Origin of the sequence: Halalkalicoccus sp. NIPERK01 (assembly GCF_030287405.1) — an archaeon.
Lineage (GTDB): Archaea > Halobacteriota > Halobacteria > Halobacteriales > Halalkalicoccaceae > Halalkalicoccus.
This window is the reverse complement of record NZ_JASVVV010000001.1, coordinates 383,909-496,523: the sequence shown is the minus strand read 5'-3', so window position 1 is coordinate 496,523 and position 112,615 is coordinate 383,909. Positions and strand designations below refer to the sequence as shown.

The following is a 112,615-nucleotide window of genomic DNA, read 5'->3' as shown; positions in this document are numbered from 1 at the left end:
TACACGGCCAGTCCGATCCACGGTGGGAGGAGGTCGCGCGGGCGGCCCACGAACTCAAGTTGCGCGCGATGGTCGAGGACCCCCCCGAGTCCGCCGTCGATCGACTGGGGAGGCGGTTCGTCGATGGGGTGCGACTCCACGACGGGTGGACCCACCGCGACGAGACGGCGGACCTCGACGACGCGGTCGATCTGGTCGCCGCGTACTACGACGAGGTCTTCTCGTTGCGCCCCGAGGGCGGTGGACCGTGACCGACGTCGACCCCGGGATGTACGCGGAGGCGTTTCGGAGCATCGACGCCCCGGCGCTGATCACCGGCGCCGATCTCGTCATCCGGGACGTCAACGAGGCCGGCCTCTCGTTTACGGGCTACGAGTACGAGGAGTTCGTCGGCCGGTCGGCGACGATCGTCTCGGGCGACGAGGGGACCTACGCCGACATCGTCGAGACGGTCCTCGACGGGGCGGCCTGGAGCGGGGATTTCGAACTCCGGACGAAAGAGGGCGAGGGAGTGTTCGGCCGCGGGTCGGTCGCGCCGATCGTCCTCGACGGCGAGACGCGCGGCTACGTGGCGGTCTTCATCGACACGACCAAGCAACGCCGCTACGAGAACACCGCCGAGGTGCTCAACCGCCTCCTGCGACACGACCTGCGAAACGAACTGAACGTCGCCTACGGCAACCTCCAGAACGCCCAGTCGCGGATCGACGACGACGAGGTCAGCGCCTATCTCGACCGGGTCAACGAGGCGCTGACCCGCCTCATCGGCAAGAGCGAGCGTGCCCACAGCCTCGGGGAACTCCTCGAGAACAGCTACGAGGCCGAGAACCACCTCGTCCGACTCGATTACGTGCTCCACGAGGCGATGGTCGAGACGATCGAGGCGTTCGACGACGCGCAGTTCCGATTCGAGGAGTTCCCCCCCGTTCGGGTCGTCGCGGACGACCTGCTCACGACCGTCTTCACGGTCGTTCTCGAGAACGCCGTTGTCCACAACGACGCGCCGACCCCGATCGTCGAGGTCGAGGTCGAAGAACGCGACGGGGACGTGACCGTCCGCGTCGTCGACAACGGCCCGGGGATCCGGGAGGGCGAGGAGGACCTGATCTTCGGACGGGAAGAGCGGGACCAACTCCACCACGGGAGCGGGATCAGCCTCTTTTTCGCCGACAACGTGATCAAAAGCTACGACGGCGACATCCGGGTCGACACCGACCGGGAGGAGGGTGCGGCGTTCGAGATCGGACTGAACAAGGCGCCGTCCGACTGAGCGTCCCGGCCGACGGCGGACGGCCGCGTCACCGATCGTCCCCACACCCGTCGTCGGGAGCCGACTCGGTCGTCGCGTCGGCGTCCGAACTGAGGGGATCCCCCTGGCTGCTCGTGATCCGCAGCCGATAGGCCTCCTTCGCGAGGAAATCCGCGGCGGTCGTCTCGTCGTCGGGGCCGACGTGCAGGTGGTACGTGCCGGTCACCGCCGCCGTCACCCCCTCCCCGTCCGCGGAGCGATCGAGGGGGACGGTCTCGTCGTCGGGCGTATGTAGGACGAGCGCCGGATCGAACAGGTCCGTCTCCCGAACGATCTCGTAGACGACCGTGATCTCGTCGCCCTCGGTCGCCTCGATGGCGTACCAGTCGTGGTCGTAGCCGGCGACGACGGCCTCGACCGTCTCGTCGAACCCGAGTCGGGTCGCCGATTCGCGCTGCTCGTTGGGATCGAACCGATCGAGACGGACCGTCTCGATCGAGAGCGTGTACTCGGTCGGTCCGTCGACGGGGCCGTCGGCCCCGCTCACACGGACACAGTACGTTCCCGTCCGCTCGGCGACGTCGCCGCCGACGACCGAAGCGATCCCCAACTCCGCGCTCGTCACGTACGCGCCCCGGTTCGGGTTGTCCGTCGGGAGTTCGCCGATCTCCCGGCCGTCGAGATCGAGAAGCGTCATCCGGAGGTCCCGGCCCGATTCGAGGTCCTCGGCGGTCAACCGGAGTTCGATCCCGTCCCCGGCACTCGCTTCGAACTGGTACGAGTCCCGTTCGTTCCCCCCGTCGATCGTTCCCTCGAACGCATCCGTTCCGTCGCCCCCGTGTTCCGCACCCCCGGCGGTGCCGGCCACGACGCTCCCGGCGATCAGTCCGCCCAGTCCTCCGAGTACGTGCCGTCTCTTGAACGTGTTATCCGTCATTGTGAGTCCCCTCGCTACGCTACGGCACACCACGGTCTGAGGGGGGCTTAACAGTTGCTATCGTAGTCTGCCCTCGTCGTTTCACGGCGCTAGAGTCGTCTCACGTTCGAAGCCACGGCGACGTCGATCCCGAGGATCACGGGACCTCGTGCGGGGTCGGGAACCCTTTTTCGGAATAATACCTACCGTTGAAACTCTGATCGATACTCGAAAAACTATTTATCATTATCCATCGTTACATATCTGATGTTCTACATAGAAACACCGGACGGTGTACCGATCCATTACAACGAACGCGGCGAGGGGGAGACGATCGTGCTCGTTCACGGCTGGACGTGTGACTCGGGGTTCTGGTGGCGGAAGAACGTCGACGCGCTCGCGGCGGACCACCACGTCGTCACCTACGACCTCCGTGGTCACGGCCTCTCCGGAAAGACCGACGACGGGCACAGCCTCGCGGGGTACGCGGAGGACCTGGAGTTCCTCATGGGGGCGCTCGGCATCCGTGACGCGACGCTCGTCGGCTGGTCGATGGGCGCCGCGATCGTACTGACCTACCTGGAGGAGTTCGGTACCGGGCGAGTGCGGGCGATCGGCCTCGTCGACCAGACGCCGAAGTTCTACTCCGAGGACGGCTGGGAGTTCGCCCTCATGGGCGAGTTCTCCGGAGAGGGGCTGGCCGGGCTGGTCGACGGACTCGAAGTCGATCGCGCCGAGGCGGCCAAGCCGATCATCCAGGCGTTCTTCGCCGAGCCCCGTCCGGAGGAGGAACTCGCCGAGATCTACGCCCGGACGACGCTGACGCCGACGGCGGTCGCGACCGCGATGTTGAACGACATGGTCCCGAGGGACTTCCGGGACCGGCTACCGGAGCTCGCGGTCCCGACGCTGCTCTGCTACGGGGAGCACAGCGTGGTCTTCCCGGGGCCGCTGGGCGAGTGGATGCACGAACGGATCCCCGACTCCGAACTCGTGACGTTCGCCGAGAGCGGCCACAGCCCCCACTGGGAGGAACCGGAGAGGTTCAACGCGGCGCTGGCGGAGTTCGTCGCGCGGGTCTCCGACGCGGAACTCACGGCGGCGGACTGAGGCCCGCGTCCGTCGCGTCGAGCGGTCGTTCGCGTCATAGGGTCGTTCGTCACTGTTTTCAGCCAGCCGCAGCGGAGACGGGTTTCGCGGGGGCGAAACGGATGACGGGTATCTCTGCCGGGGGAGGAGTACGAACGACCCTATCAGTCGTCGTGTGTGCGATGGGACATCCGGTTCGAGCGGGTCTCCCGATCGACGTCGAGTTTGCCCAGTTCGTACCCCAGCGCGAGCGATCCGACGACGGCGATGCTGATCGCGCCCAGTTCGAGGAGCGTCTCGAACTCGGTGAGCGCGACCCCCCTGACGACCTCGCTCGACGCCGCGACCGCCGGTTCGAGCAGTTCGTACGAGGGCGTCACGGCCGTGGTGAGCGCGACCGACAGCCCCATCGCCCCCAGTAGTATCGCCAGTTCGAGCCGAACGGATCGGGCCACCGCAGAGACGGCGTCGCCCGCCGCGATTCGTGGGCCGAACCCCGTCAACATCCCCGGGAGCGCCGCCGTGTCGTTCGACTCGCCGACCGAGTAGGCGATCCCCTCGTGGAGGACGACCCGGTTGAACCCGCCGATCCCGGCCGCGATCACGACCAGCCCCACCTTCGCCGAGAGGAGGATCCCGTACGGGGTCGTGACCAGCGCGGTCAGCGTCGGGACGTGCCACGCCGCGATGACGGCGCCGGTCGCGAACGCGAGAGTCACACCTGAAACGGCGATCAGCGAGAACCGGCGGACGGTCGAGAGGACGAGTTCGGCCCTCTCGACCTCGATAGCGGCGTCGGCATCCGCATTGGCGTCACGCGGTACCAACGCGGGGAGCACGGCGAGCACCATGAGACCACCGACCCACAGGGCGCCGCCCGTCATGTGACCGACCTTCACGAGGATCGCGACCGCGGGGCTCTCGATGGCCACCGAGTAGCGCGTCCAGCAGAACGCGACGAGCATCGCGAACGCCCCGACGAACACCGTCGCGAGCCAGAGGCGTCGCGAGACGCGACCGGGACGCGTGTGCCGTCCCACCGTTAGCGCACCCGCGACGAGCGCGGCGACGACGAGCGTTCCCCACGCCCACCCCGCCACCGTCGAGCTCGCCCACGCCAGGAACTCCATTTCCGACGCCCCCGCGTTCCCGACCGCCAGCGCACTCGCAGCGAGGCCTGCTCCGATGAGTGTCACGGTAATGACGGAGAGAGCCACGCGGTGTGCTCGCGCCGTGTCGAGACCACGACGCTCCAGTTCGGGAAAGACGACGAACGAGAGGGTCGGCGGAACGCCGACGAGCAGGACCAGCGCCGTCACCAGGACGCCGCGGAACACCGGATTCCAGGGCTCCATCGTCAATCCCACCTCGGACCGACCCGTCCATACCGGTTCGAATCCGCCCCCCGAGGCTCTCGGTCGAGCCCGCGTGCCCGCCTCGCCTCGATAGTCATCCTAACTGCTATGTTCGGGGAACGAACGTCACGTCTCGCTCCGAATGGGGGTATCGAACGTAACATATCGGTACTGTAACCCGATCGCTGTGGTCGGTCGAAGAACCGCGGCAGCACTGCGCTCATGGTCAGGTCAACACCACTCAGTGGTCGTATTAACGGTTGTGATGGCTTTTTTCGGGCAATAACCGGATCCAACTCCGACCAATCGGATGCCTCTCCGAAATATATGTGATAACTATCACTGAGGGATTAATGACATGAATATAAAACAACTAGTATTCCTGATTTCATATTATCTATGACTGGATAGATAACTTACCATTCACGACCCGAACGACACGCCGCGGTGGTAGGCGCTCGATTGCGTCTCGGGTGTCGGTCTGGGCAGTGAGTGTAACCGAGGACGCCGCTTGTCGCGACCGATAGTGTACTCTCGATGTGATATTCGTCGGAGGGTTTTTCGTTTAGACGCCTCGTCATACGTCGGGTACTCGATATGATCGATCAAAAGTAACGATTCGGAGAGATGTCTACGATGGGCTGGGAAATCAGCCGTCCCATAGGTGTTCCTAGGAGGTCATACGGGGTAGCTTCGGGCGGGAATCGGACGGGGCTTGGCAACCGATCCGCCCCCTGTTCCGTCCGATCACCGCCCGTGGTGTCATGAGAAGGGCGATACGGAGTCGGACCATTTCGGCTGGATCAGCCGTTCTACACCGACATATCGTCGGAGACCGGGAAAGGCGGACCATCGCTGATCCGGTGGGCCGACTCACGGATAACCGCACGCACCGTTTCGACGAGGCGGTGTGTCGATCGTCGTGGATGTGGGGTATCGGTTAAGGGGAACGAGCATCTACCACGATGTGTACTAGCATGGCAAGGGACGATCGCATGAGTAACCGTCCGACTGACAGAGAACGACGCCAATTCAGACTCGTTCGCCGAAAAGGGACCGTGAACATGCTCAATCGGACACGGGTGGCGCGAATCGCACGGAACGCTGGGTTACTGGCCCTTGCCGACGCCGCGGACCAGAGGGTTCGGTACTACGCGCTGCTCGACCAGTACATCGCAGCGAGTCGTTCCTGAACCACTCTCCCGTTTGCCTCGCTCCTATGGTCCCTTCCGGTGAGTGGCGTTCCGGTCGGACGCGAGGTGCGCTCGAGAAGTGACCGGGTATCGCTATACATCGCCCACGTAGCTGACCCAGCAGTCCCTTAGAACTGTCGCACGGTCAATCACCGACATCCCACCTCGGGACTCGAATGACAGTTGGACGACACGACCCCATCGGGTGGGCTCGGCTCACGGGAGAGAGAACGGTTATTACAAAACCGTGTGTACACTAGTACCATGGGACCGAATACGGGATCGCCGATCGGCGACATCGCGTATCTCGCGCGGTCCGAACACCGGGTTTCGACGCTCGTCGCTCTGGCCGACCGACCCCGTAGCAGATCCGAACTCCGTGAGCTGGTCGGAGTCTCGTCGTCGACGATCCGGCGGACGCTGAGCGAGTTCGAGGACCGCAACTGGATCCGTAAGAGTGGTCGTCAGTTCGAGGCGACGCCCGTGGGCGCGTACATCGCCTCCGGAATGGCAGGGCTGATCGAACGGGTCGAAAACGAACGGAGACTCCGGGACGTCTGGCACTGGCTTCCGGTCGAGACGGGCGACCTGCGGATAGACCTGTTCGCCGACGCGGTCGTGACGGTTGCCGAGGCGACCGACCCGTATCGCCCGGTGAATCGGTTCGTCTCGCTGCTCGAAGCGACCGATCGGTTCAGGCTACTCGGGTCCGACCTGGCCCTGTTCGAACCGTGTCGGGAGCTGTTCTGTCGAAGAGTCGTCGACGGCATGGAGGCGGAGATCATCGACCCGCCGTACGTCTCGAAGCACGTCCTCTCGACGTATCCGGACCACTTCTCGAAGACCATGGGAAGCGGGAATCTCACGGTGTGGGTACACGATGAAGTCCCGGGATACGGGCTCACGCTGTTCGACGACCGAGTCAGCATCACGGGGTATACCCCCGATAGCGGGGCCATCCGCGTACTGGTCGACACCGATGCCCCGGAAGTACGCGAATGGGCGGAGACGACCTACGCGGCCTACCGGCGCTCGGCTCGGTCGCTCGACGCCCTGAACGTGGACATCGATGCAGACGCGTGCTGCGAGGTGCGCCTCGAACACGAGTAGGCGTTCACACCCGGCCGTGATGTCGATACGGTCGAACTAGCCGCGAGAGACGTGTAAGCGGTCCGCAGGCAGCATACACGGGCACGAACTCCGTCCTCTAGCGAAGTCGATCGAGCCACCGCCGGCCGGTCCGGAGTTCGCTGGGGACCCCTTCACCGAACACACATCGGGTGCGCTCCGTTCCGCACGGATTACCCATCCAGATTTCGATCGCTGGCGAGCCACCTTCGAAGATCGTCGTACTCGCGGTCGTCAGCTGTCCGAACGCGTGTGGTTCGTCCGTCTCGGGTTCCGGATGGCGACAGATGGACGCGTCGCTCGGACCGTTCGCGTGATCCCGGGCCACCGCTCGCAGGTCCTCGCGGCCGACTCGATCCGTTTCCTCGAGCAACTCGCGTGCGCGCTTGCGCCGCTTCGTCGAACTGTCGGTCCGAGTCGACGTCGAGTGTACGAAGTGGTTCGTTCTGATCGCGAGGGGACCGTCGTCGACGGCGATTCGCTCGGCCACGGGGTCGATCTCGAGCAAGGCCGTGTCGGTCGCGTCGGCCAGGAACAGCGTCTGGCCACACAACCGACGCGTCGGATGGGATTCGAGCAGGTCCCGGGCCTCGTCGACGGTGGCACACTCCTCTAGGAGTCGCCGGATGACGGTCCCGTTTCGGAGTTGGTCTTCGGGGTCGATGTCGTCTCGCGTACTGTCGATGTAGGTGTTGGCCGTGACCAATCCCCGCTCGTTGACGCCCTTGAACGTCGAAACCGTCCCACACGTATCGATCGTCAGGAAGCCGTAGTAGTCGCCGATCGGTGGCTGCTCGATGACCGATTTCGGTCGCGCCCCTCGGCCCGCGATGTCCCGGTTTTTGAGCACGAGTGGCCCGGGAGTGCCGGTTCGGGCGTCGAAGCCAGCATTCGGCTCGACCTTCGACGGGGCAACGAGCGCGTTCGTACATCCCTTCGGGTTCTTCTCGGATCGGCCGTCACCATCGGCGAGCTCCTCACAGAGTTCCGCGTAAGCGAACACGTAGACGTCGTAGACCTCCGAATCGACGTCGAACACGTCGGCCATCGCCTCGTAGGCCCGTCGATGGCGGTCGGGCAGGCTCTTTCGACTCCGCCGGGCGTACTCGAGCGGCAGTTCGAGATCGGCGTCCCGTTCGTCGATCACTCGTTCGAGTTCGTCGACGGCCCACTCGACGGCCCGCCGTTCGGTTTCGGCCCGGCGCCGTGCCTGTTCGGCGAAACTCTCCGCTTGGACTACGTCGTCGGTACCGACGGTGGCGTCGTCCATGACGGCACGTCGGGTTCGAGAGAGTTGTTTCTTGGCCCGGATTCGGAGGCGTGACGCCCGATCCCGGACGGACGTGGTCCTACGTTCCGGCCGAGTGTGTCCGTTTCCCGCTTCCGTGATCGGGTAGCCGACCGTCGGATCAGTACTCGATCGAGAGGAACACGACGAGGACGACCACGCCGGCGAGCACGGCGATACCGAGGAACGCCTCGTCGAAGTACCCCCGGTCGGCGACCGCCCCGAAGAGGACCGGGCTCAACGCACCGAGGGCGATGTAGACCGTCCGGAGCGCGCCCAGATTCGTCCCCCGTGTCCCGTCCGGAAGCCGCCGGGTGAGATCGGAGATCACGATCGTTTCGAATCCCAGGAGGCTGCTCGCGAGGACGGTCAGGAGGGCGAACAGCCATACCTCGCCGGCGAACGGGAGCGCGCCGAGAGCCAGGCCGGCCGTACTCATGATCGCCAACAGCGGGACCCGAACGCCGATACGGTCGTAGGCCCGGCCTGCAACCGGCTTTATCAGGACGCCGAGCGCGAAAAAGAGGCCGAACAGCACGGTCGCGACCTGCACCGAGAGCCCCTTCGTGTCGATCAGATAGGTCGGGTAGAACCCGATGAACGCCTGCATGATCACGCCCCACACCACGAGCAACGCGGTTCCACGCAGCACGATCGGCTGGAACACCGTCGGGACGACGTCGTCGAGTGCGAGGGTCTCGCGCAGCGACGTCGCCGTCCGCTCGCGTCGCGGAAGCGTCGCCCGGAGACCGACCGCCGCGAGCACGAAGAGCGGAACGGCGAACCCGAAGCCGTACTGCCAGGCCACCGCGACCGCGATGAATCCGGCGGCGGGCGGCATCACCGCGTTCCCGAGGTCGCCGGCGGCCATCGTCACGCCCGTCGCCGTGCCGAGCTGCTCGGGATAGATCTCGTCGAGGATCGTGAACCGCGAGACGCCGTACAGCGCCGTCCCCATGCCGAACAGCGCCGTCGCCGAGAACAGGACGATCGTCGAGTCCGCGACGACGACGAGGCCGAGCATCGTGGCCGCGAGAAGGGAACTGGCGATCAACAGCAGGCGCTCCCCGACCCAGTCGGCGAGGATTCCGCCGGGGAGTTGCCCGCACGCGTACGCGATCCAGAGGACGGTCAACAGGAGGCCGGCGGTCGTGAGCGTGAGGCCGTACGCACCGCGGAGATGGGACAACAGCGCGGGATAGATCATCCTGACGCTGATCGACAGAAACCAGCCGAAGGCGATCGCGAGGAGCATCTTTCCGCGTCCGCCGCTCCGGAGGCCCGCGATCACCCGCTTCGGGGTCGAGAGATACTGCACGAACGGTGAGCCTCACCCACCTGTTCGTTCGTGGTCGTGCTGTTCAGTCTTGTCATCCGATGGACCGCGAGAGAACGTGTGTCATCCTCCGTGATCCGACTGATCGCTGTGTCCTCGAGAACTGGTGATTCGACGGCCCTTCCCCAAAACGTGGTCCTCCGTAGTCCGTTCCGAGACGATCGTTCCCCCGTTTGCGGGTATCCCCATCCTTATCGCGATGAGAGTTCACACGACACACGGATGACCCGATACGGCTTCGAGCGACGCTCGTTCATGCGGATGATGGGTGGCACGGGCGGCGGGCGGCGAGCGAGCAGTACCGCTGGGGGCACCGACGGATCCGAGACCGACGCCGACGGTGACGATCGGACGGGGGACGATGAAACCGTCGTGCAGGTGTTGAGTATGGGCGGGACGATCGCGAGCACCCCGGGGGAGGGCGGTGCTTCGCCGTCGCAGAGCGGGGACGCGCTCGTCGACTCGGTACCCGACCTGAACGAGTACGCCGACGAAATCCTCGTCGAACAGGTCACCCAGCTCGGCAGTTTCAACCTCGATCAGGACGACGTCGCCGATCTTGGCGAGGCCGCTCGTGCAGCCGAGGATATCGCCGATGGGATCGTCGTCACCCACGGGACCGACACGATGGAGGAGTCGGCGTATCACCTCGATCTGGCGCTGGATCTCGACGTACCGATCGTCTTCACCGGCGCTCAGCGTCGTCCGGACGAGGTGAGTGCGGACGGACCGGCGAACCTCGTGACCGCGTTTCGGGCCGCGACACACGAGGAGATCCGTAGCGGGGTCTACATCGCGTTCAACGAGGAGCTACACGCGGCCCGCGACGTGACGAAGGGTCACACGAGCAAGCTGGAGACGTTCGAATCGCCGGACAACGGTCCCGTGGCGACGTTCACGCGGGACGACGTCCGGCTGCACCGTGAGCCGGGCAGTTACTCGGTCGATCTCCCGGCGCTGCGTACCGACAGGACCGTCTCGATCGTCTCGTCAGGACAGGGGATGGACGATCACCAGATCCGGTCCGCGATCGAGCGGGGCGACGACGGGATCGTCCTCGACGGGTTCGGGCTCGGGAACACGAGCGAGACGCTGAGCGATGCCGTCGCGGCGGCGATCGATGGGGGGATTCCGGTCGTCGTAACGTCGCGAACGCACGCCGGGACGCTCAGTGCAGTCTATGGAAACGGCGGCGGCCAAACGCTGGAGAACCACGGCGCGATCAGCGGGGACGACTTGCCGGCCCACAAGGCGCGAATCAAGCTGTTGCTAGCGCTCGAAGCAACGGGTAGTATGACCGAACACCGCGAGCGTTTCGGGTCCTGGTGACCGCAATACCGCCACCGACGGAGACGAAGCCCCATACGCGAACCGTGGCCCGCGGTTCCCGACTGGACGCAAGCGGGTGGGACGGCACGAGCGGCCGATGATCCCGATCCCGTATCGTGAGGGAGTATGGCAAGGTTTTTGGCCGCCGCTCCTCGTAGTCCGTAACCATATTCCATGACAGTCACTACCGAAGCATACCATACCGAACCACGACGGGCAGGAGTCTGCCGAACGGCCCTTCACTGGGGTTTGAATCGATAACATGCAAGTGGAACCCCAGGAGGTCTCCCTCGGGTGGGACATAGCGATCCTGACGATCGTCGGCCTCGCAGTGATGATCTACATCGGCTGGTATTCATACAACAAACGGGTCGGCGTCGATGCGGACGATTTCTTCTCGGCGAGCAAGTCGCTGGGGTTCGTGATCATCGCACTCACGATCTTCGCCGATTCCTACAGCGGAAACTCGTTCCTGGGCTATGCCGCGGAAACGTATCGATCGGGGGCGTGGTTTCTGGTGTATCCGCAATTCATGGTCGCTGCAGTCATCGGTTCTCTCATCGTCGCACCGCCGCTCATCAACCTCGGCATCAAATGGGAGTACACGTCGCCGATCGATTACCTCGAGCATCGCTTCAACTCGAAGGTCGCCTTCATCGCCGTCTTTTTCCTCCTCTGGGGGACCTTCGTCCAGTTCACCGAGCAGTTCTTCGCGATGGGGTATCTCGGCAACGTCGCGTCCGGGGGCGTACTACCCTACCAAGCGGTCATCGTCCTGTTCGCCATCGTCATCCTCCTCTACGTCGGCCTCGGCGGGTTCCGGGGGACCGCACTGACCGCGGCAGTACAGGGGGCGTTGATGCTGTTCTCGCTATCGCTGATGCTGCTCCTGATCGGGACGTTGGGCGGCTTCACCGCACAGATGGACACCGTCTGGCAGGAGGCCCCGAGCAAACTGACGATTCCGGAGATGGCAACGATGCAGGGTTGGTACAGCACGATCGTTCTGATCCTCCTCGGCCTCCCGACGTACATCCACATTCAGCAGTTCTACCTCGGCGTTCGGGACGCGGAGAACCTCAGGCGGACGTTCAGACTACAGGCGCCCGTTTTCTTCTTTGCTGCGTTCACGCTTTGGATCATCGGGATGTTCGCCAGCGGCGTCTTCCCGGCGCTGTCCGAGTCCCAATCCGAGCAGGTCGTGCCGTACTTGCTCGGTGCCTTCGTCCAGTTAGAGGGGAGTACGCTGCTGCCATCGCTGATCGCCCTCGGGGTGATCATGGCGACACTCTCTACGGCTGGGGCGGCGGTGATGGTCGTCTCGATGGTGTTGGCGAAGGACCTCTACGGGCGATTCATCGAACCGGAGGCGACGGATAGCAGGGTCATCAACGTGAGTCGAGTCTTCCTGGCGTTGTCGTTACTGGTAGCGCTCGGCATCTCGTTCAGACCGTCGCTCACCATCTGGACGTGGACCGAGTTGAAGTTCGAGTTCTTGCTCCAGGCGACGCCGCTGTTCCTCTTCGGCCTCTACACCCATCGAGTGAAAAACACGCCTGCTATTGCAGGGATGCTCGTCGGGTGTGCGGTCGCGATCGCGCTCTATGCGAGCGGAAACCCCGAAGTATACAGCTTTCACGCGGGTATCATCGGCCTCATCGCGAACTCCGCGGTTCTAGTGGGCGGGAGCTATCTCTCGGGGCAGGACGAAGAAACGGAGCGGGCAAAACGAATTCTTCGGTACAACTCGATCGCCGTTACGGAGGACGGCGAACCGGATACCCGATACATCCTTCCGGCACAGACCACGGTTTTCTGGATCGGTCTCGGCGGTATTCTCGCTATTATGGTCCCCTGGTACGCTCCACCGGCATGGAACGCCGAGTTGGCGTTTGGACTTCCGATCTGGACGTGGGGCATCATCGGGGCACTCGTACTCGAAACGCTGTTCGTCGTGTTCTCGACCTATATCTGGCGTGAAAAGCCGCCGGAAGACAGCAGTCGAGACGCTTCGGTAGAGGCCACGGCGGCCTCGAAGGCCCCCTCATCGAGGAACTGATGCACGACGGGACGGTAGTGATCGGAACCCTCCACGGTTTTGCTGGTATCCAACGAGCGACCACGTATCGATCACCCGCCCCGAATCACGCTGGAAAGACGTGCGACTCCGCTATCGAGCGGCCCATTGTTCACCCGCGCGCGTTCGTGGGATACGAGGACGAACGAGGACGAGCGGACCGGCGGGATACGCGGCGTGACCCGTATCAGAACTCGTTCGGTGGATTCGAGCGGGCCACGTCGACCCCGTGGTCGTAGGGTACGTTCTACCCGTCACAGTACGACCCGGCCTATTTCGAAGTCGGGTCGTTCCCCAACCAAAAGAGGAGGGCGCCTAGACCGGCTATGATCCCGATAGGGAGGCTCGTCGTCGGTGGTAGGCCGTTTCCCTCGGTAATCACATCGGCGTAATACAGCCCGACCATGCTAACGAATCCCAGTAACGAAAACCAGCCAAGGATTCCTAGACGGTTATCGGGCCGGTTGGGCTGCCTTTTCGTTCCCATGAAGCGCTGAACGATCCGAAGCTATAAACTTCTGTATCTCTCCGGGTCCCGGAATAAAAATTCCACAATCAGAACGTATTTTGTCCGAATAACAACCGAACGCGTCTACACGTCGTTTAATACGTGATTGTAGTATGGATTGGTGAGAAATTGTGTATGTATCTCGATTTCGTACTACGATACTGACATTCAGGGACGGAGGAGAAAGGAAACTCCACGCCGTCGACGGGATCGAAACCCCATCGTGCGGTCGGTGTTGAATCGTACACCAGGGAGTTGTTCGTGCCGGTCTGAGGCCGGACGAGGACGGTGAAACGACGGACAGGGTCTGAGACGACCCGCGGACGGGCTAATCGAGAGGTTTCGATGGACGGGGAGGGGGAAGCGACTCGGGCGGGAGTGAACCGTGCCGTGGACGAACCGGCGGGCAGGAGCCACGGGCGAGCGGGTTTCATCCGAGAGCGTCCGTCGTTCGGTGCAGAATCACTGCCCTCAGGGGGGAGGAAAGCGAACTCGTCTACGGCCGACCGCGTCGTGAGAGCGGGCTATGTGCCGTCTGAAACTCGGATGGGGCGTGGGCCGGGAGGGAAAACCATCACGGGAGTTATTGCATGGATCAAAAGTACTATCTCAATGGTGTTCGAGAGTTGTGGTAACTGATCACAATGGGAATGGCCGGGAACGTGCTACCGTTGGGGACGGTGATGGCCAACGCATCGTTGTCGTTGGGGAGTGTGGTATCGATCGGGCTGACAGTGGGGCTGGGAATCGCGTGTCTCTACGTCTGGGCACTCGGAGAGGAGAGGGCCGAGGCCGGATCGGAGTCGACAAGCGAAGCCGAGAGCGAGTTCGAGGAGGGCGAGGGGGCGGGCGGGTGAGTTAAGGGGCGAGAAGGGGCCATATAGGGATTATCGTAGAGGTCCATGGGACTCTCCTGCCCAGGATCGAAACACGGCGTCAGCTCCTGTGAGTCGCACTAGACGGTTGGCTACGAGAATCCCCAATAGATCCGGACTGGCCGCGGGTGAGCGGGGTGTTCGTTATCCCCGACGATGGCGAGCCCCTATAGCCTGGCTCAGAGGGAGTCTCGGAGACGTGCGGCGAGTTCCTCTCTCCGAATCGACCACCGGACCCGGTCGAGACGCGCCCCGTCTCCGGCTGGCCACGATTCCCTATCAGTCCGCCGTCACGGAGGCGGAGTACGGATCGCTATCGGGAGGGCCAGTTGCGCCGATCCGGTTGTCCAGCGCGTACGGACCGGCACCGGTGATCAGGAGCGTGGAGGCGAGACTGAAGAGCCCGATATGCGCGAGCACGGGGTCGTTCGGAAGGGCGAACAGCGTCAGCGTGAAGACGAACAGCGCGGTCAGTGCCGACGCACGGGTGAAAAACCCGACGAGCAGTGCGACTCCGAGCGCACATTCCGTGAGTCCTGCACCCAGCACCCACAGTTCGGGCGGGATCGGCGTAACGTCGGCGAGCCCGTACTGCTGGACCACGCCCAACGCAAGCGTCGGTGCGAGCAGTTTTTCAGCTAGTCCGAGGAACGCGAACGCGACCCCCATTCCGATTCGAACGATCGTCGGGAGATACCGACGATACGGTTCCAGCCGGTCGGCCAGCCAGTGAGCCGCGCGATGGACGGGGTCTATCTCGCCGTAGAACGTGCCGTCCGCTGCGGCGACCCGCTGGAGGGTGTGATCGGCACTCGGACGCCCGCTGCCGACGAGCGCGATCGCAACGAACCCGGGGATCCACTCGAGCGAGAACAGCAAATCCGGCCGTGCGAGCAGTGCGAATACGTACACCACCAGTCCCGTCAGTGCGGCGGCTCGGGTCGCCAGTCCGAACAGGAGGAGGAATCCCAGCGCGATCTGGAACAGCCGCGATGGCACGCTACCGACGAGTGTCGGCGAGACGGCCGGAGCGAAGAAGTAGCCCGCGAAGCCGGCCCCGATGAGCGGGAGCCCGAATCCGAGTCGGAGCAGCCACGGCACGAGGTCGCTATAGTCCACCATCACCCGCCGGAAGACGGCGATATCACGGGAAAAGGGACGAACACGCAAGTACAAGACGATCACGGCGACAACCCCGATACCGCCGGCCGCGAGCGCGCCGATCACGACCGGATCCGACAGCGCTTCCGCGAGGAACGCGACCGGATCACCCCGTTCCCCCTCTCCGACGTACTCTACGTGTCCGGATGCGACGCCGGATACGAACAACACGCCGCAGAGCATCGCACCGACCCGGACGATCGACCGTGCGCGAACAGTCTCCATGATGCATATCGATTCGTCCTGTCCTTCTTTACTGTCGGGGATATCGCGATCGCGACCGGATTCGCCACGCGGGGCGTGGTTCCGGATGTCGTAGTCGGACACCGGAATCGAGGGCGGGAAAGCGCCCGAAACGCCGTTTCCTACTCGTGAGGCGGGAGGATCTGGCCACGAATCTCGCCGTCCGGATACTGCTCCGTATGGACGTTGACGTAGGCTCCCTCCTCCTCGAAGGTCGCAACGGCGTCCTCGAAGTCGGCGCCTTCCCAGTCCCCAACGAGATCGTCCGCCGTGATCGACCCCTCTGCAAGGGTGCCGGAGAACCGCCCGTCGACGAGTTTCGGTTCCGTTCCGTCCTCGGGGTAGAGCCAGACGACGACGGGACCGTCCTCGCCTTCGCCACCGAGATGGACGTGTGCCTGTGTGATGTTACAGAGGTTCTCTATCGTCACCTCGTAGGTGGCTTCCATCCCGTCCTCGTTCACTTCGAACCTCGCCTCTCCTGAGGCATCCGTCTCTACTTCTTCCGTTTCTGCGTCCCCTTCCAAATGCGCATGATACTCCCGCGGGAGCTCGATAGTGGGCCCTTCGCTGTCCATCTCGTCCGACGACGACCCCTCGTCTTCGCCCCCTGTATGCTCGTCTGCGAGGACGCTACTGCCCGTACTGATCCCCACCACAGTTGCTCCGATTCCGATGAGGAGCTTGCGCCTCTGTGCTTGCATGGCTTGTGTGTGGTAGGCTCACACGGTGATATAGGTTCGTTATATCTAGTTGAAGCGACCACGTACACTGAGGATCCCGACATCCCGATGAAAACCGAGCGTCAGCGCGGACTATTGTACCATACCCGGACACGTTTCAACGAGATGGCCGGACGGGTATGCGATCCGTCCGGGTACGGTTCCCAGCAGGTCGACGGACGACCTCCTGCGGTCTCGGATACATCAGGGAAGCTCAATGACCGTGTTTCCTGGGCGCTCCGGCGCGTACGGAGCGCCGTCTCCTCGGCAGTCTTCGTCGCGCGGACCCGCAGGCTCCCATCCTGGTCGACCGTGCCGGCGACGGGCGCCGATCCGGGCGTCTTGTCGAACGGCGTCTCCAGGAGAGCGAGGGAGTAGCGAGCCAGCCGGTGATCGCGGACGAGGTCCGTGTTTTTGTCCCCACGGGACGACTCGACCACCGATGACGCTCCGGATCGGACTGACCGGCGACGTGATGCTCGGCCGTCTCGTCGACGAGCGCCAGCGGCGTCGACCCGTCGAGGCGGTGTGGGGGGACCTGCTGGACCGCCTTCGCTCCTCTGACGCGCTGTTCGTCAACCTCGAGTGCTGCCTGTCGACGCGAGGGGAGCCGTGGCGACGGACGCATCGACCGTTCCACTTCCGGGCGGATCCGGGCTGGGCGATCCCCGCGCTCGAACGCGCCGGGGTCGACGCCTGTGCGCTCGCGAACAACCACGTACTCGACTTCGAGACGGTGGGGCTGTGCGACACTCTCGACGAACTCGACGACGCGGGCATCGCTCACGCCGGCGCCGGGCGGACGCTCGACGAGGCGCTGGAACCCGCGTTCGTCACGGTCGGGGACCGTACGATCGCGTTCGTCTCGTTCACCGACAACACCCCCGAGTACGCCGCCGCCGAAACCTCGCCCGGGACGGCGTTCATCGAGATCGACGTCAACGACGCCGAGACGCGTTCGAGCGTCTCCGAGGCGCTCTGTCGCGCCCGGAGGGGGGATCCCGACCTGGTGGTCGCCTCGCTTCACTGGGGGCCGAACATGGTCGAGCGACCGCCCGACTCGTTCAGGCGGTTCGCCCGGTGGCTCCTCGACGAGGGCGTCGACGTCGTTCACGGTCACAGCGCACACGTCTTCCACGGGATCGAGATACACGACGGGAAGCCCTGTCTGTACGACACGGGCGACTTCGTCGACGATTACGCGGTCGACGCCCGCCTCCGCAACGACCGGAGCTTCCTGTTCGAACTGACCGTGACCGTCGACGGGCGAGTGAGCGAACTCCGCCTGCTCCCGACCGAGATCGACGACTACGCGGTTCACGAGGCGACCCTCGAGGCGGCCGAGTGGAGCCGAGCACGGATGCGCGAGCTCTCGTCGGAGTTCGCAACGGCGTTCGAGCGGGACGGTGAGGAACTCGTCCTGACGCTCGACGGCTGACGGTGGACGGGTGTACCGCGCCACCGAGCCGCCCGAACGAAGCGTCCGCTCGATTCGGTGGCTCGCCGATCGCTGGCTCTCCCGTCCCGTCACGACGACGCCCGACTCCGGGTTCGGGATCACACCGACCGCTACCGGTTCTCTCGCAGTTCCTTCAACCGGGCGAGGAGTTCCGCGACCGACTCGTCGCCGACGTACTCGATGTGGCCCTCGAACCCCGTCCGTCGGTAGTTCTCGGCCGCATCGACGGCGTGTATCATCTTTTCGCGACGCTCGTACTCCTCGTGATCGAACGTTCCCATCGACATCAAATCTTCCTCCGTGGTAGTTATTGGCGCCCACGGGAGATAGCGGTATCGGCGAAATCGCCCGCCGCCCACCCCGTATCGAGCGGGCGCTCGTCGAACTCCTCGCCGCCGTTCGGGCGGCAGTCTCGAAGCCGCTCGGGTGCTGGCTTTTAGTGATCGGGGGTAGTACAGAAGACGATCGTCCATGACGACCCGACTCGACATCGAAGAGGGGACGAGACAGGTGCGCACGCCCCCGGCAGTGAGACGGTCTCACGACCGGCCGAACCGGAACGCTTCGACCGGGGCGCACGATCGGGGTGGCGCCGATGTTCGCTGACCGAACCGACGCCGGAGAACGCCTCGCGGCCGCAGTGACGGGACGAAACGTCGGCGCGGACGTCGTCCTCGCCATCCCTCGTGGCGGACTCCCGCTCGGCCGAATCGTCGCCGACGACCTCGGCGTCCCCCTCGACGTCGTCGTCGCGAAGAAGATCGGTGCGCCCGGGAACCCCGAACTGGCGATCGGCGCCGTCGCGAGCGACGGGTCCGTCTGGCTCAACGACGAGATCATCGCCCGACTCTCGGTCGACGAGGGATACGTCGACCGGCAGCGAGAAGCGGTGGCGACGGCGGCGAGGGAGAAAGCGGATCGGTACCGGGAGGGGCGCGAACCGATCGCCCTCGAGGGAAAACGGGTGCTCGTCGTCGACGACGGCGTCGCGACCGGTGCGACGACCCGCGCGTGTCTTCGACGCGTCCGCAACGCCGGCGCCGCGCACGTGACGCTCGCGGTACCCGTCGGATCGCCGGAGGCGATCGAGCACCTCCGCGACGAGGCCGACACCGTCGTCTGCGTCGAGACGCCGGCGTGGTTCGGCGCAGTCGGCCAGTTCTACCGGTCGTTCGAACAGGTCCCGGACACGGAGGCGATGGGATACCTCGACCCCGACGGATCGGGGGCTGAATGACTCCCCGACACGAAACCGCGAAGCCGTCACACGCGACCGATCCTCGTCATCGAGGAGGTTCGACGATCCCCCCGTTCCGATCGGTCCGTTGACGCCGGAAACGAGCGAAGGCGAGACGAACTGTTCGGATCACCGTTCAACCGGTCATATATAATGATCAAACGCGCGTACGCGTGTAATCGACTAGCCCGTTCGAGCGGATCATAACTTAGCAGGCGTTTCCAACAAGTCAGCGTTGGAAGAGGGGCGTAGCGGCCGTTCGACGGGGGCTCGCCGAGAGACGGGAGACGAGCGGGGGAAGGGCTCACGGCGATCGGATACGGATCGACCTTCGGTGACCGTCGTGTCCGCTGACGGGGTTTATCAAGTAGACTCCGAGGGGAGCGATCAGTACCCGAGGTCGAACGCCCGATTGCCCACCAGACCGACGATAACCACCCCGAGCACTGCGGCCAGGAATCCGAAGGCCGGAACCCACCCGAACAGGTCAGCCACCCCGCCGGTCACCACCGATCCGAGAGACGCGAGTATCATGTAGACCGATCGGACGAGGCCGAAGCTCGCGTTCCGCTCCGCCTCGCTAAATTCGTCGAGAAACCGGGGGAAGACGGCCGGGCTGAACCCCATCCCGATCCCGAGGAGGACGGCCCCGACGGCCACGGCAGTGAGTCCAGGTCCGACGATCAGGCTCGTGATTCCGGCCACGGCGACCAGCATGCTGGCTCCGATGGTGCGATCGTTGCCGACTCGGTCGGCAGCCGCCCCGACACCGATCGACCCGATACTGAGCGCGACGAAGTACACGGAGAACACGGCGGCGGCCAGTGACTCGGAAAGCCCCCGGTGGATGATCAGAAATGTGGGGAGGAACGAGGAGACGGCTTGCCAGACGAACTCCGTCAGAACGGCGATGAGTACCGTGAACGCGATGGTCGGCCGGGAGAGCAACGATACGAAGTACGACACCTGGACCTGTTCTCGGATCGATCCGTCCGGTCGTTGTGGGGGCGTCGGCCTGACGTGCCAGGCGAAGAGGAGCGCGACCGGGATCCCCACGGCGGCCACGATCGCGATTCCACCCCGCCAGCCGAGAGAGACGGCGGCCCACACGACGACGACGGGGGTGAGGAGCCCAGCGAGGGTGCCACCCGTGTTATGAATTCCGATCGGCATCCCGACATCGCTGAAAATCCGGGCGAACAGCGTCGTCGCCACGCTATAATGCAACCCCGCCACGGACCCCATGAGGATGGTGCCAACGACGAAGAGGCCGAAGGTCGGAGCACCGGCCACCAGCAACACCATAGCCGAGGTACCGGCAATCGACACGAGAATGACGCGACGCTCGCCGTATCGGTCCGCGAGGACGCCGCTCGGAAACTGCGTCAACCCGTACGCGAGCCACATGCCGGTGAGGGCGAGACCGATCACCCCGTAGGAGACGCCGAACTCGGTGGCGATGTCCGGAATGAGGGGACTGACCGCCAGCCGAGCGGCCATCGTTACCAGAAAGGCCGCAGTACAGAGGCCGAGGACAGTGTAGTTGTATTGCCAACGCATTACGTGTTCCTATCGGTCGGCGACTCGGTATTCACACACGTTCACCGAATCGTTTTCGTTTCCGGTAATCGGTCTCCCGAGTTCGGATCGGGTGCGGTGTCGAGAGCGATCGGTCCGACATCCGACGGGAACGGTATCGCTGCGGTGCTTCTCGAACACCTCGTGAAGCACGTCACGATCGGCCGCCTCCTCGAATGCGCGAAGGGTTCCCCGGACGCTCTCGTGAACGCCGGTCTTATCGTCGGACGTGCGGTCGCAATCGGTACATACGCTGCTACTCTCGGTAGCTGCCGTGGCTGACCACTGATACGAACCGGCGGCACGGGTACTGGAGACCCTCGCGCCAGCGAACCCGCTCCGGCATATTCGCGGCGCTCGTCTCCGAATCCAGCAGTTCAAACAGGAACAGGGTGACGCGAACGCGTCACCTGTGCCCGCTACGCGTTGCCAGCGACGGCTCTACCCGACACCCACGATCCGCTTTTGAAGAGCGTCGTCGCGAGAGCTCTCGACGGGGAATCGAGGCGTACAGGAGTTTCGGCCGGTAACGGGCGTCAGTGGCGTCGACAGAGCGGGCTGTCATCGCCGAGAGGACACCGGACTCAGTCGTCCATATCGATGTCGGAATCGGCATCCGAACCGCGCGGTTCGCGGCGTGAGCCGGGGCCCATCCCGGCACCGGCTTGCCCGGCCCACTCGTCAATGTTGTCGGCGACGTAGCCGCGCGCGCCGAATCCGAACGCGATCCCGAGACCGATCGCGAGCGCGAGGCCGAGTCCGCCGGCGAGAGCGGCAGCGAAGATGTAGAGGATCCCGACGTCAACCTGCATCGTATCGAGCGCGACGACGATGACGATGAAATACAGGAACATCTGCACTGCCGTCGCGAGCAGCGACGTGTACCTGTCGTCAGTCGTTGCGCTCGATCGCTCGATCACGTCCCCGACGAAGTCGACGACGATGAAGCCGATCACGATGATCACCAGCCCGCCGATAAAGGCCGGCAGGTACGACGCGGCGTCGGCGATCCAGGCGGAGAGCAGCGGGATGTCGAGGACGTTCGCCGCGGCGAGGACCGCGATGAAGTAGATGTAGTAGGCGGCGAGCGTGCCGAACGTATTCGAGACGGCCCTCTCGGTCCCCCCGAGTACATCCCCGAGGGGCGTTCGAAGCGTCAAGCGGTCGAGTTCGACCCTGTCGACGATCGTACTGACGATCCGGGCGACGATCCGTCCGAAGAACCAACCGATGAGGAGGATGACGAGCGCGCCGATGAGTCGCGGAATCAGGAGCGCGAGGTCGGTGATCAGTTGTGAGAACGGTTCGAGCATCTGGTCTAGCTGTACCGGTAGCGGGACGGACGAACTTCGTTGCATGGCGAGAGGGACGTATGCCTGCCGGGAGGATTGTTATGTGCATCGAACTCTGTCGTCCGACCGTACACGTCTCGGGTGCGATCGGCGACTCACGCGTCGTAGTCGCGCCGATCCGCTAGTGAACGCCTTACCAGTCGACGCCATCGAGCGATTATCCCGGTCCAAAAAGGAACGATCGTTCGAACGGATATCGAGGAGTCGCCCAGCGACGGTCCCGTTATCTAATGTTTAGAAACGGAAACGAAGACGCGCTAGGTCGGTTTCGCGACGTCACTGCGATCGGCGGTGTCCGGCCCGTCCCAGAGCTTGTCGGGATCGATGTCGAACTCGAAGACCTCGTTCGGGATCGAGACCGTGACGCACGTGTTCGGGAGGTCGACGATGCCGGCGATGCGGCTCTCGACGGGCACCGTACTCAGGATCACGTACGCCTGCTCGCGGGTGTAGCCGAAGTTGGTCAGGTAGTCGATCGCGTCCAGACACGCACGGCGCATGCCGACGTTCGCGTTCTTGTAGTGCTGGGTGCCGTCCTCGTCGACCGAGTAGCCCTCGAACACCACGTAACTCGAGAAGTCGGGGTCCTGATAGCCCGGCTTGAAGATCGCGTGATCCGTCTTGAGCTTCTCCATTCCGTCCTCGATGACGTCGACCTTCAGGTCGAGCCAGCCCGCCATCTCGATGGCCCCACAGAACGTGATCTCGCCATCGCCCTGCGAGAAGTGCAGGTCGCCGACGATGAGTTTCGCCCCCTCGACGAACACTGGGAGGTACACCCGCGAGCCCCGGCCGAGGTTCTTGATGTCGCAGTTGCCCGCGTTCTCCCGGGGTGGAATCGTCCGGGCGGCTTCCTTCGCGGCCTCCTCCACTCGGTCGTCGTCCATCGCACCCAGCATGACCTCGTTTGGCTCCGGCGGGAGTGCGAGCGGTGGCTGGTCGTCGCCCGTCTCGTGGTTGACTCCCTCCGGGGACTCGGGCCCCTTCTCGATCAGCTCCCGCTCGCGCTCGTTCCACTCGGCGAGCAGTTCGTGTGAGGGGCACGTGCCGATGATGCCGGGGTGGACACAGCCCGGGAAGTGGACGCCCTCGATGTGACGCGAGTGGGTGTGGACGCCGTCGAACTCCCAGATCGCCTTCGCGGCGTCCGGGAAGTGGTCGGTGAGAAAGCCTCCGCCGTTGTCCAGCTCGAAGATACCCGTAAAGCCCCACTCGTTGTCCGGGAAGGGGCCGAGATCGAGGACGTCGACGACGAGGACGTCGCCCGGTTGCGCCCCCGCGATCTCGATCGGGCCGGTGAGGTGGTGGTTGGGATCGAGTCGCATGTCGCGGATGTCGTTGGCGTTATCGCTGTTCTCCACCTGATTGCCGGTCCAGTCGAGACACTCGACGCGGAACTTCTCGCCGGGCTCGACGGTCGCCGCCGCCGGGATGTCCGGATGCCACCGGTTGACGATCGGGTCCGGTTGCTCGTCGGGTGGTGCGTCCACGTCGACCTCGAAGACGGTCTCTGGCATGGTACAACACACCACTCGACGCTGACCGTCATATAAATTGTTGAATATACTGATCATGTTACTGATGAATATAGTACGTATGGGGCCGCTGGTATCGCTTCGGCGGTCTCGTGGCCCCTCCGTTCGACGGGTCGACGCTCCGCGAGCGAGGGAAGGCAGGTCAGTTCCCGAGCGGATCGTCGGTTATCGCGACCTGACCGCGGTCCGCCGACTCGCCCAGCCCCGTGGGACTGATGTCGAACTCGAAGACGTCCTTCGGAATCGCGAGCGTCGAACAGGCGTTGGGGATGTCGACCATCCCGCTCTGGCGTCCCTCGACCGGCACGGTCGAAAGCAGCATGTAGGCCTGCTCGCCGGTGTAGCCGAACTTCTTCAGGTACTCGATGGCTTCGAGGGCGGCACGTCGATAGGCCACGTGCGGGTCGATGTAGTGTTGCTCGCCGTCCTCGGTTACGGAGTAGCCCTCGAAGACGACGTAGTCCTCGAAGGTGGGGCCACGGTGACCGGGTTCGAAGATCGGGTGGTCGATGCCGTACGTGTTCATCCCGTCCTTGATCAGGTCGAGTTCGACGTCGAGATAGCCCGCCATCTCGATCGCCCCGCAGAACGTGATCTCGCCGTCGCCCTGCGAGAAGTGGATGTCGCCCATCGAGAGCTTCCCGCCCTCGACGAACACCGGGAAGTACACGCGGGTGCCCAGCGAGAGGTCCTTGATGTCGCAGTTGCCGCCGTTCTCGCGCGGTGGAACCGTCCGGGCGGCCTCTTGGGCGGCCGCCTCGGCCTCGTCGTCGTCCATCTCGCCCATGAGCGCCGCGTCCGTCTCCGGCGGGTTCGCGACGGGCGGGTTCTCCTCGCCCGTCGGGTGGTTCGGGATCGATTCGGGGTCCTCGGCGTGGCGATCCATGAGCGCCTGCTCGCGGTCGTTCCACGCCTCGAGCAGTTCCTGTGAGGGCGCGGTTCCGACCAGCCCCGGGTGGATCTTCCCCTCGAAGCGCACGCCGGGGATGTGTCTGGAACTCGTTTTCGTCCCGTAGAGGTCCCAGATCGCCTTCGCGGCGTCCGGGAAGTGGTCGGTGAGGAAGCCACCGCCGTTCTGTTGGGAGAAGATACCCGTAAAGCCGTACTCCCAGCGCTCGTTGAGCGCGCCGATGTCGAGGATGTCCATCACCAAGAGGTCCCCGGGCTCCGCGCCCGCGACCTCGATCGGCCCACTCAGGTAGTGGACCTCCTCGAGGTTCACGTCCCGCACCTCGTTCGCGTTGTCGTCGTCGGTGATCTGGCCGCCCGTCCAGTCGAGACACTCGACACGGACCCGATCCCCCGGGTCGACCGTTACGACCGATGGGATGTCCGGGTGCCACCGGTTGTGGACCGCGGTCGGCTGTTCGTCCACCGGGGCCTCGACGTCGACGTCTATCACGGTCTCTGGCATGAGATAGTGTGTCCCACGATACCGCATACCTTATAGATATCCAACTATTTTGTTTCGGTCATGAGCGAGACGGGGAGTTGACGGGTCTCTCGAGGGCGTGGCGACCGTCCCGTTCGATTCGGGGCTCAGTGGCCGATCGCCCACGGGTATCCGCCGGCGTCCCCGCTCGTGCCGTGGCCGTGGTCGTGGCCGTGCTGGCCCAGCTGGTCGGGGCCGTCGTCCGACCGCTTGGCCGCGACCACGTCATCCACCCGCAAGAGGAGCGTCGCCGCTTCGGTGGCGCTCTCGAACGCCCGCTGCCGGACGCGGAGCGGGTCGAAGACCCCCCGTTCGGCCAGGTCCTCGATTCGACGCGACGTCACGTCGATTCCGGCATGGCGGTTGCCCCGGTCGTGTTCGGTTCGTAGTTCGAGCACCGTATCGATGGGATCCATCCCCGCGGTGCTGGCGAGCGTCCCCGGAACGCGTTCGAGCGCATCCGCGAAGGCGAGGACCGCAAACTGCTCGCGGCCGTCTATCCCCTCGGCGTGCGATCGCAGGCGGGACGCCAGTTCGACCTCGGGCGCGCCGCCGCCCGGAACGACCCGCGGATCGTCCAGCAGAGCCGCGAGGTTCCGGAGACACGTCTCGAAGACCCGTTTCGTCTCGTCGGCGACGTGCTCGGTGCCGCCACGCAGGAGCAGCGAGTGCTGCTCCGTTTCGGCGGTCCGGACGACGACGACCTCCGTCGCGTTGAGTCGTCGCCGCTCGACGGTCGTTGCCCGTCCGACCGTCCGCGAATCGAGTTCGGCCGTGGATCGAACCGGTTTCGCCCCGGTCGTCCGGGCGAGTTTGTGCAGTTCGTCCTGACGCGTGCGCTCGACCGGAACGACGCCCGCTTTCGCCAGCATCGAGCGGACCCGGTCGTCGATCGATTTCTGACAGAAGACGATGTCGACCCCGGCGTCGATCAGGTCGGTCACGTACCCCGTATAGACGTCGTCCTCGTACCGGGTGAACGCCGCCCGTTGGTCCGGGCCGTCGAAGCGAACCCGTGAGACGGCCGATGCCGTCTCGATGGTCAGTTGGTCGTCGATCAGGGCGATCCCCGCGTCCTCGAAGACGGTCGGGAGTTGGGCGTCGGGCGAGACGAGCGTCGTAGAGGAACTCACCAGATCGATCGCCAGGCCCGAGACGAGCCGTGAATCCGCGAGCGAACCGCCGGGGTAGGATTTCAGCGTCAACCGATCGGGATCGATGCGGCCGTCGACCTCCACGGCGGTACCCGCTCGCACGGCCAACGCCGCGAACCGCCTCGCCGCACGCACGTCCCATTTCCCGGTGACTGCCGCCCGTACGGTTCGTTCCAGCGTGTGTGTATCGTCTCGATCCACCCCGATCGCGGTCGCCGCTAGCATCTCCGTCACGTGGTTCAGGGCCAGTTGGTAGCCGTTGGTTATCGCGGTCGGGTGGATCCCGCGATCGAGCAACCCGGTCGCGTTCCGGAGGAGTTCGGCGGCGACGATCACCGCGGTCGTTGCCCCGTCGCCGACGTGCGCGTTCTGGTTCGCCGCCGTCGCCACGAACACCTTCGCGGTCGGGTGATCGATCGCGATCCGGTCGAGGATACTGGCCCCGTCGTTCGTGACGACGATCCGCCCGGCGTCGACGAGCATCTTGTCGAGCCCCTTCGGGCCCAGCGTCGTCCGAACCAGATCCGCGATAGCGACGCCCGCGTCGATGTTGAACTGCTGGGCGTCACGGTCCTGGAGCCGATCGAGTTCCTCGTCGAGCCGCGTCGTCCCCATTCGTCCCCGAGTCATGATCCCATCAGATCCCTTGTGGGATACCCATATAAAGATGACATTCGATTCACACCTGTTCGGTGATTGATTGTGCGCCAGCGTAGTATGGGGAGATCGTGAATAAGTATAAATGTGTATACGACAACAGTTCACCGACGACTACGGTAGACAGTAACACGCGAAACGACGCGCTGGACACCGATACAATGCCATACGGAATACTGGGGATGGGGCTGCTCTTCGTCGGAGCCGTACTGATCGTCAACGGGATCTGGTTGCTGGGTCGGGCGACGGGCGACGACGTCGCGATCCTGAACTTCTTCGTCGGCGCGCTCACCTTCCTGATCGCGATGTGGTGGGCGTTCGGGGAGCTATGGGCGTTCGGCGAGTACCGGACCGCCGACGCGTTCAACGCCGCCGGGACGCTGTTGTTCTCGTTCACGTACCTCTGGGTCGGCGCGAACGCGATCCGAGGGATCGAGGATCAACGCTCCTTCGGCTGGTACTGTGCGTTCGTGGCCGCCATCGCGGCACCGACCGGCTACATCGTCTTCACGGCGGGCGACGTCGGGCTCGCGGGTCTGTGGTGGATCTGGGCGATCCTCTGGACGGCCTTTTTCGTCCTCCTGGGCCTCGAACTCGACGAGTACACGACGCCGATCGCCTGGTACACCGTCGTCGTCGGCATCCTGACGGCGGTCGCCGGGTTCGCGATGGCGGGTGGCTGGTGGCCGTGGGCGTGACGGCGAACGGTTTCGAACTCCCCGTCGCCCGTCCGGCATCCGACGCCGAGCGAACCCGCCGGTCACGGATTGGGTTCGCCCACCCGCCATCACCCCCCGACCCCCGAAGGGCGCGTATCGCCCTTATTCCGAGTACCCCTCTTGGAGGAACGCACCCTCCGTCTCGTACATATTGAGGAGTTCGGCGATGAACTCCTCGATCGTCTCCTCCTCTTCGAGGTATCCCTCCAACCGTTCCCGGAGTTCGTCGTCGATCTCGATCGTCGAAGTCATAGTCCGGCTATCCGTTGGGCGGCTAAGAGTATAGGAATTATCGTAGCAGTCCAGAGAGTTTCCGTCCGGGGATCGAACCACGGCGTCGGCTCTCGGGAGGCGACGTATCCGGGTGGCTCCGATAATCCTATAAGTAGCTACGGGCACTGACGGCGCCAGCGGTGCCGAGAACGGCGACCGGTCGTGCGGGCGACCCAGACGGGTCGATCCGTGGCCGGTGTGCGTCGATCCGGGTCCGTCGGGTGCCGGAAAACGGCCCGAGAGGAGCGATTCGAACACCTTCGGCGGGACGTTTATCGTCCGTGCGTGTGTCAGTCTATCAGGACATGACACGGGACGGTAAGCCATGAGACTCACGAGATACCTTCCGAACACAGGCCCCTTCGGGGGCGACGATCCCGCTTCCGCGGGGGACCCGTTGACGACCTTCGTACGCGACCGGCTCGGTGTCGACACGGCCGACCGACTTCCGACGCGGGCCCGTCTGCTCGCGCGCGAACGGGCGCTCGATGCCGTCGATCGGGGCCTCGAACGCTACGGCGACGAACTCGGCGCGGACCCCCGGGATCGGGCCGTCGAGGCGTTCCTGTATCGGTACGACTTGGACGAGAGACGCCTCGACGATCGGACCGTCGAGGCGATCCGGGACCGCCAGACCACCGCGATCGCCGAGGAACTGTTCGAGGGGATCGCGGAACTCTCGGAGCGATCCGGTTCCGAAGTCGAAAAGGAGGGGGACCGTTCGCTGATGGGACTTCTCTCCGGGCTGGACGTCGCCGACCTGAGCGGGGAACGGTCCGCCGACGCCTTCGGGGGGGTTCTCGACCGCGATGCCGTCGAGACCGGCCACCGACTCGAACGGGCGCTCGAGGAACTCACCCGGTCGTTCGATGGGGCGAGCGGGGAAGATGGAACGAGGGCCGACGCCAGATCGGCCGTGACGGCGACGGTCGCGGCGCTCGCGGCCACGAACGGGGGGACGGCCCTCCCGCTCGATCGGGGAGTGGCCGGGGCGGTAGCGACCCTGCTGGGAGCGGGCGGCGAAGAGGGGGCGGTCCCGCCGATCGAACGGCTGATCGTCGAGTTGCTGCCACGCCTATCGAGCGCGCTTCGAGACGACGAGGGCGGGTTCGACCCTCGCTCGGGGATGACGGGGTCGAAGACGCTCGTGGCGCTGTTCGTCGCCAACCTCGTGGCGATGGGGCTCGGGGCGTGGCTCTCGTATCGAAACGCGCCGCCGATCCCCGAGGAGTTCCGTGGTCCCGACGGCGACGTCGTCGTCACCGCCGAACAGGTGCGCGCCGGCAAGCGGGCGTTCCAGGCGAACGGCCTCATGAACCACGGGTCGATCCTCGGCAACGGCTCCTATTTCGGGGTCGATCTCACCGCCGACGCGCTGGACCTGAAGGCCGAGTACATGCGCGAGTACTACGCCCGCGAACGCGGGGCCGATTCTATCGAGGGCCTCGCGGACGACGAGCGGGCCGCCGTCGAGCGCCGGGTCGAGCGGGAACTCGACGCCGAGGCGCCCGAGGGGGCGGTCGCCCGGTATTCGGCGGCCGAAGCCTACGCCCACCGCCGGATCCGCGAGGAGTACGTCGAGCGGTACTACGAAGGGGAACCCGAGCGGGGGGTCCCGGCGGAGTTCGTCGCCAGCCGGGAGCAGGCCGCCCGGATCGGCGACTTCGCGTGCTGGACCGCCTGGATGGCCCACACCGACAGGCCGAACGCGGCCCATTCGTATACGAACGACTGGCCCTACGTGCCCGGGACCGGCAACCGCCCGACGGGACAGGTGCTCGTCTGGAGCACGATCAGCGTCGTGCTGCTCGTCGCCGGCGGCGGCCTCGGGGTGTGGGCCTATCACGCCATCGACTTCGCCGAGCCGACGACCGAGGCGATCGAGATCCCCTCGCCCGATTCGGTGTCGATCACCCCGGCGCAGTACGCCGCCGCGTGGTACGTCCCCGTCGCCGGCGCGCTGTTCGTCGTTCAGGCGCTCGCCGGGGCGCTTCTGGCCCACTACTACGTCGAGCGCACCGGTTTCTTCGGCCTCGGCGATGCGCTCGGGATCGAACTCGTCTCGCTGCTGCCGTTCGCGACGGTCCGGACCTGGCACATCAACCTCGCGGTGCTCTGGATCACGACGCTGTGGCTCGCGGGCGGCCTGTTCCTCCCGGGGCTGTTCAGTGACCGCGACCCGCCGTGGCAGGCCGCGGGAACGACCGCACTGTTGGGTCTGCTCGTCGCCGCGACCGTCGGTGCGTTCGTGGGCGTCTGGCTCGGCACCCACGGGAAGTTCGGTTCGCCCGAGGAGAGCGACCTCTGGTGGTGGCTCGGTTCGGAGGGCCTCGAATACCTCGAGGTCGGCCGGCTCTGGAAACTCCTCCTACTGGTCGGCTTCGTCGGCTGGACCGGGCTTGTGATCCGGGGCGTGCGCCGGGTCGAGGACTCCCCGACCGGCCTCGGGCACTTCATGGCGTACGCGGGCGGTTCGATCGCGCTGCTGTTCGCCGCGAGCATGCTCTACACCCCCGACACCAACATCGCGGTCACGGAGTTCTGGCGCTGGTGGGTCGTCCACATGTGGGTCGAGGGCGTCTTCGAGTTCTTCGTGACCGCCGTTGTCGCGGTCGCGCTGGTCTCGATGGAACTCGTCGAACGGGGCGACGCCGAGAAGGCGATCCTCTTCGAGGTGTTCGCGATCATGGGCGCGGGCATCGTCGGCGTCTCGCACCACTACTGGTGGGTCGGCCTGCCCGACTTCTGGGTGCCCCTCGGAACGACGTTCTCGACCTTAGAGTTCGTCCCGCTGGTGTTCGTCCTCTACCGGAGCCTCGGCGAGTACCGCTCGCTGCGCGCACAGGGCGAGGCGTTCCCGTATACGATCCCGTTCCTGTTCATCATCGCCAGCAGCGTCTGGAACTTCGTCGGCGGCGGCGTGCTCGGGTTCTTCATCAACCTGCCGGTGATCAACTACTACGAACACGGCACCTACCTGACCGTGGCCCACGCCCACGCGGCGACGTTCGGCGCGTTCGGCCTGCTCGCGCTCGGGCTTGGAACCTATATCCTGCGGGTGGTCACGCCCGAGGAGGCGTGGGACCCGACGTGGTTCCGGGGGGCGTTCTGGCTGACGAACGTCGGACTCGCGATCATGACCGTCGCGTCGTTGCTCCCGGTCGGGTTCGTCCAGTTGCAAGCGGCCTACACCGAGGGGTACGCCGCCGCACGGAGCCTCGAGTTCTACGAGCGGCCACGGGTGAGGGCGCTGTTGTGGGCGCGGACGCTCGGGGACACGCCGACGATCCTCGGGGCGCTCGCGTTCACCGTTGGGGCCGTCAAACACCTCGCGGCGGCTCGGACGAACCGAAGCAAGGGGACGAAGCCGGCCGTCGCGTAGGGGAAGCGCCCTCCCCGTCCGACCGGATAATTAGAACCCGTATATCTAATCAGAATACTATTTACGTGGATATATGGTGCTTGACCCGCTCGGATACGGAGGGCGGTATTCACCCACATAACGCTGCCGAACGCCGATATCAAACGACACACCATGCGTCTCTCAGACACGGAATACGAAACCCTCGTGGAAAAGCCGTTCAACAGCCAGGTGTTCCGGGTCCTCTCCTCGCGCTACTGCCGATACGTCCTCTATCTGTTCGCGTGCTCGACGGATCGGGCGATGACGTTCGACGAACTGAGCGACGGCGTACGCCGGATCGCGGCACAGACCGACCACTCCGGACCGGACGACCGATACGAGGCGATCCTCATCGACGAAGCGCTCCCGGAGTTGGCCACCGTCGGCGCGATCGACTACGATCCGCGCACGCGGACGGTTCGCTATCACCCTCAGCCCACGCTCGACGAATACGCCCATCACTCCGCGTATCAGGAGTTGCCGGCCGAAACGGTCGACGCCGGTCTGGACTGACCGTTACGCCAGTTTCCGTACCCGGCGACGGCCGTTCGCCGACCCCCGAACCACGCGGGAGGAGGGTGTCTTGGACGATCCGTCGAACGTATTATTCACCGTCAAATTCCAATGTATTTCTACGCGTTACTCTCTAACGAATCATAGAATGGCTTATGCTCCCCATTCGCGAACACTCGCTGGGCCGTCGTAACGAGCGGTCCCGCACGAGGAGGCACGACATCGTGCCTCCTCTGTGGCGAGTGGGGCTGTCAGAGGCACCCTCAACCCCCTTCTCTACCGGTTCCGGTGACCATGACCGGAGTCGAAGAGCTCATCCACCGCTTCGCTCGAACGGCTCATAGCCACGACCGAGACTACGAGCGCGACCGGTGATAGTGATTGGCCCTCTATTATGCAAACCGCGGGAAGGTCCGACCTCAATATTGAGATCGTGGCCTCGCTACGGGGCCGTGTTCCGAGTCACTCGGCGTGTGCAGCGAAAAGGAGGTCACAGACCCCCCGTTGTGCCGCCCGGAGATGCGTCGTAAACGTCGGCTGGGAGACGCCCAACGACTCGGCGACCTCCTGGCCCGTCCGCAATCGCGGCGATTCGAAAAATCCACTGAAGTACGCCGTCTCGAGCGCGGTCAGTTGTTTGGTGGTCAAGCACCCTTCACAGATCGCTCGGAACGTGTTTCGTGTCTTGAGCGGGCGGTCCCGCGTCCGACGGGCCAGTAGTTCCAGACCGGGGGCGTCGCGCTGGAGCCGTTCGATGAACTCTCGGACGGTTGCTACGTGGGGAACGTCGACGACGGCCGTCGCAGCCCCGTTCTCGATCGTGAGCGTGCGCACCACCGCGTCCTGCTCGACGATCCGGGCCGCGAGCGCCGGTTCGGCCACCCGCGCCCTGAACAGCGCCGTATCGGCCTGGTCGGTGAGGCGAAGGAGGTCCGTGATCGCTCGCACCTGCTCGCTCGCCGTGGCGAGCTCCTCCGCCGGGACGCCGCTGGCGGTGAAGAAGACGTCCAGTTCATCGTCCGATTGACGAACGAATCCCTCGAACTCGATCTCACACTCTGCCTGCCGGGCGAGGCGACACAGCGGCGTGTTCGCCTCACGACACTGGAGTGTGAGTTCGACGACCCGATCGGTGCGGAGCGTCTCCCGGGTTTCGACGGCGGCGATCGCGTGGGCGATCGTCCGACCGAGTTCCGCCAACACGGCGTGATCGCGCTCGTCGGGCTGGGAGTGGTCGGCGTACACCGTCAAGACGCCGTACAGCGATTCCTCGTAGACCAGCGGAACGGCGAGACACGAGCGCGCACCCTGCTCGAGCGTGGCCTCGCGTAACGGGGTGAATCGCGTCTCGGTAGCGATGTCGGCCACGACCTGCGTGTCTCGCGTGCGTGCCGCGGCGGCGACGGGATTCCGCTCGCTCGACGTCCCGTCGGTCGGGATCGAGAGGTCGTCGACGTAGCCGGTGTCGACCCCCGCCCACTCGCGTGGTGTGATCGTTTCCGTGGCCGGATCTCGGTCGCCGATCCAGACGAATGCGTACTGATCGGAGGCCGCCAGCCGGTCGCAGACGGCCCGCTCGATGGCGGCGCGACTGTCGGCCTGGACCAGCGCGGTGTCGATCTCCCGGATGAGGCCGTTGAGTCGATCGAGACGCGCCAGCTCCTCGTTTTGTCGGGCCAATCGCCGTTCGTCCGCGGCTCGGTTCCACGCCGTCTCGAGGGTCGCACCGAGTGTATTCGCGAGGTCGATCGTTTGCTCGTCGAACGTCCCCGCGCGGGTGGAGCCCGCACAGACGACGCCGTGGCCGGGGAGCGGGACCAGTGTGTAGCTCCGGAGTGTCGCGCGAGTCCCCTCGCCGTCGTCGGGGGCCGGGAGGTCGTTTTCGACGGCGGTCTCGTCGTGGATGAAGCTCCGCCAGACCCGCTCGGAGAACCCATCAGGGTACCGGATCGCGTCGACATCTAGCTCCGGGGCGGTACGGTGAGCGTGCCGGGAGAACTCGCCGGTGGCCTCGTCGTAGCGCCAGAGGGCGGTGTGTTCGACGTCGAGGACGCTCCGTGTGAGTTCGGCGGCTCGGTCCGTGATGTCCTGTGTGCTCGCGTCCATCAGCTCGCGGCTGACCGCCGTGAGCCGTTCGAGACCGTCGTTGGCCCGCTTCAGTGCCCCCTCCGCCTCCTTGCGCTCGGTGATGTCGGAGATCGCACCGTACATCCGAATCGCTTCCCCGTTTTCGTCGCATTCGACCTCCCCCCGAAGCACTAACCACATGACCTCGCCCTCGGCGTCCCGGACGCGGTACTCGGTGTCGAGAACGCCCGTGTCCTCGATCGCTCGCTCGACCCGCGTTCGCACCCGCTCGCGGTCGTCCTCGTGGACCCGTTCGAAGAACCGCTCGATCGATGCCCCCGCTGCGGTGGTTTCCGGATCGAGGCCGTACGACTCCGCGACGAACTCGTCCGCGGTCAACGTGTCTTCCCGGACCTCCCACGTCCAGAGACCGACCGAGCCCGCGCTCGTGGCGGTCCGTAGCTGGGTGTGCGCCTCCCTGAGCCCGTCGATTCGCCGCTTCCTGTCGGTGACGTCCCGGAAGGTCACGCCGACTCGCCCCGTCGATCCGTCGCCGACCGGAAACGCGTACAGTTCCAGCGTCCGTCCCTCCGAGACGAGTTCGCGCTCGAATCGCTCCGCTTCGCCGGTCTGTACGACGGCGTTGTAGATCTCGACCCAGTCGACTGCTTCGTCGGGGATGACGTCCCGCAGGGTCCTGCCGACGACGTCGTCGATGCCGGAGTGATCCGCGAAGGCCGGGTTCGCCTCGACGTATCGGAAGTCGACCGGCTCCCCCGGGGCGGCGTCGACCCGCTCGATGACGCAGAAACCCTCGGACATCGACTCGAACAGTTCGCGGTAGCGCTCCTCGCTCTCGTGCAGGGCTTTCTTCGCCTGCTGCTGTCCGATCAGGTCGGTTGCCTGGCGTGCGATGACGTCGATCGAGCGCAGATCACGCTCGGACGGCTCGTGTGGGGTCTCCCAGTGTGTCGAGAGCATGCCGACGACGTCCCCGCTGCGCGAGACGAGCGGCGTGCTCTGGACCGCCCGAATGCCGGCTTCGAGGAGTGTTTCACGGTCCTCCGTGCCGGCCATGAACTCACACGTCTCGACGTCCGGCACGACGACCCGCTGGCCCGTCTCCAGCGCCACGCTACACGGGCCGTTCGATTCGGGGGTCACCCGGTCCCACAGCGCCGTGGTCTCGTCGAATCCCGAGTGAGCCAGGAGGTGGAGGTCGCCCCGATCGGGGTCACGAAGCTGGAGCCGAGCGAAGTCGGCGTCCATGACGGTGACGACGGCGTCGAGGATCTCGTCGTAGAGAGTGTCGATGTCGTCCTTCTGGATCAACCTGGTGCTGATCTCCTGTAACTGCTTCGTCGCATCGAGTTCGGCCGCGAGTCGCTCCTCGCGATCCCGTAACCGGTCCCTCACCCGATCGCAGTCGTCGCCCTCGGCGGTGGCCTCCGGCTCGGATCCCCCGTGTTCTCGAAGCGGCCGCCACCAGACCCGACCGCGCGCGCCGACCTTCTTCGTCTCGAGGACCCCGTCCTCCACGAGCGCGTCGAGTCTGTTGTAAACGGTGCGATCCGTGCAGTCGAACTCGGCGGCGACCTCCGGGGTCGTCAGCGGCGTTCCGGGCGGGGCGAGCTGGTCGACCCCTTCGAGGACGGTCGAGGGGGACGGGACGGACGAACTCATGGTCCTAGCTACCGATGAACGAGCAAAAAACGTTCGGTCAACGGAACACTTGCAACCGGATTGACGAGCGTGTACCACCCGGTAGCACGCCTCTACGCCGACGACCGGCCGGTATCCCCTTCGCAAGCGGAGGGACACTGGACCTGTTACCGAGGCCGGGATCGATCCCGTCGACGCTGGCGAGAGCCCCCGATCGGGAGGTGGTGTTTTAGTGCGGACCACGAGACGTACCCGCATGGCTACGACGAACCGCGACCTGGTACTGCCGCTGAACGGGTACGACGACCTCGACGAGGCCGTCGCGCTCGCGCAGTTCGCGGAACGCCTCGGGTACGGGCACGTGTCGATGGGCGAGACGACCGGCCGGAGCGTCCCGCTCGTGTTGGGCCTCATCGCCGAACGCACCGACGACGTCGGTATCGCGGACGACGTCCTCTCGCCGTTCTCGCGAACGCCGACGGCGCTCGGCCAGATCGCGGTGACGCTCCAGGAGATCAGCGACGGCCGATTCCGCCTCCGGATCGGCGCCTCGTCGCCCGCGCTCGCCGAGAAGTGGCACGGCGTCGGGTTCGATCGGCCGCTCCGGCGCGTCCGAGAGACGATCGAGATCGTCCGACAGGTGCAGTCGGGCGAGCGCCTCGACTACGACGGCGAGTGCTTCTCGCCGGACACGCTCAAACTCACCTGTCCTCCGCCGGAGACGCCGGCACCGATCGACGTCGCGGCGTTGGGCCCGAAGGCCACCGAACTCGCCGGGCGCTTCGCCGACGGCTGGGTCCCGCAACTGCTCCCGATCGACGGCCTCCGGGACCGAATGGACGACCTGCGGCGCGGTGCCGACCTCGGCGGCCGGTCGATCGACGACGTTCGCGTCGCGCTCCTCCTTCGATGCTGTGCGATCGAGGACGGCGAGCGCGCCCGCGAGTACGCCCGCCGACACGTCGCGTTCATGATCGCTCGCTACGGCCCCTACTACCGGAAAGCGATCGCCGACGCCGGGTGGCAGAGCCTCGTCGACGACGTCGGTTCCCGCTGGCGGGAGGGTGATCGAGACGGGGCGTCCGCCGCCGTCTCCGACGACCTGCTACACGACCTCGTCGTCGCTGGTACGCCCACGATGGCGCGAGAACGGCTCGAAGGGTTCGAAGCCGTCAAGGGCGTCGACGCCGTCCAGATCGGGTTCTTCGGCGGGATGAGCGAGAACGAGCGACGAACGACGGTGACCGAACTGGCCCCCGGGCGCGACTGACCGACCGTGTCGTCGTGCGGAGTGCCGTGGCCACCGGATCCGAAGCCCTGCTCCGCTTCGTGATCCCGGCAGCGGCAGCGGCGACCCCCCTTTTCGAGCGTGGCCGCTTCACACGGCATCGTGATCGCGCGGGTCACATACGACGACCTCTCGAACCGCCCCCCGTGTTCGCCGCTTCCGCCTATGGATCGCTCTGATGGTCGCACGGAGATATTTATACTATATATTAATATTATAAATTTATTTATTTGTATTCTGAATATTATGCCGTGATGTTCGCCAACCACGGTAGCGAGGACGGCACCGGGAAGGAAACGGACGGGACGACCGATCGGCGGACGTTCATGGGGGCCGTCGGGGCGCTCACGGGCGCGTCGATCGGTACCCTCGCGGTGAGCGAGACGGCTACGGCACGGAGCGCTCGCCCTGGAAAATCGAATCACGCACCACGCATCACGGCCCACCGCGGCTACGCGGACGTCTTTCCGGAGAACACCGTTGCGGCCGTCGAGGGGTCGTCCCGGCACGGGGCGGATCGGATCGAGATCGACATCCAGCCGTGCGAGGACGGGGAGATCGTGGTGTTCCACGACGAGGTCCTCGACGACCTGACCGACGAGGACGGTCGAGTGGCCGAGACGCCCTGTGAGACGGTCCTCGAAGCGGAGGTCCTCGACAGCGACGAGACCGTCCCGACGCTGCGGGAGGTACTCGACGCGGCGCGACCGGACGTCACGATGAACGTCGAGTTCAAGGCGTCCGGCGGGTACTCGTGGGAGGAGGTCGCCGAGCGGGCGTTGGAGATCGCTTCCGACTACCCCGGGGAGTTCTACGTCTCCTCGTTCGAGACGGCCGCGCTCGAAGCGGTCCGGGACGTCGATTCGACCGTTCCGGTGGCGAAGCTGTTCGGATCGGACGCGGAGGCGAACCTCGAGACCGCCCGCGAACTCGACGCCGAAGCGGTGAACGTCTCGACGGGCGTGCTGGATCGGGAGCTGGTCGAAACGGCTCACGAGGAGGGTCGGGAGGTGAACGTGTACACGATCGACGGGTGGCGGGAAGCGCGCCGGCCCGTCGAACTGGGCGTGGATGGCCTGATCGCCGACTACCCGAGCGTTCTCGATTTCGCCACGGAAGACCGCTGATACAGACGGTGTGGCGAGATCGCCGGAGCCATCGGTTCGCTCTCGTACGGGAGCATCGTTATCACGCCCCCCGGAGTAGGTCGAAGTGGAATCGCCGTGACCACGTTTGGATACCTGCTACCGACCCGAGGAATCGTCTTTTCGAGCACCTCCACGACGGAACTGACCGCTCGCGCCAGCGCCGACGTCGTCGGACTCGCCCGACGCGCCGAATCGCTCGGGTACGATGCCGTTTGGGTGGGCGACAGCGTGCTCGCGAAGCCACGCTTCGAGCCGCTCGTCACGCTCGGGGCCGTCGCCGCGGCGACGGATTCGATCGAATTGGGAACCGCGGTCTATCTGCCAGCACTCCGCCATCCGGTACACGTCGCACACGCGACCACGACCCTCGACCAGCTGAGCGGCGGCCGACTCGTACTCGGCGTCGGTGTGGGCGTCAGACCGCCCGAGCGAAGGGAGATGAGACAGCTCGGAGTGGACTACGAGCGTCGCGGAGCGCTGCTCAACGAAGCGCTCGCGATCGTCTCGAAGCTCTGGGAGGGGACGGCGATCGACCACGACGGGGAACACTACCGACTCGACGGCGCAGGGATCGGGTTCGAACCGGCGAGGAACCCACCGATATACGTCGCGTCGGCCGCGTTCAGTCCGAGCGACGGGTTCCCGATATCGATCCGACGTCGGCTCGTCGAACACGGCGACGGGTGGGTACCGATCGCGATGCCGCCCGAGGAGTACGCCGCCGGCGCCCACCACATCGAGGAACTGCTCGCGGAAACGGATCGGCCCACGAACGCGATCACGCGGGCGTACTACCTCGACGTCGTCGTGGACGACTCGGAAGCGGCGGCCATCGAGCACGCACGGGAGTTCTATCACGGCTACTACGGGGAGCAGGTCACGTACCGGTCGGAACGATCGCTCTCCGAGGAGGAGATCCGAAAACGGGGGGCGTTCGGACTCGTGGATACGGTCGAAGCGCGACTGGCCGAGTACGTCGAGGCCGGCGTCGAACGGTTCGTCGTGCGGTTCCCCACTACCGATCAACGCCGACAGCTTCGGGCGTTCTCGTCGATCGTGGATACGATCCCGTGATCGACTCCCCCTCCGCCGTTTCCGAAGCCATCGGACCTCGTCGGCCGTCCTGCGAGATGGCGAGGAAAGCGGCGGACGAAGGCGCTCCACGGGTCGTTCGGCACGGACTGGCGGTTCAGCGTCCTCGGTGCTCGCCGGCGAGGCCGTCCGAGAGGGCGTCCGCGTACTCGGTCGCGAGCGTTCGCGTCTCCTCCTCGGAGAGATAGGACTTGAACCGGCGGACGCGCGCCGGTACGCCAGCGGCGATGGCGTGCGGAGGGAGGTCGTCGGTGACGACCGCGTTCGCGCCGACGACGGTGTTTTCGCCGACCGAAACGCCCTCGGTCAGGAACGTGAACGCCCCGATCCAGCAGTCGTCCCCGACGGTGGTGTCGCCCTCGTTGACCGCGAGGTCGTCGTTGGTGTTCGGCGCGACGCTCATGTCCTGGTCGGCAATCCGGTTTCGCGTATAGCAGAACACGAAGTGGCTCACGGCCGTGTTCCTGCCGATCCGGACCGTCCGCCCGGATTCGGCCTGGATCCGCGAGTAACGGCCGATATACGAGCCCGCCCCCAGTTCGATGTCGCCGTCGCCGTACAACAGGATCCCGGGACCGTTGAACCGGAACGTCGGGTCGACGTCGTACTGCCGTCTGTACCGAGCGTACTCCCGTCGATGGCGGGCCGCCTCGAAGAACTGGCCGACGGACCCGGTCAACTCGTTGAACAGGAGCGCGTTCGTCACGGGATTTCCGACCACCGCTCGTTCGAGTTCACGGAGCATACCGGAACAACGACCGACCGTCCGATTGTTACGCCGTGGTTTCAGCGCCACGACCGATCACGTTCGACCCATTGCCACGTAGTCGGACGATACCGAACCGACGCCGTGGCTCATACTGTCGGTACAGTCACCGGCGTGTGCCCGCGGTGACGGGCCACCGCGCGAGTGATCCCGCCCTGCCAGCGGTCGAGTCACCGAGGTCTGACCGACGGTATCAGTTCGCGGCGACGACGTCGTCCTCGAACACGTCCCGTCGCCGTTCGCGAAGGAGCGTTCGGGCCACCCGCGCGGACTGCCTCGTCCCGAGTACGACCGCCTCGGCGAGTGCGACGGCCATCGGTCGGGGATCGTCGGTCGAGACGAAGGTGTGTTTCGGGCCGACGAACGACCGGACGAACGGCGCGATGGCGCTGAGATCCCCCTCCGCGAGGTGGTAATACAGCCAGTTGAGGTCGCCGTACAACAGCCGGCGCTGGACGATGTCCGTCCGGTACGCCGCCGTCGGTTCCGGCCGCTCGCCCCTGAGAAGGCGGTAGTGGTGCCACGGGAAGTCGACGCCGCTGTTGATCGCGAGCGGGAGCGAGCCCCAGTATCGGCCGTTCATCTCGATCAGATGGAACTCGCCGTCGGGGGTCTTCATGAACTCGACCTGCGCCGGCCCGGTCCACTCGAGGACCCCGATCAGCGTCTCGGCGTACTCGAGCATACGGCGGTTGCGAACCCCATCGAGGAGCGTCGAGTTCCCGCCGCTCGGCGGATCGGTGCGCAGCCGCCGTTCCTGGAAGTGGGCGAGCACGTCGCCCCGATCCGCCAGAACCACCGTGGTCTGCGTCTCGCCCGGGACGTACTCCTGGATCAGCGGTGGACGCGTCTCGAATGTGGGGCTCGATTCGTAGACCGTCCGGTAGACCGCATCGAGTTCGGCCGGCGACGAGGCGTAATGGGAGTCGTCCACGCGGCTCAACTCGTGGGTTCCCTCGTCCGTCCAGATGCTCTTGCTCCGTGATTTCACCACCACGGGATACGGGAGGTCGTCCCGAACCGAATCGAGGTCGGCCGGCGACTCCGGAGCGACCGTCGTGGGCGTCGGAACGTCGAGGCCCTCGGCGATGTCGAACGTGTTTGCCTTGTCGTACGCCAGCGAGAACGTCTCCCAGTCCTCGGTGGCGACGATCGTTCCGGTTCGTTCGAGATCGACCTTATGTCGTGAGAGGAGCGCCGTCGTCTTGTCGGTGGCCGGGACGACGGCGAAGTAGTCGTTGTCGTTCAGGTGCTCCGTCAGGTGATCGAGGAAGGCGTAGCAATCGGCGTCGGGATCCGGATAGATGTAGCTATCCGTGGCGTATTTCGACTGTGGGCCGAGGGCGAACGCGCTGTCCGCCCCCGCGGTGACGCGGACGTTGCGTCGACCGAGCGACCGAACGATACTGAGGGCTGCGTGTCCCTGGCTGTCGAGTACGAGAACGGTGTTCATCGTTGGTGTCTCCTGTAGGACCGCTCGCGGCGTTTGCTGGTTGCCTATGGCCACCCGCTACGGCCACCGCTCGTACGTCGCGCCGAACGGCGAGCGTCGGTACGACGAGGCGCTACATTGTAACTGCGAGCCTGATGCCGAAGCCGCGAGAGGGCCCCGGTAAGGGGACCCTACGGCCGGTTTAGGGAACGCGTACACTCCCTGACTGCGCGTCCAACGGGTGGTTTGCTCGTGGACCGTTCGCCCGGCGATAGACGACCCTCGCAGGGGAGCCGTACTATAGACGACCGCGGACACGAACACACGGGACGCGGCGGGCCATCGCCCTCGAAACCCGTTCGGCCCCTCCCAGGGGCGACGATCGACCACCCGAATCGTTATCTCTCGCAGTCTCCGATCCCGGACATGGATCTCTCTGTCGTCGACCTGTCCCCCGTTCCCGACGACGGCACCGCCAGTGACGCGTACGCGAACACGGTCGAGGCCGCCCAGCAGGCCGAACGGCTCGGTTACTCGCGGTTCTGGGTGGCCGAACACCACGGCATGGCGGACTCCATCGCCGGCACGACCCCCGAGGTGTTGCTCGGCCATCTCGCCGCGGGGACGGACTCGATCCGGCTGGGGTCGGGGGCGGTGCTGCTCAATCACTACAGTCCGTTCAAGGTCGCCGAACAGTTCGGCGCGCTGGACGCGCTCGCTCCCGGACGTATCGACGCGGGTCTCGGACGGGCGAACGGGTCGCCCGCCGCCGACCACGCGCTCGGGACGGGCCGGCACGTCCAGAACCCCGATGAGGACCACGCGGAGAAGATCGAGGCCGTCGTCAACCACCTCTACGGCGACTACCCCGACGACCATCCCTACAGCGACCTGACGATCCCACGCTCGGACCGGGAGACGCCCGTCCCGTGGGTACTCGGATCGAGTCCGTCGAGCGCGGCCATCGCCGGCGAACTCGGGCTCCCCTACTGTTTCGCCGCGTTCATCCGACCGCAGTTCGCCACCCGCTCGTTCGAGGAGTACCGCGAGCACTTCCAGTCCTCGCGGCTGGCCGGCGGCGTCGACGAGCCACGGGGGATGATCGCGGTGAACGCGGTCTGTGCCGAGACCGACGAGGAGGCTGCCCGGCTCCGCGCGGTGGCCGAAGCGTCGTACGAGCGGATGCGACGCGGCATCGTCGGAACGAGACCGTCCATCGAGGAAGCCATCGACGAACTCGGTGGGGTGCCCGAGCCGACGCCAGCGACGCTCGGCTCCGACGAGTGGCCGCGCGCGGTCTCCGGAAGCCCGGAGACGCTCGCCGGCCTCCTGGGACAACTCACCGAGCGCGTCGACGTCGACGAGGCGATGATTCAGCACATCGTCGCGGATCACGACGACGCGCTCCGATCCCACGAGCTACTTGCCAACGGCGTCGGACTCGGACCCCGGTAGGACCCTCGCAACTGACGCAGGGAGTATCGACATCGAATCCCGCGCTCTTCGATCCCGTCGCGGTAGGCGAGATCGCCCCACGATTGGAAACGCGCGGTCGGTGGCTATTCGCCGTCAGGCCACACTGGCAGTGTCGCGTAGGTACTGGTGTTCCCACTCCCGACGAGCGTCGAGTTCTCGCCGCCCGCGCGACGTGAGTTTGTAGACGTTCGTTCGCCGATCCATCGGCGATTTCTCGACCAATCCCTTGTCGACGAGCGTATCGAGGTTCGGATACAGCCGTCCGTGATGGATCTCGGTTCCGTAATACTCCTCGAGTTCGGCCTTGAGCGCGAGACCGTGGGGGTCGTTCAATCCACCGATCACGTAGAGCAGATCCCGCTGGAAGCCTGTGAGGTCGTACATACCCCCCTATTGGTCAGGATCATTGTCAACTTGTCGCATGCTCTTCGCCGCTACGACCGTTCACCCAACGCACGATTGCGCGGATCAATGTAAGAGTATCCGTAGTAGGATGCGTGCTGATACGATCACTTCTCGGAGGTCGGACGCGGAGGGAGAGGCCTCTCTAGGAGTACGGAAGGGGCGCTGCCCGTGTCGACCCCCATCCGGCCGCGTTCTGTCAATCACTGTCGCTCTTCTCGGCGCTCATCTCGAGAGTGATTGCGAGACCGCGTGTGAGCGACCTCCGCGCGGGATTCCGAGGACGTTTTCGTTATATCTCGTCCGGCGCTATGCCCGACTCCCGACGGTCAACGGACGCTATTCGTTCGTCCTGCTCGGGATCCGAACGGCGGGACTATATCGCTTCGGGGCCGTCCAGTGACTCGCCGGTGTCGCGGACGCTCGCTCTGACGTCGGGGATCGGATCGAGCGCCTCGTTCGTGTCCCCGAGGATCAACAGGGCGTAGTAGCGGAGATATGTCTGCATCGGGACCTGCACGAGGAGCGCCACGAGGATCAGCCCGCCGACGAACAGCACGCCAAAGACGATCACGACCGGCGCGAGAAGCGGTTCGGCGAGGAACGCGATGCCCGCAACGACGATCCCCACCGGGATGAGAACGCCGATCGCCGCGATCGCGAGCAGGAGCACGAACACGATCCCGAGAGCGATGTTGAGGATCAACGCCGCGATCCCGTAGGCGAGATACTGTTTCCACTGGCCGACGAGCGTCGGCCAGAACGCTCGCCAGCCGTCGAGTACGCCCGATTCGCGTACGAGCATGATCGGGACGACGAACGTCGTGGTCAAGGCGTTCGTAATCGTCAGCAGCACGAACACCACGGCGGCGAGGAGGCCGAGTACGACGAGTATCGCGCCACCGATCTCGGGGAGTGGCCCGACACCGATCGCCGCCAGGCCGAACCCGAGTACCACGGCGGCGATGAGTAGACCAACCGTTCCAAGGGCGATCCGAAACCCGAAGAGACGGAGTCCCTCGCCGAGATACGACCGTGAGTACCCCCAGAACCGGACCTCGTCGGTCCGCAGCGACTGGACGAAGACGAACTCCATGACCGCGCCGACGAGGGTGAACAGGAGGATGAGAAGCACGATCGTCCCGCCAATCAGCCCGATCGCCAGCGCGTTCTCGACGACGAACGCCCAGAGCGCGTCGAGACCCTGCTCGGCACCGGGATCGGTTTCTGCTGGTGCTCCACCGCCCCCGCCGCCGGGGAAGTTCGTGCTCGTCCCACCGACGAAAAAGACGATCACCGCGAGTACCAACAGGCGTTCGACCGACAGCGGTGTCAGAAACTCGCGGGTCGCGACCCACGCATCGTCCAGATCCTCGATTGCGTATAGTACCATAGTAGTTAGTTATTGGATTCAACTAAAACACTACCGGCCTGATATATAGCGGTCGTCTTCGGCATGATCTACGAACGAACACGCCGATCGTTCCGATCGTCCGCGCTGTCTACACCCTCCTCGATCATCTCTGATTGATGATGAAAAGAATCGAATTCCGAGTGGGGTCGAAGGGATTGTGAACCACGGTCGCGGAGCGGCGCTCCCCGGTTCAAATCCTCCTCGGTCAGATTTCGCTCCTCGCGTGAGTGCTCGGAGCGAAAATATGGGGTCGGAGGGATTTGAACCCCCGATCGACTGATATCTCCGGTCGCGTCTCGGTACTCCAGAGGGTCGTCAACGCGGCGCGATGATCAGTCGGCCGCTCTGTATATCAGTCTGGAGTGTCGTCACCGAACGCGTACACCGCGGCGTACCGCGGTGTATACCTCTGGAGTCAGTCGCCATTCCGGGCTTGGCCACGACCCCGCACTCATCGATAGGCCGAGAATCACCTAAAGGGGTTTCGATTACTCCCGATCCGTCTCGCTCCACTCGCAGTCTTGGCACTTGAAACCCGTGACGAACTCGCTGACGCTCGGCATGTACCCCACCTGCAGGACGTCCCCACCGCACTCCGGACAGTCCCGTTCGGCGTCCTCGATCTCCGTGGCCTCCATCGGTCGCTCGCCCTCGACGAGTTCGGCGAGTCGCACGGCGTTGACCATGCGACCCTCGACGACGCGGTTCTGGCTCATGGCTCGAAACAGTCCGGGAGAGCACAAAAGCGCCGCGCTACAGCCAGGGTTCGCGTTCGCGCTCGGCCGCGTAGCCCCGCTCCGGTCCGGCCCCCTCGCCGTCCTCGCCCCCGTCCGCTGCGGCGCTCCCGGCTGGACCGCCGATCCCGTCGCCGGGATCGAACGCGAGCACGCCGGCGACGATCAACACCGCGAGCGGGGCCTGCTCGAAGACGACCCCCAGTAGCGCGAGCGGGAGGACACCGAGCGCGACCGCGCTCCCGAAGCGAAACGAGTCGATGTCGAGGTTACGGCGCAGCCACGGGCTTCCCAGCGCCACGCAGAGCGCGAAGACGACGCCCACGCCCGCGGCGGCGACCGCCCGGAGGACAAGCCCCGGATCCGGCAGGAGGACGACCTCGAACCCGGCCGGATCGACGCTCGCGACGACCCCGAGACCGACGATGACGCCGGGCGAGGGGAGGTACTCCCCGATCCGCGCGCTCGCGGTCTTGGCGGCGATGGCGGCGATCACCAGCGCGGCGAAGCGCTCGAAGATCGCCAGATCGATCACGCTCGCGATCGTCGGCGCGAGGGCGGCTTCGAGCGCGGCGAGCGGCACGAGTCCGGCCGCCACGAGCAACACGACCTTCGCCTGCTCTCGTGGGGTGCCGTCCATCTCCGCGAGGATCACCGCCAGAACGGCGCTGCCGCCGAACACCAGCAGGCCGATCTGCAGGATACCCGCGACGGTGTCGATGCCGCCCGCCAGGATCAGCGCCGGGAAGATCCCGTCGATCAGCGGGAGGAACATCACGATCGCGAGCAGCTTCGCCGGCCCCGAGACCGCTTCATGGAGGCCGAGCGCCCGTTCCAGCCTGAGTGCAACCGGGTGCTGGGAGCTACTCATGACGATAGCGTAACGACCCGTCTGATCCCCGGCTCACGCCGCCCGATCGCGCGAAGGACCGTTTGAACCCTATCAGCGTCGCGAACCCGGTGAATGTGCTGTCGAGGTCGGTTCGCCGTCGACTCACATTCCATTCGGTCGCGTTGATAGCGTCCATACCTCCTATATCAATGATGAATATTCATAAGCGTTGTGTGGGAGATGTCGCCACTCTGCAGTACGCACGTCCGACCATCAGCGTACGTTTTCGATCAAACGTCCACTACTCCGCCGTGTGTCGTTTCGCCACGGGCGCATCCGGTAGCCACGACAGCGTCCCACACACGCCTGCCCTCTCGCAACCCTTTTGGGTCGGCGTTGCAGACGGTTTATATGGCGAGTACCGCTTTCCTCGACAAACTCGACGTACCGGAAGCGCTGACGTTCGACGACGTACTGCTCAGACCCAAGGAGAGCCGCGTCGAACCCGACGACGCCGACCTCTCCACCAGAGTGTCGACCAACGTCTCGCTCAACGTGCCCGTCCTCTCGGCGGCGATGGACACCGTCACCGAAAGCGATCTGGCGATCGAGATGGCCCGACAGGGCGGGCTGGGCGTGCTCCACCGAAACATGGACGTAGAGGCGATGGTCGCGGCGATCGAGCGCGTCAAGCGCGCCGACGAACTCATCATCCGCGACGTCGTCACCGCGAGCCCCGAGCAAACGGTGAGGGAAGTCGACGCCATGATGGAACGAGAGGGCGTCTCGGGTGCGCCCGTCATCGACGAGGACGAGCGGGTGCTTGGAATCATCTCCGGGACCGACATCCGGCCGTATCTCGAGGTCGGCGAGCGCGACGCGGTCCGGGAGGCGATGACCGACGAGGTCATCACCGCCTCCGAGGACGTCTCCGCGCGCGAGGCGCTCGAACTCATGTACGAGCACAAGATCGAGCGCGTCCCCATCGTCGACACCGAGAACCGCCTGCAGGGGCTGGTCACCATGCAGGGGATCCTCCAGCGCCGGGAGTACGGCGACGCGATCCACGACGAGACCGACCGCCTCCGCGTCGGCGTCGCCGTCGGCCCGTTCGACGACGAACGCGCGGTCGCCGCCGACGAGGCCGGCGCGGACGTGCTGTTCATCGACTGTGCCCACGCCCACAACCTGAACGTCATCGACAGTGCACGGGCGATCACCGAGAACGTCAAGGCGGACGTCGTCGTCGGTAACGTCGGGACACGTGAGGCCGCAGAAGCCATCGTCGACTTCGCCGACGGCCTCAAGGTCGGGATCGGCCCCGGCTCGATCTGCACGACCCGCGTGGTCTCCGGCGCGGGGATGCCCCAGATCACCGCCGTCGCGCAGGTCGCGGACGTCGCGAGCGCCCACGACGTGCCCGTGATCGCCGACGGCGGCATCCGCTACTCGGGCGACGCGATCAAGGCGATCGCCGCCGGCGCGGACGCCGTGATGCTCGGGTCGTACTTCGCCGGGACGGACGAGGCTCCCGGCCGGGTCATCACGATGAACGGCAAGCGCTACAAACAGTATAGGGGAATGGGCTCGGTGGGAGCCATGCGCTCGGGCGGCGGCGATCGGTACCTGAAGGACGACCCCGAGGACGAAGAGGAGTACGTCCCCGAGGGCGTCGAGGCCGCGACCCCTTACAAGGGGAGCCTCGAGAGCGAACTCCACCAGCTGACCGGCGGGATGAAAAGCGGGATGGGCTACGTCGGCGCGGGGACCGTCCCCGAGTTCAAGGAGCGCGCGGAGTTCGTGCGCGTCTCCTCTGCGGGCCAGGCGGAGGGCCACGCCCACGACGTCGTCATCACCGACGAAGCGCCGAACTACAGCCCGACACAGGAGTGACGCCGTCCGCGTCGCGAACGTAGGCGTCGTCCTCGTCGACCCACCCTCCTTTATATTACCGCGAACCGTGATAGTGGGAATGCAATGTGTGCACAACTCACATCGGAGGACGAGGGTAAGGACGTCGTCGACGCGAACGGCGAGAAGATCGGTGTGGTACAGAGCGTCCGGGCGGGGACGGCCTACGTCAACCCCGATCCGGGCGTGACCGACGAGATCAAATCGACCCTTGGCTGGGGCGACGCGGACGAGGACACCTACGCGCTCGACGACCACCGGATCGAGGCGGTCACCGACAGGGAGATCCAGATCCGGCGGTAGCGACGGGTTCGGCCGGACAGTTTATTTATGCATATTTCAATCGTAATCTATGGATCAGGATTATTGGACTCGCTTTCTCGTGACGAACGTTCTACTAGTCGGTGTCGGATTCGCGGTCGGTACGATGCTGCTTCCCCCAGACCCGTTGACTCAACTTCCGGTCACCATCGCGGTGGTGATCCTCGCGATCCCGATCTCGTACTGGCTCGTCTATAGGGGTGGGCTGGCACGTCTCCGGGGTCGAGTCGGGAATTGAATTGTTGTGTTCAGTCTGCTACGTACTGCTGACCGCGAACGAGCGTAGCGAGTGAGCGGCCTTTTTGGAGGAGATTTTTCAAGGAGTGGTGGGCGAGCGACTGAAAGGAGTGAGCGCACCCGACGCAGAAAAAGGTCCATCAGAAGGTATAGCCGTACTCCTCCTCGAAGACGTACGCGCCGGTCCCCCAGATGTAGCTCTCGCCGGGCCACCACGTCCGGGCGTTGTTCAGCCCGCAGACCAGCACCTGTTCGTCGGGGTTCTCGGGGTCGGGGGCGAAGGAGACCGAGCCGCTGTCGCCGTCGGTGAAGTCCGACTGGGCGCCCCACTTCAGCTGACCGCGCTTGCAGGGGTCGCCGTAGACGCAGGTGATCCCGTCGATCGCCTGGATCTCGCCCGTGGTGTGGCCGGTCATCGCGCTGATCTTGTGGATCTCCGCGCCGCGGGCCTTGAGGTCGGCGAGCCCCATGCGCGTGAACTGGCCGGCGACCCGCTCGGGGTCGGCTCCGTCGAGCGCGTGGGCAGGGGTGTACTCGTCGGTCGGTTCGATCAGCGCGAGGTCCTCGCGACGGTAGTGGCGAGCGACCTCGCCGATCGGGACGCGCTGCCCGTCGGAGACGAGCGCGAGTTCGGTGCTCTCGCTGCCGGCGTACAGGTGGTCCGCGGTCGCGAAGTATCGCGTCGCCGTCTCGGGGTCGTAGACGGCGGGTGCGAGCGTCGCGAGCCCCTCCGCATCCCCGCAGGCGACCCCACCGGGCACCTCGAAGCCGCCGTCGAGGTCGAACTGCCTGGCGGGTTCGACGTCCTCGTGTTCGCCCTCCGCGGTCGTCTCGACGACCGATCCCTCGACGGGGGTTCCCTCGAGCAGGTCCGATACCCGTGAGACGACCTCCTCGCGCGTCACGTCGACCGAGACCGCCGTCCGGTCGTCGCCGTCGCCGGGGACGACCGCGGCGGTGAGAACGCCCTCGATCCCGGTCAGGTCGAGCGTCTCGTAGCTCGACAGCGCCGCCTGCAGGTCGTTGTACCACTCGGCGGCGACGGTCCTGATCCGGGGCGCGACCGAGGCCGGGTCGTCGGGGTCGTCGCGCGCGTACGCGTAGACGATCGGCACCTCGTCCTCACCCACCGCCTCGAAGTGGCTCGCCGACAACTGACTCGCGCTCGCGACGCTGAACCCCGCCGCGACGAGCGTCTTGACGAACCGCCGTCGGCCCATCCGCGAGAGCGGCCGCTCGTGGACCCGTTCTACCTCCGGCCTCGTTCCCTTCATCCAACGCTCCCCTCCTGACGTCCGCCTACGACCTCCTCGTACTTCAGTCAATCTAGGTGCGTGACAGTAACACACACGGGTTATATTCGTGGCGAACTACCGTGTGGCATGGATTCCGAGATCGAATCGCTGATCGCGGACGTGTCGATCTCCGCACATCTGGCGACCGCGGTGGGGGACCGCCCGCACGTCGCGCCGGTCTGGTACGACTACCACGACGGGCACCTGCGCGTGCTCACCGGCGGGAGGAAACTCGAGAACGTCCGGCGAAATCCAAGGGTCGCGGTCTCGATCGAGCGGGCCGACGGCCCCGCCGTCGAGTGGTCGGTGACCCTGCTGGGAACCGCCGATGTCGTCGAGGACCCCGAACGGGTACGCGAGGTCTCCCGGCGGATCAACGCGAAGTACAGGGGAACAGACGAGGCCGGCGACACGTCGGGCGGCGCGATGGTCGACGTCACGATCGGATCGGCGTCTGCACAACGATACTAGAACGGGCCGGGCGCGATTCGAACACGCGACCGTCTGGTTAAAAGCCAGACGCTCTGCCGGACTGAGCTACCGGCCCTGACCTCCAGTTCCGGCGAGTCGGTAAAGAGACTTTCCCTTTTCGCGACGTCCGCAACCGAGTTGTTCGAGGCCCACCAACGCGATCCATGACCGACGAACGCATCAGGGACCGACTCGAACGCGAGCGCCGGGAGCGCGGCCCGCGGGGATCGTCCGGGACCGATACGACGGCCGACCCGGAACCGACGCCCGGCGACCGGATCACGCTCTATCACCGTCACCCCGAGGGGTTCGGCGACGGCCGGGTCGCCGAGGGACGGCTGATCCGCTTCGGCGGGACGATGATCGCGATCGAGCGCGACGGCCGGGTCCTCGGGGTCCGCCCCGAGGAACTCACCGCGTGGGAGTGGCGCGGCCGGTCCGAAAGCGATCGACCGGGAGCGAACCCCGACGGTAGTTCGCCCCACGGTGGCCCGGGATGAACCGAAAGGCAGGGGATTAAGTACGGTCCGCGGCAAGGGTCGGGAGATGAGTACCGGCGTTACGATCTCCTCGATGTCTCGCTATGCGATTCTCGGCTGCGGGAGCGTCGGCCACGCGGTCGCCGACGAACTGATCGAACAGGGAAAGGACGTGCTGATCGTCGACCGGGACGACGACCGCGTCGAGACGCTTCGCGACCGTGACATGAACGCACAGGTCGGGGACATCCGCGACGAGGAGGTCGCGGCGGGCGTCGTCGAACGCGACGTCGTCCTGATCCTCTCCTCGGACGTCGAGGCGAACAAGGCCGCCGTCTCGAACGTCCGCGCGCTCGACGACGACCTGTTCGTCATCGCCCGCGCGAGCGATCCCGTCTCGGGCGACGAACTCGCCGACCTCGGGGCCAACAGCGTCATCAACCCCGCGGCGGTGATCGCCGAGTCCGCGCTCCGACTGCTCGAATCGGGCGAACTCGAACACCGCGCACAGCACCTCTCGGATATCATCACCGCCACCGAGACCAAACTCGCGATCGTCACCCACGACAACCCCGACCCCGACGCGATCGCGAGCGCCGTCGCGCTGCGGGCGATCGCGGAGTACCTCGGCGTCGAGGCGGATATCCTCTACTTCGGGGACATGGGCCACCAGGAGAACCGGGCGTTCGTCAACCTGCTCGACGTCGAGATGACGCCGGTCTCGCGGGACGACCCCGACGCCTTCGCGGCGTTCGATACGATCGCGCTGGTCGATCACGCGATGCTGACCGACACCAACGAGGAGTTCGACCAGCCCGTCGACGTCCTCATCGACCACCACGACATCGACGTCGACCGGGACCTCCCCGATGGCCTGCCCTTCATCGACATCCGCCCCCAGATGAACTCCACGTCGACGATCCTCACCAAGTACGTCCAGGAGTTCGATCTCAGTCTGGAGGAGTCGGTCGCGACCGCGTTGTTGTACGGGATCCGGGCGGAGACGCTGGACTTCAAACGCGACACCACCCCGGCGGACCTCACTGCCGCGGCCTACCTCTACCCGTTCGCCAACCACGACACCTTAGAACAGGTCGAGTCGCCCTCGATGAGCCCCGAGACGCTCGACGTGCTCGCCGAGGCGATCACGAACCGCGAGGTCCAGGGGAGCCACCTCGTCTCGAACGCGGGGTTCATCCGGGACCGCGAGGCCTTAGAGCAGGCCGCCCAGCACCTGCTCAACCTCGAGGGGATCACCACCACCGCCGTCTTCGGCATCGCGAACAACACCATCTATCTGGCGGCCCGCTCGAAGGACATCCGCCTGAACATCGGCCGCGTGCTGCTCGACGCCTTCGAGGAGATCGGCGAGACGATGGGACACTCGACGCAGGCCCGCGTCGAGATCCCGCTCGGGATCTTCACGGGGATCGAGACGAACGAGGACAACCGCGAGACGCTTTTGCACCTCACCGAGGAGGCGGTCCGGAGGAAGCTCTTCGCCGCGATGGGCGTCGAGAGCGAGGGGACCAACGGCGGTTCGTAACGCTATGCGACGACCTCTTCGCCCTCTTCCTCGGGGGTTTCGAGGCGTTCGACTACGTCGTTGACCAGCACCACGTCGCCGACGGCGCGGACCCACCGGTACGGGATGAGGATGCCGCGGGTGCCCCGGACCTGCTGGCCGAACAGCTCCTCGTTCGGTTCGCGCAGCGCGAGGCCGGTGACGACCTCGGTTCCGAGGTCGAGTTTGATGTCCTCGACTTCGCCGACGAACACGCCGTTGTTCGAGTAGACCTCGCGGCCCACGAGCGACGTGATCTCCTGGGACGTTCGCTCCTGATCCATACACGCACGTCGAACGGCGGGGTATTATACCCTCGGATGTCCGCCGTCGATCCCCAGTAACCCGTCCGGTCCGCGGTACTGCTCGTAGGAACGAGTCGACCGTCGCGATCACTATATAAATACCCGATCCTCGCCCGATCATCGGCTCACAAATTATTTCTGATATCTCCATCGCTCGCCGAGCGAGAGGGACCGACCGCTACCGTCGCTCCGCGTCACGCTCGCGGTGTGTTCGTCGCCATCAGCAACGGTTCGTGACGGCTTCGTAGGAAAAGCCGTCTTCGCCTCGTCGCCTGATCCCCGTCTTTATTCTCATAGGAGTTCTGTTGTATCTCGTTCGGCGTGAGCGACCACGACCTATCGATGTCATAAATACACAGAATTATTATATAGTATGTCCCACGTCGTGAGTCGATTCCCACCCAATGGAGTAAAGCCGCTGCCGTGTCTAGCGTGGACTGCCGGGTGCCTCTGACAGTCCGGCATTGTGGCGGCCGTCCTTGCCCGGGATCGGCCGCCGACGCTTTTCGAAGCCACTACCACTCCCGGCCGAGTAGTCCGAACGGATGGTCCGCGAGATCACGCTCACGAGCCTGTATTCGGGGTTCCTGCTCGCCGTTCTCGGGCTGATCGCGTTCGCCAGCGGTCAGCCGTTCGTCTTCCCGAGCCTCGGACCCACCGCCTACGTCCTCTCGCAGGTGCATCACGCCGAGTTCGTCGTCCCCCGCCGGGTGATCGCCAGCCACACCTTCGGCGTGATCGCCGGCCAGCTCTCCTATCACCTGCTCGGGGCGGGCGTCGTCGTCACCGACTCGGCACCGGCGTTCTCCCCGGGCGTTCTCTTCCTCTCGTTCAGCGCGGTCCTCTCGATCGTGCTCACGGTGGCGGCCATGGTCGCGACCGACACCTCGCACCCGCCGGCGTGCGCGACGACGCTCATCGTCTCGCTGGGGTTGCTCTCGGCGCCGGTACAGGGGCTCGTGATCGTCGCCTCGGTGATCGCGCTCGTCGTCGTCCACGAACTCATCCTCGTCTTCGTCGAGCGAACCGGGCTGACGCCGGTCCCGGAGGACTAGGGGATGGCGCATCGCCGGGAAATCGTTACAAGAGCCCGTACGGGCCTACCCGCGCCGGATCGCCGCCCGGATCCCCGGGATCGGGTCGTAGCGTTCCTCGGTGTCGCCCAGCACGAACAGCGCGACGTACCGGAGGTGGGTTATCAGGGGGACGTGGACCAGCAGGACCAGCGAGACGACCACGAGCAGGTACGGTCCCAGGAGGGTTCCGATCACCGCGTGGCCGACGACGGTCCGGGCCAGTCCCTGCGTGACGAGCGCGCCGCCGACGGCCGTTCCCAGGGCGCCGAACGGAACCAGGACGGCGAACGCCACCAGCGCACCGAGCAGGCCGCCGCCGAGCGCGATCGCACCCCAGAGGGCCGCCGCGATCAGCAAGTAGAGCGCGTACTCGCGCCACTCCTCCCTGAGCGTCGGCGAGAACGCCCGCCACCCCTCCGGCAGCGAACACCCCTCGACGAGCATGATCGGGACGACGAACGCGAGCGTCAGGTGATCGATGGCCGCCAGGGCGACTGCTAGCACACCCGCGGCGACGACCAGTGCCGTCGGGGCATCGAACAGCACGACCGACGCCAGCACACCTCCCGCCGGGACGGCGAGCGCGGCCCTGAAGCCGAACACCTGCAGACCGGCGCGAAAGCGCCGCGTGCTCCCCTCGAGGAGGCGAACCCGCTCGCCGCGGAGCGCGTCGAGAAAGACGAACTCGAAGACCGACCCGACACAGAGCGCCGCCGCCGCGAGTACCAGTGTCGCCGCGAGCACCGCGGGCATCGCCGTCTCCGGGATGGACGGGAGCAGCGACGCGCCGCGATTGAAGTCGACGAGAAACGGCGTGACGAGCGTTCCGACGAACGCCACTAGGACCGAGAGGCGGAGCCACGCCGCGAGCGACGCCCCCGAAAGCAGCGTTCGCGTCGCCGTCACCGACTCGCCGGCCGCCCGCACCGCGTGCCACGCCATACGGTCCGTACCGACGGTGAGCACTTATGGGTGCGGATCAGCGCGCGCTGGCGTGGCCCCTCCGATCGGGAACCGCGATCGCGAGCAGGTAGATCCCGATGGCGACGACGACGATCGTCGCGCCGGGCGCGAGCGAGTAGCGCCACGAGAGGAGGAGTCCGGAAACCGCCGCGACCTCGCCGACGATCACCGAGGCGAACAGCGAGTTCCTGAAACTGTCCGTGACCTGTGACGCCGCCGCGACGGGGACGACCAGCATCGCCGCTACGAGAATGACGCCGAGGATCTGCATCGATCCGACGACGACCATCGCCGTCAGGAAGATCAGCAGCGTGTTGTACGCCGAGACGTTGAATCGGGCGACGCGGGCGGCCTCCTCGTCGAAGGTGATGTACAAAAGCGGCTTGTACGTCAGCGCGACGGTCCCGACGACCGCGATGCTCAAGAGCGCCATCAGCAGCACGTTCCCGCCGCCGACGGTGGCGATCGAGCCGAAAAGGATGCTGTTGATGTCGACCGTCGCGAGACCGCCCCCGAGGCTAATGACGAGGGTACCGACCGCGAAACTGCCCGTGAGCATGATCGCGATCGGGACGTCGCCGTACGATCCGGTTCGGTCGGCGAGGAACTGGACCGCGAGCGCGCCGACGACCCCGGCGACGAGCGCCGAGAGCAGCAGTGGGGTGCCCCAGCCCGACCCGGCGAAGAGCAGGGTGCCGATCGCGACGCCCGCGAAGGCGGCGTGGGCGAGCGTCTCGCCGATCAGCGCCATCTCGCGGTGGACGAGGTAGGTGCCGATGACGGGGCCGACGATCCCGATGAACACCGCCGTCGTGAGCGCGTTCCAGATGAAGCCGTAGCAGGCGATCCGCGTCCCGAACGACCGGCCGAGACCACAGGAGGCCTCGAAGAACGTCCGGGGCATGAGCCCGAAGGCGATCGGGACGAACAACGAGATGACTCCGAGACCGAAGACCGCGAGGACGAGTCGCTGGAGGGTCTTCGAGTCCATCAGTGGCCGTGTTCGAGCAGCCGGCTGTTGGTTCCGTAGGCCCGTGCGAGCGCGTCGCTTTCCAAGAACCCCTCCGCGTCGCCGTGGTGGTAGAGTTCGCGGTTGATGCAGGCGATCCTGTCGGCGTGGTCGGTGACGACGCCGATGTCGTGTTCGATCAGGACGACCGTGATTCCCCGGTCGTTCAGTTCGTCGAGCAGGTCGTAGAAGGCGTCCCGGGAGTCGGCGTCGACGCCCACGGTGGGTTCGTCGAGCGCGAGCAGGTCGGCCTCGCCCGCGAGCGTCCGCGCGATAAAGGCGCGCTGTTTCTGTCCGCCCGAGAGTTCGTTGATCCACCGGTCGGCGAGGTCGGCGATCCCGACCCGTTCGAGGGCCTCCTCGACCATCTCGCGGTCGTGGCTCCGCAGCCACCCGAAGCGGGTGTGGGGGTAGCGCCCCATCGTGACGACCTCTCTCACCGTTATCGGCATCGTTCGCTCCTTGCCCGTCGAGTGCTGGGAGACGTAGCCGATGCGCTCGCCCGCGTCGAACGCCTCCACCGGGACGCCGAACAGCCGTATCTCCCCGGAGTCGGGCGAGAGCAGGCCCAACATCAGCTTGAGGAGTGTCGTCTTGCCCGAGCCGTTCGGCCCGACGAGGCCGAGGAACTCGCCCTCCTCGATCGAGAGCGAGACGTCCTCGACTGCCGGTCGGCCGTCGTACGAGTAGGTGACGTCCTCGACGGTGATGACTTCCGGTTCGCTCACTTAGTCTGCCCCCAGTGCCGCTTGGAGCGCCGGCAGGTTTATCTCTTCCATCTGGCCGACGTAGTCGAGTCCCTCCGCCTCCCATTCCTCGGTGACGCTCTCTGCGGGCGAGAGCGCCGCGACGTCGCTCGCGGTATCCGCCTCCTCGACGACGGTTCGGGCGAGGGTGTCGCCGTCGAAGTGGTCGTAGAGGATCACCTCGATCCCCTCGCGCTCGACCAGCTCGACCGTTTCCGCGATCTGGCTGGGGCTCGCCTCGGTCTCGGGCGAGACGCCCTGGGGCGTGTGGATCTCGAAGCCGTAGCGCTCGGCGAGATACCCATAGGAATCGTGGCCGGCGACGACGACGGTGTCGTGTTCGCGCTCGGCGAGGTCCCCCTCGAACCGGTCGTGGAGTTCCTCGAGGTCCGCGATATACGACTCGGCGTTCTCCTCGTAAGTCCCGGCGTTGTCGCCGTCGGCCTCGATCAGTCGATCCCGGATGGTCTCGACGGCCTGCTGGGATCGCACGGGATCGACCCAGAAGTGCGGATCGTAGTCGCCGCCCGCGTGATCCTCCCCGTGGCCGTCTTCGTTATCGTCGGCGTGCTCGTGATCCTGACCTTCGTCGTGGCCGTGTCCGTCCTCCGCTTCGTGGTCCTCGTCGTGGCCGTGCTCGCCGTACTCCGAGAGATCGACGTTCTCGGCGGCGTCGATCACCGTCACGTCGCCGTGGTTCGCCTCGATCTCGCGGACGACGTCGTCGGCCCAGCGCTGAAACCCCTCGATCCCGAGGTAGACGAACGCGTCGCGTTCGATCGCGTCGACGGTGATGTCCGATTGGGGCTCCCAGCCGTGACCGTGCTGGCCCGTCGGGACCGCGTTCTCGACCGCGAGGGCGTCGCCGCCGACCTGGCGGGTGAAATCCGCGAGCGTGAAGAACGACGCCATCGCGGCGGTGTTGCCCCCTCCGCCCGTCTCGCTTCCGACGTTCGGTGCCCCGCCGCCCAGCGAGTCCAGACAGCCCGCACTCGCCGCCGCGATCACCCCCGCGCCCCCCTTCAGCAGTCGGCGTCGTGTCTCGTCCATACTCACGAGTACCGCGGCATCCCTAAAAGAGTTATTACTTATATCCACTTAGTTAATAATTCGGGCCATTCATCGACGACGAGTTACTAGACTGCGATCTCGTGTTCGGCGGCGCCCGCGAGGCGTTTCAGACGGTCGGGGTCGATCGGAAACACTGCCTTCGGGGTGCCGGCCGCGGCCCAAACGGTGTCGAATCCGCTCAGAGTGGGGTCGAACAGCACCGGAACCTCGCTCTCGTGACAGATCGGCGGGACGCCCCCGATCGACCAGCCAAGCGTCTCCCTGATGGTCTCGGCGTCGGCCATCTCGACGGCCCCGGCGTCGAGCGCCTCGGCGACCCGATCCTCGTCGACGCGGTTCGCGCCGCTGGTGACGACGACGACGGGGTCGCCGTCGGCCAGAAAGACGAGGCTGCTCGCGATCTGGGCGACCTCACAGCCGACGGCGTCGGCGGCGTCGGCTGCCGTCTTGGTCCCCTCGGGGAACTCCTCGACGTCGATCGCCAACCCGTACTCTTCGGCCGCCCGCTCGCGGAACTCGACCGCACGTGGATGCATGCGTGGGGCTGTGTACCGGAGGGGAAAAGCATTGGCTACTCGCGCTCGGCCCGAAACCGCTCGACGCGCTCGCGATCGGGGAGCGCGGTCATCGCGCCCTCGGCGGTGGTCGTCGTCGCCGCGACGGCGTTCCCGAACGAAAGGGCCTCCTCCAGGTCCTCGCCGCCCGAGAGCGCCGCGATCGCCCCCGCGGTGAAGGCGTCGCCCGCGCCGGTCGTGTCGACGGGCTCTACGGGGTAGCCCGGATGGGTCGCCTCGCCGGTCCATGGCGCGTCTGCGGTGGCGACCGCGAGCGCGCCCTCGCCGCCGAGGGTCAGCAGCGTCGTGTGCGGACCGCGCTCGCAGGCCGCGCGCGCGAGGGCCACGCCCTCGCCGTCGATGCCCGCCTCCGCGAGGTCCTCGGGGGTCGCCTTCAGCACGTCGACGTGGGGCAGGATCTCGCCGACCTGTCGCTCGAACTCCGTTCGACCGTTCCAGAGTTCGGGGCGGGCGTTCGGGTCGAACGAGACGGTACAGCCGTGCTCGCTGGCGCGTTCGGCGAGGTCGAGCGTCGCCGCCCGCGAGGGCTCGCTCGCGAGGGTCACGCCGCCGAGGTGGACCCACGAGACGCCTCTCAAGAGATCGTCGACCGTGCCGGACTCCATGCGCGTGTCGGCCGTGCCGTCGCGGTAGAAGCTGAACTGCCGGTCCGCGGTCTCGTCGTGCGAGACGAACGCCAGCGTGGTCTTCGCCTCGGGGTCGCGCTCGACGAATCGCTCGGGGAGGCCGTACTCGACGAGCGTCTCGACGAGGTCATCGCCGAAGGGGTCGCTCCCGACGCGCGTCCAGAACCACGGCACCTCCTCGAGCACGGCGAGGCCGACGGCGACGTTCGCGGGCGCGCCGCCCGGCCGGCGGGTGAACGTCTCGACCTCCCGGAGCGATCCGGGGTGCTCGGGGAGGAAGTCGACCAGCGTCTCGCCCGCGACGAGGATGTCGGGATCGGTCATACTCCACCTCGCGGGGACACCGCCAAAGGAATAGCGGATCGGCCACGGGGGTTTTGTCGCCCGCGGGCGCACACCCGCCATGACCGGCCCGATCGTCGCCGCCTGCCAGACCGTCGTCGACGACGGCGATGTCGACGCGAACCTCGACCGACTCGCCGATCGGGTCGCCGCCCTGCCTACCGCCGTGAAGGTGGCGGTGTTCCCCGAGTACTCGCTTTCGGAGTTCGTCCCCGACCGGATCGGGACGTGTGCGCTCGCCCGCGACGACGCCATCGGGCGCGTGCACGAGATCGCCCGGCGGGCCGATTGCGCGCTGGTCGTCGGGTTCGTCGAGCGTGCGGACGACGCCTTCTACAACGCCACCGCATACGTTCGGCCGGAGGATGCCGGGCGGATCGTCGTCTACAGGAAACGCCACCTCTGGAGCGGCGAGCGGGCCGTCCTCTCGCCGGGCGACGACCGAGTCGTCGTCGAGACGCCGGCCGGTCCGACCGGTCTGCTCACGTGTTACGACCTCAACTTCGTCGAGGAGAGCGCGGCGCTGGCTCGACGGGACGTTCGGGCGCTGTTCGTTCCCGGCGCGTGGCCGACCGCTCACGTCGAGAACTGGCGACTCCTCCTGCGAGCACGCGCGCTCGACGGCGTCCGCTGGGTCGTCGGTGCGGGCCGAACCGGACGGGGATCGACGACGTACGCCGGCAACTCCGCCGTCGTCTCCCCGGACGGGAGGGTTCTCACGTCGCTCGGGCGGGAGGAAGCCGACTGTCTCGCAACGCTCGATCCGTCGGTGTTCGCTCACCACCGGGGGATCGTCTTTCCGAATGGTGCGTCGATTGATGGCAAAAGGGAAACAAAATTTTAGGTACGGCGAAAACGAGTTTCACGAAACCAATCTTTAAGAGGGAGGGCGTTGTAGTCGGGAGTGAGATGAGCACCCAGAAATCCGTCCGTCAGCAGGCCGACGAGGTGGAGGAGAACCCGATCCGGCTCGACCAGGAGAAGGCAGAACAGGTCATCGACGCGCTGAACACCGACCTGTCCAACCTGTACGTGATCTACCACCAGCTCAAGAAGCACCACTGGAACGTCGAGGGCGCGGAGTTCCGCGACCTGCACCTGTTCTTCGAGGAGGCCTACGAGCACGCCGAGGAGCGCGCGGACGTCATCGCCGAGCGCGCCCAGGCCATCGGCGGCGTGCCCGTCGCCGGCCCGTCGAACCTCGAGGAGCGCGCGACCGTCGAGTTCGAGGGCGAGGACGTCTACGACGTTCGCACCTCCCTGTCGAACGACCTCGAGATCTACGCCGAGACGATCGAGCGGATGAGAGAACACGTCCAGCTCGCGAACGACCTGGGCGACTACGGCAGCGAGGAGATCCTCCGCGAGACGCTCGTGGTCATCGAGGACGACGCCCACCACTTCCATCACTACCTCGAGGACGACACCCTCGTCGTCGAGGAAGCGGTCCACAAGTAGCTCACGGACGTTTTTCCGGTTTTTCGAGGCGAGAAAGAGCCGCGGCTGGGGAAACCGAGCGGCCTACCGCGAGAGTTCGACGGTGTGGTCGGTCGCGATCCACCCGTCGGAGTTCCCGTCCTCCGTGAAGACGATTCGGTCGGGAGAGGTCCGGAGGGCGGAGACGAAGGTGGTGGGCTCGTGCTCGTCGGTCGTCTCGACGTCGTGTCCGTCCGTGACAGCCATGTATCGACTTAGGTGAGCCTAAAGTCATATAGGTTTTGGTCGACCTAACTCCGGCCGATCGAGCAGCCCGAGATCGGAGTACACTCGACGCCGCGGTCCTCGAGGGCGTCGATGAGGGTGTTGAGGCCGATCACGTCGCTCGCGATGTGGCCCGTCACGACGAGGTTCTTTTTCTCGTATTCCTCACTCAGTTCGCGCGCGTCGCCCGCGCCGACGTGGATGTACAGGACCGTATCGACCCCGTTCTCGAAGTACGCGCGCGCGACATCCGCCCCGCCGTTGGTTCCGGCGGCGTGGTGCACGGCGACCTCGCCGAGGTCGTTGTCCTCGCTTCCGACCCGGACCTCCACGTCGGTTCTTGCCGCCGCGAGTTCAGGGATTTCCTCTAACGCCGTGACAAACTCGCCGACCGAACTCCCCGCGTCCATCCCCTCGGCGACCTCGACGAACCGTCGCCTGCCAATCTCGTCGGGCGCGAGGTGGACGTTCATGTAGGGCTGGTCCAGTAGCTCGGCGACGCTGGGGTCGTGGCGGTAGTTCGCGCTGTGGGCCCCGAGTTCGACGCGCTCGCGCAGCTCCGAGACGGCCGCTTCGGCTTCCCCCGTGGGAACGCCGTGGGCCGTCATGAACTCGACCTGTCGGGAGAGCACGTTGGAAAAGTCGAGGCGTGCGCGCTCGCCGACGGGGTGGTGGGCCAGCGCCAGGTCGTAGCCCTCGCGCTCGGCGAGTTGGACCTCGGGGCTCTCGAGGTCGATCCCCACGAGCGCGCTCTCGATCCCCTCGCCGGGGACGTAGATCTGGCTGTCGGCGGGCACCTCGTCCCATCCCACGAGGTCGAGGCTGAGTCGCATGATCTCGTCCGTGCTGAGCGCCATACCCGCCGTTTCGGGTCCCCACCCTCGAACCTCCGGGTTGCGGCAAAACCCTGTGTCGGCAACCCCCTCCGATGCCGTGGGGGCTTTTTCCGCTCCCGCTCTAGAGGGATCGATGACAGCAGACCTCTTCAGCCCGCTCTCGCTTCGGGAAACCAAGATCCCCAATCGCCTGATGGTCTCGCCGATGTGTCAGTACTCCTGTGAGGAGGGCGACGGGATCGCCACCGAGTGGCACCGCGTCCACCTGGGCTCGCGGGCCGTCGGCGGCGCGGGCGTCGTCATGACCGAGGCGACGGCCGTCTCGCCCGAGGGCCGGATCACGCCCGAGGATCTGGGGATCTGGAGCGACGAGCACCGCGAGGCGCTCGCGCCGATCGCCGAGTTCATCGCCGAGCAGGGCGGCGTTCCGGCGATCCAACTCGCCCACGCGGGCCGGAAGGCGAGCAAGACCCGGCCGTGGGAGGGGAGCGAGCCTCTCTCGCCCGCGGAGGGCGGCTGGGAGGTGCTCGCCCCGAACGAGACGGCCTGGCCCTACGACGACGAGGCACCCGCCCAGCGCGCGATGACGCAGGCCGACATCGAGGAGTTCGTCGCCGACTACCGCGAGGCCGCCGAACGCGCGCTGGATGCGGGCTTCGAGGTCGCGGAGGTCCACGCCGCCCACGGCTACCTGCTCCACGAGTTCCTCTCGCCGGTCACGAACGACCGCGACGACGAATATGGGGGTGACTTCGAGAACCGGACCCGACTGGTCCGGCAGGTCACCGAGGCCGTCCGGGAGGTCTGGCCCGACGAGAAGCCGGTCTTCGTGCGAATTTCGGGGACCGACTGGCTGCCCGATCGGAACTCCTGGACGATCGAGGAGTCGGTCGAACTGGCCGACGCGCTCGCCGGGGTCGGCGCGGACCTGATCGACGTCTCGAGCGGCGGGATCCACCCCGACCAACAGTTGCCCGAGGAGGGGTCGGTCGGTCAGCTCCCGCTCGCGGAGCGGATCCGCGAGGAGACCGCCTCGGGGATCGCGGTGGGCGCGGTCGGCGGGATCACGGGGGCCGAGCAGGCCGACTCGCTGATCCGGGAGGGGCGCGCGGACCTCGCGATCGTCGGGCGGAAACACCTCCGTAATCCCTACTTCGCGTTGCACGCCGCGCGCGAACTCGGCGTCGACGTGGAACCGCCCGTCCAGTACGACCGGGCGTTCTGACTCGACCCTTTTTCCGGTCGCCACCCCAAGGAGGGGTATGACACGCGACGACGACCTAGAGGAGCGCGTCGACGAGCTCCAGCGCTCGCTCGAGGAGCTCCGCCGGGAGATCGAGCCGCGACCCCCTCGTGGACCGGGCGGGCTACCCCGGCCGCCGACGCCGGGCGAACTGGTTCGCTTCGCCGACCGGCAGGCGATCCCGACGGCCATCGCGGTGCTGGAGGCGAACGTCCGCGCGCTCGAACTGCTCCAGGAGGCGCTGCGCCTCGCGGACACCGGACGGGCCGCGGGCGAGGGGGCGGAGCGCACCCGCGAGCGAGCCGAGGATCTGAGCCGCCGGAGCCTCGACCGACTCGACGCCGTCCTCGACGACCTCCAGGAGGCCACGCGGGGCGATACCCTGCCCCCTGACGGCGACGAGCGCGACATCCTCGAGGACGCCCGCCGGCTCCGGGAGGAGATCGCGGATCGGATCGAGGAGGCCGAGCGCGAGGGGCAACGGTATCGTACCCGCGGGCGTACCTCGGGCGCCGAGGGCTCGACGACGAGCGAGGGCGTGACGATCGACGTCGAGGACGAACTCGACTCGATCCGCGCGGAACTGGACGGGGACGACGCGACCGAGAACGGCGACGAAAACGGGACCGGCGCGGACGAGTCGACCGACGAGTAACCGCGCTCACCCGGTCGGCTCTCCCCTTCCGTTCGGGCCAACGGTTCGGACGGGAGTTCTCACCCGGTGGGCTCGAACCGATAGCCGTCCCACTCCTGGCTCTCGGGTTCGCGGATCCCGGCTCCCGGTTCCCTGAGTTCGTCGACGTAGACGGGTCGCACTTCGTCGCCGATCTCGACCGCGTCGGTGGTGAGTTGACCGAGCGCGCGGACCGACTGGCCCTCAACCTCGAACTCGACGATCGCGAGGTGGTTGGGCTGTCGGATTCCCGGCGGGGTCGCCGTCGAGGTCGTCCACGTGACGATTTCACCCACTCGCTCGGTGAGGTCGATCTCTTCTACCCGTTCGCCGCCCTCCGGCCCCACGGGGTGACCGGGATACGTGATCGTGCCGTCGTCGTACTTGGTTGCCTTCATTGTGGACCCTCCACGATCGCGGTGAGTACGCAGTTGCCGAAGCCACCGACGTTACACACGAGGCCGACGTCGGCCTCGACCTGTCGGGGACCCGCCTCGCCACGGATCTGCTGGTATATCTCGTAGATCTGTGCGACGCCGCTCGCCCCGAGGGGGTGGCCCTTCGACTTCAGCCCGCCGGAGGTGTTGATCGGGAGGTCACCATCCCTGTCGGTGACGCCCTCCTCGACGGCCTTCCAGCCCTCTCCCTTCTCGAAGAACCCCAGGTCCTCGCTCTGGAGGAATTCGAGGATCGTGAACATGTCGTGGAGTTCGGCCACGTCGATGTCGTCGGGCCCCCGCTCGGCCATCTCGTACGCCTCGCGGCTGCTCTCGACGACCCCACCCATCACGGTCGGGTCCTCGCGCTCGTGGACGACCTGCGTGTCGGTAGCGCCCGCGATGCCCGTAAGCAGCACGTAGTCGTCGGTGTACTCCTCCGCCTTCGACTCGGGGCACATGAGCAGCGCCCCCGAACCGTCGGTGATCGGGCAGAAGTCGTACAGCCGGAGCGGGTCGGCCACGATCGGCGACTCGAGGACCTCCTCTAGACTCACCTCCTTTTGGAACTGGGCGTGGGGGTTGTCCACGCCGTTCTTGTGGTTCTTCACCGCGACCTTCCCCAGACTCTCGCGGGGGGCGTCGTACTTGTCGAGGTAGTGGCGGGCGGTCAGCCCCGCAAACGAGGGCAGGGTCGCCCCGTGTTTGTACTCGACGGGATGGGTGATCGAGGCGATCACGTCCGTCGCCTCGCCGGTCGTGCGGTGGGTCATCTTCTCGCCCCCGACGAGCATCGTGAGGTCGCTCGCGCCGCTTGCGACCGACTGCCAAGCCGCGTACGCGCCTGCCGCGCCGCTGGAACTCGTCTGATCGATCCGCTGAGTGTAGGCGGGAATCGCCCCGATGTCGTGGGCCACCATGTTCATGATGCCCGTCTGCCCCTCGAACTCCCCGCTGGCCATGTTCGAGGTGTACAGGTGTTCTAGCTCGCTCGGTTCTACGTTCGCGTCGTCGAGACAGTCGAGTGCGGCCTCCACGAGCAGGTCGCGGAGCCACCCCTCCCGTTTTCCGAACTGGGTCATCGACGCGCCGATGATCGCTACGCGCTCCATACTGACTGCTCACACGGGAGGACTATATCTGCTATGTTATGCCACGGCCGTTCGACGGGACGTTCGACCGATCGGATCGCCCCGAACACACCAGGTGGTTACAGGTCCATGCCGCCGTTGACGTCGAGCACCTCGCCGGTGATGTACGACGCTTCGGGGCTCGCGATGAACGAGACGACACAGGCGATCTCCTCGATGGTGGCGAAGCGCCCGAGCGGGATCTGCGACTGGATCCGCTCGCGCACCCGCTCGGGAATCCCCTGGACCATCTCGGTCTCGGTGAACCCGGGGGCGACGCAGTTGGCGGTCGAGCCGCTGTCAGCGAGTTCGAGCGCGAGCGTGCGGGTCAGCCCGAACATCCCGCTCTTGGCGGCGGCGTAGTTGGCCTGGCCGAGGTTACCCTGTTTGCCGACCACCGAGGAGATGTTGATGAGTCGCCCCTCGTCGGCGACGGCGATGTCGTCGAAGAACTCCTTGGTGCAGACGAACGCGCCCGTCAGGTCGACCTCGATGACGCGATCCCACTCCGCACGCGTCATCTCCGAGAAGAGCGTGTCGACGTTGATCCCGGCGTTGTTGACGAGGATGTCGACGGAGCCGAAGGCGTCGTCGATCTCCTCGTGCATCGCCGCGACCTCCGCCTCGTCGGTGACGTCCGCCTGCGTGGCCATCGCGGACCCGCCCGCCGTCTGAATCCCGTCGACGACCTCTTCGGCCGCGCCCGACGACGCCCGGTAGTTGATCGCGACGTTTGCCCCCTCGTTGGCGAGCTCCTCCGCGATGCCGCGGCCGATCCCTCTCGACGATCCTGTGATCAGACAGGTGCGGTCTTCGAGTCCCATGGTTTCCTCGGAGGCGGCCGGTCCGCTCCGAGTGATACACGTTATCGCGCCTACCTAAATGTTGTCCCACCAAAGAGAGCGATCACGGGATCGGGGATCAACCGAACGACGGAAGCGAACTGTCGGGGCGAACCGTCACTCCTCGACGCGATCGGTCGCCTCGTCGACCCAGTCCTCGACCGACTGGGGCGACGAGACCTCGATGCGCTCGGCGAGGTCGTCGGGGTCGGACTGCGCCAGCGCCTCGACGGTCGAAACACCGGCGTCCCGGAGCCGTTCGGCGAAGGTGGGGCCGATACCGGTGATCGTCTCGAGGTCGGCCCCCTCGGCGTTCGCGCCGTCGTCTTCCTCGCCGGCTTCGTCGGTCGACTCTCCGTCTTCCGCGACGGTGTGGTCCTCGTCGGTGCCGGTCTCGTCGCCCGCGACGTCCTCCGCGAGGGCGGCGTCGGGCTCTTCGGGTTCGGTGACCGCCTCCGCTTCGGGTTCGGGCTCCTCCTCGTCCGTCACCGAGCGCTCGGCGTACCACTCACAGACCCGCGGCCAGAGTTCGGCGTGGGACTTCGAGGAGACCGAGAGGCCGATGTGGCCCGTCGGGAACTCCATGACCTCGGTGTCCTCGCTCGCGGCGAGTTCGTTGAACGGTTTCGAGGCCTCCGGCGGGATCAGGTGGTCGTACTCGCCGACGATCTGCAACAGCGGCATGTCCACCTTCGAGAGGTCGACGTGTTTGTCGCCAATATAGAGCTCGTTCTCCGCGAGCTTGTTCTGCTGGTAGATGTCGACGAGGAACTGCTCGTAGGTCTCCCCGGCGACGTCGATCCCGTCGCCGATCCAGCGCTCCATGCGCGCGAAGTTCTCGACGAACTCCTCGTTCTCGATGTTGTCGTACAGCTGGACGTACTTCGTGAGGAAGTTCTGGACGGGGTCCATCACCGCGAAGCCGATGTCGAGGAAGTCAGCGGGGACGTTCCCGAAGGCGTCCGTCACCGTGCCGGGCGAGTAGTGCTCCTCGTCGCCCCACTGCTCGAGGACGCCGCCCGTGCCCGTAAAGCACAGCCCGGCGGCCATCAGGCCCAAATTCCGCACTTTCTCCGGGTGGAGCGCGGCGTACATCACGCTCATCGTCCCGCCCATACAGTAGCCGAGGACGTTGATCGAGTCCTGCTCGGATCGCTCGCGCACCACGTCGACGCAGTTGTCGATGTAGCGATCGACGTAGTCCTCGAGCGTGAGGCCCGCGTCCATCGTCGAGGGCTCGTTCCAGTCGATCATGTAGACGTCGAACCCGTTCTCGAGGAGGGTGCGGATGACGCTCCGATCGGGCTGGAGGTCGAGGATGTACGGCTTGTTGATCAGCGCGTAGACGATGAGGATGGGGACGTCGTGTTGCTCCTCGGTCTGGGATTCATAATGGAGGAGTTCGAGCTTGTTCTCGGTGTAGACGACCTCGCTGGGCGTCCCCCCGACCTCGACTTCCGCCATCTGTTCGAGTTGTTCGGGCGACTCGGTGCTCTTCTCGATGGTCTCCGCCGCCCGCTCCCAGCTCTGACGGTACAGGTCGAAACCCACGGTGAAGGGGTTCGTCGTCATTCCTCGTCCTCGCCCTCGAGGTGCTCGATGACCGTATCGAGCTTGTTCTCGACGGCGTGCTGGCGGCGTTCGAGTTCGATCAGGCGCTCGCCGACCTCCTGGACGTCGTTCTTGGTGGCGAACCCGAGGTTGTGCAGCGTCTCGTCGGCCATCTCGTCGATCTCCTGGCGGTAGTCAAGCGCTTCCTCGACGGTCTTGCCGGTCGCGGCGGCGAACGCCGTGGTGTCGGTGACGTCCTTGAACGCCTCGTTCGCGGCGTTGAGCCAGATGTCGCGGAACTCCTCGGGCTGGACGTCCTCGCCCGAGACCATGTCCATCGAGCGCTCGTAGGCCCGCTGGGAGGCGTCCATCCACGTCGCGTACGCGTTCGCGTAACCCTCAGCGCCCTCTTCGAAGCGCTCGGGGTCCGTCGACTCCTCGACGGCCTCGACCCACGACTCGACGAACGAGGCCTGCGCCTCGACGTTCTGTTCGAGCGACCGGGCGAACTGGTCGTTCATCGACTGCATAAACTCGTTCCACTGCTCGGCGTCCGCCATCGGGGGGTTCATCTCTGTCATGGTGTGTACTGAGGGTTCTGGTATTAAAAAGGTGGGCGACTGCTTACTGCTCGACCGCGTCCTCGGCGGACTCGATCGCGATCTCGGTCTGCTCCTCGGCCTGCTGGCTGGCCTCGACGGCCATCTCGGTCGAATCGTCCGCCATCGATTCGAGCTGCGAGACGAACTCGTCGTAGGCCTCGGCGTTCTCCTCGGCGAGCTGCTCGAAGGCGTCCCACGACTGCTCGTGGAGGTCGAGGAAGGCCGCGAACTGCTCGTCGATCGCCTCGTGGACCTCGCGGACGCCCATCGCGTCGCCGCCGGCGTCCTCGATCGCCTCGAAGTAGCTGTCGACCGCCCGCTGGGTCGCCTCGACGTTGCGGCGCTGGGTCGACTTCTGCGTGTCGAAGGTGCCGCGGAACGCCTCGAAGGCGTCGTGCTGGAGCTTGAGGCCGCGCTTAAACGTCTCGTTGCTCTGGTTGATCATCGTGCGCTGTGCGTCGAACATCGGGGTCATGAGTGTGTCAGTCATCGTTGGAGTTCCTGTTGGTGTCGAGGGGGATGACGATCGTCTGGACGATATCGCCCTCGTCGATTCCGAGCGCCTCTCGTTCCGCGTCGGGAATGGAGATCCGCCCGCCGCTCTGGACGCGCGTCTTGAACGCCGCCGCTCCCATGCTCATCGCCGAGAGCTGCGACAGCCCGCCCATGTTTCGAGCGCCGGTCGGGTTCATCCCCGACATCCACTGTGCGAACAACTTCCGCTGCTGCTCGACAGCCTCCTCGCTCGCCTCCTGCAGCTGATCCGCGAACATCGCAGGCGGCCACCACATCTCGTCGGCGTCGTTCGTCATCTACTCGATCGAAGGAGCCACACGGACATAAGTGTTGCCGTTGAAAACCATTCAGAACCATCTGTTACCATCAAGGTCCGAATAGTCCGGGTCGCCGGTCTCAGCCGCCCCGTCTTTAGGCTGCCCTAAAACAGGCCGATCCGACGAGTCCGATCCGGGCCTCGGACGGTCGGCATCGATCGCTTGGCGCTGTAGTAGACCGTCCGAGAAGCTTTAGGAACACCTAAAACCCCGGGCGGTCTACTACAGTGCCGAGCGTGAGCGAGAACCCATCGACGATCGACGCGTCGGCAGCGCCGACGGGGACGCTCGGGGGGCGGTCGGTAGCGCCGACGCCCCCCGGACCGATTACGACGCTCGTCGGGGCCGCCCCCGCACGAGCGAGGTCGAGGACGGTACGACCGCCCGCGGCGCATCTCTCGCGCCCGACGGGCGTCTCGACGCCCGCGGTCCCGGGACGCTCGGTTCGACCCGGGGAGGAGGGAGACGATGGCAACTGACGGACTCCGCGTCGAACAGACGCGACGGACACGGACGGATCGTGCGGAAACCGACTCCGGGAGCGAGGCGGTCCTGGAACTCGACGAGATCTCCAAGCGCTACGGCGACGAACGGGCGGTCTCGGAGCTCTCGCTGTCGGTCCGGGAGGGTGAACTCCTCACCCTGCTCGGGCCGTCGGGCTGCGGGAAGACGACCACCCTGCGGCTGATCGCGGGGCTCGAACGCCCCGACGACGGCGAGATCCGCGTCGGGGACGAGACCGTCGCCGACTCGATGGCCTCCGTCGAACCCGAGGGACGGGACATCGGCATCGTCTTCCAGAGTTTCGCGCTGTTTCCCCACATGAGCGCAGCCGAGAACGTCGCGTTCGGATTGGCGGACCGAACCGAGGCGGAACGGGACGAGCGCGTCGGGGAACTGCTCGACCTCGTCGGCCTCGCGGATCACGCCGACAGCAAACCGAGCGAACTCTCGGGCGGGCAGAAACAGCGCATCGCGCTCGCGCGCTCGCTCGCGCCCGAACCCGAGATCCTCCTGCTCGACGAACCGTTCTCGAACCTCGACGTCGACCTCCGGGTGGAGATGCGCGAGGAGGTCCGACGCATCCTCAAGGAGGCGGGCGTCACGGGAATCTCGGTGACCCACGACCAGGAGGAGGCGATGTCGATCTCGGATCGCGTCGCCGTGATGAACGAGGGGACGGTGATGCAGGTCGGCCGCCCCGAGGACGTGTTCCAGCACCCCGAGTCACGGTTCGTCGCGGGCTTCCTCGGCCACGCCAGCTTCCTCTCGGGATACGTCTCGGACGACGTCGTCGAGACGGCGCTCGGAACAGTCGGCCGCGATCGGATCCACGGCCTCGCCCCCGAGTACGACCGCACGCGGATCGACGTGCTCGTTCGTCCGGACGACGTGCTCGTCCGCCCCGCCGACGAGAGCGAGGAGCGCGAGGGAAGCCAGGCAGACGGACGGGTGACCTATCGGCGGTACCTCGGGCCGACGGTCCTCTACCGGGTCGAACTCGAGAACGGCGACGTGGTCGAGGCGATGCACAACCACGCCGAGCGCGTCTCGCTCGACACGCCCGTGACCGTGGAACTCGCCGCCGCACACGACCTGGCGTGGTTCCCGACCGAGGATCACTGATCGGTCTTCTGGCCCCAGAAGCCGCCGTGTTTCGTGACCTCGACGTCCCCCTCGACGTGGGTCTGACACGCCAGCCTGAGACCCGACTCGAGGTCGTGGGGCCACTTCGAGAGCCGTTTTCGCTCCTTCTCGCCCATCTCGCTCACGGCCCCGTCGACCTCGACCGCGCAGGTCCCACAGACCGCCCGGCCGCCGCAGTTCGCGTAGTTCGCCGCGCCGTTGTGCGGCGAGAGCCCCGCCTCGAGGAGGGTCTCGCGGAGTTCGTCACCCGCCTCGCACTCGATACGCTCGCCCTCGTAGCTTATCGTGGGCATGGTTCGCATACGACGGCCGTCGGCAAAACGGTTGGCCCGGGATCGGTGCGTTGGTATGGCTCGCACCCCTCGGGAGGGTCATGCGCGCAGTCGTTCTCGAGAGCTACGGGGAACCGCTCGCGGTGCGAGACGTCCCGGAACCCGACCCCGATCCCGACGGCGTGGTCGTCGAGGTGGAGGCCTGCGGGATCTGCCGGTCGGACTGGCACGCCTGGAAGGGCCACGGCGAGTGGGTCGACGACGTCCCACCCGAGGGCCAGATCCTCGGCCACGAACCCGCAGGGACCGTCGTCGAGGTGGGCGATCGGGTCGAAACCCTCCGGGAGGGGGATCGAGTAGCGGTGCCGTTCAGCCTCGGCGACGGCACCTGTCCCCGGTGTCGAAACGGCCACGGGAACGTGTGTGACGACGGGATCGCGCTTGGGTTCGAACCCGCAGGACAGGGCGCGTTCGCGGATCGGGTCGCCGTACCCCACGCCGACTACAACCTCACCGAACTCCCGGACGGCCTCTCCGCGAGCGCGGCGGCCGCGCTCGGCTGTCGGTACATGACCGCCTACCACGGGCTCGCCCACCGCGCCGACCTCGCGCCCGGCGACTGGGTCGCGATCCACGGCTGTGGCGGGGTCGGGCTCTCGGCCGTACAGATCGCCCGTGCGCTCGGCGCGCGCGTACTCGCCGTCGACATCCGGGAGCAAGCCTTGCAGAAGGCTACCGAACTCGGCGCTCACGCGACGGTCCACGGCGAGGGCGACGTTCCCGGATCGATCCGTGAGCGGACGGACGGCGGCGCGGCGGTCTCCGTCGACGCGCTCGGGATCGCGGAGACCTGTCGGAACTCCGTCGACTGTCTCGCGAGCCTCGGCCAGCACCTCCAGATGGGGCTGACCACGGAGGCGGAACGCGGCGAGATACCCCTCCCCACCGATTCGATGGTCGGCCGCGAGATCGACTTCCTCGGCTCGCGCGGCATGCCCCCGACCCGGTACGACGAACTCCTCGCCTTCGTCGAGGGCGGTGCGATCGACCCCGGCGCGCTCGTCACCCGAACCGTCCCCCTGAACGGGGTGCCCGACCGGATTGCCGCGATGGACGGGTACAGTACCACCGGGATCGAAGTCTGCGAGCCCTGACCCGAAATTTCGTATAGCGATATGGGATTTACTTAGTGCGTGATAATATAACAAATATATTCGTCGAGAACCGGTCGGCGAACGGCGAGATCCACGGTAGAGCGGCCGTTCACAACGATTAACTCCTCGCCGCGCACGCGAGTCGGCATGAACGTCGCCGTCCTGGGGGCAGGAGCGATGGGCCGGGGGATCGCACGGGCGAGCGCGAGAGCGGGCCACGAGGTGACGCTTCGCGACCTCAAGGGAGAGCACGTCCGAAGCGGTAGCGGGACCATCGAGGCCCTTCAGGAACGCATCGATCGGGAAAACGTCGCTCCGGCGGGCCACGAGGGGGCGTTCGGACGGATCGCGGACACGGCCGGCCTCGACGACGTCGCGGGCGCGGACCTCGTTATCGAGGCGGTTCCCCGGGGGATAGACGTGAGACGGAGCGTGATCGCCGACGCGGAGCGCGTCACCGACGGGGCAGTGATCGCGTCCACCGCTTCCTCGCCATCGCTGACGAGGATCACGAGCGTGCTCGACGATCCGGCGAGGGTGATCGGACTCCACTTTACCGACCCGATCCACCTGACGGACCTCGTCGAGGTCGTCGTCGCCGAGCGGACGGCCGGCTCCACCGTCGAGTTCGCCGCGGAGTTCGTCGCGAGCCTCGAAAAGGAGACGGTCGTGATCGCCGACGCGCCCGGCTTTGCGACCTCTCGGCTCGGGGTGGCGGTCTGCGTCGAGGCGATCCGGATGGTCGAACGGGGTGTCGCGGGCCCGCGGGCCATCGACCGGGCGATGGAACTGGGCTACGGCCACCCGAGGGGGCCGCTCGCGCTCACCGACGTCGCCGGTCTCGACGTCCGACTGTCCCTCCTCGAGGACCTCCGTGAGGAACTCGGCGAGCGGTTCCGGCCACCCCGCCTCCTGAAGGAGAAGGTCCGTGCCGGCGAACTCGGCGAGAAGACCGGCGAGGGGTTTTACGTCTGGGAGGACGGCGATCGCGTCGGCGTGAGCGGGACTCGGTCCATCGAATAAATATAATTACTTGGAATACGAACGGTGATTCGATGGGCAAACTCGACGGGGTCTCGGCCGACGACCTTCGCGAGGCGCTTTCGAGGACCGGGGACCACAAGGCGGTGCGCCGTCTGATGGTCGCCCTCGCCTACAAGGACGGCGACTCGGTCGACCGACTGTGCCGTCTGTACGGGATCCCGAAGTCGACGCTTTATTACTGGCTCGATCGGTTCGACACGAGGGGAATCGACGGGGCGCTCGAGGACGAGTCGCGTCCCGGCCGGCCGCCGAAACTCGACGAGAGCGCGCGAGAATCGCTCGCTGACGACCTCGCCCACTCCCCCGCAGAATGCGGCTACGAGAGCGAGGAGTGGACGCCGGAACTGGTCGGTGAGCACGTCGAGCGGGAGTACGGCGTCGAGTACTCGACCGGACACGTCAGACGCCTCCTCAGGGAGGGACTGTAATCCAATTACTTCTGTTAGATCTCGGTGATACGCGGGTAGTCGTCGTCGAGTGCGGCGGCGTCCTCGGGGAGGAGGGCGACGACGATGTAGGGGGCGTACTGTTCGAGGTACTCGACGAGCGCGGCGATCCGCTCGGAGTCGAGCGCCTCGAGCGAGTCGAGCAGCATGAACGGGACGTGTTCGTAGACCTCGTGGACGAGGTAGCCCGCGAGCGCGACGATCAGGCCGGTGACCTCGCGTTCGCTCTCGCTCAGGTGGTCGACCGAGTCCTCGTAGGTCGTTCCCGACCCGGTGCTGCGCGTGACGTGGAGTTCGAACGTCGCCTCGTCGCCGGTCGCGAGGCGCTCGATCCAGATCCGTTCGAGGTTGGCGTACTCGAGCAGGCCGAGCACCGTCTCCATGTGCTCGTTGAACGCGCCGATCGCCTCGCGTTCGAGACGCTCGATCCGGGTGCGCTGTTGTTCGAGCTCCTCGTTGATCTCCTCGCGTCGGTCCTTCAGCCCGTCGCGTTCGGCGAGGCGATCCTCGATCTCCGCGAGGTCCTCGTCGATGGCGTCGAGTTCGCGCCGGAGGCGGTCGCGCTCGACCTCGTTTCGCGTGACGGCCTTCTGGGCGTCGAGGGTCTCGTCCTCGTCGGCTTCGATCTCCGATTCGAGTTGCTCGACCGTCGAGCGCAGCGCGTCGCTCCGCTCTTCGAGGTCGTCGATCCGCTCGCGGCGCTCCGTGAGTTCCGATTCGAGGTCCGAGAGGGTTCGTTCGAGTCGGTCGCGCTCCTCGCGCCGTTGTCGGTACTCCGCGCGTTCCTCGGTCAGCGATTCGAGCCGCGAGGAGACCTCGTTTCGTCGTTCGACCTTCTCGCTGCGAAGCTCACGGAGGTTCGAGAGCGTCTCCTCGATCCGGTCGGTCTCGACGCTGCTCCCACACGTCCAGCAGGTGACCTCACGGTCGGCGAGCAGTTGGTCGGTGACGTTCCCGTCGCCCGCGTCGAGCAGTTCGGGGTACTCGGCGTCGACCATGTCCTCGTTGAACTGGATCACGGTCTGGAGCTGCGAGACCGTCTCGTCGAGTTCGCGCTTGCGCCCCCTGAGACGCTCGATCTCGCCCGCCAGGTCGTCGAGGTCGTCCGTATCGATCGTGAGGTCCGACAGCTCGTCCCGGACCTCCTCGCGTTCGGCCTCGAGCGACTCGACGCTCGCGCGCTCGGTGTCGAGGTCGTAGGTGACGTCCTCGAGGTCGGTCTGGGCCTCCCGGAGGCGGTCGAACCGTTCGGAATCTCCCTCGGAGTCCTCGTCGGCCAGCGCCTCGCGGGCCTCCGTCAGGCTCTCCTCGACGGATTCGAGCTCGTGTTCGAGGCGGGCGCGCTCCTCCTCGAGCGACCCGTGCTCGCGCTCGGCCGCCGAGAGCTCCGAGAGCTCCTCGTCGATCCCGCGTTTCTCGGCCTGCAGGCGCTCGATCGTCGCCTCGATCTCGCCGACGTCGACGGGCCGGAGGATGAGTTCGCGCAGGTCGTCGCCGCGGACGACCGCCCGGCGCGCCTCGTTCGACTCGAGCAGGAACGCGAAGAGGTCCGCGAGCTGTGACTGGTCGAGATACGGCTCGCCGCCGAACGCGACCGTGCCGTTCGTCCGCGCGAGCGTCCGCGTGTAGGTTCGCCCACCGAAGTCCATCTCGACGCGACCCCGCTCGGCGTCGCCCTTGAGCGAGGCCCGATCGCTTCCCAGCGCGGCCATGATCGCCTGCAGGAAGGAGGTCCGGTTCGTCGCGTTCCGCCCGGCGAGCGCAGTCACACCGGCGTCGAGTTCGACGCTCGTCGAGTCGATCCCGCCGATCTTCTCGGCTCTGACGGTGACCGACCCGTTCGTCTTCGTCTCGTTCGACTCCTCGGCTGAGGACATACTCGCTCTATCGACTCGTCCAAGCATAAGCCTTCATATCCCCGCTGCGAACCGTTACACACGTATTCGTGTAAGACTCAGTCCCGACACGAGCACCCGCCCTCCTCGAGGAACGTCGTCGCGGCAGTCGAGCGACCGCACTCCTCGCAGGTCACCTGCACGTCGACGAAGACGCCGGAGATCCCGCTCGAGAGGGCGTCCCTGGCGGCAAGTCGTTCGATCGAGTCCTCGGTGACGACGCTCGTCCGGGTGATGAGCGCCCCGATCTTGTCGAGTTCGCGTTCGCGCCGCTCCTCCGGCGAGAGTTCGACGCTCGAGGGATGGGTCGCCTCGCGGTACTCCGTCAGGTAGGTGTAGATCGACTGGTGGGAGACGAAGTCGGACTCGAGGTCGTCGATCGGGACGCCGGCCCGGTCGAGTTCCCGACGGGTCTGTTCGCGCATCCCCGCGCTCACGTCGTCGTCGCTGAGCAGTCGGTACCTGTTCTCGACCTCGCCGTCGAGCGAGCGCATCCCCGCCTCGTCCATCGCCGCCTCCAGCACGCGCCGGTTGAACAGGTCCGCGAGCGCGCGGAGGCTGTACTGCTCCCCGCGCTCGCCCGTCCAGTGCTCCTCCAGTTCCGCGCCGAACCCCTCGAGACCGTACTTCTCGATGACGCGGCCGACCTTGCCCTGAGAACGTCCTTCGCTGGCCATCGAACGTCGATTATCGCTCCACACCAATAAACACACGGCTCGACCCGCCAGCGGGCGCGGATCGTCCGCAGGCCCCCGCCGCCCCCGCTTACCACTCCGCGACGCTGCCGTCGTCGTGGCGCCAGACGGGGTTGTGCCAGTCGACGGTCTCCTCGGCCTGCTCCTCGATGTACTCCTCGTTGAGTTCGATTCCCAATCCGGGTCCGGAGGGCACCTCGACGTAGCCCTCGTGGTACTCGAAGACGTCCGGATCGGCCAAATAGTCCAGCACGTCCCCGCCCTCGTTGTAGTGGATGTCGAGGCTCTGTTCCTGGATCAGCGCGTTCGGCGAGCAGGCGTCGACCTGGATGCAGGAGGCCAGCGCGATCGGCCCGAGCGGGCAGTGGGGCGCGAGCGCCACGTCGTAGGCCTCGGCCATGTCCGCGATCTTCTTGACCTCCGTGATCCCGCCCGCGTGCGAGAGGTCGGGCTGGATGACGTCCACACTCCCGGATTCGAAGACCTCCTTGAAGTCCCACCGCGAGAACATTCTCTCACCTGTTGCGATCGGGATCGACGTGTGGGCGGCGATGGCTGGAAGGGAATCGTTGTGCTCGGGAAGCACGGGCTCCTCGATGAACATCGGGTCGTAGGGTTCGAGCGCCTCCGCGAGTCGCTTGGCCATCGGCTTCGTGACCCGCCCGTGGAAGTCGACCCCGACGTCGACCTCGGGACCGACGGCCTCGCGGACCTCCCGGAGGCGATCCTCGGCCGCCCGGACCGCGGCGGGGGTATCGACCCGGCGCATCTCGGAGGTCGCGTTCATCTTCAGCCCGGTAAAGCCCTCGCTCACCTTTTCGGCCGCCGCGTCGCCCACCTCGCTGGGACGGTCGCCGCCGATCCACTGATAGACCCTGATTCGATCGCGCGCCCGGCCGCCCAGTAGCTCGTAGACCGGCGCGTCGAATCGCTTGCCCTTGATGTCCCACAGCGCCTGGTCGACACCGGCGATGGCGCTCATGAGCACGGGGCCACCGCGGTAAAAGCCGCCGCGGTACATCGCCTGCCAGTGGTCTTCTATTCTATTCGGATCCTCGCCGAGCAGGTAGTTGTCGAGCAGTTCCTCGACCGCCGCGCGGACGGTCTTGGCCCGCCCCTCGACGACGGGTTCGCCCCAGCCGACGAGGCCGTCGCTCGTCTCGATCCGGAGAAAGAGCCAGCGTGGCGGCACCTCGTACAGGTCGTAGTCGATGATCTCGGTCATGACAGCCTCCCGTCGAGCGCGACGTCCCCGGGATCGACGGCGACGAACTCGCCGCCCGCGCGGGCGGACTCGTAGGCGGCCTCGGTGACCGCGGTCACGCGCAACCCGTCGAGCGCGGTCGCCGGCGGCTCCTCGCCGTGACGGACCGCCGAGACGAACGCCTCGGCCTTGTTCGGCAGGTCGCGCTGGTCGAGTCGGGGGCGGTGCTCGCCGCTCTCGGCGTCGATTTCCACGAGCGTGTTCGCCTCCCAGTCCTTGCTGTCGAGGTAGGTCGCGCCCTCGGCGTCCCACAGGTGGATGTGCTCGCGCATGCAGGGCGTCTCGCCCGAGCAGGTGACCGACGCGGTGGTTCCCTCCTCGAACCGGACCGTGACGTGCGAACGGCCGTCGACGCGCCGATCGTCGTCGACGAACTCCATCTCCGCGGCGACGGCCGTCGGCGTGAGGCCCGTACTCCAGAGGATCGAATCCAGCAGGTGACTGCCGGTGTCGTAGAGGTAGCCGCCGCCCGAGAGGTCCGGGTCCATCCGCCAGGTGCCCTCGAACCGGTCGACCCAGTCCTGGCTGATCTCGGCGGTGATCCAGTCGGGGACGCGACCCGACTCCAGCCATCTCGCGCGCGCCTCGACGAACGCCCGGTAGAGGTGGCGCTGATAGCCCACCATCAGGGTCTCCTCGCGGTCGGCGTCGCGGGCGACGAGGTCGCGGGCGTCCTCGAGGTTCGTCGTCAGGGGTTTGTCACAGAGGACGTGCAGGCCGTGGTCCATCGCCGCGAGGACCTGCTCGTAGTGGAGCGTGTGTGGCGTCCCGATCAACACCGCGTCGAGGTCCTCCTCGTCGAGCATCGTCCCGTAGCGCTCGTACCGGGCGTCGGGGCGAACGCCGAGCGCGTCGCCAGTCGATTCGAGCGTCCCCTCGTCGATGTCGACGAGCGCGGCGACGCGGGCGTGTTCGGCCGCACGGAGCTGTCCGCCGACGGTTCGACCGATGAACCCGCCGCCGACGATGCCGACGCGCACGAACGATCCGGCGTCGTCCGCCTTCGGTTCGATAGCCATACTCCCGGTAGCTTCGAACACGAGCAAAAGGATGCCGATATGGTTCCGGGACGTTCGCTCGAAGACGGTCCGCCGGGAGAACACCGGTCGATGGGAAGCGACTGGTCCGACGAGCCGGCCCGGCTCGACCGCCTCGAAATCGAGCCAGAACCGTCCGAAGTGCTGTACGGCAACCACGACGACACGCCGACCCGCCTCGACGAGGCCGATCTACGGCCCTACGAGGCCGCCGTGTACCGGCTCTGAGGACCTCGCCTCCGAGACGCCCTCCGTGAGCGCTGCCGTCCGGGTGGTGCGATCGAGTACCGCCGGTCGGTACGTTCGACCCCGAGGTCGCCGACCGGCTCAGGCCTCGATGATCTCGACGAGGTTCCCCTCGGGGTCGCGGACGAACAGGATCCGAGCGCCGCTCTCGGTCGTTCGTGGTTCGCTCAGCGTCTCGACGCCGTCGGGGAGTCCCTCGTAGAACCCGTCGACGTCCGAAACCGAAAGTCCGACGTGTGTCGCGCCGGGCTGGTTCACGTCCGCTGCGGGCCGCCGGTCGCCCTCCGGGTCGTACTCGATCAACTCGATTCGTGCGCCGCCGGCGTCGAGGTGTACGAACTCCCCGGTCGCCCCCTCGACGCCGACGCCGATCGCGAACGCCTCCCCGGCGACCGTAAAGCGGTCCAGAACGGCGAGTCCGAGCACGTCTCGGTAGAACCCGACCGCCCGCTCGAGATCCGCGACCGTCACTCCGACGTGGTGTGCGCGCGTCTCCGTCATGTGTGATGGCGTCGGTGCGGCGACAAACGTCTTTCGGGTACGGTCGTCGGTCCGGTGACGATCAGTCGGCATTCGCCGCCGTCCGGCCGTCCGCGACCGGCGGCGGCTCGTGGATACCGCGCGGACGCGATAGTTTTAACGCGTCCCCCCTCGGTCGTCGACGTATGGGACGGACGGCCATTCAGCTGTACACGTTGCGCGGGATCGACGAACCGCTCCCCGCGCTCCTCGAATCGGTCGCGGAAACGACCTTCGACGGCGTCGAGTTCGCCCATCGAGTCGCCGACGCGAACAGGGAGGCGGTCGTCGAGGCACTCGGAGACACCGGCCTCGCGGTCGCCGCCGCCCACGTCGGTCTCGAGACGCTCGAAACCGACTACGAGGGCACGACGGCGCTCTACGAGGAACTCGGCTGTACGGACCTCGTCGTCCCGTGGCTCGACCCCTCACACTTCGAGAGCGAGGCGGCCATCGCGGAGGTCGCCGAACGCCTGAACGCCGTCGCGCAACGGCTCGCCGAGGACGGCTTCTCGCTTCACTACCACAACCACGACCAGGAGTTCGTCGACCGCGGCGAACACGCCGCGATGGACGAACTGCTCGCACGAACCGACGACTCGATCGGCTTCGAACTCGATCTGGGCTGGGCGAACGCCGCCGGTGCCGACCCGGTCGCGCTTCTCGATCGGTACGGCGACCGGATCTCGCACGTCCACTTCGCGGACGCCGACGCCGAGTCGATGGCGTGTGTCGAACTCGGCGAGGGGGACCTCGACCTCGACGCCTGCCTCGAGGCCGCCCGCGATGCGGGCGTCGAGTGGTATATCTACGAACACGACGAACCGACGGATCCGCGCGAATCGCTCGCCCACGGGGCGAAAACGCTCGACGAGGCTCGCTGATTCACCGACTGGTTCGAGCGGCCCGATCCGGGCACGGCCACGTCGGATCGACCGCCCCGTCGGACGGGAGTTGTGTATATCACTATGCGATTTATGTCGTCAGCAAAGCGACTCGGACGGTGGCCGGCGGGCGTAATGAGGGCTATCGATCATTGATCCCCGAATCGGGCACGCTCGGCGCGCGCCTGATCCATGATCGCCTGACGGATGTAGGCGGCCCTGTCACGCGGGTTCTCGATCTCCATGTCCTGCGAGTCGAGCGCCTGTTCGACGGCGATACCGGTGCGCAGCAGGTCGCGCATCCGCTCGCTTCGCGAGTCGCCGTACTCCAGATCCGAGACGATCGCCTCGTAGAGTTCGCGGTCCTCCTCGTCGTCGGAGAAGTGGACGCCGATCGACTGGGCCATGTCTCCCTTCCGGACCGTGCCGGGTTAAGCGCCACGCTACCCGCTCGATACATCGATAACAGTTCGACGTTTGGATCGCAGAGGAAACGACACACGGGACCGGAGCGAAGCTGCCGGACTGAACCGAACGAGAGGGACAGTAATCGACGACGGGGAGGTAATCGGCCGATCCCTTCGGCCGCGACGATCCGCCATCGAAACAGACGTGTCTCGTTGGGAACGGATTATTCGGGGGAGGAGTCTTTTCCCGCTCGTACCCCCGGGGTAGCGGACGGAAGAAGGGCTTCTAGATATCCGTCGTCGGTTTCCACCCCTACGACCGCGATTTCGCCGCTAGTCGGTCGATATACCTCCTCCGTCATCGATTTTCACCCGGATCGATCGACTCCGCCCGTATCGTTCGTTCCCGGTCGGGGATGGCCCTTTCGAACGAGAACGATATTCGGGACGGAGATGGCCTCGTAACAGAGTTCTGCTTTCCTTCAGACTGCAGCACATCGCCGCGCGCTCGGCGGAGATACTTCAGTCTGAAGGACAAAAGCACGGGACATTGTCGGGGCCAGGGTAGAAAGAGAGGGAGTCAAATATCCAAATAAACTCCCTTATTTGGGTAAATGGGAAGAGTGATACTGGTGGTACTCGAGACGGAGACATGGGCGATTCGGAGACCGACCGAACGAGGGTGACGACCTACGTCCCCGCGTACCAGGCGGAGATCTGGGCGGAGCACGCGAAGGACCTCGATATGAGTCGAAGCGAGTTCGTCCGGACGATGGTACAGGCGGGCCGTCGCGGGTTCGATCCCGGCGGAGAGATGGGGAGCGACCACGCGGAGACGGCCGACCGGCAGGGATTCGAGCCACGTGTCGAACGTGCGCTCGCCGAATCGGGTCCGTTGTCGTGGGACGGACTCGTCGAAGCGCTGACCGAGGACACCGAGGACCGCCTCGACGAGGCGCTGTTGGCCCTGCAGGAGGAGAACCGCGTCAGCTACAGCGGTCGTGCCGGTGGCTACACGCTCAACGGTGAGCACGAATGAGCGCGACCGATCCATTGGAGGCCGGCGACGACCCCATCGCATACTTCCTCCAAGACGTCGAGTATCAGGGCAAGACCGAACGGACCTACGACGCCTACGAGCGCGTTCTCCGGGATTTCGAGCGGTTCGTTCGAGAGGAGTACCCGCGTGCGAACACCCTCGACGAGGTGACACACCGGGCGTGTATGGCGTGGCTACACCGCCACCGTGGCTCGGTCGCTCGGAGTACGCTCGCGACGTACGCCTCGTACCTCCACCGCTTTTACGCCTACATGACACAGATCGGCGTCTTCGCGGAGAACCCGATGGCGCTGGTGATCGAGCAGATGGACGAGTCGATCGACGTCGATCCGACGCGACGGGAGATCCCTCTCGAACGCATGCGCGAGTTCGTCGACGGGGTCGGCCACCCGCTCGATCGAGCCCTGATCGTGACGCTCCTCAAGACGGGGATCCGCGCGGGCGAACTCTGTAACCTCGATCTACGGGACCTCAACCTCGATTTCGAATCGCTGGGGATCGATCCCGACCCCCGACCCCAGCTGCACGGCAAACCCGACTCGCTGTACGTCGCGCCCGATCCGGCACGCGGAGCGGTCGTAAACGGCGAGCGCCGCGCCGCCTCGAACAAGCGTCGGCGACCGACGGTGATCCCGGTCGACGACGAACTCGCACGGGTTCTCGAGGCGTGGCTCGCCGTCCGCCCCGACACCCGCTCGGCGGCCGATCCGCTGTTCGTCAGCACGAGCGGGAAGTGGGGGGCGCGACTCACGACCCACATGCTCCACCACACCGTCGAGAAACACGCTCGGCGGGTCGACTGGCACCGAACCGGCGGTGGGGCCGAGGAGAACGTCACCCCCCACTACTTCCGGCACTTCTTTACGACGTACCTCCGCAACGCGACCGGCGAACGCGGGGTCGTGAAGTACCTCCGGGGGGACGTCGCCGACGACGTCATCGATACGTACACCCACGACTGGGGCGATACCGTCCGCGAGACCTACGAGCGACACATCTATCGGCTGTCGTGAACGATTACCGTCCTCCCGAAGAGGACATAAATCTCATGATGCTATATCAAATCCGGCCTTCCGGGAGGGGAAACGTATGAATTTAGCAATATGAATCACTGACGGAGAAATATACTATTACAATCGTACTCGTGTAATCTACGCGTAGGTGCTGTTGATCTCGATGACGTTCGCCGCGCTCATCGTCAGGGCGGGGAGTTCGTCGGTGTACCACTCCCCGGACATGCGGCTCTTCGGCCCCGAGACGCTCACCGCACCGAGGACGTCGCCGTCGACGACGATCGGGGCGGCGATACAGCGCAGCCCCTCCAGTCGCTCCTCGTCGTCGTAGGCGTACCCGCGTTCGCGGACCGTTTCGAGTTCGTCCATGAGCGTCTCGCGATCGGTGATCGTGTTCGGGGTAATGCTCGGGAGGCCGTGGCGGTCGAGGATCGCCTCGACGCGTTCGTCGGGGAGGTGAGCGAGCATGGACTTCCCGAACCCCGTCGTGTGGAGGTAGACCCGCTTTCCGGCGTGGGTGTCCATGTGGACGGCGTCCGCACCCTTCGCCCGGTAGAGGAACACCCCGCGGCCGTGCTCCTCGACCAGCAAGTTCGCCATCTCGCGGGTCTCCTCGGCGAGTTTGTCGATCTCGGGCGGGCCGGTGGTGGCGATCCGCCGACGGTCGCGCGCGTACTCCCCGAGTTGGAGAAACCGGAGTCCGACGTCGTATTCGGCGCCGTGTTTGGTGACGTACTCGTTTCGTCGAAGGGTCTGGAGGTGGTTGTGGACCGTGCTCTTCGGGAGGTCGAGGTGGCTCGCGAGTTCGGTCACGCCGGCGCCGTCGAGCGCTCGCAGCGCATCGAGGATCCGAAAGCTCGTCTCGGTCGCCCGCACCGTCGTCGGCTCGTCCGTGCTCATGGCACCGACTACCGCGCCGGCCCTAATAGTTCTACAGGTCGGACGGTCGTTCTACAGAGGTGAACGAATAGGTCGTCCGACGGAACCCCTGATCGAACCCGGCGCCGACCCGTCCGCTGGATCGGCTCTCCCGTCCCGTCGTTCATCCATCGTAATATTTCTTCCCATCTGAAAGACGATCTGTTCACAGCAGGTGAACAGGTGGTCGCTGTTCCACCCGCTCGCCGTGGGCGTGCTGATCGGTACACACCACCACTGTGACGGGAAAAAATCTACGAACACGGAGTTAATACGAGTATAGTTGGACGATCGATTCGTGAGTCGGCGTTCGAGAGCTGTGAACCCGAGCGATCGCCCGAGAGGCGGCCGTCCGACGGGTTGCGGGGATATCTTTATGAGCCATCCTCGTTCAGTAGCGAACGGACGTGAACCAGCTATGAGCGACGTGACACTGCGGCGGACACAGCTAGCGACACCGGCGAGCGACGAGAAGTTCATGGAGAGCGCCGCGAACAGCGACGCGGACGAGGTGTTCCTCGACCTCGAGGACAGCGTCGCCCCGAACGCGAAGCCCGACGCCCGCGAACCGCTGATCGACGCCGCCAAGAGCCACGACTGGAGCGGCAAGGTCCTCAGCTATCGGATCAACGGGATCGACACCAAGTGGTGGTACGACGACGTCATCGAGGTCGTTACCGGGGCCGGCGAGCACATCGACGACATCATCATCCCGAAGGTCAAGGGCGCGAGCGACATCCACACCGTCGAGAACCTGCTCGCGCAGGTCGAGGAGAACGCCGGCCTCGAGGTCGGCGCGATCGGCCTCGAACCCCAGATCGAGGACGGCGAGGGAATGCACAGCGTCCACGAGATCGCCCACGCGAGCGATCGCCTCTCCAGCATCATCTTCGGCCCCGGCGACTACTCGGCGGCGATGGGAACTCCAGGATTGGACATCGGGCAGTTCCCCGACTACCCGGGCCACTACTGGCATCACGCGCTTTCGGAGTGCAACGCCGCCGCGAAGAGCGCCGGCCTCCCCTGTTTGGACGGTCCGTACGCCGACATCGAGGACGAGCAGGGCTTTCGCGACTCGTGTAACAACGCGAACATGCTCGGCTGCGACGGCAAGTGGGCGATCCACCCCAGCCAGATCGAGATCGCAAACGAGATCTTCGCGCCCGATCCCGACGTGGCCGAACGCGCCGAGCGGATCGTCGAGGAGTACGCCCAGGCGATGGAGGAGGGCAAGGGCGCGGTGAAGGTCGACGGCCAGATGGTCGACGAGGCGACCAACAAGATGGCCCAGGACATCGTCGACAAGGCGGAAGCCGCCGACATCCTCTAAAACGCGGCGTCCAGTTTTCGATTCTTTTTGCCGTCCCGCTAGTCCAGCGACTCGACGAGTTCGACCCGCCGGCCGTCGGGATCGCGCACGAACGCCGTCCGCGCGCCGGCCTCGGGCTGGTCGCCGGGCTCCTTGTCGACGCCGTAGTGGTCGATTCCCTCGAAGACCTCGTCGACGCTGTCGACGCCGATCGCGAGGTGATCCCACGCCGTGCCGGGTTCGAACTCCTTCTCGCCGTCGGTGTCCGAAAGCTGGAGTTCGATCCCGTTCTCGTCGGCGATGTACCTGTTCTGGGTCTCTCCGTCGGGCGTCTCGAACTCCCAGGACTCCTCGAAGCCGAACTGCTCGTAGAAGGCGATGGTCTCCTCGGCGTCCGCGACGTTGATATTGATATGGATGAGTTCCATGCGTTCACACCCGACCAGCGGCCCCTTAAATCCGTGGGTCGGCTGCCCGTGGGTGGGTTCATCGAACACAGTATTTATCACCATCAACCACCGAGCGGAAGTCAATGGCCGTCGAAAAGCCCCACGGGGATCTGAGCAATTTCGAACGGTATCGGGAGGCGCAGGGTCACGAGCATCCGGACGCCGCGGAGTACGCGGAACTCGCGGCGGATCTGCGGGCCGTCGTCGACGGCGAGGTCCGGTTCGACGAGTACGCCCAGGTGCTCTACGCGACCGACGGCAGCATCTACAAGGCCAGACCGGCCGGGGTGGTCCATCCGCGGGATCGGGACGACGTGCGCTACGCGGTGAAGGTCGCCGCCGAGCACGACGTGCCGATCATGGCTCGCGGAGCGGGCTCCTCGCTGGCCGGTCAGGGCGTCGGGCCGGGCTGTGTCGTCCTCGACATGACGACCTACATGGACGAGATCCTCGAGATCGACCTCGAGGAAAAACGGGCGCGCGTCCAGCCCGGAGTCGTCCAGGACCACTTCGACGAGGCCGCCAAGGAGTACGGCCTGAAGTTCGCGCCCGACCCGGCCTCCTCGAACCGCGCGACCATCGGCGGCGGCATCGGCAACAACTCGACCGGCGCGCACTCCGTCAGGTACGGGATCACCGACGCCTACACCGAGGAACTCGACGTGATCCTCTCGGACGGAACCGAGATCCACACCCGAGAGATCGTCCTCGACTCGCCCGAGTACGAGGGGATCGTCTCGAAGGACGACCGGGAGGCCGAGATCTACCGAACGGTCCGGGGGCTCGTCGAGGACAACGAGGCGGAGATCGAGAAGCGCTACCCGGAACTCAAGCGGGTGGTCTCGGGGTACAACCTCAACCGGGTGATCTACGAGAACGAGAACGACGAGGAGGTCATCAACCTCTCGAAGCTGCTCGTGGGGGCAGAATCCACGCTGGGGGTCGTCGTCGAGGCCGAGATCTCCCTCGTCACGGTCCCCGAGGAGACGGCGCTCGCGCTGTACTTCTTCGACGACCTCGTCGACTCGATGAAGGCGGTCCCCCAGGCGCTGGAGTACGACGTCAGCGCCGTCGAGTTGATGGACGACGAGGTGTTCCGTATGGCCGCCGAATCCGACGGCTACGCGCAGTACGTCGAGCCGATTCCCGAGCGTGCGAAGGCCGCGATCATGCTCGAATACGACTCCGAGATGGTCGATGACTTCGAGGAAGCGATCGGTGAGACCAACGAACGGTTCGTCGAGAACGGCGACGCCTTCGACGTGCTCGAGGCCTACACGGAGGAGGACCAGGGGAAGATCTGGAAGCTCCGAAAGGCGGCGATCCCTCTGCTGATGAGCCTCGAGGGCGACCCCAAACCCTACCCCTTCATCGAGGACGCGACGGTTCCCCCGGAGGAACTGGCGGAGTACGTCCAGTCGTTCAAGGAGGTCCTCGAGGACCACGGGACCTCGGCGGCGTACTTCGCGCACGCGGGGTCGGGGACGCTTCACATCCGGCCGATCCTCAACCTCAAGGAGGAGGACGGAATCGAGACGATGCACTCGATCACCGACGACATCACAGATCTCGTGGTCGAGCACCACGGCGCCTTCTCGGGCGAACACGGCGACGGGATGGCCCGCACGGAGTTCAACCCGAAGATGTTCGGCGACGACCTCTGGGGCGCGTTCAAGGAGCTCAAGACGGCGTTCGACCCCGAGTGGCTGATGCATCCCGGCAACGTCGTCTACCGCGACGGCCCCGAGGACCCCGGACCCGAGAACGACCGTGGCGTCGGCGCCGACAACCGCGAGAACCTCCGCTACGGCGCGGGCTACCAGTCGATCGAGCCCCAGACCAAGCTGGACTTCACCGACGAGGGCGGCTTCTCCCACCTCGTCGAACTCTGTAACGGCTGTGGGACCTGCCGACAGACGGACGACGTGATGTGTCCGACCTACCGGGGGATGAAAGACGAGATCGCCACGACCCGAGGCCGGGCGAACATGCTCCGGGCGGCGATCTCGGGGGACCTCCCCGAGGAGGAACTGTACTCCGAGCGGTTCCAGGAGGAGGTACTCGACCTCTGTGTGGGCTGTAAGGGCTGTAAAAGCGACTGCCCCACGGGCGTCGACCTCGCGAAGCTCAAGGCCGAGACGAAACACCAGTACCACGAGCGCGAGGGGATCGGCCTCCGGGCGCGCGTGTTCGGCAACATCGACACGCTCTCGAAACTCGGCAGCGCGCTCGCGCCCGTCTCGAACCTCGGGACGAAGGTGCCCGGCGCGCGGAAAGCGATGGAGAAGGTCGCCGGGATCGCCCCCGACCGGGAACTGCCGCCGTTCCGCCGCGAGTCCCTCGAGGACTGGTACGACGCGCGCGGCCCGCGCGTGAGCGAGGCCGAGGCCGACCGCAAGGTCGTCCTGTTCCCGGACACCTACACAAACTACAGCTACCCCGAACCCGGAAAGGCGGCCATCAGGGTGCTGGAGGCCGCGAACATTCATGTGAAGATCCCCGACGACCTCGGCCCCAGCGGCCGGGCGGCCTACTCGAAGTCGATGCTCGACAAAGCCGAAGAGCGCGCCCGACACAACGTCGAGAAGTTCTCGAGCTACATCGACGACGGCTACGAAATCGTCGTCGTCGAGCCCTCCGATGCCGTCGTCTTCCAGGACGAGTACCTCGACCTGCTGTCCTCGCCCGCGGCCGAGCGCGTCGCCGCACACGCCTACGGGATCTGTGAGTACCTCGACGTCCACCGGCTGGTCGAGGACCTTCCCCTGAACGAGACCGGCGAACCCCTGACGTATCACGGCCACTGCCACCAGAAGGCGACCAACAAGGACCACCACGCGGTGGGCGTCCTCCGGCGGGCCGGCTACGCGGTCGACCCGCTGGACTCGACGTGCTGTGGGATGGCCGGCTCGTTCGGCTACGAGGCCGAACACTACGACCTCTCGAGGGCGATCGGTCAGCGCCTGTTCGACCAGATCGACGCCAGCGGCGGCACGCCTGTCGCGCCCGGCGGCTCGTGTCGCAGCCAGATCGGCGAGGAGTACGGCGGCAACCCGCCCCACCCGATCGAGAAGGTGGCGGCGGCGCTCGCGTAGTCGCTCGATTTTCCGCGCCCTCGGTGTTCCCCGATCGCCGGGACGGCTCGACCATCATATTTATTACTAACCGTTGAACACGTAGGCGTGAGCTGTTCACAATGACCACGAGGGTTCGGGACGACGGTGATCGAGTATGGTACTAGAGATCGTTCTGGCCGCGCTGCCGCTACTGGTCGTGGCGGTACTGCTCGTCGGCCTGCTGTGGCCGGCGACACGGGCGATGCCGATCGCGTGGATCGTCGCGCTCGGAGTCGGCTTCTTCGCGTGGAACATGCCGCCCGACTGGCTCGCGGCGGCCTCCATCGTCGGGGTGATGACGGCACTGGAGATCCTCTGGATCGTCTTCGGGGCGCTGGTCCTGCTCTATACGCTGATGCAGGCCGGCGCGTTCGACCGCATCAACCGCGGCTTCGCCACCATCAGCGATGATCGTCGAGTGCAGATCGTTTTGCTCGGCTTCTTCCTCGCGACGTTCATCGAGGGGGCGGCGGGCTTCGGGACGCCCGCGGCGGTCGTCGCACCCCTCCTGTTGGGACTCGGGTTCCCGGCGCTGGCGGCGGTCATCGCGGCCATCATCGGCCACATCATCGCCGTTACGTACGGCGCGGTCGGGACGCCGATCATCGTCGGCATCCAGGACCCGCTGGCCTCGACCGGGTTCCAGGACGAGATCGCTCAGGGTGGCTACTCGGTCGCCGGGTATTCGGAGCAGGTGGCAGCGTGGGCGGCGACCTACCACTCGCTCGTGGGATTCGTGATGCCGCTGTTCGCCGTCGCGATGGTGGTGTACTTCTTCGGTGACCGCGAGGAGCGCTCGCTGTCGCCCGCCTGGGAGGTCGCGCCGCTGTGTCTGTTCTCGGGGATCGTCTTCGCGATCCCCTACTGGCTGTCGGCGTGGTTCTTCACCGCGGAGTTCCCGTCGCTCATCGGTTCGATGGTCGGCGGCGCGATCGTCGTCAGCGCGCTGAAGGCGGGCTACTTCCTCCCCGAGTCCCACTGGGACTTTCCCCCGCGAAGCGAGTGGCCGAGCCACTGGGTCGGGACGATCGAACCCGGCGAGAACGGCGCGACGACGGGGGGGCCCGACGAGGCGACGGTCGCGGACGGCGGCGTCGTCGGATCGGAGATGTCGCTGCTGCGGGCGTGGTCGCCGTACGTCCTGCTGGTCGTGTTGCTCGTGATCACGCGCGCGATCGACCCGATCTCGGCGTTCATCCAGCGGCCCGCGTTCGTCATCGAGTGGCAGGAGATCCTCGGGACCGGCCTCGCGAACAGCATCGCGTGGGTGAACGTCCCCGGGTTCTGGCTGCTGGTCAGCGCGCTGATCGCGATCCCGATCTTCGGCATGAGCGGCGATCAGGTCTCGGCCGCGTGGCGCGAGGCCGCCGAGAAGATCGTCGCGCCCTTCATCGCGCTGGTGTTCGTCATCGCGATGGTGCAGGTGATGATCAACTCCGCTGCCCATCCCGGCGCTCCCGAGGCCGGCAGCATGATCATCGTGCTGGCGCAGGCGACCGCGAACGCGCTCGGACCGATCTACCCGGCGGTCGCGGCGCTGATCGGCGCGCTCGGGGCGGCGATGGCCGGTTCGAACACCGTCTCGAACATCACGTTCGGCGGCTTCCAGTTCGAGGCCGCCCAGCAACTCGGCCTGCCGACACAGATCATCGTGGGCGCGCAGGCCGTCGGCGGCGCGATCGGCAACCTCGTCGCCATCCACAACGTCGTCGCGGCGCTGGCGACCGTGGGGCTGGTCGGCCAGGAGGGGCGGGTCATGCGTCTGAACCTGATCCCACTGGTCTACTACGCGATCTTCGTCGGGTTCTGGGCGCTGCTGTTCTCGTACGTCCTGTTCCCGGGCGCCTTCTGATACTGTCGGTCAGGGGACGTTCAACGGCACGTCCCTGATGTGACGGGTCACCGCGCGAACGAGTCCCGCGGTGCCACCGGCCGATGGATGGGGGTATGACCGACAGTACGAGGCCCTACTCGGGGCCCGGCGCGATCAGTTCGATCGGATGCATCGGCTTTCGGTCCAACAGCGCGTCCAACTGGTCGGTACACGAGGTGCCGCTCGCGAGCACCGTCCGGTCGCGCTCGCCCGCCGCCTCGAACTCGTCCTCGAGTTCGTAGCCGACGTCCATCGAGAGCTCGTAGTACTGTTCCTTGTAGCCGAACGAGCCGGCCATCCCGCAGCACTCGACGGTCGAGGTGAGCACGTCGTACTCCAGTCGTTCGAGCAGCGCCTCGGTGTACCCCTCGAGGCCCATCGTGCGCTGCTGGCAGTGGCTGTGGTACGCCACCCGACCGGGCCCACGCATAAGGACGTCGATCCCGTCGGGATCGTTCGCCACCAGTCCGTAGACGTACTCACAGACCTCGTAGCTGGCCTCGGCGAGGCGCTCGTACGACGCCTCGGGCAGGAACTTCTCGTACTCGCCGCGGAACATGGCGAGATCGCTCGGCTCGATGGCGATGACGTCCCGCCCGGCGTCGAGGTGTTCGGCGAGGCCGCCATAGAGCGCGCCCGCCTGCTCGCTCGCCGTCGAAAGCATCCCCTGCGAGAGGGGTGCCCGCCCGCTCTCGGGAAGGTCGGGCAGCAGGACCCGGACGCCGAGCGCCTCCAGCGTGCGGACGGCGGCCTTCCCGCGTTCGGGGCTGATGTAGTTCGTGTACGTGTCGGGATAGAGGACGACCTCGCGGTCCGCGTCGGCGGGCGGGAGCCCCTCGTGGGCGAGGAACCACTCCTGTAGGGTTTCGTCCGCGAATCGCGGGAGTTCGCGCCGTCTGTCGATTCCGAGGACCCGCTCCATAGCCCAGCGGCTCGGCGGGAGGTCCGAGAGCCAGTTCGAAACCGGGGCCGTCCTCGAGCCGAGTTTCGCGACAGTACCGAAGTTGCCGAAGAAGCGCTTTTGCAGGGGGACGCTGCCGGGTTCGGCATCCGGGGTCAGTCCCTCGACGAGGAAGTCGAACTCGCTGGGGGCCTCGCCGCGGTTGATTCTATCCCTGACCACCTCGTTGATCCAGGGAATGTCGATCTTCACCGGACACTGGTTGACGCAGCGCGAGCACCCGGTACAGAGGTCGTTGAATTCTTCGGCGCTCTCCTGGCCGTGGACGCCCGCCTCCCAGCCGGTGGCAATTCCTCCAGAATAGGTCTCGCCGCCGAAGGCGTGCCCGCCGACGTGCTGGAAGTTCGCACACGAGTTCGCACACGCCCCACACCGGATGCAGTAGAGCGTCTCCTTCAACTCCTCGTCCTCGCGCATCGCCATCCGGCCGTTGTCGATCAACACGAGATGGAAGTCGCGGTCGCCCTCGGCCTCCGAGAGGGGCTCGTCGCTCCCGAACTCGATCGTGGGCGTCGAGACCGGCGGCGTGAGAAGCGACATGTAGGAGGTGAGGTCCTGGCCGGTCCCCGAACGCGCGATGAGTTCGATGAACGGCTGGAGGTCCTCGAACTTCGGTAGAATCTTCTCGACGCCCGCCACGGCGACGTGGGTGTCGGGCGCGACCGCGCACTTGCGGGCGTTGCCCTCGCTGGTGACCAGCAGCATGGTCCCGCTCTCGGCGACGAGGAAGTTCGCGCCGGTCATCCCGACGTCGGCCTCCTCGATCCGCTCGCCGAGGTACTCGCGGGCGAACGTCGTGAGTTCCTCCGCGGTCTCGAGGGGTTCGTCGGGGTCGAACTCGCGGTTGAACAGGTCGGCGATCTCCTCGCGCGACTTGTGGATCGCCGGCCCGACGATGTGCGAGGGCGACTCCTCGGCGACCTGGATGACGAACTCCCCGAGGTCGGTCTCGTAGACGTCGACGCCCGCCTCCTCGAGGGCCGCGTTGAACTCGATCTCCTCGCTGGTCATCGACTTGCTCTTCACGAGCGTCTCCGCGTCGCCGACGACCTCCTCGACGTAGCGGTTCGCGTCCTCGGCGTCCGAGGCGAGGTAGACCTCTCCACCATTGTCCTCGACGGTTTCGGTGAGGTCGTCGATCAGTTCGGGCAGGCGCTCGATCGCGTCCTCCTTGATCGCGCGGGCCCGGTCCTTCAGCTCCTCGTAGTCCTCCAGGTCCTCGACGGCGGCGTACCGGCCCTGGTTGAACACCCTCGTATTGGCCTGGACGCTGTCGCCCTCGGTGTCGAGCAGCCGGCGGATGTGGGCCGCTTTCTCGTCCGTGCTCATGGTTCGAGGACGAGCACGTGGACGGTCTTCGGGCCGTGCGCGCCGCGAACCAGCGCCCCCATGTCGGCGGTGGCGCTCGGACCTGTGGCGATGATCGCGCTCTCGCGCTCGTCGGCGAGGGTCGTCGCCATCCGCCCGATCGCGGTCGGCATGTCGGGGACGATGTCGGCGGCGTCGATCACGACGACGTGGTGGTCGCAGAAGAGGCTCACCGGCTCGCCTCCCTCGGGGGTCGAGGGGAGGACGACCGAGCCGTAGTCGGCGATGCCGAGCGACGCGGCGGTGACGCCCGTGACCGCCTCCGTGAGCCGTCTCGGCGTCGGATCGGTCACGACGGAGGTCCCCTCGAGCGAGACCGATGCCATCGGAAGCGGCGTCCCGACGGCGGGTTCGTCGACGACCGCCTCCAGCGCGTCCTCGAACGCCTCCGGTGCGAGGCGCGTCGTCTCGACGGCCAGCCCGTCGAGGGTACCCTCGAACGTGTCGACAATGGACATACCGAACGGTTCGGGCCCAGGATCATGGCTGTTTTCATCCCGCGAGTTCGTCGATCGTCGAAACGCATGCTCTGCCCGTGACGACACCTTTTTGTCGATCTCGGTGGACGGTCAGGTATGTCACTGGAGGACGACTCCCTCGACTACCACGAGGCCGACCCGCCCGGAAAGATCGAGATCGCGACGACCAAGCCGACGAACACCCAGCGCGACCTCTCGCTGGCGTACTCGCCCGGCGTCGCCGGCCCCTGCCGGCGGATCGCGGAGAACCCCGACGACGTCTACCGCTACACGGCGAAGGGCAACCTCGTCGGCGTCATCTCGAACGGGTCGGCCGTTCTGGGGCTGGGCGACATCGGCGCGACGGCGTCGAAACCCGTCATGGAGGGCAAGGGCGTGCTGTTCAAGCGCTTCGCGGACATCGACGTCTTCGACGTCGAACTCGACCTCGAGGACCCCGAGTCGATGATCGCGGCGACGAAGGCGATGGGGCCGACGTTCGGCGGGATCAACCTCGAGGACATCAAGGCCCCCGAGTGTTTCGAGATCGAGGAGACGCTCCGCGAGGAGATGTCGATCCCGGTCTTCCACGACGACCAGCACGGCACCGCGATCATCTCCGGTGCGGCGCTGTTGAACGCCGCGGAGATCGCGGGCAAGGAGGTCTCCGAACTCGACGTGGTGTTCTCGGGGGCGGGCGCGAGCGCGATCGCCAGCGCCCGGTTCTACGTCTCGCTCGGGGTCCGCGAGGAGAACATCACGATGTGTGACTCCTCGGGGATCATCACCGAGGCCCGCGCGGAGGAGGTAAACGAGTACAAACGCCAGTTCGCCCGCGACGTCCCCGAGGGCGATCTGTCCGACGCGATGGCGGGCGCGGACGTCCTCGTCGGCCTCTCGATCGGCGGGATCGTCTCCCCCGAGATGGTCCGCTCGATGGCCGAGAACCCGATCATCTTCGCGATGGCCAACCCCGACCCCGAGATCACCTACGAGGACGCGAAGGCGGCCCGCGACGATACGGTGATCATGGCGACCGGGCGCTCCGATTACCCCAACCAGGTCAACAACGTCCTCGGATTCCCCTTCATCTTCCGGGGAGCGCTCGACGTGCGCGCCACCGAGATCAACGAGGAGATGAAAGTGGCGTGTGCGGAGGCGCTCGCGGACCTCGCGAAACAGGACGTCCCCGACGCGGTCGTCAAGGCCTACGGCGACCAGCCCCTGCAGTTCGGGTCGGAGTACATCCTGCCCAAGCCGGTCGACCCGCGCGTGCTGTTCGAGGTCGCGCCCGCCGTCGCGCAGGCGGCGATCTCGAGCGGTGCGGCCCGCGAGGAGGTCGAACTCGACGAGTACCGCGAACGCCTCGAGGCCCGACTGGGCAAGTCCCGCGAGATGATGCGCGTGGTGTTGAACAAAGCCAAGAGCGACCCCAAGCGGGTGGCGCTCGCCGAGGGCGAGGACGAGAAGATGATCCGCGCCGCCTTCCAGATGCGCGAGGAGGGGATCGCCGAGCCCCTGCTGATCGGGAACCGCGAGGAGATCCGGACCACCGTCTCCGACCTCGGCCTGGAGTTCGAGCCGAACGTGGTCGACCTCTCGGAGGCGGAACTCGACGAGTACGCGGACCGCCTCTACGACCTCCGCCAGCGAAAGGGCTTCACCCGCAGCGAGGCGGCGGACATGGTTCGCCGGGACTCGAACTACCTCGGGAGCGTCATGGTCGAGACCGGCGACGCCGACGCGCTGTTGACCGGCCTCACTCACCACTACCCGTCGGCGCTGCGCCCGCCTCTGCAGGTGATCGGCACCGCGGAGGACGCGAACTACGCCGCCGGCGTCTACCTGCTCACGTTCAAGAGCCGGATCGTCTTCTGCGTGGACGTCACCGTGAACCAGAGCCCGAGCGCCGAGGTGCTGGCCGAGGTCACCCGACACACCGCCGACCTCGTTCGCCGGTTCAACGTCGAGCCGCGGGCGGCGATGCTCTCGTACTCGAACTTCGGATCGGTCGACAACGAGGGCACCCGCAAGCCCCGCGAGGCGGCGCGGATGCTCCGGCGCGACCCCGACGCCGACTTCCCGGTCGACGGCGAGATGCAGGCCGACACCGCCGTCGTCGAGGAGATACTCAACGGCACCTACGACTTCGCCGACCTCGAAGAGCCGGCGAACGTGCTCGTGTTCCCCAACCTCGAGGCGGGCAACATCGGCTATAAACTCCTCCAGCGCCTCGGCGGCGCGGAGGCCATCGGGCCGATGCTCGTCGGCATGGACAAGCCGGTCCACGTCCTCCAGCGCGGCGACGAGGTGAAAGACATCGTGAACCTCGCGGCGGTGGCGGTGGTCGACGCACAAAAGCAGTAGCAATCGGGCGGAGCGTCGGGTTTTTGGAGGAGATTTTTGCTCGAGGACGAGCGCAGCGAGTCCGAGTGGAAAAAGGTCCACGCGACATCGTGAACCTCGCCGCTGTGGCCGTGGTGGACGCCCAGGAACAGTAGCGATCTCGGTCCGAACGTGCGGCTTTTTGGAGGAGATTTTTGCGTGAGGACGAGCAGAGCGAGTCCGAGCGGAAAAAGGTCCGCGTGAACGCCATCAGTTAAGGGGGTTCGCGACAGTCGTTTCGTCACCATGAGACGAGCACACGAGCGGCGCACCTCAGGGGGTGTGGGATGAACGGCAACGACAGGTCGATCACCGCATTCACCATGCTCGCACACGGCGTGTTTCACACCTACGAGCTGTCGATCCCGCTGTTCATCGTGATCTGGCTCGACGTCTTCGATGTCTCGGCGTTCGTCCTCGGGGTCGTCGTCTCCGTTGGCTACGGGCTGATCGGGATCGGCGCGCTTCCGAGCGGCATACTGGCCGACAACTACGGCTCGCGCCGGTTGATCGTCGCCGCGGTCGTCGGGATGGGCGGGGGCTTCTTCCTGCTCGCGCTCGCGCCGAACGTCTACACGCTCGGGCTGGCGATCGTCGTCTGGGGCGCCGCGGCGAGCATCTACCACCCCGCCGGCCTCTCGCTGATCAGCCGCGGCGCCGAGGAACGGGGGACCGTCTTCGCGTACCACGGCGTCGGCGGCAACGTCGGCACCGCCTTCGGCCCCCTGTTGGCGGCGCTCCTGTTGATCTTCCTCGACTGGCGGTTCGTCATCGTCGCGCTCGCGGTCCCGGCGGTCGTCGTCGTGATACTGGGCTCGTCGATCGAGTTCGACGAGACGGCCGCGACCGCGACCGACGGCGGCGAGCAAGCCGACGGCGGCGAACAGCCCCCGTCGGAGGCCGAGGACGCCGAGGACGCCGAGGACGGCTTCGACCTCCGGTCGGTCGTCGCCGACTCCCGCCTGCTCTTCACGACGGGTTTCGCCCTCGCGTTCGTGATCGTCATGCTCTACGGCACCTACTACCGCGGTTTGCTGACCTTTATGCCCGACATGATCGCGAACCTCCCGCAGTTCGGCACCTACACCGTCATGGGCCAGTCGGCCGAACCCGCCCAGTACATCTACACCGGCCTGCTGATGGTCGGCATCCTCGGCCAGTACGCCGGCGGGCGGGTCACCGACCACGTCAGGACCGAGTACGCCCTGTTGGCGACGCTCACGGCGCTGGCGGCGCTCGCGGTCGTCTTCCTGCCCGCGGCGAGCGTCGGGGTCGTCCCGTTTCTCGCGGTCTGTGCGGTCCTTGGCTTCTGTCTGTACGCGACCGCGCCGATCTACCAGGTCGTGATCGCCGAGTACGCCGCCGAGGACGTCCACGGACTCTCCTATGGCTACACCTACCTCGGGATGTTCGGCGTCGGCGCGGGCGGGGCGGCGCTCGCGGGCGCGCTGCTGACGTACTTCAGCGCCCCCGTGCTGCTCGGGACCCTCGGGGCCATCGCGCTGGTCGCGGCGGGTCTCGTGGTAGTCGTCCTCAGACTCGGGTAGGGAGTCAGGCGACGCGGTTTCGAAGCTCCTCGCCCGATCGATAGCGCTCGACGTTCTCTTTCACTAACTCGGCGATGTCGAGGTGGTACCGGTTGGTCGCCGATCCCTTGTGCGGCATGACGATGACCTCCTCGAAGTCCCACAGCGGCGATTCGGGTGGGAGGGGTTCGGTCTCGAAGACGTCCAGCGCCGCGCCCGCGATCTCGCCGTCCACGATCGCCGCGACGAGCGCGTCCTCGTCGACGATCGGGCCGCGGGCGACGTTCACGAGGTAGGAATCCTCGCGCATCGCCTCGAACTCCGCCGTCGAGAGCAGGCCGTCGGTCTCGGGGGTGTGGGGGAGCGTGATGGCGACGAAGCGCGCCTCCGAGATGGCCTCGTGAAGCTCCTCGGGGTCGTAGATCTCCGAGACGCCCGGAACTGGTTCGTCCGACCGACGCACGCCGACGACCTCCATTCCCAATCCATCGGCCCGCGTGGCGATCCCCTCGCCGATGGTGCCGAGTCCGAGGACGCAGAGGCGTTCGTTCTCGACGGTGAAGGGGCGTTCGTAGTCGGGGGTATACCAATGGGTTTCGTTCTGGTGATCCCGGTAGACGTGGAGCAGGCGCGCGAGCGAGAGCATACAGCCGATCGCGACCTCGCCGACGGTCGCGCCGTGGATGCCCGAGCTGTTGGTCAGCGGGATCCCCGCTGCGGCGTAGGCCTCGGTGTCGAAGGCGTCGTAGCCCGCCCGCGCACAGTGGACCCAGCCGGCGTCGAGGAACTTCGGGCGGGGGACGTAGGTGACGACGGCGTCGGTTTCCCCGTAGGTCTCGCCGTCGCCGACGAGTTCCGCGGGAATGGAGAGGTCCGAGAAGGCCTCGACGAACGCCTCCTTCGGGATCACGTTCTCGACGGACTCGTGGACGTACAGCGCTTCGAGATCGGATACAGCCATGCGCGTGAGTGTATCACTCGCGACGTTGAACCTTTCGGACCGACCGACGGTTCGTCATCATCGGTCGTGTACGAATCCACGCTCGGGCTTGACAGAATTGGTAACTCTTATCACATAGTCGGACGGCATATCGGATAGTCACCGTAACGGTGAGGACATCATGGACGTCAACGAAGCGATCGCGCAGACGCTACGAGAGGAGGGTGTAGAGTACCTGTTCGGCTTCCCGAGCAACCCGCTGTTCGACACGGATTCGGCGGAAGAGGTCGGGATCCGAAAGATCATCACGAGACAGGAACGGACCGCGGTCCACATGGCCGACGCTGTCGGCCGGCTGACCTCCGGCGATCGGGTCGGCGCGTTCGCCTGTCAGCACGGGCCGGGCACCGAGAACTCCATCGGCGGGGTCGCCCAGGCCTACGGCGAGTCCGCGCCGATCGTCGCGATCCCCGCGGGCTACGACCTGGCGAAGACCGACGTCGATCCCAAGTTCAACTCGCTGGTGAGCTACCAGTCGATCAGCAAGTCCTGCGAGCAACTCGCGGACCCCGACGCCGTGGGCGAGACGATGCGCCGGGCCTTTAGCTCGGCGCGCAACGGCCGGCCCCGACCCTCCGTGGTCGAGGTCCCCAAGGATATCTTCTACACGGATCTCAGCGAGGAGTTCGAGTACACCCCCTCGAAAGAACGGCGCTCCGGCCCGGACCCCGAAGACGTCGAGACGGCCGCCGAGATGCTGATCGAGGCCGAGCGCCCGGTGATCTTCGCCGGGCAGGGCGTTCACTACGCGAAGGGGTGGAACAGTCTGAAAGAACTCGCCGAGACGCTCGAAGCGCCGGTGGCGACGAGTCTGAACGGAAAGAGCGCCTTCCCGGAGGACCACCGCCTCTCGCTGGGTGCTGCCAGTAAAAGCGAGCCGGGTCAGCTCGCACACTTCATGCGCGAGGCCGACGTCGTCTTCGGGATCGGCTGTTCCTTTACCGACACCGCCTACGGGCTGACCGCCCCCGAGGGCGCCGACATCATCCACTCGACGCTGGACCCCACGGACATCGACAAGGACGTCGTCTCCGAGCACTCGCTCGTGGGCGATGCCAAACTCACCCTCGAGGCGCTCGTCGAGGAACTCGACGGCCGCGTCGACGAGGACCGCGGGCGCGCCGACGACGTCGCGGCGGAGATCGAGGAGGTTCGCGACGAGTGGCTCGCCGAGTGGGAGCCCAAACTCACCTCGGATGACGCCCCGATCAACCCGTATCGGGTGGTTCGGGAACTCGACGAGATCGTCGACAAGGAGAACGTGGTCATCACCCACGACGCGGGCAACCCGCGGGACTTCCTCGCGCCGTTCTTCGAGGTGACCGAGCCGCTGTCGTACATCGGCTGGGGCAAGACCACCCAACTGGGCTACGGGCTGGGGCTGACGATGGGCGCGAAGCTCGTCAACCCCGAAAAGCTCTGCATCAACGTCTGGGGCGACGGCGCGATCGGGATGACCGCCCTCGATCTGGAGACCGCCGCCCGCGAGGACATCCCGATCCTCTCGATCCACCTGAACAACTTCGAGATGGCGGGCTACGACACCCCCTTCTTCGGCGACTGGGCCGAGGTCGCCGAGGGGCTGAACTGCTACGGCGAGCGCGTCGAGGATCCCGACGAACTGGGGGCCGCCATCGAGCGCGGGATCGAGAAGACCGAGGAGGGCACGCCCGCGCTGATCGAGGTCATCACCGCCAAGGAGACCGAACTCTCGCGGCCCGACCTCGAGTAACCCCGTCCCGCCGAGGGAGACGGGAACGCTTAATAGCGAAACCCGAAACCACCACGTCATGGAACCCGATAGCACGAGTCAGGAGAAAATACTGGAGGGGGTCACCGTCGTCGATCTCACGACGTTCGTCACCGGCGGCTTCGCGACGCTGATGCTCGCGAACCAGGGCGCGGAGGTCATCAAGGTCGAACGCCCCGAGATGGGCGACGACAGCCGCCACTCGGGGCCGCCGTTCGTCTCGACCGAAGGATACGAGGGACCGGGCCGCTCGGCCGCCGATCAGGGGGAATCGCCGTACTTCTGGACGGTCAACTACGACAAGCAGAGCGTCGAACTGAACCTCAAGAGCGAGGAAGGGCTCGACATCTGCAAGGAACTGATCGAGGGGGCGGACGTAGTAGTTGAAAACTTCCGGCCCGGGACCGCCGAACGGCTCGGATTGGGCTACGACGACCTCCGCGACCTCAACCCCGAACTCGTCTACTGCTCGATCTCCGCGTTCGGCGAGACGGGCCCGTGGAGCGACCGGCCGGGTTACGACCTCCTGGTCCAGGGCATGAGCGGGATCATGAGCGTCACCGGCGAGGAAGGGGGCGACCCGGTGAAGGTCGGCCTGCCCCAGACGGACCTCATCACGGCGATGTGGGCCGCCTTCGGGATCGTCGGCGCGCTTTACAGGAGGGAGCGCACGGGCGAGGGCGAGCGCGTCGAACTCGGGATGCTCGATGCGTCGCTGCCGTGGCTCACCAAGCAGGCCGCGAAGGCGTTCGTCGGCGAGGAAACGACGAGAATGGGCACCAAGGATCCCGTGCTCGCGCCGTACCAGAGCTATCCCACCGCCGACGGCTACCTGAACGTCGCCTGCGGCAACCAGAAGCTCTGGGAGGCGTTCTGCACCGAGATCGGCCGGGATGACCTCCTCGCCGATTCGCGGTTCGAATCCAACGCCGACCGGGTCGAGCACATGGACGAACTGGAAGAAGAGCTATCGGAGACGCTCCGCGAACGCCCCACCGACGAGTGGGTCGAGGCGCTCGCCGAAGAGGCTGGCCTGCCGGTCGGTCCCGTCTACGAGGTCGAGGAGGCGCTGACGAACGACCAGGTCGAGGCCCGTGGGGCCGTCGGCTCGCTCGACCATCCCGCGGCGGGCGAGATCCCGAGCCTCGAACACCCGCTGAACTTCGAGCACGCAGAAAGCGGGTTCGAGGAGGCGCCGCCGCTTTTGGGCGAGGACACCGAGGCGATCCTCGATCGGCTGGGCTATTCCGCCGAACGCATCGAGGAACTGCGCGAGGCTGGCGCGATACCGGACGCGTAGACGTCCAGTCACAACACCTATATTCGCGTGTTACTACCCCACATCCGTAACCGGCGTGCCGGCGCCTGACGGGTATCACGGACGTCGGACCGGAGCGACGGATGGCGACGGCGACGACAACGGAGACAGAGTTCACCATGGCCACGAGCGACAGACACGACCCCGCGACCGACGACCGAGCGAACTACGACTACACGAACGGCGACGTCGAGCGCCCCGACCTCGTGGCCGACCTCGAGGCCCGCGTCGATGGCGACGTCCGCTTCGACGAGTACTCCCGGGAGCTCTACGCGACCGACGCCAGCGCCTACGAGGTCACGCCCATCGGCGTCGTCTTCCCCACGTCGACCGACGACGTGGCGGCGGTGATGGGATACTGCGCCGAGCGCGAGATTCCCGTGCTGCCGCGTGGCGGCGGGACGAGCCTCGCGGGCCAGGCGGTCAACGAGGCGGTCGTGCTGGATTTCACCCGGTACATGAGCGACATCACGGGTGTCGACCCCGACGCGCGACGGGCGCGCGCCCAGACGGGAATCACGCTCGGCGAACTCAACCGGGCGCTCGAACCGGAGGGGTTGAAGTTCGCGCCCGATCCCTCGACGGCCGACCGCAGCGCCCTCGGGGGAGCGATCGGCAACAACACGACGGGCGCACACTCGCTTCTGTACGGGAAGACGGACGCCTACGTCGAGGAGTGCGAGGCCGTTCTGTCGGACGGTTCGGTCCACACCTTCGGCGAGATAGCCGTCGAGGAACTGCGTGAGGGGGCCGACCCCGAGGGCGAACTCGTCGAACGGATCTACGCGGAGGTCGTGCGGGTCCTCGACGAGGAGTGCGAGGCCGTCGAGGAGCGCTACCCGAGCATGAAGCGCAACGTCTCGGGCTACAACCTCGACGTACTGGTGGAGGAGGCACACGGGGAGGGAGCCACCGAGGAGGGGGTCGTCAACCTCGCGCGCCTTCTCGTCGGCAGCGAGGGGACGCTGGCGATCGTCACCGAGGCCGAGGTAGCGCTCGAACCGATCCCCGAGACCAAGGCCGTGGGGCTGCTCACCTACCACAGCCTACTGGAGGCGATGGAGGACGTCGGCCCGATCCTCGAACACGAGCCCGCGGCGCTGGAAGTGCTCGACGGCGTGCTGGTCGACCTCGCGCGCGGGCTCGACGAGTTCAAGGACGTCATCGGGATGTTGCCCGACGAGACCGACACGTTCCTCCTCGTGGAGTTCTACGCCGACTCCGACGAGGAGCGCCGCGAGAGGGTCGAAACCCTGTTGGAGGATCGCGTCGGCGAGATCGCCTTCGACGGCTACGAGGCCTACGACGAGGAGACACAGAAGGACTTCTGGAAGATGCGCAAGGCCTCGACGCCGATCCTGCTCTCCCGGACCGGCGACGAGAAACACATCGCGTTCATCGAGGACATCGCGATCCCGCCCGAGCACCTCCCGGAGTACACCGCCGAGTTCAAGGAGGTCTTCGAGAACCACGACACGTTCGGGAGCTTCTACGCGCACGCCGGACCGGGCTGCATGCACGTCCGGCCGCTGATCGACACCAAGACCGCGGAAGGCGTCGAGACGATGGTCTCGATCTCGGACGCCGCCACGGACCTCGCCGTGAAGTACGGCGGATCGGTTTCCGGAGAGCACGGCGACGGGAGAGCCAGAACCCAGTGGAACAAGAAGCTCTACGGCGAGCACCTCTGGGAGGTCTTTCGCGACCTGAAGACGGCGTTCGACCCCGACTGGCTCTTGAATCCCGGCTCCGTGTGTGGCGACTTCGACATGAGCGAGAACCTGCGGTTCGGCCCCGACTACGAGTTCGAGGCGGGCTTCGAGCCCGAACTCAACTGGGAGAACGAGAACGGGTTTCAGGGGATGGCCGAGCTGTGCCACGGCTGTGGCGGCTGTCGGACCAGCCAGGACGGCGCCGGCGGAGTGATGTGTCCCACGTATCGGGCATCCCACGAGGAGATCACGTCGACGCGGGGGCGGGCGAACATGCTTCGCCAGGCCATGAGCGGCGATTTGCCCGAGGAGGAGCAGTTCGACGTGGAGTTCATGCACGAGGTGATGGACCTCTGTGTGGGCTGTAAGGGCTGTGCGCGCGATTGCCCGAGCGAGGTCGACATGGCGAAGATGAAGGTCGAGGTCGAACACGAGTACCACCGGTGCCACGGGGTCGACCTTCGCTCTCGCGTCTTCGCGCGGATCGACTGGCTCTCGGACCTCGGGAGCGCGACCGCGCCGATCTCGAACCTCGCGAGTTCGCTTCCCGGATCGGGGCTCGTCACTGAGAAAGTGCTCGGGATCGCCCGCGAGCGCACGCTACCGGCGTTCGAGTCCGAGACGCTCACCGAGTGGTACGAAAAGCGCGGCCCGAAGGTCAGCGAGGCTGAAGCGGACAGAAAGGTCCTCCTGTTTCCGGACACGTTCACCGACCACAACAACACCGAGGCGGGGAAGGCCGCGATCAGAGTATTAGAAGCCGCGAACGTCCACGTGAAGATCCCCGAGGGCGTCACCGGCAGCGGGCGGCCCGCCCACTCGAAGGGGCTGATCGACCTCGCTCGGGAGAAGGCCGACCGCAACGTTACGGCGCTCGCGCCCGACGTCAACGCCGGCTGGGACGTGGTCGTCGTCGAGCCCTCCGATGCGGTGATGTTCCAACTCGACTATCTGGACTTGCTTTCGGGAGATGCGGTCGAACGGGTGGCCGAAAAGACCTACGACGTCATGGAGTACATAGACCGGTTCCGTCTGGACGAGGCGATGCGCTTCGCCGAGACGGACGAATCGCTCACGTACCACGGCCACTGCCACCAGAAGGCGATCAAGAAGGACCACCACACCGTCGGCGTTCTCAGGAGAGCGGGATACCGGGTCGACCCGCTCGATTCGGGCTGCTGTGGCATGGCGGGCTCCTTCGGCTACGAGGCCGAACACTACTCGATGAGCCAGGCGGTCGGCTCCGTGCTGTTCGGGCAGATCGAGGAGAGTGAAGGAGAGAGCGTCGTCGCCCCCGGCTCGTCGTGTCGCAGCCAGATCGGCGACGAATACGGGGAGAAGCCGCCCCACCCGGTCAGAAAGCTCGCCGAGGCGCTGGCCTAATCGGAGCCGAACGCGCCGCCCGCGGTCCACTCCTCCAACGTCGTCTGATCGCCCGCCACGTCCTCGAATACTTCCTCGGTGTGCTCGCCGAGTTGCGGCGCGGGATCGCGGATTTTGGGCTCGTAGCCCGCGAAATCGATCGGGTGACCCGGCAGCAGGCACTCGCCCCAGTCGGGGTCCTCGTGGGGGATCGTCAGATCGCGCGCCGCGGTCTGTTCGTGCTTGACGACGCCCGCGACGTCGTTGATCGGCCCGCAGGGAAAGCCGTACTCGGTGAGCGCGTCGAGCCAGAATTCCGTACTCTCCGTCTCGAACTCCGCCTCGATGATTCCCAGTACCTCCTCGGCGTGCTCCTGGCGATCGTCGTTGGTTGGGAACTCCGCGAGTTCCTCGCGGCCCAGTAGCTCGACGAAGTCGCCCCAGCGGTCGTCGCTGGGGACGCCCGTGACGAGCGCACCATCCGACGTCTCGAAGCGCTGGTAGGGCACGAGCGTCTGGTGGCTCGTCCCCTGCGGGCCCGGCACGCTCCCGTCCATCGAGTACTCGGTGAGGTACTCGTTCAGGAGCGTCACGATGGAGTCGAACAGCCCGACGTCGAACTTCCCGGTGAACTCCTCACCTCCCCGCTCGCGCTCGTAGAGCCGGGCGAGGACGCCCATCGTCGCGAACATCCCCGTCGTGAGGTCGCCGATGGCTTGGCCCACCTTCACGGGCTCACCGCCCTCCGGCCCGGTGACGCTCATGATCCCGCCCTCGGCCTGGAGGATCAGGTCGAGACCCGGTTTCTCCTTATACGGCCCGCTCTCGCCGTAGCCCTTGATGCTCGCGTAGACGAGCCCGGGATTGCGCTCGCGGAGGTCGTCGTAACCGATGCCGAGTTTGTCGGTGACACCATATCCGAAGTTCTCGACGAAGACGTCTGCTGTCGAGAGCAGCGACCGGGCCGCCTCGACGCCCGCCTCGCTCTTCAGGTCGAGCGTCACCGACTTCTTATTTCTATTGTTCGCCATGAAGTACCCCGACTTGCCCTCGGGACCGACGCCCTGCGAGCGCGCGGGGTCGCCGGCGCCGGGCCGTTCGATCTTCACGACCTCCGCGCCCATGTCCGCGAGCAGCGCGCCGCAGAACGGGCCCGCGCGGTGGGCGGTCATCTCGACGACGGAGACGCCGGCGAGCGGGCCCTGATTCCCGGCCATGCTCACTCGCCCTCGTTGAACTCGTCGACCAGTTCACGGCGCTCGTCGGTGGCGAACTGCTCCCACCACAGGTCGGCCTCGAACTCGCGGGCGCTCTCGGCGTCGGGTGCTTGGGCCGCGTGGTTGAGCGCGCGCTTGGAGTTCTTCACCGCGCCCCGACCCGTATTTTGAATCCCGTCGACGATTCCCTCGACCGTCGCGTCCAGTTCCTCGCGCGGGACGGCGTGGTTCACGAGGCCGATCCGTTCGGCCTCTTCCGCGTCGATGAACCCCGCGGTGAAGACGATCTCCTTGGCTTTGGCCTCGCCGACGAGTTCGATCGCCCGCTTGTTCGATCCGCCAGTGGGAATCTGTCCGATGTTCGCGGTCGGCACGCCGAACTTCGCCTCCTCGACGGCGACGCGCATGTCACAGAACATCGCGAAGATCAGCCCGCCGCCGACGCAGTAGCCGTTGATCTTCGCGATCACGGGCGCGTGGCAGTTCAGGGGCTTCTGGTACATCTCGTAAAAGAGGTCCTGGCGGTCCTCCTGGTGGGCGTGTTCTTCGGTCGTACCAGCGTATTCCGTTATATCCGCACCAGCCGAGAAGGCGTCCTCGCCCTCGCCGGTGACGACGACCGCGTCGATGTCCCTGTCGAGTTGGATCTCGTTGAAGGCTCTCGAAAGGTCCAACATCACCGCGTCATTCAGCGCGTTGTACACCTCGGGGCGGTGGAACTCGATCGTGGCGACGCCCTCGGCGACGTCGACGCTGATGCTCTCGTAGGCCGTGTGGCTGACCATGTGGAGTCACCGCACACCCGGGGCAAAAGTCTTCCCGAAAGCCCTCGGCTGACCTTGGCAGGTCAGCCTCGCCCTTTTCATTTCCACAAAAGCCCTCAGCGCTCGCTGGCGCTCGCGCTTCGCCCTTTTAATGTCCGCCAGGACCGTTTGCGAGCAGTTCGGATCCGAACTGCTCGCTCAGGACGCCAGCCGTTCCCCGCTCCGCTCGGGCGGTCGCCGAGAGTGGCGACCGCCCTCGCGCCGGCCACCGCAGTAGTCACAGGGACTCACACGGCGCGACTCCGTAACGGCTTAATCCTCTCCCCGGGTGTGTGCGAGTACATGTCTTACGAGATCGCCACGATCCCCGGCGACGGGATCGGGCCGGAAGTCGTCGAGGCGACGCTGCCGCTGTTCGAGGAGGTTGCCGAGGGCCACGGCGTCGAAATCGAGTTCACGCGGTACGACTGGAGCAGCGACCGGTACCTCTCGGAGGGCGCGATGATGCCCGAGGACGGCCTCGACCGGATCGAGGACAGCGACGCCATCCTGCTGGGCGCCGTCGGCCATCCCGAAGTGCCCGATCACGTCACGCTCCACGGCCTGCTCCTCCCGATCCGCAAGGAGTTCAACCAGCAGGTCTGCGAGCGCCCGTCGATCCTCTTCGACGGTGTCGAGAGCCCGCTCAAGGGCTATTCCGGTGGTGACGTGGACTTCGTGGTCTTCCGGGAGAACACCGAGGGCGAGTACGCCGACGTCGGCGGGCGCGAGCACGTCGGCTTCGGCCACGAGGTCGCGGTCCAGAGTTCGGTGTTCACCCGCCAGGGCACCGAGGCGATCCTCCGGGCGGCGTTCGAGGCCGCCGAGGAACGGGAGGGACATCTCACGAGCATCACGAAATCGAACGCCCAGGCCTACAGCATGGTTTTCTGGGACGACGTGGTCGGAGACGTTCGAGAAGAGTACCCCGACGTCGAGGTCGAGAGCCTGCTCGTGGATGCCGCCTCGATGGACTTCATCCGCCGGCCCGAGGAGTTCGACGTGGTCGTCGCCTCGAACCTCTTTGGGGACATCCTCACCGACATCGGCGCCATAGTAACGGGAAGCATGGGCCTCGCGCCGTCGGGAAACATCAACCGTTCCGGTACCTACCCATCGATGTTCGAGCCAGTACACGGAAGCGCCCCCGACATCGCCGGTCAGGGGATCGCCAACCCGATCGCGACGGTGCTCTCGGGGGCGATGCTGTTCGAGAACGTCGGCGAGGACGAGGTGTCGGAAGCCCTCTGGAGCGCGGTCCGTGAGGTGCTCGCCGACGAGTCGGCACCGACGCCGCCGGATCTGGGCGGGTCGGCGACGACCGAGCAGATCGTGAACGCGCTCGTCGAGCGCCTCTGATCAGGCCTCGGTCCGAAGCGAGACGACCGGACACTCCGCGCTCAGGAGGACGGACTGGACGACGCTTCCGAACAGCGCCTTCCCGACCGGGGAGCGCTTCCGTCCGGCGGCGACGATGTAGCGTGCGCCCTGCTCGTTGGCGTACCCGACGATCTCGTCGGCCGGGTCCCCCACCAACCCGACGGCCGTGGCGGTGACGTTCGCCTCGGCGATGGTCTCGTCGGCGATGTTCCGCGCGGTCTCGACGACGCTCTCGAGGGGGACCGCCTCGCCCGTCTCGCTCACGTTCGTCCGTTCGAGCGAGACGAACTCCTCGCGCGTGAGGACGTGGAGCACGTCCACGGGTTCGTCGAACGCCTCGCCGAGCGTGACGGCCTCGCGGACGACTGCGCTCGCCCTGTCGCTCCGATCGACGGCTGCAACGATCACCATGTCCCGTGTTGACGGGCACCGATATTAAAGGGCCCGGAAGTATTCGACCGTTGGCAGGACACGCCCCGTCCGCGAGCGACGACCCGCCCGATAACCCGGACCCACCACCGGGGCGGCCGGCCGGTTTCGTCAGTCGTCACCTCGTCCGGGAGAAACATACGGAAAGATTTATGTATCTACTCTATGATCATGATAGTGAGACCCTAACGTATGGCATCGGAGACAGAAGGCTCCGTGCGTTTGGGTGACGATTCAGGTGACTGCGCCCGATCCGTACGGGTCCGGGCGCACACGCGGTTCGATCGTCGTCCGGGGTCGGAAACGAGGAAGCATGAGCAATAAAGACAACGACTCGACATCACGGGAGGTAGCGAACCGGGCGGTAGCTGGACGCCGACGATTCCTGCAGATGGCTGGCGCGGGATCCGTCGCGGCGCTCGCGGGCTGTCTGGCCGGTGACAACGGCGGCGGCGGCGGTGGCGGCGACGGGGGCGACTGGGAACCGAGCCAGTCGATCCGGTACATCGTCCCGTACGACCAAGGTGGCGGCACGGACGTCTACGCCCGGGGGATCCAGGAGGGGCTGGCGGAGGCGACCGGCCAGTCGATCCAGATCGACAACATCCCCGGCGCGGGCGGGCTCAACGGTTTCGGCGAACTGATGGGTTCTCAGCCCGACGGCCACACCATACTCGGGAGCGCGACGCCGTTGGAGGTCGCTCCGCAACTGCTCGAGGACCCGGGGTTCGACCAGCGCGACGCCGAAGGCGTCTGCGTCTTCGGGCAGTCGGCGTGGACGCTCGTCGTCAACTCCGAGTACGAAGGGCAGGTCGAGACGTTCGACGACGTCATCCAGATGTACAACTCCGGGGAGTGGGAGACGATCGGCGTCCAGGAACCCGGTAGCTCACAGGACATCATCGTCCTGCTCGCGCGGTACCAAATGGAGGAGTACGATTGGCAGTGGACCAACCGCGCACAGTACACCGGGACCGGCCCCGTCTCGCAGGCGGTCGCGAGCGGCGAGGTCCCCGCCGGTATCGGGACCGACGCGGGCACGCAGTCGGTCGTCGAGAACGGCCGCATCTACCCGGTCGTGAGCTTCGTCAGCGATGGGACGGAGGTCTACCCGGACCTCCCCTCGGTGACCGACGAGGGCTATCCGGAGATGGACTTCGTCGGCGGGCTGAGCCGAGGGGTGTTCGCCCCGCCGGAGACCGAGGGCTCCCGGACGCAGGCGCTCTCGGACATGTTCGCCGAGGCCGTCGAGGCCGACAGCACGCAGAGCTGGTCCGACGACACGGGCAACCCCGTCTTCCACGAGGGGCCCGACGCGGCGAACCAGCTCCTCGACGACGCCTTCGCGGCCTACGAGGAGAACAACGTCGTCCAACTCGTCGAAGAAAACGCCTGATCGGTACCATCGCGGCGAACTCTTTCCCAATATGTCAATAAAACAGAAGTACGAACAGGTGACCCCAGAGCACGTGATGCTCGGGATCCTCCTCGTCCTCAGCGTGGTGTTTCTGATCGAACCGATCGTCTCGGAGTATCCGGACGACGCCCGGGTGTTCCCCCAGATGACGGGGGCAGTCGTCTTCGTGGGGTCGCTGCTGTTGCTCGTGCAGAACTACCTCCCGGGGCCGCTTCGGACGGTCGTCGCGGAGAGCATCAACATCACCAGCGGCGACATGACCGCCCAGGAGGAGGTCGCCCAGCGCGAGGCTCAACAGACGGGTTCGGAACCCAAGCGGACGCTCGGGCGGGAGTACGGCTACGAGGTGAACGACACGGTGTTCATGGTGGTCTCGGCGACGCTGTACTTCTTCGCGGGCTGGGCGGCCGGCTTCCTGTTCGTCACGCCGCTGTTCGTGTTCGGGTACACGAGTTGGTTTCGCGTCCGGCCGCTCGTGGGCGGCGCGCTCGCGATCCTGTCGACCCTCATCGTCTACCTGTTCATCGAGTTCCTGATCCTGCCGTTCGACCGCGGCGCGATCTTCGACTTCAGCCCGTTCCTCCCGACCGCGATCGACCCGATCACGCTGCTCGTCGGGGTGGTGGCGTAGATGGTGGTCGAGCCCATCGTCCAGGGCCAGGTAGCCCTGCAGGTCGACACCCTCATCGAGGGGTTCGAAATAGCGATCAGTTGGCCCGTGATTGGGTGGATGACCGTCGGGTTGCTGCTGGGGATCGTCCTCGGGGCGCTGCCCGGGATCGGCTCGCCGGTCGGGATGGCGATCGTCCTCCCGCTGACCCTGCCGCTGGATTCGACCTCGGCGATCATCCTGCTGGCGTCGATCTACAGCGGGGCGATGTTCGGCGGCTCGATCGCCGCGATCCTGATCAACGCCCCCGGCACCGAATCGGCGGCGGCGACCACGCTCGACGGCTATCCGATGGCCAAACAGGGGCTGGCGAAGAACGCGCTGGCGATCGCGACGACCGCCTCGGCGCTCAACGGGTTTCTGGCCGCGATCGTGCTGATCCTGATCTCGCCGATCCTGATCGGGGTCGTCCTCGCCTTTGGCTCGCCCGAGTACTTCCTGCTCGCGATCCTCGGTATCTCGCTGATCACGATCGTCACGCAGGGCTCGATCGTCAAGGGGCTCGTCGCCGGGGCGCTCGGTCTCATGATCTCGACGATCGGGACCGGGATCCTGAGCCCGACGCCGCGATTTACTTTCGGGCAGTTCGGCCTCTATAACGGCATCGACTTCGTCGCCGCGCTGATCGGGATGTTCGCGTTCGCGGAGATGATGAAACTCGCCGCCAGGAGCCAGATCGCCGAGAGCGACATCGAACTCGCCGGCAGCATCAAGGACGGCGTCATGACCGTCTTCAAGTACCCGAAGACGACGCTCAAGGCCGGGGTGATCGGGATGTTGATCGGGATGATCCCCGGATCGGGCGCGACGACCTCGACGTTCGTCGCCTACGCCGAGGAGGCCCGCTCGTCGGCCAAGGACGGCCGGTTCGGCGACGGCGACCCGCGCGGCGTGATCGCCCCCGAGGGGGCGAACAACCCCACCGTCAGCGGCTCGCTCGTCCCCACCCTTTCGTTCGGGATCCCCGGCAGCGGGTCGACCGCCGTGTTGCTCGGTGGCCTCCTAATGCACGGCCTCCAGCCCGGTCCGACGCTGTTCGGCGATCAGCTCCAGATCACCTACGCGCTGTTCATCTCGCTGTTTCTGAGTAACATCCTCATCGTCCTCGTCGGGCTGTCGGTCATCCCCTATGCGAGCCGGATCACCGAGATCGACACGAACGTCATCATCCCGGTGGTGGTGGTGCTCTCGTTCATCGGCGCGTTCACGCTGAACCGGAACTGGTTCGACACCGGCGCGGTGATCGCACTCGGTCTTCTCGGCTACTACATGGTGAAGTACAACTACTCGGTGATCGCGTTCGTCCTCGGGATCGTCCTCGGGCCGATCGCCGAGGAGAACTTCTTCCGGTCGCTCCAGATCTCCGGCGGCGATTACGGCATCTTCTTCGACCCGATCGACCGACCGCTGTCGTTCCTGCTCACGCTGGGGATCTTCCTCATCCTGAGCGGGCCGTTCCTCAAACCCTACTTCGAGCGGATCGTGAGCCGCGCCTGACCCACAAACCCTATCCCTCCTCGCGTCGCGTCTCGTCCATGCACCCCACCGGGATCGACCACCTCGTTCTCACCGTCAGCGACGTCGAGGCCACGTGTGGCTTCTACGGCGACGTCCTCGGCGCGACCGTCGTCACCTTCGGCCCGGACGACAGGACGGCCCTCCGGTTCGGCGACCAGAAGATCAACCTCCACAAGGCGGGCGGGGAGTTCGAGCCACACGCCCGCTCGCCGACGCCCGGCTCCGGGGACTTCTGTCTGCTCGTCGAGTCCGGCATCGAGGAGGTCGTCGACCACCTCGACGAGAGCGACGTCGAGACAGTCCACGGCCCGGTCGAAAAGCACGGGACGCTCGGGCCGATGCGGTCGGTCTACGTCCGCGACCCGGACGGGAACCTCGTCGAACTCGCGTCCTACGAGGAAACCCATTAGTCGTCGCGCTCCGTGGCCCCGGTATGGCCGAGGGATGGAAGCACGTCTCACTGGCGGACCTGACCACGAACCCCGAGAAACCCGGCGAGCGCTGGGAGCTCTCGCCCGAACTCGGAATCGAGGCGTTCAACTTCAACGTCGCGATCCTCGAAGCCGAGGATCGGCTCTCACAGAACCACTTTCACTATCACGAGAACCAACAGGAACTCTTCTTCGTGATCGAGGGGCGGTGTCGCGTCGAGACGGTCGAGGAGGGGTTCGAGATGGGGGTCGACGAGGCCGTCGTCTTCGAGAAGGGCGAGGCGGGCGCACACGTGATCTACAACCCGTTCGAGGAGCCCTGTACGGTCGTCGCGGTCGGCTGGCCCCCGGAGGGGCGCTACCCGGTCCACCAACTGGAGACGACCGATGCGGTAAGCGAGGGACGCGATCCACAGAGTAATGGGTCGTCCCCGGGGAACTAGAGGCATGGCGACGAACCCCACGACGAACGCACCCCCGGCGCGCGACGAACGGGCGTCGTACGACTACGCCGACGCCGAGGAGGCGGTCCCGGAGGCGCTCGCCTCGCTCCCGCAACTCGTCGGCGGCGACGTCCGATTCGACGACTACTCCCGGGAGCTCTACGCGACCGACGCCAGCGCCTACGAGGTGCTACCTATTGGAGTGGTCTTTCCGACCTCGACCCGGGACGTGCAGGTGGTGATGCGCCACTGTGCGAGAAACGGCATCCCCGTGCTGCCCCGCGGC

103 protein-coding genes, 2 tRNA genes and 1 pseudogene (2 of these 106 cut by a window edge) are annotated in these 112,615 nt (G+C 66.1%); 50 read left to right on the top strand and 56 right to left on the bottom strand.

Annotated elements, in window-relative coordinates; translation table 11 throughout:
* Together QRT08_RS02540 and QRT08_RS02535 are read left to right on the top strand one after the other, a co-directional pair.
* Positions 1-251: the 3' portion of a hypothetical protein gene (locus QRT08_RS02540; RefSeq protein WP_286044189.1), read on the top strand. Its footprint begins 451 nt before the window's first position; only the last 251 of its 702 coding nucleotides appear in the window; its start codon lies beyond the left edge, outside the window; the stop codon is at positions 249-251.
* A gap of 17 nt (positions 252-268) precedes the next feature.
* A complete protein-coding gene (locus QRT08_RS02535) occupies positions 269-1,270 on the top strand; it encodes a sensor histidine kinase (protein WP_303650213.1) in 1,002 nt (333 codons plus the stop codon).
* 28 nt (positions 1,271-1,298) lie between these two features.
* Here QRT08_RS02535 and QRT08_RS02530 read toward each other — a convergent pair whose 3' ends face one another.
* On the bottom strand, positions 1,299-2,186 hold the full coding sequence (locus QRT08_RS02530) for a hypothetical protein (protein WP_286044186.1): 888 nt from the start codon (positions 2,184-2,186) through the stop codon (positions 1,299-1,301).
* A gap of 246 nt (positions 2,187-2,432) precedes the next feature.
* On the opposite strand from QRT08_RS02530, the gene QRT08_RS02525 reads away from it, so the two are divergent.
* Positions 2,433-3,275 (top strand): alpha/beta fold hydrolase, encoded by an 843-nt coding sequence (locus QRT08_RS02525; RefSeq protein ID WP_286044185.1) that lies wholly within the window; start codon positions 2,433-2,435, stop codon positions 3,273-3,275.
* Positions 3,276-3,418: 143 nt separating this feature from the next.
* On the opposite strand, the gene QRT08_RS02520 is transcribed toward QRT08_RS02525, so the two are convergent.
* Complete coding sequence (locus tag QRT08_RS02520) at positions 3,419-4,609, bottom strand: copper resistance D family protein (RefSeq protein WP_286044184.1); 1,191 nt, start codon at positions 4,607-4,609, stop codon at positions 3,419-3,421.
* Positions 4,610-6,066: 1,457 nt separating this feature from the next.
* Here QRT08_RS02520 and QRT08_RS02515 point away from each other — a divergent pair.
* Entirely contained in the window at positions 6,067-6,912 is an 846-nt protein-coding gene (locus tag QRT08_RS02515; protein ID WP_286044182.1) for a helix-turn-helix transcriptional regulator, read from the top strand.
* Positions 6,913-7,009: 97 nt separating this feature from the next.
* On the opposite strand, the gene QRT08_RS02510 is transcribed toward QRT08_RS02515, so the two are convergent.
* Positions 7,010-8,200 (bottom strand): C45 family autoproteolytic acyltransferase/hydrolase, encoded by a 1,191-nt coding sequence (locus QRT08_RS02510; protein ID WP_286044181.1) that lies wholly within the window; start codon positions 8,198-8,200, stop codon positions 7,010-7,012.
* A gap of 139 nt (positions 8,201-8,339) precedes the next feature.
* The gene (locus QRT08_RS02505) at positions 8,340-9,473 is read right to left on the bottom strand and encodes an MFS transporter (RefSeq protein WP_303650212.1); all 1,134 of its coding nucleotides are present in this window, start codon (positions 9,471-9,473) and stop codon (positions 8,340-8,342) included.
* Between the two features lie 303 nt (positions 9,474-9,776).
* Between QRT08_RS02505 and QRT08_RS02500 the strand changes: the two genes are divergently transcribed.
* The 3 genes from QRT08_RS02500 (at position 9,777) to QRT08_RS02490 (ending at position 14,325) form a co-directional block, all read left to right on the top strand.
* Positions 9,777-10,883, top strand: a complete 1,107-nt coding sequence (locus QRT08_RS02500) for an asparaginase (RefSeq protein ID WP_286044178.1) — start codon at positions 9,777-9,779, stop codon at positions 10,881-10,883.
* A 262-nt stretch (positions 10,884-11,145) separates the two neighbouring features.
* Positions 11,146-12,942, top strand: coding sequence for a sodium:solute symporter family protein (locus QRT08_RS02495; RefSeq protein ID WP_286044177.1), 1,797 nt, complete (start codon positions 11,146-11,148; stop codon positions 12,940-12,942).
* 1,170 nt (positions 12,943-14,112) lie between these two features.
* A complete protein-coding gene (locus QRT08_RS02490) occupies positions 14,113-14,325 on the top strand; it encodes a hypothetical protein (protein WP_286044175.1) in 213 nt (70 codons plus the stop codon).
* Between the two features lie 297 nt (positions 14,326-14,622).
* On the opposite strand, the gene QRT08_RS02485 is transcribed toward QRT08_RS02490, so the two are convergent.
* Positions 14,623-15,729 carry a DoxX family protein gene (locus QRT08_RS02485; RefSeq protein ID WP_286044174.1) on the bottom strand — a complete coding sequence of 369 codons (1,107 nt, stop codon included), beginning with the start codon at positions 15,727-15,729 and terminating at the stop codon, positions 14,623-14,625.
* Positions 15,730-15,869: 140 nt separating this feature from the next.
* On the bottom strand, positions 15,870-16,451 hold the full coding sequence (locus tag QRT08_RS02480; protein WP_286044173.1) for a CHRD domain-containing protein: 582 nt from the start codon (positions 16,449-16,451) through the stop codon (positions 15,870-15,872).
* A 460-nt stretch (positions 16,452-16,911) separates the two neighbouring features.
* Here QRT08_RS02480 and QRT08_RS02475 point away from each other — a divergent pair, with 460 nt between their 5' ends.
* Positions 16,912-17,907 (top strand): CapA family protein, encoded by a 996-nt coding sequence (locus tag QRT08_RS02475; protein WP_286044171.1) that lies wholly within the window; start codon positions 16,912-16,914, stop codon positions 17,905-17,907.
* Between the two features lie 131 nt (positions 17,908-18,038).
* Here the strand turns inward: QRT08_RS02475 and QRT08_RS02470 are convergent, their stop codons facing one another.
* The gene (locus tag QRT08_RS02470) at positions 18,039-18,209 is read right to left on the bottom strand and encodes a DUF5786 family protein (RefSeq protein WP_286044170.1); all 171 of its coding nucleotides are present in this window, start codon (positions 18,207-18,209) and stop codon (positions 18,039-18,041) included.
* Positions 18,210-18,523: 314 nt separating this feature from the next.
* On the opposite strand from QRT08_RS02470, the gene QRT08_RS02465 reads away from it, so the two are divergent.
* Entirely contained in the window at positions 18,524-19,165 is a 642-nt protein-coding gene (locus tag QRT08_RS02465; RefSeq protein WP_286044168.1) for a phosphoribosyltransferase, read from the top strand.
* Positions 19,166-19,552: 387 nt separating this feature from the next.
* On the opposite strand, the gene QRT08_RS02460 is transcribed toward QRT08_RS02465, so the two are convergent.
* From QRT08_RS02460 to thsA, 6 genes and pseudogenes are all read right to left on the bottom strand, one after another.
* Positions 19,553-20,725, bottom strand: a complete 1,173-nt coding sequence (locus QRT08_RS02460; protein WP_286044167.1) for an MFS transporter — start codon at positions 20,723-20,725, stop codon at positions 19,553-19,555.
* Positions 20,726-20,953: 228 nt separating this feature from the next.
* A pseudogene (locus QRT08_RS02455) lies at positions 20,954-21,134 on the bottom strand (IS1595 family transposase); the annotation flags it as partial.
* A gap of 193 nt (positions 21,135-21,327) precedes the next feature.
* Entirely contained in the window at positions 21,328-22,101 is a 774-nt protein-coding gene (locus QRT08_RS02450) for a mechanosensitive ion channel family protein (RefSeq protein ID WP_286044165.1), read from the bottom strand.
* A gap of 251 nt (positions 22,102-22,352) precedes the next feature.
* Positions 22,353-23,612 (bottom strand): formamidase, encoded by a 1,260-nt coding sequence (gene fmdA, locus QRT08_RS02445; RefSeq protein ID WP_286044163.1) that lies wholly within the window; start codon positions 23,610-23,612, stop codon positions 22,353-22,355.
* 160 nt (positions 23,613-23,772) lie between these two features.
* Positions 23,773-25,044: a formamidase gene (gene fmdA / locus QRT08_RS02440; protein ID WP_286044161.1), complete on the bottom strand. Its 1,272-nt coding sequence runs from the start codon at positions 25,042-25,044 to the stop codon at positions 23,773-23,775.
* A 125-nt stretch (positions 25,045-25,169) separates the two neighbouring features.
* Positions 25,170-26,831: a thermosome subunit alpha gene (gene thsA / locus QRT08_RS02435; protein WP_286044159.1), complete on the bottom strand. Its 1,662-nt coding sequence runs from the start codon at positions 26,829-26,831 to the stop codon at positions 25,170-25,172.
* 203 nt (positions 26,832-27,034) lie between these two features.
* Here thsA and QRT08_RS02430 point away from each other — a divergent pair, with 203 nt between their 5' ends.
* Positions 27,035-27,571, top strand: a complete 537-nt coding sequence (locus QRT08_RS02430; RefSeq protein WP_286044157.1) for an AmiS/UreI family transporter — start codon at positions 27,035-27,037, stop codon at positions 27,569-27,571.
* Between the two features lie 123 nt (positions 27,572-27,694).
* Here QRT08_RS02430 and QRT08_RS02425 read toward each other — a convergent pair whose 3' ends face one another.
* Positions 27,695-27,844, bottom strand: a complete 150-nt coding sequence (locus tag QRT08_RS02425) for a DUF7557 family protein (protein WP_286044155.1) — start codon at positions 27,842-27,844, stop codon at positions 27,695-27,697.
* Between the two features lie 346 nt (positions 27,845-28,190).
* On the opposite strand from QRT08_RS02425, the gene QRT08_RS02420 reads away from it, so the two are divergent.
* A complete protein-coding gene (locus tag QRT08_RS02420; RefSeq protein ID WP_286044153.1) occupies positions 28,191-31,247 on the top strand; it encodes a nitric-oxide reductase large subunit in 3,057 nt (1,018 codons plus the stop codon).
* Positions 31,248-31,400: 153 nt separating this feature from the next.
* Positions 31,401-31,781, top strand: coding sequence for a DUF7344 domain-containing protein (locus tag QRT08_RS02415; RefSeq protein WP_286044152.1), 381 nt, complete (start codon positions 31,401-31,403; stop codon positions 31,779-31,781).
* A gap of 462 nt (positions 31,782-32,243) precedes the next feature.
* Here QRT08_RS02415 and QRT08_RS02410 read toward each other — a convergent pair whose 3' ends face one another.
* Complete coding sequence (locus QRT08_RS02410; protein ID WP_286044151.1) at positions 32,244-35,531, bottom strand: GAF domain-containing protein; 3,288 nt, start codon at positions 35,529-35,531, stop codon at positions 32,244-32,246.
* 235 nt (positions 35,532-35,766) lie between these two features.
* On the opposite strand from QRT08_RS02410, the gene QRT08_RS02405 reads away from it, so the two are divergent.
* The 3 genes from QRT08_RS02405 to QRT08_RS02395 all read left to right on the top strand — a co-directional run bounded on the left by QRT08_RS02405 (position 35,767) and on the right by QRT08_RS02395 (position 39,020).
* The gene (locus QRT08_RS02405) at positions 35,767-36,780 is read left to right on the top strand and encodes a TIGR04024 family LLM class F420-dependent oxidoreductase (protein ID WP_369684811.1); all 1,014 of its coding nucleotides are present in this window, start codon (positions 35,767-35,769) and stop codon (positions 36,778-36,780) included.
* Between the two features lie 272 nt (positions 36,781-37,052).
* The gene (locus tag QRT08_RS02400) at positions 37,053-37,925 is read left to right on the top strand and encodes a glycerophosphodiester phosphodiesterase (protein WP_286044148.1); all 873 of its coding nucleotides are present in this window, start codon (positions 37,053-37,055) and stop codon (positions 37,923-37,925) included.
* 96 nt (positions 37,926-38,021) lie between these two features.
* Positions 38,022-39,020, top strand: coding sequence for an LLM class flavin-dependent oxidoreductase (locus QRT08_RS02395; RefSeq protein WP_286044146.1), 999 nt, complete (start codon positions 38,022-38,024; stop codon positions 39,018-39,020).
* A gap of 115 nt (positions 39,021-39,135) precedes the next feature.
* On the opposite strand, the gene QRT08_RS02390 is transcribed toward QRT08_RS02395, so the two are convergent.
* Together QRT08_RS02390 and QRT08_RS02385 are read right to left on the bottom strand one after the other, a co-directional pair.
* On the bottom strand, positions 39,136-39,783 hold the full coding sequence (locus QRT08_RS02390; protein ID WP_286044144.1) for an acyltransferase: 648 nt from the start codon (positions 39,781-39,783) through the stop codon (positions 39,136-39,138).
* A 214-nt stretch (positions 39,784-39,997) separates the two neighbouring features.
* Entirely contained in the window at positions 39,998-41,257 is a 1,260-nt protein-coding gene (locus tag QRT08_RS02385; protein ID WP_286044142.1) for a carboxylate--amine ligase, read from the bottom strand.
* Positions 41,258-41,662: 405 nt separating this feature from the next.
* On the opposite strand from QRT08_RS02385, the gene QRT08_RS02380 reads away from it, so the two are divergent.
* Entirely contained in the window at positions 41,663-42,691 is a 1,029-nt protein-coding gene (locus tag QRT08_RS02380; RefSeq protein WP_286044140.1) for an LLM class flavin-dependent oxidoreductase, read from the top strand.
* A 114-nt stretch (positions 42,692-42,805) separates the two neighbouring features.
* Here the strand turns inward: QRT08_RS02380 and QRT08_RS02375 are convergent, their stop codons facing one another.
* From QRT08_RS02375 to QRT08_RS02355, 5 genes are all read right to left on the bottom strand, one after another.
* Complete coding sequence (locus QRT08_RS02375) at positions 42,806-43,096, bottom strand: PadR family transcriptional regulator (protein WP_286044139.1); 291 nt, start codon at positions 43,094-43,096, stop codon at positions 42,806-42,808.
* A 394-nt stretch (positions 43,097-43,490) separates the two neighbouring features.
* A complete protein-coding gene (locus QRT08_RS02370) occupies positions 43,491-44,507 on the bottom strand; it encodes a DUF7544 domain-containing protein (protein WP_286044137.1) in 1,017 nt (338 codons plus the stop codon).
* 266 nt (positions 44,508-44,773) lie between these two features.
* A tRNA-Trp gene (locus tag QRT08_RS02365) sits at positions 44,774-44,975 on the bottom strand.
* A gap of 41 nt (positions 44,976-45,016) precedes the next feature.
* Positions 45,017-45,244: a DUF5795 family protein gene (locus tag QRT08_RS02360; protein ID WP_286044135.1), complete on the bottom strand. Its 228-nt coding sequence runs from the start codon at positions 45,242-45,244 to the stop codon at positions 45,017-45,019.
* Between the two features lie 37 nt (positions 45,245-45,281).
* A complete protein-coding gene (locus QRT08_RS02355; RefSeq protein WP_286044133.1) occupies positions 45,282-46,133 on the bottom strand; it encodes a DUF5794 domain-containing protein in 852 nt (283 codons plus the stop codon).
* A gap of 372 nt (positions 46,134-46,505) precedes the next feature.
* Between QRT08_RS02355 and guaB the strand changes: the two genes are divergently transcribed.
* From guaB to QRT08_RS19015, 3 genes are all read left to right on the top strand, one after another.
* Positions 46,506-47,987, top strand: coding sequence for an IMP dehydrogenase (gene guaB / locus QRT08_RS02350; RefSeq protein ID WP_286044132.1), 1,482 nt, complete (start codon positions 46,506-46,508; stop codon positions 47,985-47,987).
* 84 nt (positions 47,988-48,071) lie between these two features.
* A complete protein-coding gene (locus QRT08_RS02345) occupies positions 48,072-48,308 on the top strand; it encodes a PRC-barrel domain containing protein (RefSeq protein ID WP_286044130.1) in 237 nt (78 codons plus the stop codon).
* 49 nt (positions 48,309-48,357) lie between these two features.
* Complete coding sequence (locus tag QRT08_RS19015; protein WP_483299919.1) at positions 48,358-48,564, top strand: DUF7534 family protein; 207 nt, start codon at positions 48,358-48,360, stop codon at positions 48,562-48,564.
* Between the two features lie 139 nt (positions 48,565-48,703).
* Here the strand turns inward: QRT08_RS19015 and QRT08_RS02340 are convergent, their stop codons facing one another.
* Entirely contained in the window at positions 48,704-49,837 is a 1,134-nt protein-coding gene (locus QRT08_RS02340; protein WP_286044128.1) for a hypothetical protein, read from the bottom strand.
* A gap of 108 nt (positions 49,838-49,945) precedes the next feature.
* On the opposite strand from QRT08_RS02340, the gene QRT08_RS02335 reads away from it, so the two are divergent.
* The gene (locus QRT08_RS02335) at positions 49,946-50,329 is read left to right on the top strand and encodes a pyridoxamine 5'-phosphate oxidase family protein (protein ID WP_286044126.1); all 384 of its coding nucleotides are present in this window, start codon (positions 49,946-49,948) and stop codon (positions 50,327-50,329) included.
* Between the two features lie 2 nt (positions 50,330-50,331).
* Here the strand turns inward: QRT08_RS02335 and QRT08_RS02330 are convergent.
* Positions 50,332-50,405 (bottom strand) — tRNA-Lys (locus QRT08_RS02330).
* An 88-nt stretch (positions 50,406-50,493) separates the two neighbouring features.
* On the opposite strand from QRT08_RS02330, the gene QRT08_RS02325 reads away from it, so the two are divergent.
* Together QRT08_RS02325 and QRT08_RS02320 are read left to right on the top strand one after the other, a co-directional pair.
* Entirely contained in the window at positions 50,494-50,829 is a 336-nt protein-coding gene (locus QRT08_RS02325) for a hypothetical protein (protein WP_286044124.1), read from the top strand.
* Between the two features lie 46 nt (positions 50,830-50,875).
* A complete protein-coding gene (locus QRT08_RS02320) occupies positions 50,876-52,354 on the top strand; it encodes a DHH family phosphoesterase (RefSeq protein ID WP_286044122.1) in 1,479 nt (492 codons plus the stop codon).
* Positions 52,355-52,356: 2 nt separating this feature from the next.
* On the opposite strand, the gene QRT08_RS02315 is transcribed toward QRT08_RS02320, so the two are convergent.
* Positions 52,357-52,656, bottom strand: a complete 300-nt coding sequence (locus QRT08_RS02315) for a PRC-barrel domain-containing protein (protein WP_286044121.1) — start codon at positions 52,654-52,656, stop codon at positions 52,357-52,359.
* Positions 52,657-53,222: 566 nt separating this feature from the next.
* Here QRT08_RS02315 and QRT08_RS02310 point away from each other — a divergent pair.
* Positions 53,223-53,732, top strand: coding sequence for an HPP family protein (locus QRT08_RS02310; RefSeq protein ID WP_286044119.1), 510 nt, complete (start codon positions 53,223-53,225; stop codon positions 53,730-53,732).
* A gap of 45 nt (positions 53,733-53,777) precedes the next feature.
* Here the strand turns inward: QRT08_RS02310 and QRT08_RS02305 are convergent, their stop codons facing one another.
* From QRT08_RS02305 to QRT08_RS02280, 6 genes are all read right to left on the bottom strand, one after another.
* Positions 53,778-54,695, bottom strand: coding sequence for a DUF7544 domain-containing protein (locus QRT08_RS02305; protein WP_286044117.1), 918 nt, complete (start codon positions 54,693-54,695; stop codon positions 53,778-53,780).
* Positions 54,696-54,732: 37 nt separating this feature from the next.
* Positions 54,733-55,707 carry a metal ABC transporter permease gene (locus QRT08_RS02300; protein WP_286044115.1) on the bottom strand — a complete coding sequence of 325 codons (975 nt, stop codon included), beginning with the start codon at positions 55,705-55,707 and terminating at the stop codon, positions 54,733-54,735.
* On the bottom strand, positions 55,707-56,453 hold the full coding sequence (locus tag QRT08_RS02295; protein WP_286044113.1) for a metal ABC transporter ATP-binding protein: 747 nt from the start codon (positions 56,451-56,453) through the stop codon (positions 55,707-55,709). Before QRT08_RS02295 ends, QRT08_RS02300 begins: the two co-directional genes overlap by 1 nt.
* Positions 56,454-57,521: a metal ABC transporter solute-binding protein, Zn/Mn family gene (locus tag QRT08_RS02290; RefSeq protein WP_286044112.1), complete on the bottom strand. Its 1,068-nt coding sequence runs from the start codon at positions 57,519-57,521 to the stop codon at positions 56,454-56,456.
* An 86-nt stretch (positions 57,522-57,607) separates the two neighbouring features.
* Positions 57,608-58,078 (bottom strand): YbaK/EbsC family protein, encoded by a 471-nt coding sequence (locus tag QRT08_RS02285; RefSeq protein WP_286044110.1) that lies wholly within the window; start codon positions 58,076-58,078, stop codon positions 57,608-57,610.
* Positions 58,079-58,113: 35 nt separating this feature from the next.
* Positions 58,114-59,067 carry a carbohydrate kinase family protein gene (locus QRT08_RS02280; protein WP_286044108.1) on the bottom strand — a complete coding sequence of 318 codons (954 nt, stop codon included), beginning with the start codon at positions 59,065-59,067 and terminating at the stop codon, positions 58,114-58,116.
* Between the two features lie 79 nt (positions 59,068-59,146).
* Here QRT08_RS02280 and QRT08_RS02275 point away from each other — a divergent pair, with 79 nt between their 5' ends.
* Positions 59,147-59,929 (top strand): carbon-nitrogen hydrolase family protein, encoded by a 783-nt coding sequence (locus tag QRT08_RS02275; protein WP_286044106.1) that lies wholly within the window; start codon positions 59,147-59,149, stop codon positions 59,927-59,929.
* Positions 59,930-59,994: 65 nt separating this feature from the next.
* Positions 59,995-60,543 (top strand): DNA starvation/stationary phase protection protein DpsA, encoded by a 549-nt coding sequence (dpsA, locus tag QRT08_RS02270; protein WP_286044104.1) that lies wholly within the window; start codon positions 59,995-59,997, stop codon positions 60,541-60,543.
* Between the two features lie 63 nt (positions 60,544-60,606).
* Here the strand turns inward: dpsA and QRT08_RS02265 are convergent, their stop codons facing one another.
* Both QRT08_RS02265 and QRT08_RS02260 read right to left on the bottom strand, forming a co-directional pair.
* Positions 60,607-60,768, bottom strand: coding sequence for a hypothetical protein (locus QRT08_RS02265; protein WP_286044102.1), 162 nt, complete (start codon positions 60,766-60,768; stop codon positions 60,607-60,609).
* Between the two features lie 44 nt (positions 60,769-60,812).
* Positions 60,813-61,643 (bottom strand): hypothetical protein, encoded by an 831-nt coding sequence (locus tag QRT08_RS02260; RefSeq protein WP_286044100.1) that lies wholly within the window; start codon positions 61,641-61,643, stop codon positions 60,813-60,815.
* Positions 61,644-61,755: 112 nt separating this feature from the next.
* Here QRT08_RS02260 and QRT08_RS02255 point away from each other — a divergent pair, with 112 nt between their 5' ends.
* Positions 61,756-62,847 carry an NADH:flavin oxidoreductase/NADH oxidase gene (locus tag QRT08_RS02255; RefSeq protein WP_286044098.1) on the top strand — a complete coding sequence of 364 codons (1,092 nt, stop codon included), beginning with the start codon at positions 61,756-61,758 and terminating at the stop codon, positions 62,845-62,847.
* A gap of 37 nt (positions 62,848-62,884) precedes the next feature.
* Positions 62,885-63,520 (top strand): DUF7547 family protein, encoded by a 636-nt coding sequence (locus QRT08_RS02250; protein WP_286044096.1) that lies wholly within the window; start codon positions 62,885-62,887, stop codon positions 63,518-63,520.
* Positions 63,521-63,579: 59 nt separating this feature from the next.
* Here the strand turns inward: QRT08_RS02250 and QRT08_RS02245 are convergent, their stop codons facing one another.
* The 8 genes from QRT08_RS02245 to QRT08_RS02210 form a co-directional block, all read right to left on the bottom strand.
* Positions 63,580-63,936, bottom strand: coding sequence for a Zn-ribbon domain-containing OB-fold protein (locus QRT08_RS02245; RefSeq protein ID WP_286044094.1), 357 nt, complete (start codon positions 63,934-63,936; stop codon positions 63,580-63,582).
* Positions 63,933-65,087 carry a thiolase family protein gene (locus tag QRT08_RS02240; RefSeq protein WP_286044092.1) on the bottom strand — a complete coding sequence of 385 codons (1,155 nt, stop codon included), beginning with the start codon at positions 65,085-65,087 and terminating at the stop codon, positions 63,933-63,935. The genes QRT08_RS02245 and QRT08_RS02240 overlap by 4 nt, the downstream gene beginning before the upstream one ends.
* A gap of 98 nt (positions 65,088-65,185) precedes the next feature.
* Complete coding sequence (locus QRT08_RS02235) at positions 65,186-65,929, bottom strand: beta-ketoacyl-ACP reductase (protein WP_286044090.1); 744 nt, start codon at positions 65,927-65,929, stop codon at positions 65,186-65,188.
* A 135-nt stretch (positions 65,930-66,064) separates the two neighbouring features.
* Positions 66,065-67,519 carry a class III poly(R)-hydroxyalkanoic acid synthase subunit PhaC gene (gene phaC, locus QRT08_RS02230; protein ID WP_286044088.1) on the bottom strand — a complete coding sequence of 485 codons (1,455 nt, stop codon included), beginning with the start codon at positions 67,517-67,519 and terminating at the stop codon, positions 66,065-66,067.
* Positions 67,516-68,070 (bottom strand): poly(R)-hydroxyalkanoic acid synthase subunit PhaE, encoded by a 555-nt coding sequence (locus QRT08_RS02225; protein ID WP_483299930.1) that lies wholly within the window; start codon positions 68,068-68,070, stop codon positions 67,516-67,518. The genes phaC and QRT08_RS02225 overlap by 4 nt, the downstream gene beginning before the upstream one ends.
* A 52-nt stretch (positions 68,071-68,122) precedes the next feature.
* Positions 68,123-68,590: a hypothetical protein gene (locus tag QRT08_RS02220; protein WP_286044084.1), complete on the bottom strand. Its 468-nt coding sequence runs from the start codon at positions 68,588-68,590 to the stop codon at positions 68,123-68,125.
* Entirely contained in the window at positions 68,583-68,912 is a 330-nt protein-coding gene (locus QRT08_RS02215) for an AbrB/MazE/SpoVT family DNA-binding domain-containing protein (RefSeq protein ID WP_286044082.1), read from the bottom strand. Before QRT08_RS02215 ends, QRT08_RS02220 begins: the two co-directional genes overlap by 8 nt.
* A 223-nt stretch (positions 68,913-69,135) precedes the next feature.
* The gene (locus QRT08_RS02210) at positions 69,136-69,408 is read right to left on the bottom strand and encodes a hypothetical protein (RefSeq protein WP_286044080.1); all 273 of its coding nucleotides are present in this window, start codon (positions 69,406-69,408) and stop codon (positions 69,136-69,138) included.
* Here QRT08_RS02210 and QRT08_RS02205 point away from each other — a divergent pair.
* Positions 69,402-70,559: an ABC transporter ATP-binding protein gene (locus tag QRT08_RS02205; RefSeq protein WP_286044078.1), complete on the top strand. Its 1,158-nt coding sequence runs from the start codon at positions 69,402-69,404 to the stop codon at positions 70,557-70,559. The two genes, QRT08_RS02210 and QRT08_RS02205, sit on opposite strands and share 7 nt — an antisense overlap.
* Here QRT08_RS02205 and QRT08_RS02200 read toward each other — a convergent pair.
* Complete coding sequence (locus QRT08_RS02200; RefSeq protein WP_286044077.1) at positions 70,553-70,873, bottom strand: 2Fe-2S iron-sulfur cluster-binding protein; 321 nt, start codon at positions 70,871-70,873, stop codon at positions 70,553-70,555. The two genes, QRT08_RS02205 and QRT08_RS02200, sit on opposite strands and share 7 nt — an antisense overlap.
* An 80-nt stretch (positions 70,874-70,953) precedes the next feature.
* Here QRT08_RS02200 and QRT08_RS02195 point away from each other — a divergent pair, with 80 nt between their 5' ends.
* From QRT08_RS02195 to QRT08_RS02185, 3 genes are all read left to right on the top strand, one after another.
* Positions 70,954-72,006, top strand: a complete 1,053-nt coding sequence (locus QRT08_RS02195; RefSeq protein ID WP_286044076.1) for an alcohol dehydrogenase catalytic domain-containing protein — start codon at positions 70,954-70,956, stop codon at positions 72,004-72,006.
* A 147-nt stretch (positions 72,007-72,153) separates the two neighbouring features.
* Positions 72,154-73,029, top strand: a complete 876-nt coding sequence (locus QRT08_RS02190) for a 3-hydroxyacyl-CoA dehydrogenase family protein (RefSeq protein ID WP_286044074.1) — start codon at positions 72,154-72,156, stop codon at positions 73,027-73,029.
* Between the two features lie 32 nt (positions 73,030-73,061).
* Positions 73,062-73,478, top strand: coding sequence for a helix-turn-helix domain-containing protein (locus tag QRT08_RS02185; protein WP_286044072.1), 417 nt, complete (start codon positions 73,062-73,064; stop codon positions 73,476-73,478).
* A gap of 14 nt (positions 73,479-73,492) precedes the next feature.
* Here the strand turns inward: QRT08_RS02185 and QRT08_RS02180 are convergent, their stop codons facing one another.
* The 4 genes from QRT08_RS02180 to QRT08_RS02165 form a co-directional block, all read right to left on the bottom strand.
* The gene (locus QRT08_RS02180; protein WP_286044071.1) at positions 73,493-75,373 is read right to left on the bottom strand and encodes an archaea-specific SMC-related protein; all 1,881 of its coding nucleotides are present in this window, start codon (positions 75,371-75,373) and stop codon (positions 73,493-73,495) included.
* A 77-nt stretch (positions 75,374-75,450) separates the two neighbouring features.
* On the bottom strand, positions 75,451-76,068 hold the full coding sequence (rdfA, locus tag QRT08_RS02175) for a rod-determining factor RdfA (protein WP_286044069.1): 618 nt from the start codon (positions 76,066-76,068) through the stop codon (positions 75,451-75,453).
* 88 nt (positions 76,069-76,156) lie between these two features.
* Positions 76,157-77,311: a galactonate dehydratase gene (dgoD, locus tag QRT08_RS02170; protein WP_286044067.1), complete on the bottom strand. Its 1,155-nt coding sequence runs from the start codon at positions 77,309-77,311 to the stop codon at positions 76,157-76,159.
* Positions 77,308-78,369 (bottom strand): Gfo/Idh/MocA family protein, encoded by a 1,062-nt coding sequence (locus tag QRT08_RS02165; protein WP_286044065.1) that lies wholly within the window; start codon positions 78,367-78,369, stop codon positions 77,308-77,310. The genes dgoD and QRT08_RS02165 overlap by 4 nt, the downstream gene beginning before the upstream one ends.
* A 90-nt stretch (positions 78,370-78,459) precedes the next feature.
* On the opposite strand from QRT08_RS02165, the gene QRT08_RS02160 reads away from it, so the two are divergent.
* Entirely contained in the window at positions 78,460-78,615 is a 156-nt protein-coding gene (locus QRT08_RS02160; protein WP_286044063.1) for a hypothetical protein, read from the top strand.
* 99 nt (positions 78,616-78,714) lie between these two features.
* Here QRT08_RS02160 and QRT08_RS02155 read toward each other — a convergent pair whose 3' ends face one another.
* On the bottom strand, positions 78,715-79,134 hold the full coding sequence (locus QRT08_RS02155) for a VOC family protein (protein WP_286044061.1): 420 nt from the start codon (positions 79,132-79,134) through the stop codon (positions 78,715-78,717).
* 164 nt (positions 79,135-79,298) lie between these two features.
* On the opposite strand from QRT08_RS02155, the gene QRT08_RS02150 reads away from it, so the two are divergent.
* Positions 79,299-80,036, top strand: coding sequence for a sugar phosphate isomerase/epimerase family protein (locus QRT08_RS02150; RefSeq protein ID WP_286044060.1), 738 nt, complete (start codon positions 79,299-79,301; stop codon positions 80,034-80,036).
* A 149-nt stretch (positions 80,037-80,185) separates the two neighbouring features.
* On the opposite strand, the gene QRT08_RS02145 is transcribed toward QRT08_RS02150, so the two are convergent.
* Complete coding sequence (locus tag QRT08_RS02145) at positions 80,186-80,443, bottom strand: hypothetical protein (RefSeq protein ID WP_286044058.1); 258 nt, start codon at positions 80,441-80,443, stop codon at positions 80,186-80,188.
* A 652-nt stretch (positions 80,444-81,095) separates the two neighbouring features.
* On the opposite strand from QRT08_RS02145, the gene QRT08_RS02140 reads away from it, so the two are divergent.
* Both QRT08_RS02140 and QRT08_RS02135 read left to right on the top strand, forming a co-directional pair.
* Positions 81,096-81,482 (top strand): DUF5805 domain-containing protein, encoded by a 387-nt coding sequence (locus tag QRT08_RS02140; RefSeq protein WP_286044056.1) that lies wholly within the window; start codon positions 81,096-81,098, stop codon positions 81,480-81,482.
* Complete coding sequence (locus tag QRT08_RS02135) at positions 81,479-82,516, top strand: tyrosine-type recombinase/integrase (RefSeq protein ID WP_286044054.1); 1,038 nt, start codon at positions 81,479-81,481, stop codon at positions 82,514-82,516. Before QRT08_RS02140 ends, QRT08_RS02135 begins: the two co-directional genes overlap by 4 nt.
* A 138-nt stretch (positions 82,517-82,654) precedes the next feature.
* On the opposite strand, the gene QRT08_RS02130 is transcribed toward QRT08_RS02135, so the two are convergent.
* On the bottom strand, positions 82,655-83,416 hold the full coding sequence (locus tag QRT08_RS02130) for an IclR family transcriptional regulator (protein ID WP_286044052.1): 762 nt from the start codon (positions 83,414-83,416) through the stop codon (positions 82,655-82,657).
* 436 nt (positions 83,417-83,852) lie between these two features.
* On the opposite strand from QRT08_RS02130, the gene QRT08_RS02125 reads away from it, so the two are divergent.
* Positions 83,853-84,764, top strand: coding sequence for an HpcH/HpaI aldolase/citrate lyase family protein (locus QRT08_RS02125; RefSeq protein WP_286044051.1), 912 nt, complete (start codon positions 83,853-83,855; stop codon positions 84,762-84,764).
* 38 nt (positions 84,765-84,802) lie between these two features.
* Here the strand turns inward: QRT08_RS02125 and QRT08_RS02120 are convergent, their stop codons facing one another.
* The gene (locus QRT08_RS02120; RefSeq protein WP_286044049.1) at positions 84,803-85,171 is read right to left on the bottom strand and encodes a VOC family protein; all 369 of its coding nucleotides are present in this window, start codon (positions 85,169-85,171) and stop codon (positions 84,803-84,805) included.
* A gap of 104 nt (positions 85,172-85,275) precedes the next feature.
* Here QRT08_RS02120 and QRT08_RS02115 point away from each other — a divergent pair, with 104 nt between their 5' ends.
* Positions 85,276-88,287, top strand: a complete 3,012-nt coding sequence (locus tag QRT08_RS02115; protein WP_286044047.1) for an FAD-binding and (Fe-S)-binding domain-containing protein — start codon at positions 85,276-85,278, stop codon at positions 88,285-88,287.
* A gap of 136 nt (positions 88,288-88,423) precedes the next feature.
* Positions 88,424-90,160, top strand: a complete 1,737-nt coding sequence (locus QRT08_RS02110; RefSeq protein ID WP_286044046.1) for an L-lactate permease — start codon at positions 88,424-88,426, stop codon at positions 90,158-90,160.
* A gap of 115 nt (positions 90,161-90,275) precedes the next feature.
* On the opposite strand, the gene QRT08_RS02105 is transcribed toward QRT08_RS02110, so the two are convergent.
* Together QRT08_RS02105 and QRT08_RS02100 are read right to left on the bottom strand one after the other, a co-directional pair.
* Entirely contained in the window at positions 90,276-92,471 is a 2,196-nt protein-coding gene (locus QRT08_RS02105; RefSeq protein ID WP_286044044.1) for an LUD domain-containing protein, read from the bottom strand.
* Positions 92,468-92,968: an LUD domain-containing protein gene (locus QRT08_RS02100; RefSeq protein WP_286044042.1), complete on the bottom strand. Its 501-nt coding sequence runs from the start codon at positions 92,966-92,968 to the stop codon at positions 92,468-92,470. The genes QRT08_RS02105 and QRT08_RS02100 overlap by 4 nt, the downstream gene beginning before the upstream one ends.
* Before the next feature lie 117 nt (positions 92,969-93,085).
* Here QRT08_RS02100 and QRT08_RS02095 point away from each other — a divergent pair, with 117 nt between their 5' ends.
* On the top strand, positions 93,086-95,335 hold the full coding sequence (locus QRT08_RS02095; RefSeq protein ID WP_286044040.1) for an NADP-dependent malic enzyme: 2,250 nt from the start codon (positions 93,086-93,088) through the stop codon (positions 95,333-95,335).
* Between the two features lie 305 nt (positions 95,336-95,640).
* Positions 95,641-96,900 carry an MFS transporter gene (locus QRT08_RS02090; RefSeq protein WP_286044039.1) on the top strand — a complete coding sequence of 420 codons (1,260 nt, stop codon included), beginning with the start codon at positions 95,641-95,643 and terminating at the stop codon, positions 96,898-96,900.
* Positions 96,901-96,904: 4 nt separating this feature from the next.
* Here QRT08_RS02090 and ddh read toward each other — a convergent pair whose 3' ends face one another.
* On the bottom strand, positions 96,905-97,840 hold the full coding sequence (gene ddh / locus QRT08_RS02085; protein ID WP_286044037.1) for a D-2-hydroxyacid dehydrogenase: 936 nt from the start codon (positions 97,838-97,840) through the stop codon (positions 96,905-96,907).
* Positions 97,841-98,000: 160 nt separating this feature from the next.
* Between ddh and QRT08_RS02080 the strand changes: the two genes are divergently transcribed.
* From QRT08_RS02080 to QRT08_RS02070, 3 genes are all read left to right on the top strand, one after another.
* Positions 98,001-99,611, top strand: a complete 1,611-nt coding sequence (locus QRT08_RS02080; protein WP_286044036.1) for a thiamine pyrophosphate-requiring protein — start codon at positions 98,001-98,003, stop codon at positions 99,609-99,611.
* A 58-nt stretch (positions 99,612-99,669) separates the two neighbouring features.
* The gene (locus QRT08_RS02075; RefSeq protein ID WP_286044034.1) at positions 99,670-100,929 is read left to right on the top strand and encodes a CaiB/BaiF CoA transferase family protein; all 1,260 of its coding nucleotides are present in this window, start codon (positions 99,670-99,672) and stop codon (positions 100,927-100,929) included.
* Between the two features lie 137 nt (positions 100,930-101,066).
* A complete protein-coding gene (locus QRT08_RS02070; RefSeq protein WP_286044033.1) occupies positions 101,067-104,042 on the top strand; it encodes an FAD-binding and (Fe-S)-binding domain-containing protein in 2,976 nt (991 codons plus the stop codon).
* On the opposite strand, the gene QRT08_RS02065 is transcribed toward QRT08_RS02070, so the two are convergent.
* A complete protein-coding gene (locus QRT08_RS02065) occupies positions 104,039-105,238 on the bottom strand; it encodes a CaiB/BaiF CoA transferase family protein (protein ID WP_286044032.1) in 1,200 nt (399 codons plus the stop codon). The two genes, QRT08_RS02070 and QRT08_RS02065, sit on opposite strands and share 4 nt — an antisense overlap.
* A 2-nt stretch (positions 105,239-105,240) precedes the next feature.
* Positions 105,241-106,023: an enoyl-CoA hydratase/isomerase family protein gene (locus QRT08_RS02060; RefSeq protein WP_286044030.1), complete on the bottom strand. Its 783-nt coding sequence runs from the start codon at positions 106,021-106,023 to the stop codon at positions 105,241-105,243.
* Between the two features lie 321 nt (positions 106,024-106,344).
* Here QRT08_RS02060 and QRT08_RS02055 point away from each other — a divergent pair, with 321 nt between their 5' ends.
* Positions 106,345-107,400 (top strand): isocitrate/isopropylmalate dehydrogenase family protein, encoded by a 1,056-nt coding sequence (locus QRT08_RS02055; protein WP_286044029.1) that lies wholly within the window; start codon positions 106,345-106,347, stop codon positions 107,398-107,400.
* Here QRT08_RS02055 and QRT08_RS02050 read toward each other — a convergent pair whose 3' ends face one another.
* The gene (locus QRT08_RS02050) at positions 107,401-107,832 is read right to left on the bottom strand and encodes a universal stress protein (RefSeq protein ID WP_286044028.1); all 432 of its coding nucleotides are present in this window, start codon (positions 107,830-107,832) and stop codon (positions 107,401-107,403) included.
* A gap of 331 nt (positions 107,833-108,163) precedes the next feature.
* Between QRT08_RS02050 and QRT08_RS02045 the strand changes: the two genes are divergently transcribed.
* The 6 genes in view from QRT08_RS02045 to QRT08_RS02020 are tightly spaced (at most 38 nt apart) and all read left to right on the top strand, a layout consistent with a single transcriptional unit that may run on beyond the window.
* Positions 108,164-109,246 carry a Bug family tripartite tricarboxylate transporter substrate binding protein gene (locus QRT08_RS02045; RefSeq protein ID WP_286044027.1) on the top strand — a complete coding sequence of 361 codons (1,083 nt, stop codon included), beginning with the start codon at positions 108,164-108,166 and terminating at the stop codon, positions 109,244-109,246.
* Positions 109,247-109,277: 31 nt separating this feature from the next.
* On the top strand, positions 109,278-109,898 hold the full coding sequence (locus QRT08_RS02040; protein WP_286044025.1) for a hypothetical protein: 621 nt from the start codon (positions 109,278-109,280) through the stop codon (positions 109,896-109,898).
* Positions 109,899-111,434, top strand: a complete 1,536-nt coding sequence (locus QRT08_RS02035; RefSeq protein ID WP_286044024.1) for a tripartite tricarboxylate transporter permease — start codon at positions 109,899-109,901, stop codon at positions 111,432-111,434. It abuts the gene before it with no gap.
* 38 nt (positions 111,435-111,472) lie between these two features.
* On the top strand, positions 111,473-111,865 hold the full coding sequence (locus QRT08_RS02030; protein WP_286044023.1) for a VOC family protein: 393 nt from the start codon (positions 111,473-111,475) through the stop codon (positions 111,863-111,865).
* Positions 111,866-111,888: 23 nt separating this feature from the next.
* Entirely contained in the window at positions 111,889-112,329 is a 441-nt protein-coding gene (locus QRT08_RS02025; RefSeq protein ID WP_286044021.1) for a cupin domain-containing protein, read from the top strand.
* Positions 112,330-112,333: 4 nt separating this feature from the next.
* Positions 112,334-112,615 carry the 5' portion of an FAD-binding and (Fe-S)-binding domain-containing protein gene (locus QRT08_RS02020; protein ID WP_286044020.1) on the top strand. Its footprint extends 2,736 nt past the window's final position, so the window shows 282 of its 3,018 coding nt (coding positions 1-282); its start codon is at positions 112,334-112,336; its stop codon lies off the right edge, out of view.

Excerpts from the sequence above, each read along its gene's own strand:
- QRT08_RS02535 (WP_303650213.1), top strand. The coding sequence starts at position 269 with ATGTACGCGGAGGCGTTTCGGAGCATCGACGCCCCGGCGCTGATCACC.
- QRT08_RS02530 (WP_286044186.1), bottom strand. The coding sequence starts at position 2,186 with ATGACGGATAACACGTTCAAGAGACGGCACGTACTCGGAGGACTGGGC.
- QRT08_RS02525 (WP_286044185.1), top strand. The coding sequence starts at position 2,433 with ATGTTCTACATAGAAACACCGGACGGTGTACCGATCCATTACAACGAA.
- QRT08_RS02520 (WP_286044184.1), bottom strand. The coding sequence starts at position 4,609 with ATGGAGCCCTGGAATCCGGTGTTCCGCGGCGTCCTGGTGACGGCGCTG.
- QRT08_RS02515 (WP_286044182.1), top strand. The coding sequence starts at position 6,067 with ATGGGACCGAATACGGGATCGCCGATCGGCGACATCGCGTATCTCGCG.
- QRT08_RS02510 (WP_286044181.1), bottom strand. The coding sequence starts at position 8,200 with ATGGACGACGCCACCGTCGGTACCGACGACGTAGTCCAAGCGGAGAGT.
- QRT08_RS02505 (WP_303650212.1), bottom strand. The coding sequence starts at position 9,473 with ATGCTCCTCGCGATCGCCTTCGGCTGGTTTCTGTCGATCAGCGTCAGG.
- QRT08_RS02500 (WP_286044178.1), top strand. The coding sequence starts at position 9,777 with ATGACCCGATACGGCTTCGAGCGACGCTCGTTCATGCGGATGATGGGT.
- QRT08_RS02495 (WP_286044177.1), top strand. The coding sequence starts at position 11,146 with ATGCAAGTGGAACCCCAGGAGGTCTCCCTCGGGTGGGACATAGCGATC.
- QRT08_RS02490 (WP_286044175.1), top strand. The coding sequence starts at position 14,113 with ATGGGAATGGCCGGGAACGTGCTACCGTTGGGGACGGTGATGGCCAAC.
- QRT08_RS02485 (WP_286044174.1), bottom strand. The coding sequence starts at position 15,729 with ATGGAGACTGTTCGCGCACGGTCGATCGTCCGGGTCGGTGCGATGCTC.
- QRT08_RS02480 (WP_286044173.1), bottom strand. The coding sequence starts at position 16,451 with ATGCAAGCACAGAGGCGCAAGCTCCTCATCGGAATCGGAGCAACTGTG.
- QRT08_RS02475 (WP_286044171.1), top strand. The coding sequence starts at position 16,912 with ATGACGCTCCGGATCGGACTGACCGGCGACGTGATGCTCGGCCGTCTC.
- QRT08_RS02470 (WP_286044170.1), bottom strand. The coding sequence starts at position 18,209 with ATGGGAACGTTCGATCACGAGGAGTACGAGCGTCGCGAAAAGATGATA.
- QRT08_RS02465 (WP_286044168.1), top strand. The coding sequence starts at position 18,524 with ATGTTCGCTGACCGAACCGACGCCGGAGAACGCCTCGCGGCCGCAGTG.
- QRT08_RS02460 (WP_286044167.1), bottom strand. The coding sequence starts at position 20,725 with ATGCGTTGGCAATACAACTACACTGTCCTCGGCCTCTGTACTGCGGCC.
- QRT08_RS02450 (WP_286044165.1), bottom strand. The coding sequence starts at position 22,101 with ATGCAACGAAGTTCGTCCGTCCCGCTACCGGTACAGCTAGACCAGATG.
- fmdA (WP_286044163.1), bottom strand. The coding sequence starts at position 23,612 with ATGCCAGAGACCGTCTTCGAGGTCGACGTGGACGCACCACCCGACGAG.
- fmdA (WP_286044161.1), bottom strand. The coding sequence starts at position 25,044 with ATGCCAGAGACCGTGATAGACGTCGACGTCGAGGCCCCGGTGGACGAA.
- thsA (WP_286044159.1), bottom strand. The coding sequence starts at position 26,831 with ATGGGGACGACGCGGCTCGACGAGGAACTCGATCGGCTCCAGGACCGT.
- QRT08_RS02430 (WP_286044157.1), top strand. The coding sequence starts at position 27,035 with ATGCCATACGGAATACTGGGGATGGGGCTGCTCTTCGTCGGAGCCGTA.
- QRT08_RS02425 (WP_286044155.1), bottom strand. The coding sequence starts at position 27,844 with ATGACTTCGACGATCGAGATCGACGACGAACTCCGGGAACGGTTGGAG.
- QRT08_RS02420 (WP_286044153.1), top strand. The coding sequence starts at position 28,191 with ATGAGACTCACGAGATACCTTCCGAACACAGGCCCCTTCGGGGGCGAC.
- QRT08_RS02415 (WP_286044152.1), top strand. The coding sequence starts at position 31,401 with ATGCGTCTCTCAGACACGGAATACGAAACCCTCGTGGAAAAGCCGTTC.
- QRT08_RS02410 (WP_286044151.1), bottom strand. The coding sequence starts at position 35,531 with ATGAGTTCGTCCGTCCCGTCCCCCTCGACCGTCCTCGAAGGGGTCGAC.
- QRT08_RS02405 (WP_369684811.1), top strand. The coding sequence starts at position 35,767 with ATGGCTACGACGAACCGCGACCTGGTACTGCCGCTGAACGGGTACGAC.
- QRT08_RS02400 (WP_286044148.1), top strand. The coding sequence starts at position 37,053 with ATGTTCGCCAACCACGGTAGCGAGGACGGCACCGGGAAGGAAACGGAC.
- QRT08_RS02390 (WP_286044144.1), bottom strand. The coding sequence starts at position 39,783 with ATGCTCCGTGAACTCGAACGAGCGGTGGTCGGAAATCCCGTGACGAAC.
- QRT08_RS02385 (WP_286044142.1), bottom strand. The coding sequence starts at position 41,257 with ATGAACACCGTTCTCGTACTCGACAGCCAGGGACACGCAGCCCTCAGT.
- QRT08_RS02380 (WP_286044140.1), top strand. The coding sequence starts at position 41,663 with ATGGATCTCTCTGTCGTCGACCTGTCCCCCGTTCCCGACGACGGCACC.
- QRT08_RS02375 (WP_286044139.1), bottom strand. The coding sequence starts at position 43,096 with ATGTACGACCTCACAGGCTTCCAGCGGGATCTGCTCTACGTGATCGGT.
- QRT08_RS02370 (WP_286044137.1), bottom strand. The coding sequence starts at position 44,507 with ATGGTACTATACGCAATCGAGGATCTGGACGATGCGTGGGTCGCGACC.
- QRT08_RS02360 (WP_286044135.1), bottom strand. The coding sequence starts at position 45,244 with ATGAGCCAGAACCGCGTCGTCGAGGGTCGCATGGTCAACGCCGTGCGA.
- QRT08_RS02355 (WP_286044133.1), bottom strand. The coding sequence starts at position 46,133 with ATGAGTAGCTCCCAGCACCCGGTTGCACTCAGGCTGGAACGGGCGCTC.
- guaB (WP_286044132.1), top strand. The coding sequence starts at position 46,506 with ATGGCGAGTACCGCTTTCCTCGACAAACTCGACGTACCGGAAGCGCTG.
- QRT08_RS02345 (WP_286044130.1), top strand. The coding sequence starts at position 48,072 with ATGTGTGCACAACTCACATCGGAGGACGAGGGTAAGGACGTCGTCGAC.
- QRT08_RS19015 (WP_483299919.1), top strand. The coding sequence starts at position 48,358 with ATGGATCAGGATTATTGGACTCGCTTTCTCGTGACGAACGTTCTACTA.
- QRT08_RS02340 (WP_286044128.1), bottom strand. The coding sequence starts at position 49,837 with ATGAAGGGAACGAGGCCGGAGGTAGAACGGGTCCACGAGCGGCCGCTC.
- QRT08_RS02335 (WP_286044126.1), top strand. The coding sequence starts at position 49,946 with ATGGATTCCGAGATCGAATCGCTGATCGCGGACGTGTCGATCTCCGCA.
- QRT08_RS02325 (WP_286044124.1), top strand. The coding sequence starts at position 50,494 with ATGACCGACGAACGCATCAGGGACCGACTCGAACGCGAGCGCCGGGAG.
- QRT08_RS02320 (WP_286044122.1), top strand. The coding sequence starts at position 50,876 with ATGAGTACCGGCGTTACGATCTCCTCGATGTCTCGCTATGCGATTCTC.
- QRT08_RS02315 (WP_286044121.1), bottom strand. The coding sequence starts at position 52,656 with ATGGATCAGGAGCGAACGTCCCAGGAGATCACGTCGCTCGTGGGCCGC.
- QRT08_RS02310 (WP_286044119.1), top strand. The coding sequence starts at position 53,223 with ATGGTCCGCGAGATCACGCTCACGAGCCTGTATTCGGGGTTCCTGCTC.
- QRT08_RS02305 (WP_286044117.1), bottom strand. The coding sequence starts at position 54,695 with ATGGCGTGGCACGCGGTGCGGGCGGCCGGCGAGTCGGTGACGGCGACG.
- QRT08_RS02300 (WP_286044115.1), bottom strand. The coding sequence starts at position 55,707 with ATGGACTCGAAGACCCTCCAGCGACTCGTCCTCGCGGTCTTCGGTCTC.
- QRT08_RS02290 (WP_286044112.1), bottom strand. The coding sequence starts at position 57,521 with ATGGACGAGACACGACGCCGACTGCTGAAGGGGGGCGCGGGGGTGATC.
- QRT08_RS02285 (WP_286044110.1), bottom strand. The coding sequence starts at position 58,078 with ATGCATCCACGTGCGGTCGAGTTCCGCGAGCGGGCGGCCGAAGAGTAC.
- QRT08_RS02280 (WP_286044108.1), bottom strand. The coding sequence starts at position 59,067 with ATGACCGATCCCGACATCCTCGTCGCGGGCGAGACGCTGGTCGACTTC.
- QRT08_RS02275 (WP_286044106.1), top strand. The coding sequence starts at position 59,147 with ATGACCGGCCCGATCGTCGCCGCCTGCCAGACCGTCGTCGACGACGGC.
- dpsA (WP_286044104.1), top strand. The coding sequence starts at position 59,995 with ATGAGCACCCAGAAATCCGTCCGTCAGCAGGCCGACGAGGTGGAGGAG.
- QRT08_RS02265 (WP_286044102.1), bottom strand. The coding sequence starts at position 60,768 with ATGGCTGTCACGGACGGACACGACGTCGAGACGACCGACGAGCACGAG.
- QRT08_RS02260 (WP_286044100.1), bottom strand. The coding sequence starts at position 61,643 with ATGGCGCTCAGCACGGACGAGATCATGCGACTCAGCCTCGACCTCGTG.
- QRT08_RS02255 (WP_286044098.1), top strand. The coding sequence starts at position 61,756 with ATGACAGCAGACCTCTTCAGCCCGCTCTCGCTTCGGGAAACCAAGATC.
- QRT08_RS02250 (WP_286044096.1), top strand. The coding sequence starts at position 62,885 with ATGACACGCGACGACGACCTAGAGGAGCGCGTCGACGAGCTCCAGCGC.
- QRT08_RS02245 (WP_286044094.1), bottom strand. The coding sequence starts at position 63,936 with ATGAAGGCAACCAAGTACGACGACGGCACGATCACGTATCCCGGTCAC.
- QRT08_RS02240 (WP_286044092.1), bottom strand. The coding sequence starts at position 65,087 with ATGGAGCGCGTAGCGATCATCGGCGCGTCGATGACCCAGTTCGGAAAA.
- QRT08_RS02235 (WP_286044090.1), bottom strand. The coding sequence starts at position 65,929 with ATGGGACTCGAAGACCGCACCTGTCTGATCACAGGATCGTCGAGAGGG.
- phaC (WP_286044088.1), bottom strand. The coding sequence starts at position 67,519 with ATGACGACGAACCCCTTCACCGTGGGTTTCGACCTGTACCGTCAGAGC.
- QRT08_RS02225 (WP_483299930.1), bottom strand. The coding sequence starts at position 68,070 with ATGAACCCCCCGATGGCGGACGCCGAGCAGTGGAACGAGTTTATGCAG.
- QRT08_RS02220 (WP_286044084.1), bottom strand. The coding sequence starts at position 68,590 with ATGACTGACACACTCATGACCCCGATGTTCGACGCACAGCGCACGATG.
- QRT08_RS02215 (WP_286044082.1), bottom strand. The coding sequence starts at position 68,912 with ATGACGAACGACGCCGACGAGATGTGGTGGCCGCCTGCGATGTTCGCG.
- QRT08_RS02205 (WP_286044078.1), top strand. The coding sequence starts at position 69,402 with ATGGCAACTGACGGACTCCGCGTCGAACAGACGCGACGGACACGGACG.
- QRT08_RS02200 (WP_286044077.1), bottom strand. The coding sequence starts at position 70,873 with ATGCCCACGATAAGCTACGAGGGCGAGCGTATCGAGTGCGAGGCGGGT.
- QRT08_RS02195 (WP_286044076.1), top strand. The coding sequence starts at position 70,954 with ATGCGCGCAGTCGTTCTCGAGAGCTACGGGGAACCGCTCGCGGTGCGA.
- QRT08_RS02190 (WP_286044074.1), top strand. The coding sequence starts at position 72,154 with ATGAACGTCGCCGTCCTGGGGGCAGGAGCGATGGGCCGGGGGATCGCA.
- QRT08_RS02185 (WP_286044072.1), top strand. The coding sequence starts at position 73,062 with ATGGGCAAACTCGACGGGGTCTCGGCCGACGACCTTCGCGAGGCGCTT.
- QRT08_RS02180 (WP_286044071.1), bottom strand. The coding sequence starts at position 75,373 with ATGTCCTCAGCCGAGGAGTCGAACGAGACGAAGACGAACGGGTCGGTC.
- rdfA (WP_286044069.1), bottom strand. The coding sequence starts at position 76,068 with ATGGCCAGCGAAGGACGTTCTCAGGGCAAGGTCGGCCGCGTCATCGAG.
- dgoD (WP_286044067.1), bottom strand. The coding sequence starts at position 77,311 with ATGACCGAGATCATCGACTACGACCTGTACGAGGTGCCGCCACGCTGG.
- QRT08_RS02165 (WP_286044065.1), bottom strand. The coding sequence starts at position 78,369 with ATGGCTATCGAACCGAAGGCGGACGACGCCGGATCGTTCGTGCGCGTC.
- QRT08_RS02160 (WP_286044063.1), top strand. The coding sequence starts at position 78,460 with ATGGGAAGCGACTGGTCCGACGAGCCGGCCCGGCTCGACCGCCTCGAA.
- QRT08_RS02155 (WP_286044061.1), bottom strand. The coding sequence starts at position 79,134 with ATGACGGAGACGCGCGCACACCACGTCGGAGTGACGGTCGCGGATCTC.
- QRT08_RS02150 (WP_286044060.1), top strand. The coding sequence starts at position 79,299 with ATGGGACGGACGGCCATTCAGCTGTACACGTTGCGCGGGATCGACGAA.
- QRT08_RS02145 (WP_286044058.1), bottom strand. The coding sequence starts at position 80,443 with ATGGCCCAGTCGATCGGCGTCCACTTCTCCGACGACGAGGAGGACCGC.
- QRT08_RS02140 (WP_286044056.1), top strand. The coding sequence starts at position 81,096 with ATGGGCGATTCGGAGACCGACCGAACGAGGGTGACGACCTACGTCCCC.
- QRT08_RS02135 (WP_286044054.1), top strand. The coding sequence starts at position 81,479 with ATGAGCGCGACCGATCCATTGGAGGCCGGCGACGACCCCATCGCATAC.
- QRT08_RS02130 (WP_286044052.1), bottom strand. The coding sequence starts at position 83,416 with ATGAGCACGGACGAGCCGACGACGGTGCGGGCGACCGAGACGAGCTTT.
- QRT08_RS02125 (WP_286044051.1), top strand. The coding sequence starts at position 83,853 with ATGAGCGACGTGACACTGCGGCGGACACAGCTAGCGACACCGGCGAGC.
- QRT08_RS02120 (WP_286044049.1), bottom strand. The coding sequence starts at position 85,171 with ATGGAACTCATCCATATCAATATCAACGTCGCGGACGCCGAGGAGACC.
- QRT08_RS02115 (WP_286044047.1), top strand. The coding sequence starts at position 85,276 with ATGGCCGTCGAAAAGCCCCACGGGGATCTGAGCAATTTCGAACGGTAT.
- QRT08_RS02110 (WP_286044046.1), top strand. The coding sequence starts at position 88,424 with ATGGTACTAGAGATCGTTCTGGCCGCGCTGCCGCTACTGGTCGTGGCG.
- QRT08_RS02105 (WP_286044044.1), bottom strand. The coding sequence starts at position 92,471 with ATGAGCACGGACGAGAAAGCGGCCCACATCCGCCGGCTGCTCGACACC.
- QRT08_RS02100 (WP_286044042.1), bottom strand. The coding sequence starts at position 92,968 with ATGTCCATTGTCGACACGTTCGAGGGTACCCTCGACGGGCTGGCCGTC.
- QRT08_RS02095 (WP_286044040.1), top strand. The coding sequence starts at position 93,086 with ATGTCACTGGAGGACGACTCCCTCGACTACCACGAGGCCGACCCGCCC.
- QRT08_RS02090 (WP_286044039.1), top strand. The coding sequence starts at position 95,641 with ATGAACGGCAACGACAGGTCGATCACCGCATTCACCATGCTCGCACAC.
- ddh (WP_286044037.1), bottom strand. The coding sequence starts at position 97,840 with ATGGCTGTATCCGATCTCGAAGCGCTGTACGTCCACGAGTCCGTCGAG.
- QRT08_RS02080 (WP_286044036.1), top strand. The coding sequence starts at position 98,001 with ATGGACGTCAACGAAGCGATCGCGCAGACGCTACGAGAGGAGGGTGTA.
- QRT08_RS02075 (WP_286044034.1), top strand. The coding sequence starts at position 99,670 with ATGGAACCCGATAGCACGAGTCAGGAGAAAATACTGGAGGGGGTCACC.
- QRT08_RS02070 (WP_286044033.1), top strand. The coding sequence starts at position 101,067 with ATGGCCACGAGCGACAGACACGACCCCGCGACCGACGACCGAGCGAAC.
- QRT08_RS02065 (WP_286044032.1), bottom strand. The coding sequence starts at position 105,238 with ATGGCCGGGAATCAGGGCCCGCTCGCCGGCGTCTCCGTCGTCGAGATG.
- QRT08_RS02060 (WP_286044030.1), bottom strand. The coding sequence starts at position 106,023 with ATGGTCAGCCACACGGCCTACGAGAGCATCAGCGTCGACGTCGCCGAG.
- QRT08_RS02055 (WP_286044029.1), top strand. The coding sequence starts at position 106,345 with ATGTCTTACGAGATCGCCACGATCCCCGGCGACGGGATCGGGCCGGAA.
- QRT08_RS02050 (WP_286044028.1), bottom strand. The coding sequence starts at position 107,832 with ATGGTGATCGTTGCAGCCGTCGATCGGAGCGACAGGGCGAGCGCAGTC.
- QRT08_RS02045 (WP_286044027.1), top strand. The coding sequence starts at position 108,164 with ATGAGCAATAAAGACAACGACTCGACATCACGGGAGGTAGCGAACCGG.
- QRT08_RS02040 (WP_286044025.1), top strand. The coding sequence starts at position 109,278 with ATGTCAATAAAACAGAAGTACGAACAGGTGACCCCAGAGCACGTGATG.
- QRT08_RS02035 (WP_286044024.1), top strand. The coding sequence starts at position 109,899 with ATGGTGGTCGAGCCCATCGTCCAGGGCCAGGTAGCCCTGCAGGTCGAC.
- QRT08_RS02030 (WP_286044023.1), top strand. The coding sequence starts at position 111,473 with ATGCACCCCACCGGGATCGACCACCTCGTTCTCACCGTCAGCGACGTC.
- QRT08_RS02025 (WP_286044021.1), top strand. The coding sequence starts at position 111,889 with ATGGCCGAGGGATGGAAGCACGTCTCACTGGCGGACCTGACCACGAAC.